The sequence below is a fragment of the Streptomyces aurantiacus JA 4570 genome (genome assembly GCF_000414115.1).
GTDB lineage: Bacteria > Actinomycetota > Actinomycetes > Streptomycetales > Streptomycetaceae > Streptomyces > Streptomyces aurantiacus_A.
This window is the reverse complement of sequence record NZ_AOPZ01000067.1, coordinates 1-113,414: the sequence shown is the minus strand read 5'-3', so window position 1 is coordinate 113,414 and position 113,414 is coordinate 1. Positions and strand designations below refer to the sequence as shown.

100 protein-coding genes and 7 pseudogenes (1 of these 107 running past the window's edge) are annotated in these 113,414 nt (G+C 71.8%); 54 read left to right on the top strand and 53 right to left on the bottom strand.

What is annotated here, in order from left to right:
- The 3 genes from STRAU_RS09025 to STRAU_RS09015 form a co-directional block, all read left to right on the top strand.
- Positions 1-2,845, top strand: partial view of a hypothetical protein gene (locus STRAU_RS09025; RefSeq protein WP_016639963.1) — the 3' portion only. 1,295 nt of this gene lie to the left of the window's left edge; the window shows 2,845 of its 4,140 coding nt (coding positions 1,296-4,140); the start codon falls outside the window, past its left edge; its stop codon occupies positions 2,843-2,845.
- A gap of 75 nt (positions 2,846-2,920) precedes the next feature.
- The gene (locus STRAU_RS38940) at positions 2,921-3,361 is read left to right on the top strand and encodes an ATP-binding protein (protein ID WP_016639961.1); all 441 of its coding nucleotides are present in this window, start codon (positions 2,921-2,923) and stop codon (positions 3,359-3,361) included.
- Between the two features lie 86 nt (positions 3,362-3,447).
- Positions 3,448-3,828 (top strand): ANTAR domain-containing protein, encoded by a 381-nt coding sequence (locus STRAU_RS09015; protein WP_259299863.1) that lies wholly within the window; start codon positions 3,448-3,450, stop codon positions 3,826-3,828.
- Between the two features lie 238 nt (positions 3,829-4,066).
- Here STRAU_RS09015 and STRAU_RS09010 read toward each other — a convergent pair whose 3' ends face one another.
- Positions 4,067-4,933: an RNA polymerase sigma factor SigF gene (locus tag STRAU_RS09010; RefSeq protein ID WP_052029015.1), complete on the bottom strand. Its 867-nt coding sequence runs from the start codon at positions 4,931-4,933 to the stop codon at positions 4,067-4,069.
- Positions 4,934-5,229: 296 nt separating this feature from the next.
- Here STRAU_RS09010 and STRAU_RS09005 point away from each other — a divergent pair, with 296 nt between their 5' ends.
- Positions 5,230-5,472 carry a DUF5133 domain-containing protein gene (locus STRAU_RS09005; RefSeq protein WP_037658280.1) on the top strand — a complete coding sequence of 81 codons (243 nt, stop codon included), beginning with the start codon at positions 5,230-5,232 and terminating at the stop codon, positions 5,470-5,472.
- 36 nt (positions 5,473-5,508) lie between these two features.
- On the opposite strand, the gene STRAU_RS09000 is transcribed toward STRAU_RS09005, so the two are convergent.
- On the bottom strand, positions 5,509-6,963 hold the full coding sequence (locus STRAU_RS09000) for a hypothetical protein (protein ID WP_016639958.1): 1,455 nt from the start codon (positions 6,961-6,963) through the stop codon (positions 5,509-5,511).
- A 364-nt stretch (positions 6,964-7,327) separates the two neighbouring features.
- Between STRAU_RS09000 and STRAU_RS08995 the strand changes: the two genes are divergently transcribed.
- A complete protein-coding gene (locus tag STRAU_RS08995) occupies positions 7,328-8,095 on the top strand; it encodes a DUF5707 domain-containing protein (RefSeq protein ID WP_016639957.1) in 768 nt (255 codons plus the stop codon).
- 375 nt (positions 8,096-8,470) lie between these two features.
- Positions 8,471-9,226: a chitinase gene (locus STRAU_RS08990; protein WP_016639956.1), complete on the top strand. Its 756-nt coding sequence runs from the start codon at positions 8,471-8,473 to the stop codon at positions 9,224-9,226.
- 30 nt (positions 9,227-9,256) lie between these two features.
- Here STRAU_RS08990 and STRAU_RS08985 read toward each other — a convergent pair whose 3' ends face one another.
- Positions 9,257-10,729, bottom strand: coding sequence for a PepSY-associated TM helix domain-containing protein (locus STRAU_RS08985; protein WP_037658278.1), 1,473 nt, complete (start codon positions 10,727-10,729; stop codon positions 9,257-9,259).
- 380 nt (positions 10,730-11,109) lie between these two features.
- On the opposite strand from STRAU_RS08985, the gene STRAU_RS39575 reads away from it, so the two are divergent.
- Together STRAU_RS39575 and STRAU_RS08975 are read left to right on the top strand one after the other, a co-directional pair.
- Positions 11,110-11,520, top strand: a complete 411-nt coding sequence (locus STRAU_RS39575) for a luciferase domain-containing protein (protein WP_016639954.1) — start codon at positions 11,110-11,112, stop codon at positions 11,518-11,520.
- 397 nt (positions 11,521-11,917) lie between these two features.
- A complete protein-coding gene (locus tag STRAU_RS08975; RefSeq protein WP_037658276.1) occupies positions 11,918-12,130 on the top strand; it encodes a hypothetical protein in 213 nt (70 codons plus the stop codon).
- Between the two features lie 90 nt (positions 12,131-12,220).
- Here STRAU_RS08975 and STRAU_RS08970 read toward each other — a convergent pair whose 3' ends face one another.
- Positions 12,221-13,126: a glycoside hydrolase family 16 protein gene (locus STRAU_RS08970; protein ID WP_016639951.1), complete on the bottom strand. Its 906-nt coding sequence runs from the start codon at positions 13,124-13,126 to the stop codon at positions 12,221-12,223.
- A gap of 273 nt (positions 13,127-13,399) precedes the next feature.
- Between STRAU_RS08970 and STRAU_RS08965 the strand changes: the two genes are divergently transcribed.
- Positions 13,400-14,401 (top strand): LLM class flavin-dependent oxidoreductase, encoded by a 1,002-nt coding sequence (locus tag STRAU_RS08965; RefSeq protein ID WP_016639952.1) that lies wholly within the window; start codon positions 13,400-13,402, stop codon positions 14,399-14,401.
- A 37-nt stretch (positions 14,402-14,438) separates the two neighbouring features.
- Positions 14,439-15,227: an alpha/beta fold hydrolase gene (locus STRAU_RS08960; RefSeq protein WP_016639950.1), complete on the top strand. Its 789-nt coding sequence runs from the start codon at positions 14,439-14,441 to the stop codon at positions 15,225-15,227.
- 121 nt (positions 15,228-15,348) lie between these two features.
- On the opposite strand, the gene STRAU_RS08955 is transcribed toward STRAU_RS08960, so the two are convergent.
- From STRAU_RS08955 to STRAU_RS08940, 4 genes are all read right to left on the bottom strand, one after another.
- Positions 15,349-16,272 (bottom strand): dioxygenase family protein, encoded by a 924-nt coding sequence (locus STRAU_RS08955; protein WP_016639949.1) that lies wholly within the window; start codon positions 16,270-16,272, stop codon positions 15,349-15,351.
- Positions 16,273-16,310: 38 nt separating this feature from the next.
- Positions 16,311-17,282 carry a helix-turn-helix transcriptional regulator gene (locus tag STRAU_RS08950; protein WP_078621078.1) on the bottom strand — a complete coding sequence of 324 codons (972 nt, stop codon included), beginning with the start codon at positions 17,280-17,282 and terminating at the stop codon, positions 16,311-16,313.
- Positions 17,283-17,640: 358 nt separating this feature from the next.
- Positions 17,641-18,345, bottom strand: coding sequence for a 3-oxoacyl-ACP reductase FabG (fabG, locus tag STRAU_RS08945; protein WP_016639947.1), 705 nt, complete (start codon positions 18,343-18,345; stop codon positions 17,641-17,643).
- Positions 18,346-18,459: 114 nt separating this feature from the next.
- Positions 18,460-19,242 (bottom strand): helix-turn-helix domain-containing protein, encoded by a 783-nt coding sequence (locus STRAU_RS08940; RefSeq protein WP_016639946.1) that lies wholly within the window; start codon positions 19,240-19,242, stop codon positions 18,460-18,462.
- Between the two features lie 192 nt (positions 19,243-19,434).
- Here STRAU_RS08940 and STRAU_RS08935 point away from each other — a divergent pair, with 192 nt between their 5' ends.
- From STRAU_RS08935 to STRAU_RS08925, 3 genes are all read left to right on the top strand, one after another.
- On the top strand, positions 19,435-20,394 hold the full coding sequence (locus STRAU_RS08935; protein WP_016639945.1) for a helix-turn-helix domain-containing protein: 960 nt from the start codon (positions 19,435-19,437) through the stop codon (positions 20,392-20,394).
- 2 nt (positions 20,395-20,396) lie between these two features.
- Positions 20,397-21,377, top strand: coding sequence for an MBL fold metallo-hydrolase (locus STRAU_RS08930; RefSeq protein ID WP_037658273.1), 981 nt, complete (start codon positions 20,397-20,399; stop codon positions 21,375-21,377).
- 446 nt (positions 21,378-21,823) lie between these two features.
- The gene (locus STRAU_RS08925) at positions 21,824-22,342 is read left to right on the top strand and encodes a hypothetical protein (RefSeq protein ID WP_016639943.1); all 519 of its coding nucleotides are present in this window, start codon (positions 21,824-21,826) and stop codon (positions 22,340-22,342) included.
- Between the two features lie 252 nt (positions 22,343-22,594).
- Here STRAU_RS08925 and STRAU_RS08920 read toward each other — a convergent pair whose 3' ends face one another.
- Complete coding sequence (locus STRAU_RS08920) at positions 22,595-23,047, bottom strand: NUDIX domain-containing protein (protein WP_037658318.1); 453 nt, start codon at positions 23,045-23,047, stop codon at positions 22,595-22,597.
- Positions 23,048-23,735: 688 nt separating this feature from the next.
- A complete protein-coding gene (locus tag STRAU_RS08915) occupies positions 23,736-24,419 on the bottom strand; it encodes a helix-turn-helix transcriptional regulator (RefSeq protein ID WP_037658269.1) in 684 nt (227 codons plus the stop codon).
- 530 nt (positions 24,420-24,949) lie between these two features.
- Here STRAU_RS08915 and STRAU_RS08910 point away from each other — a divergent pair.
- On the top strand, positions 24,950-25,585 hold the full coding sequence (locus STRAU_RS08910) for a hypothetical protein (RefSeq protein WP_016639940.1): 636 nt from the start codon (positions 24,950-24,952) through the stop codon (positions 25,583-25,585).
- Positions 25,585-26,625: pseudogene (locus tag STRAU_RS44425) on the top strand (DUF6545 domain-containing protein); the annotation flags it as partial. The gene STRAU_RS08910 and the pseudogene STRAU_RS44425, both read left to right, overlap by 1 nt.
- A gap of 268 nt (positions 26,626-26,893) precedes the next feature.
- On the opposite strand, the gene STRAU_RS08895 reads toward STRAU_RS44425, so the two are convergent.
- On the bottom strand, positions 26,894-27,472 hold the full coding sequence (locus STRAU_RS08895; protein WP_016639937.1) for a TetR/AcrR family transcriptional regulator: 579 nt from the start codon (positions 27,470-27,472) through the stop codon (positions 26,894-26,896).
- Positions 27,473-27,646: 174 nt separating this feature from the next.
- On the opposite strand from STRAU_RS08895, the gene STRAU_RS08890 reads away from it, so the two are divergent.
- Positions 27,647-28,534, top strand: a complete 888-nt coding sequence (locus STRAU_RS08890; protein WP_016639938.1) for an NAD(P)-dependent oxidoreductase — start codon at positions 27,647-27,649, stop codon at positions 28,532-28,534.
- A gap of 48 nt (positions 28,535-28,582) precedes the next feature.
- Here the strand turns inward: STRAU_RS08890 and STRAU_RS08885 are convergent, their stop codons facing one another.
- Positions 28,583-30,079 (bottom strand): MFS transporter, encoded by a 1,497-nt coding sequence (locus STRAU_RS08885; RefSeq protein ID WP_016639936.1) that lies wholly within the window; start codon positions 30,077-30,079, stop codon positions 28,583-28,585.
- Between the two features lie 114 nt (positions 30,080-30,193).
- Between STRAU_RS08885 and STRAU_RS08880 the strand changes: the two genes are divergently transcribed.
- Positions 30,194-30,631 carry a MarR family winged helix-turn-helix transcriptional regulator gene (locus tag STRAU_RS08880; protein ID WP_037658265.1) on the top strand — a complete coding sequence of 146 codons (438 nt, stop codon included), beginning with the start codon at positions 30,194-30,196 and terminating at the stop codon, positions 30,629-30,631.
- Between the two features lie 8 nt (positions 30,632-30,639).
- On the opposite strand, the gene STRAU_RS08875 is transcribed toward STRAU_RS08880, so the two are convergent.
- Positions 30,640-31,653, bottom strand: a complete 1,014-nt coding sequence (locus STRAU_RS08875) for a LacI family DNA-binding transcriptional regulator (RefSeq protein ID WP_259299865.1) — start codon at positions 31,651-31,653, stop codon at positions 30,640-30,642.
- A gap of 265 nt (positions 31,654-31,918) precedes the next feature.
- Here STRAU_RS08875 and STRAU_RS08870 point away from each other — a divergent pair, with 265 nt between their 5' ends.
- The 6 genes from STRAU_RS08870 (at position 31,919) to STRAU_RS08845 (ending at position 37,944) form a co-directional block, all read left to right on the top strand.
- Complete coding sequence (locus STRAU_RS08870; protein ID WP_016639932.1) at positions 31,919-32,863, top strand: ABC transporter substrate-binding protein; 945 nt, start codon at positions 31,919-31,921, stop codon at positions 32,861-32,863.
- A complete protein-coding gene (locus tag STRAU_RS08865) occupies positions 32,860-33,666 on the top strand; it encodes an ABC transporter permease (protein ID WP_016639933.1) in 807 nt (268 codons plus the stop codon). Before STRAU_RS08870 ends, STRAU_RS08865 begins: the two co-directional genes overlap by 4 nt.
- On the top strand, positions 33,663-34,457 hold the full coding sequence (locus STRAU_RS08860) for an ABC transporter ATP-binding protein (RefSeq protein WP_016639931.1): 795 nt from the start codon (positions 33,663-33,665) through the stop codon (positions 34,455-34,457). Before STRAU_RS08865 ends, STRAU_RS08860 begins: the two co-directional genes overlap by 4 nt.
- Positions 34,454-35,272 carry an ABC transporter permease gene (locus STRAU_RS08855; protein WP_016639930.1) on the top strand — a complete coding sequence of 273 codons (819 nt, stop codon included), beginning with the start codon at positions 34,454-34,456 and terminating at the stop codon, positions 35,270-35,272. Before STRAU_RS08860 ends, STRAU_RS08855 begins: the two co-directional genes overlap by 4 nt.
- The gene (locus tag STRAU_RS08850; protein ID WP_016639929.1) at positions 35,269-36,315 is read left to right on the top strand and encodes an amidohydrolase family protein; all 1,047 of its coding nucleotides are present in this window, start codon (positions 35,269-35,271) and stop codon (positions 36,313-36,315) included. The genes STRAU_RS08855 and STRAU_RS08850 overlap by 4 nt, the downstream gene beginning before the upstream one ends.
- Before the next feature lie 87 nt (positions 36,316-36,402).
- Positions 36,403-37,944 (top strand): bifunctional phosphatase PAP2/diacylglycerol kinase family protein, encoded by a 1,542-nt coding sequence (locus STRAU_RS08845; RefSeq protein WP_016639928.1) that lies wholly within the window; start codon positions 36,403-36,405, stop codon positions 37,942-37,944.
- Between the two features lie 82 nt (positions 37,945-38,026).
- Here STRAU_RS08845 and STRAU_RS08840 read toward each other — a convergent pair whose 3' ends face one another.
- Both STRAU_RS08840 and pdxR read right to left on the bottom strand, forming a co-directional pair.
- Positions 38,027-39,781, bottom strand: a complete 1,755-nt coding sequence (locus tag STRAU_RS08840) for an ankyrin repeat domain-containing protein (RefSeq protein ID WP_016639927.1) — start codon at positions 39,779-39,781, stop codon at positions 38,027-38,029.
- Positions 39,782-39,888: 107 nt separating this feature from the next.
- On the bottom strand, positions 39,889-41,409 hold the full coding sequence (gene pdxR / locus STRAU_RS08835) for a MocR-like pyridoxine biosynthesis transcription factor PdxR (protein ID WP_016639926.1): 1,521 nt from the start codon (positions 41,407-41,409) through the stop codon (positions 39,889-39,891).
- A 28-nt stretch (positions 41,410-41,437) separates the two neighbouring features.
- Here pdxR and STRAU_RS08830 point away from each other — a divergent pair, with 28 nt between their 5' ends.
- Both STRAU_RS08830 and STRAU_RS08825 read left to right on the top strand, forming a co-directional pair.
- A complete protein-coding gene (locus STRAU_RS08830) occupies positions 41,438-42,037 on the top strand; it encodes a LysE family translocator (protein WP_016639925.1) in 600 nt (199 codons plus the stop codon).
- 147 nt (positions 42,038-42,184) lie between these two features.
- The gene (locus STRAU_RS08825) at positions 42,185-42,877 is read left to right on the top strand and encodes a B3/B4 domain-containing protein (protein ID WP_016639924.1); all 693 of its coding nucleotides are present in this window, start codon (positions 42,185-42,187) and stop codon (positions 42,875-42,877) included.
- A 12-nt stretch (positions 42,878-42,889) separates the two neighbouring features.
- Here the strand turns inward: STRAU_RS08825 and STRAU_RS08820 are convergent, their stop codons facing one another.
- Complete coding sequence (locus tag STRAU_RS08820) at positions 42,890-44,245, bottom strand: cytochrome P450 (RefSeq protein ID WP_016639923.1); 1,356 nt, start codon at positions 44,243-44,245, stop codon at positions 42,890-42,892.
- A 229-nt stretch (positions 44,246-44,474) separates the two neighbouring features.
- Here STRAU_RS08820 and STRAU_RS08815 point away from each other — a divergent pair, with 229 nt between their 5' ends.
- Complete coding sequence (locus STRAU_RS08815) at positions 44,475-45,500, top strand: 7-epi-alpha-eudesmol synthase (protein WP_016639922.1); 1,026 nt, start codon at positions 44,475-44,477, stop codon at positions 45,498-45,500.
- A 69-nt stretch (positions 45,501-45,569) separates the two neighbouring features.
- Here the strand turns inward: STRAU_RS08815 and STRAU_RS08810 are convergent, their stop codons facing one another.
- The 12 genes from STRAU_RS08810 to STRAU_RS08755 all read right to left on the bottom strand — a co-directional run bounded on the left by STRAU_RS08810 (position 45,570) and on the right by STRAU_RS08755 (position 60,654).
- Entirely contained in the window at positions 45,570-46,850 is a 1,281-nt protein-coding gene (locus STRAU_RS08810) for a cytochrome P450 (protein WP_016639921.1), read from the bottom strand.
- A complete protein-coding gene (locus STRAU_RS08805; RefSeq protein ID WP_016639920.1) occupies positions 46,847-47,467 on the bottom strand; it encodes a GTP-binding protein in 621 nt (206 codons plus the stop codon). Before STRAU_RS08805 ends, STRAU_RS08810 begins: the two co-directional genes overlap by 4 nt.
- The gene (locus tag STRAU_RS08800) at positions 47,448-47,822 is read right to left on the bottom strand and encodes a DUF742 domain-containing protein (protein WP_016639919.1); all 375 of its coding nucleotides are present in this window, start codon (positions 47,820-47,822) and stop codon (positions 47,448-47,450) included. Before STRAU_RS08800 ends, STRAU_RS08805 begins: the two co-directional genes overlap by 20 nt.
- A complete protein-coding gene (locus STRAU_RS08795; protein ID WP_016639918.1) occupies positions 47,819-48,229 on the bottom strand; it encodes a roadblock/LC7 domain-containing protein in 411 nt (136 codons plus the stop codon). Before STRAU_RS08795 ends, STRAU_RS08800 begins: the two co-directional genes overlap by 4 nt.
- Before the next feature lie 4 nt (positions 48,230-48,233).
- Positions 48,234-49,874: a sensor histidine kinase gene (locus tag STRAU_RS08790; RefSeq protein WP_037658263.1), complete on the bottom strand. Its 1,641-nt coding sequence runs from the start codon at positions 49,872-49,874 to the stop codon at positions 48,234-48,236.
- A 525-nt stretch (positions 49,875-50,399) separates the two neighbouring features.
- Positions 50,400-51,482 carry a LacI family DNA-binding transcriptional regulator gene (locus STRAU_RS08785; protein ID WP_016639916.1) on the bottom strand — a complete coding sequence of 361 codons (1,083 nt, stop codon included), beginning with the start codon at positions 51,480-51,482 and terminating at the stop codon, positions 50,400-50,402.
- A gap of 266 nt (positions 51,483-51,748) precedes the next feature.
- On the bottom strand, positions 51,749-52,600 hold the full coding sequence (locus STRAU_RS08780; protein WP_016639915.1) for an ROK family protein: 852 nt from the start codon (positions 52,598-52,600) through the stop codon (positions 51,749-51,751).
- Positions 52,597-54,339 (bottom strand): class I mannose-6-phosphate isomerase, encoded by a 1,743-nt coding sequence (locus tag STRAU_RS08775; RefSeq protein WP_016639914.1) that lies wholly within the window; start codon positions 54,337-54,339, stop codon positions 52,597-52,599. Before STRAU_RS08775 ends, STRAU_RS08780 begins: the two co-directional genes overlap by 4 nt.
- A gap of 26 nt (positions 54,340-54,365) precedes the next feature.
- Positions 54,366-57,530, bottom strand: coding sequence for a glycoside hydrolase family 38 N-terminal domain-containing protein (locus STRAU_RS08770; protein WP_016639913.1), 3,165 nt, complete (start codon positions 57,528-57,530; stop codon positions 54,366-54,368).
- 25 nt (positions 57,531-57,555) lie between these two features.
- A complete protein-coding gene (locus STRAU_RS08765; protein WP_016639912.1) occupies positions 57,556-58,389 on the bottom strand; it encodes a carbohydrate ABC transporter permease in 834 nt (277 codons plus the stop codon).
- A 46-nt stretch (positions 58,390-58,435) separates the two neighbouring features.
- Complete coding sequence (locus STRAU_RS08760; protein ID WP_016639911.1) at positions 58,436-59,407, bottom strand: carbohydrate ABC transporter permease; 972 nt, start codon at positions 59,405-59,407, stop codon at positions 58,436-58,438.
- On the bottom strand, positions 59,404-60,654 hold the full coding sequence (locus STRAU_RS08755) for an ABC transporter substrate-binding protein (protein WP_016639910.1): 1,251 nt from the start codon (positions 60,652-60,654) through the stop codon (positions 59,404-59,406). Before STRAU_RS08755 ends, STRAU_RS08760 begins: the two co-directional genes overlap by 4 nt.
- 470 nt (positions 60,655-61,124) lie before the next feature.
- Between STRAU_RS08755 and STRAU_RS08750 the strand changes: the two genes are divergently transcribed.
- Positions 61,125-61,757: a LysE family transporter gene (locus STRAU_RS08750; protein WP_037658308.1), complete on the top strand. Its 633-nt coding sequence runs from the start codon at positions 61,125-61,127 to the stop codon at positions 61,755-61,757.
- Between the two features lie 152 nt (positions 61,758-61,909).
- Positions 61,910-62,533, top strand: a complete 624-nt coding sequence (locus STRAU_RS08745; protein WP_016639907.1) for a histidine phosphatase family protein — start codon at positions 61,910-61,912, stop codon at positions 62,531-62,533.
- Positions 62,534-62,572: 39 nt separating this feature from the next.
- On the opposite strand, the gene STRAU_RS08740 is transcribed toward STRAU_RS08745, so the two are convergent.
- On the bottom strand, positions 62,573-63,613 hold the full coding sequence (locus STRAU_RS08740) for a cation diffusion facilitator family transporter (protein ID WP_078621072.1): 1,041 nt from the start codon (positions 63,611-63,613) through the stop codon (positions 62,573-62,575).
- A gap of 177 nt (positions 63,614-63,790) precedes the next feature.
- Here STRAU_RS08740 and STRAU_RS08735 point away from each other — a divergent pair, with 177 nt between their 5' ends.
- Positions 63,791-64,012, top strand: a complete 222-nt coding sequence (locus STRAU_RS08735) for a hypothetical protein (protein WP_016639905.1) — start codon at positions 63,791-63,793, stop codon at positions 64,010-64,012.
- A gap of 117 nt (positions 64,013-64,129) precedes the next feature.
- Positions 64,130-64,287: pseudogene (locus STRAU_RS43515) on the top strand (IS5 family transposase); the annotation flags it as partial.
- Positions 64,288-64,300: 13 nt separating this feature from the next.
- On the opposite strand, the gene STRAU_RS08725 reads toward STRAU_RS43515, so the two are convergent.
- Entirely contained in the window at positions 64,301-64,993 is a 693-nt protein-coding gene (locus STRAU_RS08725) for a VOC family protein (protein ID WP_037658258.1), read from the bottom strand.
- Between the two features lie 245 nt (positions 64,994-65,238).
- Here STRAU_RS08725 and STRAU_RS08720 point away from each other — a divergent pair, with 245 nt between their 5' ends.
- Both STRAU_RS08720 and STRAU_RS43510 read left to right on the top strand, forming a co-directional pair.
- Entirely contained in the window at positions 65,239-65,421 is a 183-nt protein-coding gene (locus tag STRAU_RS08720) for a hypothetical protein (protein WP_037658255.1), read from the top strand.
- A 92-nt stretch (positions 65,422-65,513) separates the two neighbouring features.
- Positions 65,514-65,636 (top strand): hypothetical protein, encoded by a 123-nt coding sequence (locus STRAU_RS43510; protein ID WP_016639904.1) that lies wholly within the window; start codon positions 65,514-65,516, stop codon positions 65,634-65,636.
- Between the two features lie 1,058 nt (positions 65,637-66,694).
- Here STRAU_RS43510 and STRAU_RS08715 read toward each other — a convergent pair.
- Positions 66,695-67,360, bottom strand: a complete 666-nt coding sequence (locus STRAU_RS08715) for a TetR/AcrR family transcriptional regulator (protein WP_037658307.1) — start codon at positions 67,358-67,360, stop codon at positions 66,695-66,697.
- A 96-nt stretch (positions 67,361-67,456) separates the two neighbouring features.
- Here STRAU_RS08715 and STRAU_RS08710 point away from each other — a divergent pair, with 96 nt between their 5' ends.
- From STRAU_RS08710 to STRAU_RS08700, 3 genes are all read left to right on the top strand, one after another.
- On the top strand, positions 67,457-68,299 hold the full coding sequence (locus STRAU_RS08710) for an NmrA/HSCARG family protein (RefSeq protein WP_016639901.1): 843 nt from the start codon (positions 67,457-67,459) through the stop codon (positions 68,297-68,299).
- A gap of 41 nt (positions 68,300-68,340) precedes the next feature.
- Positions 68,341-68,742 (top strand): SgcJ/EcaC family oxidoreductase, encoded by a 402-nt coding sequence (locus STRAU_RS08705; protein WP_016639900.1) that lies wholly within the window; start codon positions 68,341-68,343, stop codon positions 68,740-68,742.
- A 73-nt stretch (positions 68,743-68,815) separates the two neighbouring features.
- Entirely contained in the window at positions 68,816-69,295 is a 480-nt protein-coding gene (locus tag STRAU_RS08700; protein WP_037658252.1) for a carboxymuconolactone decarboxylase family protein, read from the top strand.
- Here STRAU_RS08700 and STRAU_RS40060 read toward each other — a convergent pair.
- From STRAU_RS40060 to STRAU_RS43495, 3 pseudogenes are all read right to left on the bottom strand, one after another.
- Positions 69,268-69,554: pseudogene (locus STRAU_RS40060) on the bottom strand (hypothetical protein); the annotation flags it as partial. The gene STRAU_RS08700 and the pseudogene STRAU_RS40060 sit on opposite strands and share 28 nt — an antisense overlap.
- Before the next feature lie 658 nt (positions 69,555-70,212).
- A pseudogene (locus tag STRAU_RS43500) lies at positions 70,213-70,341 on the bottom strand (IS5/IS1182 family transposase); the annotation flags it as partial.
- Between the two features lie 18 nt (positions 70,342-70,359).
- Positions 70,360-70,560, bottom strand: a pseudogene (locus tag STRAU_RS43495) (transposase); the annotation flags it as partial.
- A 185-nt stretch (positions 70,561-70,745) separates the two neighbouring features.
- Here STRAU_RS43495 and STRAU_RS08685 point away from each other — a divergent pair.
- The 11 genes from STRAU_RS08685 to STRAU_RS08640 all read left to right on the top strand — a co-directional run bounded on the left by STRAU_RS08685 (position 70,746) and on the right by STRAU_RS08640 (position 80,684).
- Positions 70,746-71,684, top strand: coding sequence for a peptidase (locus STRAU_RS08685; protein ID WP_259299864.1), 939 nt, complete (start codon positions 70,746-70,748; stop codon positions 71,682-71,684).
- Positions 71,681-72,892 (top strand): aspartate aminotransferase family protein, encoded by a 1,212-nt coding sequence (locus tag STRAU_RS08680; protein WP_016639895.1) that lies wholly within the window; start codon positions 71,681-71,683, stop codon positions 72,890-72,892. Before STRAU_RS08685 ends, STRAU_RS08680 begins: the two co-directional genes overlap by 4 nt.
- The gene (locus tag STRAU_RS08675) at positions 72,889-74,133 is read left to right on the top strand and encodes a glutamate-5-semialdehyde dehydrogenase (protein WP_016639894.1); all 1,245 of its coding nucleotides are present in this window, start codon (positions 72,889-72,891) and stop codon (positions 74,131-74,133) included. Before STRAU_RS08680 ends, STRAU_RS08675 begins: the two co-directional genes overlap by 4 nt.
- Positions 74,130-74,951 (top strand): hydroxyethylthiazole kinase, encoded by an 822-nt coding sequence (gene thiM, locus STRAU_RS08670; protein WP_016639893.1) that lies wholly within the window; start codon positions 74,130-74,132, stop codon positions 74,949-74,951. The genes STRAU_RS08675 and thiM overlap by 4 nt, the downstream gene beginning before the upstream one ends.
- Complete coding sequence (locus tag STRAU_RS08665) at positions 74,948-75,553, top strand: HD domain-containing protein (protein ID WP_016639892.1); 606 nt, start codon at positions 74,948-74,950, stop codon at positions 75,551-75,553. Before thiM ends, STRAU_RS08665 begins: the two co-directional genes overlap by 4 nt.
- Positions 75,550-76,881, top strand: a complete 1,332-nt coding sequence (locus STRAU_RS08660; protein WP_158692045.1) for an ATP-grasp domain-containing protein — start codon at positions 75,550-75,552, stop codon at positions 76,879-76,881. Before STRAU_RS08665 ends, STRAU_RS08660 begins: the two co-directional genes overlap by 4 nt.
- Positions 76,882-76,907: 26 nt before the next feature.
- The gene (locus tag STRAU_RS42320; protein WP_158692044.1) at positions 76,908-77,801 is read left to right on the top strand and encodes a DMT family transporter; all 894 of its coding nucleotides are present in this window, start codon (positions 76,908-76,910) and stop codon (positions 77,799-77,801) included.
- Positions 77,794-78,450, top strand: a complete 657-nt coding sequence (locus STRAU_RS08650; protein ID WP_052029009.1) for an aminotransferase class IV — start codon at positions 77,794-77,796, stop codon at positions 78,448-78,450. The genes STRAU_RS42320 and STRAU_RS08650 overlap by 8 nt, the downstream gene beginning before the upstream one ends.
- A gap of 35 nt (positions 78,451-78,485) precedes the next feature.
- Positions 78,486-78,740, top strand: coding sequence for an aminotransferase class IV (locus tag STRAU_RS42900; RefSeq protein ID WP_016639888.1), 255 nt, complete (start codon positions 78,486-78,488; stop codon positions 78,738-78,740).
- Positions 78,741-78,813: 73 nt separating this feature from the next.
- Positions 78,814-79,587, top strand: a complete 774-nt coding sequence (locus STRAU_RS08645; protein ID WP_037658248.1) for an NAD(P)-dependent oxidoreductase — start codon at positions 78,814-78,816, stop codon at positions 79,585-79,587.
- Positions 79,588-79,823: 236 nt separating this feature from the next.
- Entirely contained in the window at positions 79,824-80,684 is an 861-nt protein-coding gene (locus STRAU_RS08640) for a GntR family transcriptional regulator (protein ID WP_037658246.1), read from the top strand.
- A gap of 148 nt (positions 80,685-80,832) precedes the next feature.
- Here STRAU_RS08640 and STRAU_RS08635 read toward each other — a convergent pair whose 3' ends face one another.
- Positions 80,833-82,215 (bottom strand): helix-turn-helix domain-containing protein, encoded by a 1,383-nt coding sequence (locus STRAU_RS08635; RefSeq protein ID WP_016639885.1) that lies wholly within the window; start codon positions 82,213-82,215, stop codon positions 80,833-80,835.
- A 297-nt stretch (positions 82,216-82,512) separates the two neighbouring features.
- Here STRAU_RS08635 and STRAU_RS08630 point away from each other — a divergent pair, with 297 nt between their 5' ends.
- Positions 82,513-83,835, top strand: coding sequence for a M64 family metallopeptidase (locus tag STRAU_RS08630; RefSeq protein ID WP_016639884.1), 1,323 nt, complete (start codon positions 82,513-82,515; stop codon positions 83,833-83,835).
- Between the two features lie 177 nt (positions 83,836-84,012).
- Here STRAU_RS08630 and STRAU_RS08625 read toward each other — a convergent pair whose 3' ends face one another.
- The 3 genes from STRAU_RS08625 to STRAU_RS08615 form a co-directional block, all read right to left on the bottom strand.
- The gene (locus STRAU_RS08625) at positions 84,013-84,888 is read right to left on the bottom strand and encodes a hypothetical protein (protein ID WP_158692043.1); all 876 of its coding nucleotides are present in this window, start codon (positions 84,886-84,888) and stop codon (positions 84,013-84,015) included.
- Between the two features lie 297 nt (positions 84,889-85,185).
- A complete protein-coding gene (gene secD / locus STRAU_RS08620; RefSeq protein WP_016639882.1) occupies positions 85,186-87,552 on the bottom strand; it encodes a protein translocase subunit SecD in 2,367 nt (788 codons plus the stop codon).
- 210 nt (positions 87,553-87,762) lie between these two features.
- Entirely contained in the window at positions 87,763-88,215 is a 453-nt protein-coding gene (locus tag STRAU_RS08615) for a hypothetical protein (protein WP_016639881.1), read from the bottom strand.
- 385 nt (positions 88,216-88,600) lie between these two features.
- Here STRAU_RS08615 and STRAU_RS08610 point away from each other — a divergent pair, with 385 nt between their 5' ends.
- Entirely contained in the window at positions 88,601-89,164 is a 564-nt protein-coding gene (locus tag STRAU_RS08610) for a helix-turn-helix domain-containing protein (protein WP_078621068.1), read from the top strand.
- A gap of 45 nt (positions 89,165-89,209) precedes the next feature.
- On the opposite strand, the gene STRAU_RS08605 is transcribed toward STRAU_RS08610, so the two are convergent.
- Positions 89,210-90,061 carry an AAC(3) family N-acetyltransferase gene (locus STRAU_RS08605; protein WP_203227366.1) on the bottom strand — a complete coding sequence of 284 codons (852 nt, stop codon included), beginning with the start codon at positions 90,059-90,061 and terminating at the stop codon, positions 89,210-89,212.
- Positions 90,062-90,269: 208 nt separating this feature from the next.
- Here STRAU_RS08605 and STRAU_RS08600 point away from each other — a divergent pair, with 208 nt between their 5' ends.
- Positions 90,270-92,225 (top strand): APC family permease, encoded by a 1,956-nt coding sequence (locus STRAU_RS08600; RefSeq protein ID WP_016639878.1) that lies wholly within the window; start codon positions 90,270-90,272, stop codon positions 92,223-92,225.
- Positions 92,226-92,264: 39 nt separating this feature from the next.
- On the opposite strand, the gene STRAU_RS08595 is transcribed toward STRAU_RS08600, so the two are convergent.
- Both STRAU_RS08595 and STRAU_RS08590 read right to left on the bottom strand, forming a co-directional pair.
- Entirely contained in the window at positions 92,265-92,600 is a 336-nt protein-coding gene (locus STRAU_RS08595) for a hypothetical protein (RefSeq protein WP_037658242.1), read from the bottom strand.
- A 101-nt stretch (positions 92,601-92,701) separates the two neighbouring features.
- Entirely contained in the window at positions 92,702-93,280 is a 579-nt protein-coding gene (locus tag STRAU_RS08590; protein WP_016639875.1) for a dihydrofolate reductase family protein, read from the bottom strand.
- On the opposite strand from STRAU_RS08590, the gene STRAU_RS08585 reads away from it, so the two are divergent.
- Entirely contained in the window at positions 93,279-94,142 is an 864-nt protein-coding gene (locus tag STRAU_RS08585; RefSeq protein ID WP_016639874.1) for an NUDIX hydrolase, read from the top strand. The two genes, STRAU_RS08590 and STRAU_RS08585, sit on opposite strands and share 2 nt — an antisense overlap.
- Here the strand turns inward: STRAU_RS08585 and STRAU_RS08580 are convergent.
- From STRAU_RS08580 to STRAU_RS08570, 3 genes are all read right to left on the bottom strand, one after another.
- On the bottom strand, positions 94,114-94,719 hold the full coding sequence (locus STRAU_RS08580; RefSeq protein ID WP_037658297.1) for a ClpP family protease: 606 nt from the start codon (positions 94,717-94,719) through the stop codon (positions 94,114-94,116). The genes STRAU_RS08585 and STRAU_RS08580 overlap by 29 nt on opposite strands.
- 65 nt (positions 94,720-94,784) lie before the next feature.
- Positions 94,785-95,432, bottom strand: coding sequence for an ATP-dependent Clp protease proteolytic subunit (locus tag STRAU_RS08575; protein WP_016639872.1), 648 nt, complete (start codon positions 95,430-95,432; stop codon positions 94,785-94,787).
- Between the two features lie 136 nt (positions 95,433-95,568).
- Positions 95,569-97,467, bottom strand: coding sequence for a protein-arginine deiminase domain-containing protein (locus tag STRAU_RS08570; protein ID WP_016639870.1), 1,899 nt, complete (start codon positions 97,465-97,467; stop codon positions 95,569-95,571).
- Between the two features lie 282 nt (positions 97,468-97,749).
- Here STRAU_RS08570 and STRAU_RS08565 point away from each other — a divergent pair, with 282 nt between their 5' ends.
- Together STRAU_RS08565 and STRAU_RS08560 are read left to right on the top strand one after the other, a co-directional pair.
- Positions 97,750-98,328, top strand: coding sequence for a hypothetical protein (locus STRAU_RS08565; RefSeq protein WP_016639869.1), 579 nt, complete (start codon positions 97,750-97,752; stop codon positions 98,326-98,328).
- Complete coding sequence (locus STRAU_RS08560; RefSeq protein WP_016639868.1) at positions 98,325-99,896, top strand: alkaline phosphatase D family protein; 1,572 nt, start codon at positions 98,325-98,327, stop codon at positions 99,894-99,896. The genes STRAU_RS08565 and STRAU_RS08560 overlap by 4 nt, the downstream gene beginning before the upstream one ends.
- 66 nt (positions 99,897-99,962) lie before the next feature.
- Here STRAU_RS08560 and STRAU_RS08555 read toward each other — a convergent pair whose 3' ends face one another.
- A complete protein-coding gene (locus STRAU_RS08555) occupies positions 99,963-100,520 on the bottom strand; it encodes a TetR/AcrR family transcriptional regulator (RefSeq protein WP_037658295.1) in 558 nt (185 codons plus the stop codon).
- Positions 100,521-100,634: 114 nt separating this feature from the next.
- Here STRAU_RS08555 and STRAU_RS08550 point away from each other — a divergent pair, with 114 nt between their 5' ends.
- Positions 100,635-101,306 (top strand): molybdopterin-dependent oxidoreductase, encoded by a 672-nt coding sequence (locus tag STRAU_RS08550; RefSeq protein WP_016639867.1) that lies wholly within the window; start codon positions 100,635-100,637, stop codon positions 101,304-101,306.
- 674 nt (positions 101,307-101,980) lie between these two features.
- On the opposite strand, the gene STRAU_RS38930 is transcribed toward STRAU_RS08550, so the two are convergent.
- The 5 genes from STRAU_RS38930 to STRAU_RS08530 are packed head-to-tail and all read right to left on the bottom strand — an operon-like array spanning position 101,981 to position 109,433.
- A complete protein-coding gene (locus tag STRAU_RS38930; RefSeq protein ID WP_310592233.1) occupies positions 101,981-105,343 on the bottom strand; it encodes an SAV_2336 N-terminal domain-related protein in 3,363 nt (1,120 codons plus the stop codon).
- Positions 105,256-105,747: a hypothetical protein gene (locus STRAU_RS38925; RefSeq protein WP_016639863.1), complete on the bottom strand. Its 492-nt coding sequence runs from the start codon at positions 105,745-105,747 to the stop codon at positions 105,256-105,258. The genes STRAU_RS38930 and STRAU_RS38925 overlap by 88 nt, the downstream gene beginning before the upstream one ends.
- Before the next feature lie 2 nt (positions 105,748-105,749).
- A complete protein-coding gene (locus STRAU_RS08540; RefSeq protein WP_016639862.1) occupies positions 105,750-106,739 on the bottom strand; it encodes an AAA family ATPase in 990 nt (329 codons plus the stop codon).
- Positions 106,736-108,997, bottom strand: coding sequence for a VMAP-C domain-containing protein (locus tag STRAU_RS08535; RefSeq protein WP_037658239.1), 2,262 nt, complete (start codon positions 108,995-108,997; stop codon positions 106,736-106,738). Before STRAU_RS08535 ends, STRAU_RS08540 begins: the two co-directional genes overlap by 4 nt.
- Positions 108,981-109,433: a CU044_2847 family protein gene (locus STRAU_RS08530; protein ID WP_016639860.1), complete on the bottom strand. Its 453-nt coding sequence runs from the start codon at positions 109,431-109,433 to the stop codon at positions 108,981-108,983. Before STRAU_RS08530 ends, STRAU_RS08535 begins: the two co-directional genes overlap by 17 nt.
- Before the next feature lie 190 nt (positions 109,434-109,623).
- Between STRAU_RS08530 and STRAU_RS08525 the strand changes: the two genes are divergently transcribed.
- Positions 109,624-111,777 (top strand): tetratricopeptide repeat protein, encoded by a 2,154-nt coding sequence (locus tag STRAU_RS08525; protein ID WP_259299861.1) that lies wholly within the window; start codon positions 109,624-109,626, stop codon positions 111,775-111,777.
- 12 nt (positions 111,778-111,789) lie between these two features.
- Here STRAU_RS08525 and STRAU_RS38920 read toward each other — a convergent pair whose 3' ends face one another.
- The 3 genes and pseudogenes from STRAU_RS38920 to STRAU_RS42315 form a co-directional block, all read right to left on the bottom strand.
- On the bottom strand, positions 111,790-112,464 hold the full coding sequence (locus tag STRAU_RS38920) for a hypothetical protein (protein WP_016639858.1): 675 nt from the start codon (positions 112,462-112,464) through the stop codon (positions 111,790-111,792).
- 48 nt (positions 112,465-112,512) lie between these two features.
- Positions 112,513-113,215 (bottom strand): annotated as a pseudogene (locus STRAU_RS08515) (response regulator).
- Positions 113,212-113,414: pseudogene (locus STRAU_RS42315) on the bottom strand (hypothetical protein); the annotation flags it as partial. The pseudogenes STRAU_RS42315 and STRAU_RS08515, both read right to left, overlap by 4 nt.

Genomic DNA, 113,414 nt, shown 5'->3' with positions numbered 1-113,414 from the left:
CGACCTGACCGCGGCGGACCTCGTGCGCGGCTACCGCGTGGACATCGGTGTCGTCGATCCGGCCACCGGCCGGGTGACGCAGTGGCGGTCGCTGCTGCGCCGCCGGGGCCGCTACACGATCCGCAGGCCGGGCGGGCAGCCCGTGGAGATCCAGGTCAGCCCCGACGAGGGCATGGTGCGGGCCAGCACCGTGACCACGGACGCGGCCGACCAGCAGCAGCTGTACGGCCACCAGGCCGTGTTCGGCTGGCACGGCTGGAGCCTCGCGGCTCCCCGGCCGGGGCGGACCATCGGCCTGGGCGATGCCCCGGAGGAGCCCGACCCGCCGGTCTCGCCGGACGTGCCGCTCCAGACCAGGTTCGCCGCGGAGCCCGGCTCCCTGCCCGCGCTGCGCTTCGGCCGGACGTACCGCATGCGGGCCAGGGTCGTCGACCTCGCGGGCAACAGCCTGGAGCACACGGCCAGCACACCGGACGCCGTGCGGTCGCAAGCGATCACGTACGGCCGCTGGGAGCCGGTTCCGCAGCCGGTCGTCGTTCCGCTCCTGCCGTTCAACGAGGGCGAGTCCACCGAACGCCTCGTCATCCGCAGCACGGTGACCGACGACGGCCGGGAGATCTCCACCGACGAGTACGTCCTGTGGCGCTCGGACGTGCCCGACCACGAGGCCGAGTCACCGGTGGACCAGCTGGACCGGCGGTACAAGGCCATCGCGGAGCGGCATCTCGCACCGCCGAAGACGGCCATGCAGATGGCCGAGGAACACGGCGTGTTCGACGCCGCGTTCGGCGCGGACAAGCCCGAGCGGCTGCGCGCCGAGTACTTCGCCGTCGCGTCCCGCGAGGCCGGGTCGTTCCTGGACACCAAGGTGCGCGACCCCGAGTGGCCGTTCCGGGAGCACGATCTGCTGCGCGAGGGCACCATCCACATCGCCAAGCACGACGTGCACGACCCGGTGCCGCTCACGGAGCTGCCCCTGCCCCGGCGCGGCTTCCCGCTGGCGCAGGGCGAGTTCGTGGTGCACAACGCGGACCAGTTGCTCCTGCCGTACCTCCCGGACGTCCTGGCCGAGGGCGTCATGCTGCGCGGCCTGCCCGGCGACCGGGAGAACCGCAAGATCCCCTTCCCCGGGCCGTGGCCGCAGGCCAAGCCGTTCAAGCTGCGCATCAGGGAGGGCACGGACGAGCCGCGTTTCCGCGACGGCCTGATCGAGCGGGTCCTCGAGGTGTTCCTGCCCAAGGGCGAGATCGCCACCGTCAGGCTGAGCTGCTACCTCGACCCGGAGAAGCTGCCGCTGCTGCGCCAGTGGGGTGTGCTCACCGGCTCCCGGTTCTGGGCCGAACTGCCCGAGCGGGACAAGGCTTTCGTGACCCGGGCCAGCGCCGACGGCGAGAACTGGATGCTCACCCCCTGGGTCGAGCTCACCCTCGTGCACGCGGTGGAGAAACCCGTGCACCCGCCGGAGCTCGACGAGCTCGCCGCCGGCCGTGACGCCGAGCAGACGGCGGCCCGGCTGACGGGCCGGCTGAGCAGCCACTCCGAGAGCAGCGGTCACGTCGAGGTGGACGCGCACTGGAGCGAGTGGCTGGACGACGTCACCCAGGCCGCGCCCAGCCGCGTCAGCGGTCACACGCACCTGGAGGACATCACCCTGGCGTACACCGAGGACGACACGGCGGTCCGTCGCACGCACGAGTTCGGCGACACCCGGCACCGCAACGTCCGCTACACCCCGACGGCCGTCACCCGCTTCCGCGAGTACTTCCACCCGAGCATCACGCAGGACCGGGACAAGGTCGTCCGGATCGGCCCCACGAGCGCCCCGGTGCCGGTGCCCAGTTCACGCCGGCCGGAGCCGCCGGTGGTGGCGTACGTCGTCCCGACCTTCCGCCGGGAGCGGACCGTCGACCACCGGCAGGCGACCGTCACCCAGCGCCGCGCGGCGGCGGGGCTGCGGGTCTACCTGAACCGGCCGTGGTTCTCCTCCGGTGACGACGAGATGCTCGCCGTCGTCCTGGACCCGGGGGCGGGCGTGCCGGTGCCGGAGACCCACGCCACCCGCTGGGGCGTGGACCCCGTGTGGGCCGCCACCCCGCCGCTGCCGAAGCCGTCGGCAGCCCACTTCCCGAACGCGGCGAAGCGGCTGACCGGGCTGCGCCTCGCCGAGTCGCCGGACAGCGCGCCGGTCCTCGCCGACGCGGTGGCCTTCACGCCGGAGTACCACCACGAGCGGCGGCTCTGGTACGCCGACATCGACGTGGACTTCGGCGCGGGGGCCGGGACCGCGGCGTACTTCCCGTATCTGCGGCTCGCGCTCGCCCGCTACCAGCCGTACGCGGTCGATCCGCTGCACCTGTCGAAGGTGGAGCGCGCGGAGTTCGCCCAGGTCGTCCCGGAGCGCACGCTCACCGGGCGGCGCGAGGGCGACCGCCTCGGCATCCGCCTGACCGGCCCGGCGACGTACAACGAACTCGGCGAGATCAGCGGCACGGGCACGGTGGCGGCCGCCGCGAGCCGCCGGGTCGTGGTGAGCCTGCAGACCCGGGCGAGCCTGGGCGAGGACGACATGGACTGGAAGCAGGCCGGGGCGCCGGTGGAACTGTCCTGCGCGGCCGACGGCGGCGGCTTCGTCTGGAGCGGCGGCATCACGGCGCCGGCCGGGCAGGTGCTGACCCTGTACCGCCTGCTGGTGCAGGAGTACGAGCTGTACCGCACCGACGCGGACACGGCCACCGACACGGTCACCGTGAACGGCCAGGCGGTGCCCGCGGCCCGGCGCCTGGTCCACGCGGACTACTTCGGCCTGACCGTCGGCCTGCTCGGCCGGCTCGACTTCGAACTGTAGGAGGCACCCGCGTACGCACCGCGGTTCGGGGCATGCGATCGGTGTCCGAGAGCCGCAGAGCGACGGGAGGTTGCCGTGGTGCACTCCCCAGAGGAGCAGCGGGTGTGCCGGGAGTGGAAGGGGGACGGGCCGACGTCGGCGGCGCAGGCCCGTGCGATGGCACGGGACTTCATGGCCTGCGTCGGCTACGACGACGAGAAGCAGCGGGACGCGGTCCTCCTCGTGGTGTCGGAGCTGGTCACCAACGCGCTGCGGCACGGGTGCGGGGTGACCGGCCTCCGGCTCAGCCACCACGCGCGCGGCCTCACCGTGTCGGTGGGCGACGCCGGGGACCGGCCGCCGCGCACGCGGCCGCTCGATCCGGCGCGGCCGGGCGGTTTCGGCCTGCACCTGGTGCGGGGCCTCACCGGGGGCGTGGAGGTGGAGTGGCGCCCGGGAGGCAAGTGCGTACGGGCGACCGTGCCGCGGAACCGTTGGTGCGGGCATCGGCACGGGACTCCGCTTCCTCGTGGTTGAGTGTGCCGAACGGCCGTACGATGGTCGGGGTTCTGCCCCGTGCAGGGCCGTCCGGGGCGGGTGAGTCTGACGTGGAGGCATCGGACGTGGACGCACAGGAATCGCATCGCGAGCCGCGGACGCCGCCGGACTCCCCTGCCGTCGCGCCCGTGGTCGCGGCCAAGGAGGAGGAGATCTCCGCCCTCCGCGAGGAAGTGGGCCACCTCAAGCAGGCGGTGCGCTCCCATGCCGCCGTCGACCAGGCCATCGGCGCGCTCGCCGCGATCTCCAACATCCGCCCCGAGCAGGCGTGGGACGTGCTGACGGAGGTCTCCCAGCACACGAACGTCAAGCTCCGCGTCATCGCCGAGCAGGTGGTCGAGTGGACCTGTGACGGTGAGCTGTCCGAGGAGGTGCGCAGCGCCCTGCAGGCGAGCCTCGCCCGGCAGGAGCCGTGCGACCCGCCGCAGGACGCGCAGGATGCCTGACGAGCGGCAGGAAGGGCTGCCTGACAGGCGGCAGGCAGCCTGACGATCTTCTCTCGCATGCCTCTGTTCGCATGCCTCTGTCCCCGCGTCCGACCGCGGGGACAGAGGAGAAGAGCTCACTGCCGAACTCTCCCGGGAGCAGCCCGGCCGGGAGCTCTCTACGGGCCGGGTTTCCCGGATCAGCCGGAACTATCCAGGCGATCCCGGCGCGCCCGGCCCGGGCGGCTCCGGGGCCTGATCAGGCCCCGGCGGGAACCAGCCCCGTGCGCAGCCGGCCGAGGATGCGCTTCAGGAGGCGGGACACCTGCATCTGGGAGACACCGAGCCGCTCGCCGATCTCGGCCTGGGTCAGCTCGTCCACGAACCGCATGTGGATGATCTCCCGGTCGCGGTCGGAGAGTTCCTCGATGAGCGGCGCCAGGCTGTTGAAGTCCTCGACGAGTTCGAACGCGGCGTCCTCCTCACCGATGAAGTCGGCGAGAGCCGCCTCGCCGTCGTCACTGCCGCCCATGAGCAGCGCGGAGTTCAGGGACGCGGAGGTGTAGCCGTTGGATGCCTTGCGGGCCTCGATGACCTCTTCCTCGGTCAGCGACATCAGCTCGGCCAGCTCGGCGGTCGTCGGCTCGCGGTCGAGCCGGGTCGCCAGCTCCTCGGTCGCCTTGACCAGTTCGATGCGCGCCTCCTGGAGCCGGCGCGGCACGTGCACGGCCCAGCTCGTGTCGCGGAAGAAGCGCTTGATCTCGCCGACGATGTACGGGACGGCGAAGGTGGCGAACTCCACCTCACGGGAGAGGTCGAACCGGTCGATCGCCTTGATCAGGCCGATCGTGCCGACCTGGACGATGTCCTCCATCTCGTCGGCGCCGCGGCCCCGGTAGCGGGAGGCGGCGTAGCGCACCAGTGAGAGGTTCATCTCGATCAGCGTGTTGCGCACGTACTGATGGTCGTGCGTGCCTTCCTCGAGCTCGGCGAGCCGGTCGAAGAACTGGCGGGAGAGTACGCGTGCGTTGTGTGGCTCCACGGTCGACGGTGCTTCGATCAGCGGCAGTTCACCCTCCACGCAGGCCCGCGCCTTCGTCGACTGGATCCTGGACACTGCACCCATCGCGGCAGCCACACCATCCACCTTTCACTCGACGACACCCCGTGTCACGAACCGGGGACTCAAGACGCGTGTGCCCTGCAGCTCCGGAGTCACACCTGGAGATCCGGAATTGCACACGACCCGCACGGGGGCGGGCCGGGGCCGCGGCGCGCCAATTCCTCGTACGGTCACGGATTTGTCGCTCGCCGCGCATGCCGGACATGAGTCGGGGCACCAGGTGCCGTGCCCGCACGTTGAACCCGTGGGGGACGTCGGCCACAGTCCGTGTGGCCCCCTGTGACACCGAGGAGGACTCCATGCTGATGGCTCACCCCGCCGTGCTGTCCGATCTGATCCAGCAGTACGAGGCGTTGACGGCACTGCGTGCCGGCGAGGGCGACGAGAGCGCGCGGCGGCGCCTCGCGGACGTCTCCTACACCCTGTGCGTGGCCACGGGCACACGCGACATCGACGCCGCCCTGGTGGCCGCGCGCCACCGATTGCCCGGCGCCCGGCCCCTGGACGACTCCCTGGCGGCCCCGTCCGCGTCCGCGCGGTAGGTGCGACGGGTCTCGCGGCGGGTCGGAAGGCCGGGGCTACGACGTCCTGATCCGGCCCGCCGCCAGGACGAGCCGGGCGAGGTCGCGGTGGAAGACGTCGTGGTGGGCGCCCTGCGGCGGTGAGCCGCCGCGGACGGTTTCGGCGACGTCGACGCTGACGTATCCCGTGCGCGGCAGCGCGCCCTCGGTGAGGGCGTCGGCGAGGGTGAGCGTGGGGCAGCCTTCGATGCCCTGCGCCCCGTCGTAGCCGAGGGCGCCCCAGAGCCGGTCGGCGCCCACCAGGGACGGTGACTCGCCGATCATGCGGGAGGCGAGCGGGAACAGCAGGCCGAGTTCCAGGTCGTGGTGCGAGTAGGCGCACACGACGGGCCCCGCGACGCGCTCCGCCACCCCGGCGAGGGCGCCGCCGCCGCGCATCTGCTGCGGCAGGTGCGCGGCGAACGCGAAGTGCGAGAGGGCGCCCTGAAGCAGCGTGACGGACGCGATCCGCCGCGCCCCGCTCTTGACTCCCCGGGCGGCGAACGCGACCAGGCGGGCACCAGCCCCGTGCCCGACGAGGTGGATGCGGGTGTCCGGCAGCGCGTCCGCGAGCCGCTCGATGGCGGGGGCGAGACCGACGTCGCCGATCAGCCCGGCGCGCCGCCTGATCGCGTACGACGCGGCCTGGCACAGCAGTTGGTGGGCGCCGTCCCACTGCCGGTCGAGCGCGCGTTCCGACTCGGCGTCGCCGAAGGGGCGCGCGCTCGGGGTGAGCGGTTCCGGGCGGGCGAGCCAGTCGGCGGGGGCGTCGGCGGGGCGCGGGCCCGCCGTCTCGGACTCCGTGAGCGTGCCGGACTTCGACACGACGGGCGCCTCGCTGCCCGTGCGCGGCTGCTCGACCCGCTCGGGCCGCTGCTCGGCGCGTTCGGCCTCCTCGCGGGCCTGTTCCAGGGCGCGGGCGAAGCCCTCACAGACGTGCGAGGTGCTGTCGAACAGCATCGCCGGGTCGGACTGGGGCAGGAGTTCGTCGCCCATGTCCGTGGCGTAGGCGTTCACTTGGGCGTGGAGGGGCGCCTCGACGAGGCGGCGCAGGTTCATGCCCACGTCGTCGACGGCGCTGAACCGGCGCGGCCGGTCGTCCAGGAGGGAGCGCAGGTCCCCGATCAGGCGTTCCCTGTTCGGGAACACCCGGTTGAGGGCGGCCTCCGTGGCGTCGGTGATCCGTGGCTCCGACGCGAAGGTCATGCCGGGCCAGCGCACGCTCACGAAGCCCACGCCGTCGTCGGCGGTCACATCCGTGAACAGGTCGCGGAAGCGGGTGTCCACGTCGGTGGACGTGTCCGCGTCGTTGTGGGCGGTGTGGGCCAGGAAAACGAGGTGGCGGACGCCCCCCTCGCGCGCGGCGTCCGCGAGCCGATCGTCCTGCTCGCCGTCCGTCCGGCCGCCGTCCGCGTCGAACTCGATGTCCCAGCGGGGCTGGGTGGTTCCCGGGCCGTTCTCGGAACTGCGCATGCGTTCCCCCGAACCGGTTGCGGTCTCTGTGCACGCAGCATCCTCGGTCCGGACGGCCAAGGCCAGGGGCGTACGGCAGGCCGTTCCCGGGGAGGCGGTGCGCGCGGGTCGCGTCGGGCCCGGGGCCCTCACTCCCCCGGCGCACGCCCGGGCTCGCGGACCGGGCCACACCGGCGGCATGACCAGCCCAGACGGCCCGTCGAACTCCTCTTCGATACCCAGCACATCAAGGGCGGGAAAGGTTGTACGCGACACACGTGGTGATCAACACAATGATGGAGATGCCGTGAAGAACGTACAGTCATCGCGTTCACATCTCACGCCGGGCAGCACTTCTGACCCGGCATCATCCCGTGGGGGGATCATGCGACACCGCATCCGCGTCGCCGTGCTCGGCTCGGCCCTGGCCGTGGCCGCGACGGGCTTCGCCGCACCCGGCGCCCTCGCCGCCGCGCCCGGCGAGGTCACCATCGACAAGGTCACCGTGAACGACGGCAAGCCGATCGCGCTCGGCACCACCGCCGCGAAGAGCTTCACCGTCACCGTGACCGCGTCGGACGACTCGGGCATCGACAGCGCCGACGTCACGCTGTACGGCCCGGACTCGGCCTACGCCGTGCCGAACGGCAACGTGAAGTGCGTGGCGTCGCCCACGTCCGCGACGACGTCGACGTGCACGGCGAAGTTCACCATCGACCCGGACACCGACTTCTTCGACAACACCCCGGCCGGCGCCTGGTACGTCGACGCCATGGTGACGGCGAAGGACATCGACAGCATCCGCGTGGAGAAGGCCGCCGCCTTCAAGGTGCAGCGCCTCTCCAAGCTCACGGTGAACGCCTCGCCGGAGCCGATCAAGAAGGGCAAGACGCTCACCGTCACCGGCGCCCTGACCCGCGCCAACTGGGAGAGCGGCAAGTACTCGGGCTACACCAACCAGCCCGCGAAGCTGGAGTTCAAGAAGAAGGGCACCACGACCTACACGGCCGTGAAGACCGTGAAGACCGACAACAAGGGCAACCTGAAGACCACGGTCAAGGCGAGCACCGACGGCTCCTACCGCTGGAGCTTCGCCGAGAACTCGACGACGTCCGCGGTCAAGGCCGCCGGCGACTACGTCGACGTGCGCTGACCAAGCCACGTCAGCCGGTCTTCCGGTAGTTCTCCTCCCTTTCTTCTCCCTTTCGGCAGGCGCGAGTTCTCACCTTCGCGCCTGCCGAAAGGCATGTCGGGCCCCGCGACCCCGCCCGCGGCGTCGGACGCGGAGCCGTCCACGGCGTGTCACACACGCCAACACCCGCCCCACGCAACACCGTTCGACATCTTGACGCGAACACGGCCATCGGTATGGTCTAGTCCAACGAAGCGGAATCCCGTTGGCCGGCGGGCACCTGTGTGCCCACACCCACCGTCCGGCCCTCGACGGCCCGCGCTCCGGCACGCGGGCCGACCCCCACCACCGCGCCTTCACGCCGCCGGTCTCCGGCGTCCCCCCATGGAGTGAGCCATGCGATCACGCATACTCGGACTACTGACCGCCACCGCGTCCGCCGCCGCACTACTGACGTTCGCCTCCCCGGCGTCGGCCGACAAGACCGCCAAGTCCCTGCCGGAGAAGCCGGAGACGACAGCCAGGACGGCCGCGGCGTTCATCGTCAGCGAGTCCCAGTTCAACCAGATGTTCCCGAACCGGAATCCGTTCTACACGTACAGCGGCCTCACGGCGGCGCTGGACGCGTACCCCGGATTCACGAACACCGGCAGCGACACCGTGCGCAAGCAAGAGGCCGCGGCCTTCCTCGCCAACGTGAGCCACGAGACCGGCGGCCTGGTCCACATCGTGGAACAGAACCAGGCGAACTATCCGCACTACTGCGACCGGACCCAGCCCTACGGCTGCCCGGCGGGCCACGACAAGTACTACGGCCGCGGCCCGATCCAGCTGAGCTGGAACTTCAACTACAAGGCCGCGGGCGACGCGTTGGGCATCGACCTGCTCCACAACCCCGACCTGGTGCAGAACAACGCGGCCGTCGCCTGGAAGACCGGCCTCTGGTACTGGAACACCCAGAACGGCCCGGGCACCATGACGCCCCACAACGCCATGGTCAACGGCGCCGGCTTCGGCGAGACCATCCGCGCCATCAACGGCAGCCTGGAGTGCAACGGCGGCAACCCGGGCCAGGTGCAGAGCCGCATCGACAAGTACAAGCAGTTCAGCCAGGTCCTCGGCGTGGACCCCGGCGGCAACCTGAGCTGCTGACCGCCGCGGCCGGTCGACCGTCCGCGGTGATCACCGCGGGTGGTCGGCCGCACCGCTGTCCGCGGGCCCGTAGGCGCGCTCGCCGCGCCGATGGGCGATCTCGCCGAGCACGATGTCCACGGCGAGGAACGCCACCAGCGGAATCCCGAGCAGCGGCACGAAGTAGCCGAGCACCGCGACCGCCGCCATCAGCGGCACCAGGACGTACGCCGGCACGTGCTGCCAGGCGCCGCGCGGCAGCGGCCGCCCGAACGCGGCGCCGCGCCCGCGCTGCCACCACATGCGGTAGCCCCACACGATCAGCAGGATGAGACCGACCGCGATGCCCGCGAGCACCACCTGGTTGGCCAGGCCGAACAGGGTGCCGCTGTGCGCGTCGATCCCCCACCGCGTCAGCTTGGCGAGCACCGGAAAGTCCTCGAACTTGAGTACGTCGACGACCTCGCCGGTCGCCGGGTCGACGGCCGCGGTGTCCGGCCCCTCGGGCCAGCCGCGCTGGATCTCCTTGACGACGTACGCGGACGAGGCGTCGGCCGGCGGCACCACTTCCACCGGCCCCGAGATCCCCCGGGCGCGAGCCGACGCGAGCACGGTGTCGAAGCCGACGTCCGCCGCCGCGCTCTCGCGCCCGCCGCCGCCGGCCGCGCCCCCGCCGTGTTCGGCGTGCTCCCCGGCGGCCGGGGTACCGGACTCCGCCGCGGCCGCCAGGCTCGTCGACACCGTCGGCGTCGTCTGGCCGAGCGCCTCGCGCAGGTCGCCGATGCTCTGGCCCGCGTAGGCGGACCAGGTGAGGCCCGTCGCCGACAGGAAGAACAGCCCCGCGGCCGTCCACACCCCGACCGTGCCGTGCAGAGACAGGGTCCGGCGGCGGCCGCTCGCGCCCCGCACCTTGCGCCGCGCCCGGCGCCGCCCGAACCACAGGACGAGGCCGCCACCGGCGATCACCCACAGCCAGCTCGCGGCGAGCTCGCTGTACAGGCGGCCCGTCTCGCCCAGGTGCAGATCCCGGTGCAGCCCGGCGACCCAGGTCCGCAGCGGCAGCGCGCCACTGGATCCGTACTGCTCCAGATCACCGCGTACGTCACCGGTGTACGGGTTCACGAAGACGGCGAGGGTGCGGTCGGGGTGCACGCCGGGCACTCCCGAGAGCAGGACGCGCGTGGTCGCCCCGTCCTCGGACGAGGGACGGACCGCGCTCACCTTGCCCTCCGGGTGCGCCTCGCGGGCCGCGGCGACCTGCCGGGCGAGGGGCAGCTCCCGCTCGCCGACGGGAACCTTCAGCTCGTCGGCGTACACCACTTTCTCGGCCGAGTACGAAGCCGCGTACAGCAATCCGGTCACCGCGGCGACCAGCAGGAACGGTGCGATGAGCAGGCCGGCGTAGAAATGCATCCGCAGCACGAGCGGCCGGAGCGAGCCCCATGCGGAGCGCCGTGGAGGGGGCCCCGGCTGCGGGGTCTGCTGCCCGTCGACGGGGACGGGTGCGGTGGGTGCGGCGGGCATGACGTGCTCTCCTGGGTGCCGGACGGTGGTGCGGGCCCGGTCGGCGGGCGACCTGGCCGGTCCAAGGGTCGGGAGGGCGGTGGGAAGGGTTCCCGGCGGGCTCTGTAACCTGCGTCACGTCGCCGTCGCGGCAGGATCTCGCAGATCTTCGTCCGACTCTTAGATCTTCATCTGAGATGGAGTGGCCGAGAAACGCGTCCGTCACCAAGCGACGCGTGAACAGGGGTGGTTGGCAGGGTGAAATCCGCGCAACGATGGGCCCCATGACCGCGGCACAACGCGCCATGACCGAGCTGGAGTCGTGGCCGAACCTGGTAAGTGGCGCCCCACGGTGCGCTGTCGGACGTTCCTTCGGAATCGCGGAGGCGGCGCCCGGAGCGATGGAGTACGAGCTGGTCCACTTCCACTCCGACGGCGCGGCCGACGTGTGCCTGACCCGCGCGGCCGTGGACCGGCTGCGCCCGCAGCTCGCGCACAGCTCGGCGATCCGGCTTCGGCCCGGCGCCTCCTGGATCACGGTCCTCCTCGACTGCGACATCGATGTCGCACTCCTGCTCACCCTCGTCAGCGTCGGCCTCAAGGCACACGACGACGACCGCGCCGCGGCGGACCGCGCGGGCCGGGGCGACACGTTCGCCCATTGCCCCGCCCCGCCGTGCGACTGGGAACCCGTCGCCTTCCGCCAGCCCGCGCCGAAGATCCCCGCACCGGCCGGCCCGCCGGCCGTCGAACGCCGCGGCCTCCTCGCCACCTGGAAGGCGGTCGGGCGGCTGATGCCGCACGGCCACTGAACGACCGCGTCGCGCGGAGCGGCCCCCACGACGGGGTTCCGCTCCCGCACCCATGCGCCCGCGCACCCCCGGCCGCGCGCCCGGTCCCCTCGCCGATCCCCCGAGCTCCACGCGTCCGCCCCCACCCTCGCGCCGTGGCTCCGTCACGCCCTCCCCCGGGCCACGGACGGAGCAGCAACTTCGCGCCATCCGGCCGTCATCGCCGCGCCACGGCAGCCGGGCCGCTTGTCGGACAGACACGTTCGTATGATCGTCGGTAACTTCTTGATCGGCGCGGTGTTGAGCACCCCGAAGCGGCCGGATCGGCCGTGTTCCCGGGTGACGGTCCGGCCCCCGCGAGGCGGTGGACGACCCGGCAGGGAGAAGGATCAAGGAGCAGGCAGTGAAGAGCAGTTGGATGCGGAAGACCTCCCGTGGGGTGCTGGTGGCAGCGGTGTTCGCCGCGCCGTTCGCCCTGTCGAGCGGTGTCGCACACGCCGACGAGACCCACCACAGCGGCTCCCACACCGCCCCGGTCGTCGGGCTCATCAACACCGGCCAGATCGACGACCCCATGGAGGACGTGCTGGAGCACACCCTGAACTTCGGCGACGGGTACGCCTGGGACTGACCGGAAGAGCAGCGCCCCCACCCGCACCGCCACGCGCCGCCCGAGCGACCCCGCCCGGGCGGCGCCCCGCATGTGCCGCCCGCCGAGGGGTCACTTCCAGCCGTACGCGTACGCCGTCACCCACGTGACCTCCAGCTGCGCGCTGCTCCCCGGTTCAGCCGTCGGACCCTCCAGGGCGCTCTCGTTCTGGAGCACCCAGGACAGGGGGCGGTCCGGCACGTTCCGGGTGTCGTGCCCGACCTGGCGGCCGTCGACGAAGAAGCGGACCCGGCCCGGGGTCCACTCCGTCGACACGGTGTGCCACTCGGTCCAGTCGTCGCCCCCGTGGAACGAGCCCTGCCGGCCCCCGCCGCACGGGTGGTGGAAGGCGCTGAGGGAGCCCGTCCACTCGCCCTCGGGATGGTCCATCTCGCAGCCGCCGCCGTAGTGCAGCCAGGCCGACTTGTATCCGGGGGCGAGCCGGGTGACCTTGATGCGCGCGCTGTACTTGCCGTACTTCATCTGCATCACGGCACGTGGTACGACCGCCGCGGCGTGCACGGGCCCGCCGTCGTCGGGCCGCCACATGCGGATGCGCAGACGGCCGTCGCCGTTCTCCGCAGGGCCGACGCTCACCGTGTCCTCCGGGTGGTAGACCCCGACGACGCCGCGAGCGCGGTCGTTCGCGGTGTCGCGCCAACCGGTCGGGTACGCCCACCAGTTGTCGCGGTACGAGCCGCTGAGCCCGCCGCAGTACGCGGCGGAGGTGTCGGTGTGGTGGTCGCAGTCGCTGAACGACCCCAGCGGGACGCGGTCGCCGTCGAAGTCCTCGGCGAGGACCTGCCAGAACGGGCCGCAGTCGCCGCGCGGCATGCTGGGCCCGACGGTGCGGCAGGCGTCGGCGGAGTGCCGGGCTCCGTCGGCGCGCGGGATGCCGAACAGGGCGGCCAGCAGGGTGGCGCCCAGGGCGGCGAACAGTGTGGGTCTGCGGTTGCGCTGCGCTGCGTGTGTGCCCATCGCGGTGCGCTTCCTCCCGTCCGTCCGTGGTGCGGCGAGGTGCTGTGGGGGCTAGGCATCCTTGCCGTGCGGAAGGGAAATGGCCATACCTCGGCGGGCCCGGTGGGGCGCACCGGCGCACCCGCGGAACGGCCTCGGGAAAACGTCGGCGAACGCGCGCCCTCGACCGCCCGCGCGCGGGTGGACAGGGGCGGGGCGCGGATGGGGGGCGCGGGCGCTGCGCCGGGTGAGGCCGCCCGGGGCGGCGGCCTGCGCCCCGCCTATCCTGGGCCGGTGATCGATCTGCCGCTCTCCGCCCTAGAGGTGTCCATCGTCGAAGCCGGCACCACTCCCGCCGACGCGCTGGCCAACTGCCACGCCGCGGCCCGGGAGTTGGACCGCCTCGGCTACCACCGGCTGTGGTTCGCCGAGCACCACCACTCCCCCGCCATCGGCGCCTTCCCGCCGGTGCTCCTCACCGCGCACACCGCCGCGAGCACACCCGGCATCAGGCTCGGCTCGGGCGGCGTCCTCGCTCCGAACCACGCCCCGATCACCCTCGCCGAACAGTTCGCCACCCTCGCGGCCCTGCACCCCGGCCGTATCGACCTCGGCATAGGCCGCGGCCCCGGCACCTTCCACGCACCCACGGCGCGCGCCCTGCGCCGCGGCGCCGACCCGGCCACCGACGACGAGTACCGTCGCGACGTCGCCGCGACCCTCGACTTCCTCCTGGATGTCGCCCTCGGCGAACTCCCCGAGCCCTGGCTGCTCGCGTCCAGCGACGCGGGCGCCGAGCTGGCCGCCGAGCTGGGGCTGCCCATCGCGTTCGCCCACCACATCCGCCCCGCCAACACCGTCGCGGCGCTGGAGCGTTACCGGAAGGGCTTCCGGCCGTCCCGCTGGTGCGAGGCCCCGCGCGTCCTGGTGTGCGTGGAGACGGTGTGCGCGGACACCGAGGAGCGGGCCACCGAGCTGGCCCGGCCCATGGACGTCATCAAGGCGGGTCTGCTCAACGGCCACGGCGAGACGGCGTTCCCGACGCCCGCGGCCGCGGCGGCCCACCGCTTCACCGAGCAGGAAGAGGCGGCGCTCGCGGCCTTCGTCGGCGAACAGGCCCGCGGCACGCGCGAGACTGTGGCGGCCGCGCTGAGCCGCGTCGCCGAGTCCACAGGCGCCGACGAACTCATGCTCGTCACCCCCGTCTACGACATCGCTGCCCGCGTCCGCTCCTTCGCACTCGTACGAGAGACGTTTTCGGACAACAAGGTGGTTTCGGACAACGTATCCGAGTGATCCTCTCTCCGGTCCCGCGCCGGGTAGTGATGCCGCCATGGAGACGATGGTGCCGGTCGACGGCGGCGAGGTGTGGGCGCGCGACGAGGGCGACCCGGAAGGGCCGGGGCTGCCGCTGGTGCTGCTGCACCCCGGCGTCGGCGACTCCCGGGTGTGGGACGACGTGGTGCCCGCCGTCTCGGGACGGCGCCGGATCATCCGCTACGACGCCCGCGGCTTCGGGCGGTCCCCCCGCCCCGCCACGCGCTACTCCCAACTGCGCGACGCGCTCGCGGTCCTCGACCACTTCGGGATCGACCGGGCCGTCGTCGCCGCGTCCAGCATGGGCGGCGCCACCGCCTTCAGCCTCGCCGTGGCCGCGCCGGAGCGCGTCGCCGGTCTCGCCCTCTTCGCTCCCGGAGCCACCGGCGCCACCGGCCTGGAGTCGCCCGAGGTCAACGCCGAGATCGAGCGGCTCGCCAAGGCGGGCGACATGGACGGCCTGGTGGCGCTGGGGCTGCGCCTGTGGGGTGCGACCGATCCCGCGCCCGACGGCGAGGCCGCGCGGCAGTTGCGGGCCGCGATCCCGGCGTGGTTCACGACGTACGGACAGGACGTCGCGGACCCGCCCACCTTCGACCGCCTCGGCGAGATCGCGGTGCCGTGCGTCCTGGCCATCGGCGACCTCGACCAGCGCGAAGTGATCGCCTGCAACGAGGAGATGGCCGCCCGCGTCCCGGGCTGCCGGCTCGTGCGGCTCGCCGGGTGCGACCACTTCCCCACGCTCCGGGAGCCCGGGACGGTGGCGCGGCTGATCCTGGACCTGTGCGCACAGGTGGATCCGTGAGGGGCCGACGGCCACGGTGACTCGCGCGTCGACGGACGCGGTGACCGCGCGGCGACGGACGCGGTGACCCGCTCCTGCCGGGCCACCGCGTCCGCACACCCCTACCAGGGGTGACGCCGCCTCACAGGGCGCGCCACAGCGACGGCGCCGACGGCGGCTCCCAGCCGCGCTGGGCCGTGTGGGCCTGGAGGCAGACATAGCCGCGGCCGTCGTGGGTGATGCGGTCGCCGGCGCGGTAGTCGGCTCCCGCGGCCCACGTGCCGGCCGGGGGCTGGGTCGGAGGGTCGGTGGGCGAGGGCGACTGGGGCACGTTCAGGACGAAGTCGAACTCGGCCTGCTTCGTGTTGCCGACGTCCCGTACCTTCATGAGCAGCCGGGCGTCGAAGATCGGGTCGGTGTTGTTGCGGGGCTCGCCGGGGAAGTACAGCTGGGTCGTGAGGACCGGGCGTCCGGGCGCCTGCAGCTTGACGTGCAGGTGACGGGTGCGGCCGGGGTAGAGGCCCGGGAAGACCGTGGTGAGGGTGAACGCGCCGCGGGCGTCGGTGAATTGGTGTCCGCGCAGCCGGAAGCCGACGTTGTCGTAGGCGCCGCGGGCGTCGGCCTGCCAGAAGTCGAGGAGCACCTGGGACAGCGGCAGGCAGGCCAGGCCGAAGACATAGCCGGTGACGGTGAGCCGTGTGCCCTGGGTGCCGGGTTCCAGGAGCGAGGTGCGTCGCGGGGAGTTCGGTTTGAAGTAGGGGCCTTCCGTCTGCGGTGGTGTGGGGTCGTCGCCGTCGTCGCAGGACGGGGTGACTTCCAGGGGCTTGCCGCTGCCCGCGCTGGTGCGGGCCAGGGCCGGTACGCCCATCATCGCCACCGGCACGGCGACGCCCGCGGCCAGGGCGGCGCGGAGCACCGTCTTGCGGCTCGGGCCCTTGTGCTCCGCGGCCGGTGCGGATGCGCCGGGGTCGGCCGCGGGTGCGCCGGGGTCGAGGGGCTCACCGGCCGGCGGGCCGGGAGGCTGTTCGCTCATGCCGTGGCCGTTGGCGCGCGTCTCGCCGTCCATCGCTCCTCCTGGGTGGGGGGTGGGGATCGGCTAAGAAGCTATGCGGAGGGTCCGGGCGGGGCGATGGACGCAATGCGGTGGTCGTGGTGAATATCGCCATCGCCGCGGCGGAAGTCGCCGGGCGTGGCGCCGGTCTCGCGGCGGAAGAAGCGGCAGAAGTACGCGGGGTCGCCGAACCCGACCCGGTCCGCGACCTGGCGTACCGTCAACTCGGTGCAGGCGAGCAGGCGTTTGGCCTCGTGGACGCGGGCCTGACGGAGGAGTTCGCCGGGGGTGCGGCCCATGGCGGCCTTCACCGCCTCGTTGAGGTGGCTCACCGAGACGCCGAGGTGTCCGGCGCACTCGCGCACCGACCAGGGCAGCGCGTGCGGCGCGTTCACGAGGGCGACGAACCGGGTCGCGACCGGCGGGGTGCGGGTGGGGACGTGGGCCTGGGCGGGTTGCTGGTGGATCCGGTCGGGAGCGGGCAGCCGCGCGGCACGCACCACGAGGATGTGCAGCAGCGCCCGCAGGACGCCGCCGAAGCCCTCGGCGCCCAGCCGGTACTCGTGGTCCATCTCGGCGACGAGCCGCGCCGCCCAGTCCGCGTCCCGCTCCGGCAGCTCCAGCCAGGAGCGGCGGCCGAGCCGGCGCAGCAGGGCGCGGTCGGCGGGGCGCTCCAGCAGGAAGTCGTCGGTGAACACCACGACGCGGCCTTCCAGGCCGCGGACGCCGTCCCAGTAGTGCACCTGTCCGGGTGCGATGAAGCACAGGTGGGGCGGCCGCAGCGTGAAGCTGGTCAGGTCGACGACATGGCTGCCGGTGCCCCCGGTGACGTACACGATCTCGTGGAACGTGTGCCGGTGCGGGAAGGAGGCCCGGGACATCGGGCCGATGGTGTCGAAGGTGCCGATCGCGAAGGGCAGCGCGTTGGGCATCGGCACCTCGAGCCGGTGGACCGGCAGCCCTCCCGCACCCGGGTCGCTCCCGTTCCCCGGACTCGTACCGGGCAGCACCGTTGACCCGCGCATGCGTACGCTCCCCTCCCCGACACCGCCGCCCCCGGCCCGGCCCGCCGGGCCGGGACCGCACATCGACGGCTTGTCAGGTCCATACCATTGGACGGGTCCACGATGGCATGCGGGGAGGGGAGCACCTACGGGTTCTCAGGCCAAGTTCGAAGACAGGCTCTGAGGGTGTGACCGGCAAGTGTGACCGGCAAGGCTCCGCCCGTCGCGGCCGCACCCCCGTGTCGGCCGCGACGAACGAGCTTGTGTACGGGCCCTGTTGTGGGCCCGTGCCGTCGTGGCGGGGTCGGCGGCCGCCGCGACGGTGCGCGCTGTGTGGCAGCGCGGGTCTTCTCAGTGGGGTCTCCTCAGGGGGGTCTTCTCAGTGGCCCATGCCCGCGCCGCCGTCGACCGGGATGACGGCGCCGGTGATGTAGCCGGCCTCGGGTGACGCGACGAAGGCGACCGTGGCGGCCACTTCCTCGGGCGCGGCGAGCCGGCCCAGCGGGATCTGCCGGACCATGGCCTCGCGCTGCTCGTCGGTGAGGCTCTCGCTCATCGCCGTTTCGGTCAGACCGGGCGCGACCACGTTCACCGTGATGCCGCGCGAGCCCAGCTCACGGGCGAGCGACCGGGCGAAGCCGACCAGGCCCGCCTTGGACGCGGCGTAGTTGGCCTGGCCCGCCTCGCCGCGCAGGCCCACGGCCGAGGAGATCACCACGATGCGACCGGAGCGCGCCCGGAGCATGCCGCGGGTCGCCCGCTTGGCGACGCGGAAGACGCCCGTGAGGTTCGTGTCGAGGACGGAGGTGAAGTCGTCCTCGGTCATCCGCATGAGCAGCTTGTCGTTCGTGACGCCCGCGCAGGCCACCAGGACCTCCACCGGCCCCTGCTCCTCCTCCACCTCCTTGAAGGCGAGGTCGACCTGGTCCGCGTCCGTCACGTCGCAGCGCACACCGAACAGGCCCTCGGGCGGCTCGCCGGTGCGGTAGGTGACGGCGACACGGTCACCGGCCGCCCGCATCGTGCGGGCGATGGCAAGGCCGATGCCTCGGCTGCCTCCGGTGATCAGAACTGAGCGGGGCACAGGGAACCTTTCTGGTCGGGAGCGCTGTCGTCTCCGGCGGTGGTGGCGTGTGTGCCCCTGGCGAGGCGATGGTGTGCGTGGCCCGCACCCACGGTGCGCGCGGAGGATCTCGCGTCAGCAGGCACGCCGGGCCCCCGAGCGCGTGAGCTGACCGCTCATCCGTGCGGCGGTGTCCATCAGCGCGTGCACGCAGCGCGAGCGGGCCACGGCGCCGCGCATCCGGCTTCGCGGGGCGAGAAGTGCCACGGACCCGGCGACCACGGCCCCCCGCCACAGGGGAGCGGCCACGGAGTCCCATCCCTCGAGGGGCGAGGGACCGATGGCGTAGCCCTGTTCCCGGACGCGGTCGAGCCCGGTCCCGGGCGCCGACCCGCCTTCGAGGCAGGCGAGGATGGCCAGGCCCGCGGCGTCGTGGTCGAGCGGCGCGCTCCACACGAGACGCAGTTCCCCGGGCGCGGCCGACCGCAGTGCCGCCGCGTGGGCGCCGACGGCGCGTTCCGTGCAGAACCGCAGCGAGGCACCCACCAGCAGGGGTGCGTACAGCAGCGACACCAGCCCCGTACGTGACTGTAGAGTGACGAGTTCAGCACGCAGTGCAGGCGAGGTCTGACCAACTTTTGTATCCGTGACCTCATCGACGAGGTGGGGGGAACGGTGCGAGGTCTCCGTCAGGGCGTAGTGGCCGCGTGGACCGCGCTGCTCTACGGCCGCCTCCCTGGCGAGGGCCCGCAGATACCGGTGCGTGGTGGGCGCGGGCAGCCCCGCCTGCGCGGCGACGACCGCCAGCGGGTGTGCGCCCGGACCGAGTTCACGCAGGGCCCGCAGTACCGCCAGGGTCCGGGCCACCGCGCTGCCGGCGTGTTCTCGCGCCGGTGTGGCGACCACCGGTTGCAGCACAGCGAACTCCCCCTTGCGGGCACAGTGAACCGCCGTGCCTTCCACGGGCGTGTTCAGATCCGGCATCCGATTCTCGTCGCCGGATCACGGGGAACACCAGGCCATGAATTTTCCGGTCCGCGTTTTACAGGAAGTTCGACTTCCGGTCCGGGCTGCTCGACCGTTTGTTTCAGCGCGGGGAAAGGTTAGACATTGAACAACAAGGAGGCTCTGCAGCAGTTGCTGCAGTACAAGCGCGGCCAGATAAGCCCCACCGAACTCGGCTCGCCCCGGCCCACCGGGCGCGGTCGCCGGTCGCGGGGGCTTTCGCAGGCGCGCGTGGCGCAGGAGCTGTTCGTGTCCGAGCGGACGTACGCGCTCCTGGAGCGCGGGGAGATGGCGCAGCCTTCGGCGAACTTCCTCGACAACGTGGCCAGGGTGCTGCGGATGCGGGAGGCCGAACGGACCGCCCTGTACGTGTACGCCCTCGGATACGAGCCGCCGTTCCCCATGGACCCGATGGCGGGCACGCATGTGGGTCCGGCGTGGCTGACGGCCGTGCACCGGGTCAAGGGGCAGCCCTGTTACATCAATGACGTCGCTTGGAATGTTCTGGCGTGCAATGACGATTTCGTCCGTATGTTTCCGCAAGTACCGGGAACCACACCCCAGTTGCCGGAACGCAACCTGATGCGCTGGATGCTGCTCCGGGAAGACGCGCGGGAATGCCATTTGGTCGACTGGGAGGCGAACTGGGCCATCAAGGTGGCCGCGCAATTGCGCACCGCGTATGCCGCCCACCCGAACAACAAGGACCTCCAGATGCTGGACGAGGAGGTCAACGACGATCCCGTGGCGGGCCCCATCTACCGTCGGCACAATGTCGCCTACGTCCACCCCGACGGTGACGCGCGGCCCATGCGCCATGCCGGCGTCGCCTCGCTCGGCGTCGACGGCGAGGGCGTCACCCGGTGCTGCGCGCAGCACCTCCCGTCCGTGCTCGGGTCGGTGACGATGTGTACGGCCCAGCCCCTCCAGTCGCCGGGGTCGCGCTTCTTCTTCCTCGTCTTCGCACCGACCTCGGCGGAGCCCGCCGAGGCGGGACGGCACGTCTCGGCCACCGGCGAGCCGGCGGGCGTGCTTCCAGGGTCGCGCGCGGGTGAGAATGCGTGACCATGAACTCTGATCCGACTCTGCTTCCCATAGCTCCCGGTGTCCACGTCTGGTCCCCCGGGTCGACCGGCAGCTGGGGTCTCGCCAACTGCGGACTGCTCACCGCGGGCGGCCAGTCGGTCCTGATCGACACGCCGTACACGCTGAGCCTCACCGACGACTTCCTCGCCGCGGCCCGCGAGGTCGCCGGGCCCGGCGCCGACATCTCCGCCGTCCTGACGACGCACGGCAACGGCGACCACGGCTGGGGCAACCAGCGGGTGACCGGAGCCGAGATCGTCGCCACGCACCGCACGCTGGAGCACCAGTGCTTCGAGCCGTCCCCGGAGCAGTTGCGCCACCTCGTCGAGGACACCGACCCGGAGCAGCCCCTCGGCTGGTACTTCCGCCGGCACTTCGGGCGGTTCGACTTCGCCGGGATCACCGTGCAGAAGCCCACGAGGACCTTCCGGAACCGCATGGATCTCCTGGTGGGCGACATGCCCGTGGAGCTGTACGAGGTGGGGCCCGCGCATACCGTCGGCGACATGGTCGTACGACTGCCCGAGCAGCGGGTCGTGTTCGCCGGTGACGTCGTCTTCGCCGGCGACCACGTGTGCCACTGGGCGGGGCCGCTGGGGAGCGTGATCGGCGCCTGCGAGCGCATTCTCGACTGGGAGCCGGACCTCGTCGTTCCGGGCCACGGTCCGGTGCTCGACCCGGACGGGCTGCGGGCCCACGTCCGGTATCTGCGGGACCTGGCCGAGCAGGCACGGACCCTGCACGCGCGCGGCCTCTCGCCGACGGCGGCCGCGCGGCACCTGATCGAGGAGGACCGCTATCCGGGGCTGCACCTTCCGGAGCGCCTGGTCATCACGCTGGCGTCCGAGTTCCGGCACCTCGACCGCGACGATTCCGAGCCCGACATCCTGGCCCTGATGGACGCGTGCTCACGCATCGCCTGGCACCGCGACGGTGTCGCCGCGGTGCCCCAGGCCGGCTGACGGACGTCTCCCGGGCCCCGGCCGCCATTTCGGCGGCCGGAATCCGGGCACCGCGAATTCCACTCGCCGAAACGCCGAACGGCCTTGCGGCGCAGTCGAGTTGCGCGGGGATCGCAGACAGGATGGGGTTCTCGTGTGGGCGCGCCGACCCAGGTCGGATGAGCGCCGACCGGCACCGAGCACGGTTCTCCCCATCGCTTGGTGAACCGCCGGCGAGGCAGGGCACTGCCGACCCGGCAACGAATGCCGTCGCCACCCCCCGGCGGCGGCATTCTCATGCCCGCGTACGAGCGGCTCGGCCGCCCGGGGCCACCGGCGGACCCCTGACGCGTGTTTCGGCCCTGCCCGAAAGCCCTGTCCCCCCTTCCCCTGCACGCGGCAGCGTGTACGCATCAAGGGGGAAGGCGCACCGGCCCCACAACTGCGGTGCGGAACGGGGAACACAGATGCACTCCGCTCGGAAGGCCCTCATCGGCGTGGGGGCCGCGGCCCTGCTCGCCACCGGCGGCGTGAGCACGGCGGCGGCGCAGTCCGCCACCGGGGCCCACGCCACCAGTGCCGCCTCCGCGGCCGCCCAGGACAGTCGGGCGATGGCGCCGGTGAAGGGCAAGGTGACGGCGAAGAAGAAGGGGATCGGCAAGGCGTCCGCCACCTTCAAGTGGAAGGGGCAGAACCGCACCGGCCCGTTCAAGCTCTACGTGAACGACACCAGCTGCGACGGGTGGGACGCCTTCACCTTCCTGCAGTTCAAGATCAAGAAGCACGGCGAGCTCAAGGTGAGGACCGGCGACAGCCGCCTCTATGACTACACCTGCCGGCAGGGCGGCGGCGAGCGCAAGACGGTCAAAGGCTATACAACCTCCTACAAGCTCCACAGCATCCGCATCGCCGTGTGCCAGAACGACAGGCTGGGTACGGGAGACACCTGCCACTTCGGGAAGTGGAAGAAGAACCCCAAGTACTGAGCCCGGAACCACCCGGCAAGCAGCACCGTGACCGTGCGCCCGGCCTCCCGGAAGGGGCCGGGCGCTCGGCGACGGCAACCCCGGGCGCGCAGCAGCCGCCGCCCCGGGCGGGGCGGCGGCTGCTGGTCGTTCGCGCGAGCGCGGGGCTTCGGGACAGGGACCGGTCGGCTCGGATCTCTCCCGTGCTTCTCGTTCGGGCGTCTGTCGTCCCCAGCTCGCGCCGCGCTCACCTGGCGTGAGCGGTCAAGCTGTTCACACCTCCACTTCGAGGCACACCAGCCGCTTGTCCTTGCGGGCGGTGAGCGCTGCTTCCCACATGGGCTTGACGAACGACGGGATCAGCGACGCGTCGATCCGCTCGGGGGACGCGAAGCGGTACTCCCCCGGGCCGTCCTCGCGCAGGGTGATGGCACGCCGCTGTTCGGCGGTGACCTCCCCGGCGTCGAAGATGTAGTACACGCGCGGCATCCACCCGTCGGAGTCGACCCAGGCCACCACGAGAAGGTCACCCATCTCGACGTCCAGGCCGAGCTCCGAGCGGATCTCCCGGGCGCAGGCGGCGCTCGGGCTCTCCCCCGCCTCGACATGGCCCCCGGGAAGATTCCAGTAGGCCGTGTACATCGGGTTCACCATCAACACATCGCCGTGCTCATCGGCGATGATGGCCCCTGCCGAAGCGGCTAGGGACGTAGCAGTAGCATCCATGGCATCTTCCTGAATTAGCCCCGTCATGACGTGAGCACGGCTCATCAGGATCGGGCGGCTCGGCGAGCGGGGTCCCCAACCCCGCCCAGTGGGAGCGAGGACGGGCATCGCTCGCTCCCGGCAGGGTCCCAGTCCCTCGGGCAAAAGCGCCCCCGCGCCCCGATGAGGACTGTGTCCGCTGCCTTTCCATGGGCCGCACCACCAAGGAGCTCATGGTGCAAAGACGTGTCGCCACCTCTTCATAGCTCCTCCCCGCCCCGCCGTGGTCCGGATTCGGGCCACGACGGTCCTGGCATCACCTGACGAAACGCTCGTTCCATTCGCAGGGGCCGACCAATCCCCGAGAACGCCACCGAAGTTGGGCGGGCGAGCCCAGCTGTACTGTGACGCGGCACCATCGCCGACCGGGGTATGAGCAGGACCGATGACTGTCCTCCGGGTGTCCCCCGCCCCCACGCGGGAATTTCCGGAAGCAGCTCATGCGGACGAATGGAACATCCGGGCAGGATTCGTTCCTCGTCAGAGCCAGCCTGCCCCCGGCTCCGGCGTGAGACAGATCCTGATGCACTATCACAGGCGGTGTCAACGATTGAGAACGACGCATGTCATGGGCGTGCGCCGCCAATGAACCCGCGGAATGCCCCCCTCAGGGTCTTCGATGCACCTCAACGCGCGTAGCACGGGCTCGCTACGGGCACCTTCCGGCACCACCCTGACCACGGTCCGTCTTCCGTCCCTGCACCACCTTGACCAGCTCGTCCAGGGCCGGGAGCAGGTCCCGCAGTGTGTCGATCTGCGCGCCGTCGGCCGTGCTGCGCAGGGCGACCGAGCGCGCGCCCAGCTCCTGCAGCACCGCCCGCGTGGCCAGCTTCGGCAGGTCCTCATTGACCATGCGGCGCAAGTACGTGATCAGCGCGGCGCCTTCGGTGCGCGAGCAGAAGCCCTCCGGCACCCCGTAGAAGAGCTCCAGACGGGCCGCGTGGTCGTGATTCGCGCCACGTTCGCCGTTGAGGAGGTTCGAGACGTGCTGCGCGGAGATGCCGGTGGCCCGCGAGATCTCCCTGAGTCCGTACGGCTCCTTGCCCCCGGGAGTCTCCTTGAGGCGGGTCCGCTGCAGGAAGCGCAGCCGCTGCTGGAACAGCGCCCTGCGGAAGGTCTCGCGCGCGTTCTTCTCCCGCGGCTCCTCCTCGGGGAGTTCACCCGTCAGCAGGGCCCGCACCCGTTCCGGCTCGATACCGGTCGCGCGGGAGATGAGCACGACGTCCAGGAGGCGGCCCCGCGAAGTGCCCAGCCGCAGGGCGTAGGCATCGATGTCGCCCAGCAGACGGGCGATCTCGGGTCCGGGCGCCGGTTGGTGGTCGGCTGCGTTCACCTGAAGGTCTCCATGGGCCACGGAACTCGTTGGGCGCCCTGAGGGTATCCGCCTCAACCGTCTCCGGCCAGCGTCGTCTTCAATTGTTGACACGATGCTCGCCGTACACTGTTCGACTTTCGGGCGTTTCCGGCGCCCGACCAGCGCCCAGGCCCAATTCAAGGGCCGCCCTGGACCGTTGGCCGGCGGCGGCCTCACCAAGCCCTCACGGCGGCGGACTGATAATGTCCCTGCCCAGGTCAGCGGGCAGACACGCCCGCCACGTAGGGGACGGGGAGCGTGAACGGCCTATGAGAGGCGCCAGCGCACGGGCACAGGTCCCGTGTCTCGCGGATCCGGCTCGCGGAGCGCGAGCGGTGCACCGAGCCGGGGCGGCCCGGAGAGCGGCGACGGAGCGCCGGAGCGGGCCGGACCGGCCGACGCTCACGGGACACGGCGCGCGCGGGCCACGAAGGACCGTGCCACCGCCTCCTGTTGAGCGCGCCGGGGCCACCGGGCCCGCCACCGCCCCGAACCGGGAGCGCTGACCCGTGCCGATCGTCTGCGCCCCGATCGCGTGGCGCACCGCAGGCCCGGCGCTCGTCGCCGACACCTCGACCCGCATCCGCTCCGCCGTGCGCAAACGCCGCGCCTGGGCCAGGGCGCGCCGACGGGCCGTCCGCATCATCCACGACGACCTCGGTCTGCGGCCGGGCCAGGGGCTGCAGGAACTCGTCGACGCCGTCGCCCGCGAGCGCGGCAGGACCATCACCATCCTGAAACTGCCCCTGCCCTCGCACGTCAGCGGGTTCTGCGTGCAGGGGGACGCGGAGGACACCGTCGTCATCACCGCCAACACCAGCGAACGGCAGGGGCTGCACGTCCTGTTGCACGAGCTGTACCACCTGCTCAGCGGCCGGACGCCGGACGTGGATCCGGGCACCGTCACCGCCTGCGACGTCCTCGACCCGCACGTCCTGGCCGAGCAGATGCCCTCCCTCCCCGCCGAAGCGGTACGGGAGGTGCTGACCAGGCCCGCCCAGTTTCGTACCGGCTACGAGGAGGACGAGGAGTGGTCGGCTGAAGTCTTCGCCACCGTCGGCCTGTTGATGCTGTCCCTCGACGAGGCGGGCAGCCACGCCGGGTCGCTCATCTCGTCCTTCACCAACCGGCACGCCGGCATCTGATGTGGCACACGCTGCTGACCGTGGTCGGCGTGACCGCCGCCGCGATCGCCTTCACCCTCGCCGCCGGCAAGGCCCTCGCGGCCCGCCGCGAACCGGCGTTCCCCGTCAGGCTCGCCGCGTCGTCCCTGTTCAGCGCGGGCATCGTGTTCCTGCTGGGCACGCCCGCCGTGTACAGCGCCGTCGACGCCGCCTTCGGCGCTCCCCATCTGGCGGCCCTGCTCGGCAACGCCGCGGGCCTGCTCTGCGTCGGCCACGCCCATCTGATGGCCATGCTGTGGGATCCCGGGCACCGCGGCGGTGGCGCGCTGCGCCGCACGGTCCTCGCCTGGGCTCCGCTCTACGCCGGCACGATCCTCGCCCTGGTGGTCCTCTACGCCCTGGCGGATCCCGCCGGCGGGACACGCCCGCTGCTCTTCGCACCCGACTATGTGGACTCCCCGCAGGTCGTCGCGTTCCATCTCGTCACCTTCGCGGCGCTGATCGTCGCCATCAGGGCCACGGTGCTGCGCTGCCGGGCGCTCCTGGCGCCGCAGGGGCCGCCGCTGTCCCCTCGACTGCGCCGGTGCGTCCGCGAGTTCGCGCTGGCCATCGCCCTGGAACTCGCCCATGTCGGCTGCGTCGCCGCGGCGATGATCGGCGCGGCGTGCGGCCTGGGGCTCGACGGACTCGCGGAGGCCGCGTGGCTGGCGACCGCCGTGAGCGGCCTCGTCGCCCACTGCAGCCTCGTACGCCTGTCGCTCGCCGCCCGCCGGCAGGAGCGGCGCGACCACCAGACCCTGCGCCCGCTGTGGCAGACCGTCGTGCGCGCCGACCCCCGGCTCGTCCTCGCCCCCGGTCTGCTGTGGGGCGGCTGGGACACCCGCATCGCCCTCTCCCGCAGGCTCGTCGAGATCCGCGACGGCGCCCGCAGCCTGAGCCCCTGGATGAGCAGTGCCCCGGCCCGGGCCGTGGAACAGCTCGCCCGGCGCGGCCTCCTCGGTTTCGATCTCGTGGCGGCGCAGGCGGCGGCGACCCTGCTTGGCGGCGCAGGCGGCGGCGACCCTGCTGTACGCCGCCGACGCACGCGGCGAGGGCCGGCCGCCGACGGACTCCGACATGCTGCTCGCGGCGCTGCCCGGAGAGGACGTGCCCGCCGCGGCGGAACGCGCCCACCTGGTCCTGGTGGCACGTCACCTCGACAACCCGGTCGTGCTGGAGGCCCTGGCGATGGCGCGGCGGGAGCGGTCGGCTGCGGGGGCGGGGCGGAGGTAGGCGGCGGCTCGCGCCGCGCCCGCGGGCGGGCTCATCGCCGTACGCCGCCAGGGCGGCTCACCCCCCGTCCACGGCCCCGACCGCCCCGACCGCCCCGTCAAGGAGTGGCCCCAACTCCCGCGCCACGGTCGCCAGCGCACGCACATCCCCCTCGGCGCGGGCCATCAGCAGCGCCCCCTCCACCGTGCTGATCATGAGCGTCGCGAGCGCCTCGGCACGGGCGGCCGGTACGTTCATGTCGGTGAGCGCCCGGGCCACCGGCCCGGTCCAGGCGGCGAACGCCGCGGCCGCGGCCGTCCGCGTCGACTCGCTCGCGTCCGCGCAGTCCACCACCGCCGCGGCCACCGGGCAGCCGGACGCGGCGCCCACCGCCTCCAGCTCGTCCGTCCACTGACCCACCATCGCGGCGAACAGCCCGCTCGGCGTCGGCTCGGCCATCCCCGCCACGAACCGTGCGACACGCCCCGCCGCGTACCGGCCCGCCCAGCCCACCGCCTCGTTGACCAACTGCTCCTTGCCGCCGGGGAAGTAGTGCTGGAGGGAGCCCCGCGGCGCCCTCGCGTGCGCCACCACGTCCCGCATGCCGGTGGCGCCGACGCCGCCCCGGCGCATCAACTGGGCCGCGCTGAAGACCATCCGCTCGCGCGGGCTCCGCCCATCCGCCTCGTCTGCCGTCACGTGGCCGCCTCCACCTCACTCACCGCGCCGTACGCGAAATTCCCTGGGCCGCACCGTACTTCGCCCGCTACTATGACGGCTGTCATAGACGGCGGGTCGACGGCCCCGCGGGCCACAGAACGGGAGTGCGCGATGGACGTGGGGTTCCTGGGGCTGGGCGTCATGGGACAGCCCATGGCGCTCCAACTGGCACGGTCCGGCACGCGGTTGATCGTCTGGAACCGCACCCCCGCCAAATGCGCGCCGCTGCGCGAGGCCGGGGCGCGGGTGGCGGCGACCGTCGACGAGGTCTTCGAGGAGGCGCCCGTCGTCGTCCTCATGCTGGGCAACGGGGCCGCGATCGACTCGGCGCTCGGCCGGGACACGCAGGCGTTCGGCACGCGGGTCGCGGGGCGGACGATCGTGCACATGGGGACCACGTCGCCCGAGTACTCGCGCGATCTGGCCGCCGACGTGCGTGCGGCGGGCGGACGCTACGTGGAGGCTCCGGTGTCCGGGTCGCGCGAACCGGCCGAGTCGGGGCAGCTGGTGGCGATGCTCGCGGGTGAGCCAAAGGACGTGGCGGCGGTGCGGCCGTTCGTCGAGCCCATGTGCAAGGAGACGTTCCTGTGCGGCCAGGTGCCGGGCGCGCTGCTGATGAAGCTGGCGGTGAACCTCTTCCTGATCACGACGGTCACCGGTCTCGCCGAGTCGTTCCACTTCGCCGAACGCCAGGGCCTGGACACGAAGCTGTTCCTGGACGTGCTCGACGCCGGGCCGATGGCGAGCGGCGTCTCACGGATGAAGACGCCGAAGCTGCTGGCCGGGGACTTCGGGGTGCAGGCGGCCGCCCTGGACGTCCTCATGAACAACCGGCTCGTCGCCGAGGCGGCGCGGTCGTCCGGCGTGGCCTCGCCGCTCCTCGACGTCTGCCACGCGCTGTTCGCCGACACGGTGGCGCTGGGGCACGGCGGCCTGGACATGGTGGCGGTGCTGCGGGCGATCGAGGCCCGGACGGACGGGACCGGCCCGGCCACCTGAGGGGTGACCGGGCCGGTCCCGTCGCTTGCTTCAGCAGCCGCGTCCGGTTCAGACCCCGGCGCGCTCAGGGGTCTCCGACTCGGCCGACTCCGCCACCTTCTTCAGTACGGGCGTACGAGGCGCGTGCGCTGCCTTGAGTCCGAGCAGGGAGACGGCCGCGACCAGCACGAAGGCCGCTCCGGCGATGGCGAAGCTGAGGGTGAACTGGCTCTCCTCCGGCAGCGCGGGCATCCCGGCCGGAAGCTCGATGGTCTTGGACGCGAGGAGCGACGTGATCATCGCGCTGGCGACGGCACTGCCGACCGAGCGGGAGATGGAGTTGATGCCGTTGGCGATGCCGGTCTGGTGGGCCGGGACGCTGGCGACGATGAGCGCCGGCATGGAGGCATAGCCGAAGCTGATCGCCAGACCGACGACCATGCCCGCGCCGATCACCGAGACGGTGCTGTCGTGCGCCAGGGTCAGCCAGGCGAAGCCGAGCACGCCGAAGCACGCTCCGGCGGCCAGCGTGACGCGCGCCCCGATCCGGCGGACCAGCACACCGCCGAACTGGGCGCCCACGAGCGAGACGAGCGTGGTCGGCAGCAAGTACACGACCGAGGCGTCGAGCACGGAGGCGCCGAAGCCGTAACCGGCCAGCTCCTCGGGCATCTGCACGAGGTACGAGACGCCGATGAACTGGGCGAACATCGCGAAGCCGAGCAGCAGTCCGGCCAGGTTGGTGAAGAGCACGGGGCGGTGGGTGAACATCTCCATGTCCACCATCGGCTCCTTCACCTTCTTCTCGGTGAACACCCACACGCCCGCCATCACGACGGCGGCGGCGAAGCTGCCGAGTACGCGGCCGGACGTCCAGCCCCACTCGTGGCCCTGCGAGATCGGCAGGAGCAGCAGGACGAGGAGGGCCGCCAGCGTGAGCGCGCCCAGCCAGTCGGTGCGTCCGCCCGTCTTCGTACGCGACGCGGGGACGACGAACAGCACGCCGACGAGGGCCACCACGGCGAGCACGACCGCGAGCCAGAAGACCCGGTGGTAGTCCGGGTCTGAGCCCTGGGTGAGGAGTCCCGCGCCGACCAGGGCGAGCCCGCTGCCGAACGCGAGCGTGCCGCTGACCAGGGCCATCGCGCCGTGGAGCTTCTCCGGCCTGATCTCCTCACGCAGCACGGACAGGGCGAGCGGGAAGATCGCGGTCGCCGCGCCCTGCATCACGCGGCCGACGATGAGCCAGGTCAGCGAGGTCGTGGTGGCGGCGAGCACCGAACCGGCGATCATCACGAGCAGCACGCCGACCAGGGTCGGCTTCTTGCCGTGCTGGTCGCCGAAGCGGCCGAGCAGGGGTGTGAAGACGGCGGCGGACAGCAGCGTGGCGGTGGTCACCCAGCTCACGTTGGCGGTGGTGGCGTCCAGTTCGCTCTGGATGATCCCGAGGATCGGGACGACCAGCGTCTGCATCATCGAGACGACCATGGCGGCGAGCCCGAGCACCAGGACGACCGCGGTCTGTCCGGAGGGCCGAGCGGTCGCCGTGTGCTGTGCGTGAGACACGGAAACTCTTTCCCAACTACTTAAGAACCTAGAAGCTTGAGAACTTCAAGTAATGCCTTTACGGTAGACGTCAATATTTGAGATGGTCAAGTTTCTGGGCGTAAGGTGGATCACATGCCAGGACACCCGCGCGTCGGCACGGGCCAGCTCATGGAGCTGCTCTCGGTGTCGCTCGGCGCCTACTACGGCGATTTCACGGCCGCGGCCGCCCGCGAGAACCTCACGGCCAGCCAGGGCAAGACCCTCAGCGTGCTGCGCCGCGGCCCCGCCGCGATGCGCGTGCTCGCCGAGACGCTGGCCTGCGACGCCTCCAACATGACGGGCATCGTCGACCGGCTGGAGAAGCGCGGCCTGGTCCGCCGCGAACCCAGCCCCGGCGACCGCCGCGTCAAGAACGTCGTCCTCACCCCCGAGGGCGAGCACGCCATCGACGCGATCCGCGCCTCCATGCACACCACCCTGGCGGGCCTGGCCACCCTCGACGCCGACGACCGGGCCACGCTGTACGCCCTGCTGGACCGCGTCTTCACGCCCGGCCCCGCGGACGCCTGACCCGGCCGTCAGGCGGTGGATGTGCGGCGGGCCGTGGTCTCCCTGGTAATGAGGCGATGGCTGAGCGTGGTGGTCGCGGAGTCGCCCGCGTCCTCACCCTGCGCCGACTCGACGATGTGGCGGGCGGCCATGGAGCCCATCTCGTACAGCGGAAGGCTCACCGTGGTCAGACCGACGTGCTGGGCGACCCTGAGGTCGTTGATGCCCGCGACGGAGATCTCGCCGGGCACGTCGATGCCCGCCTGCCGCAGGGCGCTCAGCGCGCCGACCGCGACCTCGTCGTTGGCCGCGAGGACGGCGTCGGGCAGCGGCGGGCGCGCCATGAGCCGCACGGCCGCGGCGTGCCCGGCCTCGAAATCGAAGCCGCCCGGCACGCAGTGCGCGCCCTCGGCGAGGCCCGCGGTGCTCATGGCGGCGAGGAATCCGTCCCGGCGGTGCTGGGTGACGGTCATGCCGGGCGGTCCCTCGATGAACGCGATCCGGCGGTGGCAGAGCGAGACGAGGTGATCGGTGATGTCGTGGGCGGCGGCGCGGTTGTCGACGGTGATGGTGGGGCAGCCGAGGTCGCGGTCGGCCAGTGACACGGCGCGGATGCCCTCCTCCCGCGCCCGGCTGACGGCCTTGACGAGGTCCGGCGTCCGCGGGTCGTCGACGTAGCCGCTGCCCGCGAAGATCACTCCGGCGGCGCGGTAGTCCCGCATGGCCCGCAACCGGCCGATCTCCGTGTCGGTGCGCCGGTCGACGTTGGACAGCATGGTGACGTAACCGGCGCGCGTCGCCACGTCGTCCACGCCGCGGGCGATGACGGCGAAGTACGGGTTGACGATGTCGCTCACCAGGACGCCGACCAGGCCGCTGTGGGGCGAGACCATCGCGCGCGCCAGGGCGCTCGGCGAATACTCCAGCTTCGCGGCGGCCGCCAGGACCTTGGCGCGCGTCCTGGCCGAGACGGGATGGTCGGATCCGCTCAGCACACGCGAGGCGGTGGCGACGGCCACGCCGGCCTCCCGAGCGACGTCCACCAGTGAACTCACAGCCCACCCCACAGAATCCGGGAAACGTTTTCCCCAACTTGCCACAGATCGCGCCTGGTTAGCAACGCGGGCGTGCAACTATCCGGCGATTAGCCGGACTTGGCACTTGACGATTCCGCGTTCCGGGTCGCTAGCATCCTCGAAAAGGAATACGTTTTCCTAACCGATGACCTTGGAGGAAGCCATGCCGGCCTGGACACGTCCACACTCCTGGACTCATGCGAAACGCCTCACCACTGCCGCGGTCCTGTCCGTGGTGACCGCGACCGCCACCGCCTGCGGCGGCACCGGCACCCAGACCCGGGCGGACGGGACGCTCTCGTTCACCGTGGCGGTCGTCGAACCGGACCTCACGACCGTGCCGATCCTGGCGGCCCTCGACGCCGTCCGCCGCGAGGGCCACAAGGTCGACGTCGTCGAACTGGCCGAGCCCGAGCTGGCCGTCGAGGGCCTCGCCCAGGGCGACTACGCCATCTCGGCGGAGGCGACGGGGCCGGCGCTCAGCGCCATCGAACAGGGCGCCCCCATCAAGATCATCGCCGATGCCGTCGGCAACCAGTGGGCGCTCTACGGCAAGCCCGGCATCACGTCCTGCGCCGACCTGGAGGGCCGCCCGTTCGGGATCTTCAGTCAGGGCGCGGTGGCGACGGCCATCGCCAAGGACTGGGTGGGCGCCGAGTGCGGTGCCGGCGAGCGGCCCCGCTACCTCACGATCGGCGGCTCGGACGTGCGCGCCCAGGCCCTCGCCTCGGGGGAGATCGACGCGACGCCGCTGGAGATCTCCGACGCGGTCGCCCTGGAGTCCTCGGGCACGTCCGGCCTCACCAAGGTCGTCGACTTCGCCGAGACCTTACCGAACCTGCATCCGCAGACCGTGTACGCGAACTCCTCGTTCCTCTCCGAACACCGCCCCGTGGCCCAGGCGTTCGTCACCGCGCTGGTGCGGGAGCACGCCAGGATCAACGCCGACCCCCAGCACCTCGTGGATCTGGTGGACACCTATCTGCCGGAGGAGGACCAGGAGGACGTGGCCCGCGTCGCCCGCCGGTACAGCGACGCGGAGCTCTTCGACGCGGCGGCTCTGACGCGGCAGAACGTCCAGGGCACCATCGACTTCTTCGCCCGCGCCGGCGTGATCGGACGGGGCATGACCACGCGGGACGCGGCCGACCTCAGCTTCGTCCGGGAGGCGGCATGAGCGCCGCGCCGGCGCCCCGGGCGCCGCTGCGGCGGATCCTCGACGCCAACTGGCCCTACCAGCTCCTGACGTTCGCGCTCTTCGCCGCGGTCTGGGAGCTCTACGCCCGGCAGCGGGGCGGCCTCCTCCTGCCCGGCTTCGCCGAGACGGCCCGGGCCACGGTCGACCTGCTCGGCGAGGCGGAGCTGTGGCGGGCCCTGTACGTCAGCAACCAGGCGCTGGCGCTCGGCTTCGGCATCGCCGTCGTCGCCGGTGTCCCCGCTGGCATCGTCCTCGGCCGGTTCCGGCTCGTCGAGCGGTACGCCGACGTCTACCTCAACATCCTGCTCGTCACGCCGATGGCGGCGATCATTCCGCTGCTCGTCATGTCGGTGGGGGTCGGCCTGGCCTCACGCGTCCTGCTCGTCGCGGTCTTCTCGATCGTGATGGTGGTGGTGAACAGCCGTACCGGCGTCCGGCAGGTGGACCCCTCGCTCATCGAGATGGCCCGCTCGTTCGGCGCCGGCGAGCGGCAGATCTGGGCGCGGATCCTGCTGCCCGGCGCGCTCCCGGCGATCATGACGGGCGTTCGGCTCGGCATCGGCCGTGCGGTCACCGGCATGGTCATCGTGGAACTGCTCATGGTCTCCGACGGGTTGGGCGGACTGATCCTCACCTACCGCGGCCTGCTCAAGGCGCCGCTGCTCTACGGCACCATCGTGATCATCCTGGCGGAGGCGCTCCTGCTGATCTCCGTCGCGCGGTGGGCCGAACGAAAACTGACTCGATGGGCCCGTACGCAGACGACAGGAGGCGCCCAGTGATCAAGATCCGTGGATTGGGCAAGAGCTTCACCGGACAGGACGGCAGCACCGTCGCGGCGCTGCGCGACGTCGACCTCGACGTGGGCGCGCACGAGTTCCTGACCGTGCTCGGCCCCAGCGGCTGCGGCAAGACGACCCTGCTGAAGGCCGTCGCCGGGCTCGTCCCCTGGGACGACGGCGACATCCTCGTCGACGGCGCGCCGGTGCGCGGGCCGGGGCCCGACCGCAGCGTGGTCTTCCAGGACTTCGCGCTGCTGCCCTGGGCGACCGTCCTCGACAACGTCGCCTTCGGCCTGCGAATGCGCGGCGTCGGCCGGGCCGAGCGCGAGGAACGCGCGCGCTCGCTGATCGCCACGGTGGGCCTGACGGGCTTCGAGTCCAAGCTGCCCGGCGAGCTCTCCGGCGGCATGCAGCAGCGCGTGGGCATCGCCCGCGCCCTCGCCGTACGGCCTCGGGTGCTGCTCATGGACGAGCCGTTCGGCGCGGTCGACGAGCAGACCCGGCGGCTGCTCCAGGAGGAGTTGCTCTCGATCTGGGAGGAGCACCGGCCGACCGTCGTGTTCGTCACCCACAGCATGGAGGAGGCCGTGCTCCTCGGCGACCGCGTCGTCCTGATGAGCGCCCGCCCGGGGCGGATCGCCGACATCGTGCCCGTGGGCCTGCCACGGCCTCGCGCCGGCGACGTCGGAGCCCTCGGGAAGTCCGGCGAGTACGCCGAGATCACGGCGTACTTGTGGGACCGGCTCCGCGCCATGCACGCGGAGCACCGCCCGGCCGGGGCGGCCTCGTGAACGCCCGGGACGGCGTCGTGAAGGTCCGCAGCGACGTCGTGAAGGTCCGCCACGGCCTCGCGCACGTCCCGGCCGCGCCGGTCGCCCTGGCCGCGGGGGCCGCGGCGTGGGAACTCACCGGACGGCTCGCGGACGCGTCCTTCTTCCCTCCGATCAGTACGGTCCTCGCCCGCCTCGCCGAGCTGACGGGCGACGGCACGATCCTCCCCGCCCTGCGCGACAGCCTGGTCAACCTGGCCCTCGGGCTTGTCATTTCCCTCGTCGGCGGTCTCGTCGTCGGCGTGGCCATGGGCCGGTTCCGCAAGGTCGAGGCCGCGCTCGGCGTGTACGTGTACGCGCTGCTCACCGCGCCGTCGCTGGTCTTCGCGCCGGTCTTCTTCTCCCTGTTCGGGGCGGGCCGCGGCGCGATCGTCGCGGTGGTGGTGACGTACGCGATGTTCGTCGTCATCGTCAACACCGCCGCCGCGATCCGGTCCGTGCCCGCGCACCTGGTCGAGATGGCGCGCTCCTACGGCGCGGGCGAGGTGCAGGTGCTGCTGCGCGTCATGCTGCCGGCCGCCGCGCCCATGATCATGGCCGGTGCCCGGCTCGGTGTCGGCCGTGCCGTCACCGGCATGATCAACGGCGAGATGTTCATCGCGGTCGTGGGCCTCGGCCACATCGTCACCGAGGCGGGCGGGCGCTTCGACAGCGCGAGCGTCCTCGCCGTGCTCCTGGTCGTGATCGCTGTGGCGCTGGGGGCCGTCGCCCTCGTCCAGGCCGTCGACCGCAGGGTCACCCGCTGGGTTCCGAAGACATCGAGGGGACACCGATGAACAGCAACGAGGGGATACCGATGAGCGGCAGCAAGATCGACGCGTACAGCCACATCCTGCCCGCACCGTATTTCGCGCGCATGCGTGAACTCGCCGTCGACGCGGGCGCGCTCAAGCGCTGGCTCGAACTGTCCGCGCTGCACGATCTCGACGCGCGGCTGCGGATGATGGACGAGTTCGGCGACGGCTACCAGCAGGTGCTCACCCTGTCCTCACCACCGATCGAACTGCTCGCGGGGCCCTCCGAGTCCGCGGCCCTCGCCCGCCTCGCCAACACGTCGATGCGCGAGCTGTGCGAACGCCACCCCGACCGCTTCCCCGCGTTCGTCGCCTCGCTCCCGATGAACAACCCGGACGCGACGATGCTCGAACTCGCCCACGCCATCGACGACTTGGGCGCCCGGGGCGTGCAAGTTTTCACCAACGTCAACGGGCGGCCGCTGGACGATCCGGCGTTCCGGCCCGTGTTCGACGAGATGGCGCGGCGGGACCTGCCGATCTGGATGCATCCGACCCGCAGCGCCGCCTTCGCGGACTACGCCACCGAGGACACCTCCGCGTACGAGATCTGGTGGGCGCTCGGCTGGCCCTACGAGACCAGTGTCGCCATGGCCCGCCTCGTCTTCTCCGGCCTCCTGGAGCGGCACCCGGACATCAAGATCATCACCCATCATCTGGGGGCGATGATCCCGTACCTGGAGGGCAGGATCGGCCTCGGCTGGAGCGACCAGCTCGGCAGCCGCACCGCGGGCGAGGAGTTCGCGCGCCTGCGCCGCGAGCGGCTGCCGCGGCGGCCGCTGGACTACTTCCGCCGCTTCTACGCCGACACCGCGCTGTCGGGGTCCGCCATCGGCACGCGGTGCGGCCTGGACTTCTTCGGCACCGACCACGTCGTGTTCGGCACGGACTGCCCCTTCGACCCCGAGGGCGGCCCGCTGTACATCCGCGAGACGATCCGCGTCCTCGACGGGCTCGATCTGACGGACGCCGCGCGTGCGCGGATCTACCACGGGACGATCAGGCGCCTGATGCGGCTGCCCTGACCGCGGGCGCCGCGCCACGGCCGAAAGGCAGCCGGGAAACGGGGAATCCGACAGGAGAAAGGGCGGCCCGCCACGTATAACGGGGGCATGAGCGATCACTCCCCGGGCCGCGTCAGGCGCCTGCTCCGCACCCTGGACCACGCCGCTTTCCACAAGGTCGCCGCGCGGTCGTGGCCGGGCGCCGAGCGCGCTCTGCCCCGGCTGAGCCACAGTGCCAACCACGGGCTGCTGTGGTTCGGCGTCGCGGCCGGCATGTGGGCGGTCGGCGGCACCCGCGAGCGGCGTGCGGCGGTGCGCGGTGTCGCCTCGCTCGCCCTCGCGTCGGCGACCGTCAACACCCTCGGCAAGGGCGCGGTGCGCCGTACCCGTCCCGTGCTCGACGCGGTCCCGGTGATACGTCACCTGCCGCGCCAGCCCGTCACCAGCTCCTTCCCGTCCGGCCACGCCGCCTCGGCGGTCGCGTTCACCGTGGGCGCCGCCCTGGAGTCGCGCCGCTGGGGTGCGGCGATCGCGCCCGTCGCGGCGTCGGTCGCGTTCTCCCGCGTCTACACCGGCGTGCACTATCCGAGCGACGTCCTGGCCGGCGCGGGCCTCGGCGCGGGCGCCGCCTTCGCCGTACGCGGCCTCGTCCCCTCCCGCTCCCAGCTGCCGCCCCCGGCCCGGCCGCGCGCCGACGCCCCGGCGCTGCCCGACGGCGAGGGGCTGTTCGTCGTGGTCAACCCCTCCTCCGGCGCGCAGCCGCAACTGGCCGACCCCGTGCGCCAGTTGAAGATCGCCCTGCCGCGCGCCGAGGTGATCATCTACGAGCCCGACGCGGGGCCGCTGCCCCAGGTGATCGCGGAGGCGGCGCGGGACGCGGCCCGGTGCGGCGGCGTCCTCGGTGTCTGCGGCGGCGACGGCACCGTCAACGCGGCCGTGGTCCCCGCCCTGGAGTACGGCGTGCCGCTGATGGTGCTGCCCGGCGGCACCTTCAACCACTTCGCCGCCGACCTCGGCACCGAGTCCGTCACCGAGGCGTGCGCGGCCGTGGCGCGGGGAACGGCCGTCCGCGTGGACGTCGGCCGGGTCTCCCCGATCCTGGCCCCGCACTCCCCCGCCCGGGCCGAGGCCGAGCCCGTGTACTTCCTCAACACCTTCAGCCTGGGCTCCTACCCCGACCTCGTACGGCTGCGGGAACACTGGTCGCCGAAGATCGGCGGCCCCGCCGCCACGCTGCTCGCCGTCGGCCGGGTACTGCGGACCACCGAGCCGCTGCGCGCCGTCGTCAACGGGCGGCGCCGCGCGATGTGGCTGCTCTTCGCGGGCAACGGCGCCTACCGCAACGTGGGCATCGCCCCGGTGCGCCGCCACGACCTCGCCGACGGCCTGCTGGACGTGCGCATCGCCCACGGCGGCCACTTCGCCCGCACCCGCCTGCTCGCCACCGCCCTGGCCGGCGGCCTCGCCCGCACCCGCCTCTACGCCTCGGCGCACTCCCGGCACCTCGTCGTGACGGACCTGCCGGAGGGGACGCACATGGCGTACGACGGCGAAGTGCGGGACGCGCCCGCCGCGCTGCGCGTCGACAAGCTGCTCGAGGCGCTGACCGTGTACCGGCCCGTGGAGGAGCGGCCGGCGCTGGACCGCTGAGGCCCGGCGTAGGAAAGGTCGGTACCTGGGTCCGGCACGGCGCGCGTGGCGGCCCGGGAGTTCGTGGTCCGTCGAGCGGTACTCAGCGCCGGAGGGACGGAGGCAGTTCCACCCAGCGCCGTGGGATGTCGTGATCAAGTGCTTCCCGGCCATCGCTGATGCGCAGGCCGGCGGCGGCACAGGCGTAGGCGAGGACGTCGACGCCGTAGGGGAAGGCGTGCCGCCGCTGCCAGAAGCGGAAGTGCCAGTAGGCAGGCGGATCCGACTCGTCCGGGGAGAGCCCGATCTCCTCGCGGCCGACGAGGTCGCCATCGCGTGCCAGGGTGCCGAAGGTGCCGCCCTTGGGGTTGAAGTAGATGCCGTACGCCGCGGTGCCCCGCGATATCGCCCGCAGCACGGCGTCGTCGTCCGGCATGTATCCGTCTTGCGTGATCACGCAGCCGCCAGGAGCGCCGGGCACGCTTGTCACTCCCAGGTAGCGCAGGGACGCCTGGTGGTCCATCAGGTCGAAGGGGGCGTGCTCCTGGTCCGCCCTCGGGCACTGCGCGGGGTCGGCGCCCAGACGCCGGATCAGCTCGTCCTCGGTGAGACCCCGCACGAAGCAGATGCCGAGCCCTTCCGTGTGCAGCTCCTGCTCACCGAATGCCGTGATGAGCGCGTCCGCCTCCCGGAAAGCGGAGGCTTCCTCGGCGGGCAGCTGCATCGCCCCCGGCAGCCTCTCGACGAGCGGCGCGAGCGACGTGGTCAGCAGCAGCCGGCCCGGTGACCAGAGACCGGTCTGCGGCGTCCACACATCGGCCCCGGCCGCGATCAGCCTGCGGACGCTGTCCTCGTCCCCGTTGCAGGCCGCGTACCACAACGGGCTGTGCCCTTCGTCGTCGTGGGGGTCGGCCTCCGCGCCGTGCGCCAAGAGCGCGGCGACCGCTCCCACCGCGGCGTGCTCTGCGGCCCTGTGCAGCGGTGTGGCCTCCTCGCTTCCGAAACGGGCGTCGGGCGGCGCGCCCGCGTCGAGCCGGACCTGAATCAGCGACGTGTCCTTCCAGTCTTCGGAGCCGATTCCTTCCCAGTCGGCCCGGGGCACATAGCGCTGCCGTTCTTCCTCCTCATGGCGCAGCGCCGCGCGCTGATGCCCGGACAGAGGCGGAGCCAGGAAGCCGGGTGGCCCACTCATCTGGATCGTCGCGAAGGAACCCGGCTGCTCCGCCGGGTCCGGTGGCTCGAGTCCCGGCCAGACCTCGACCGCCTGCGCCGCCGCGGCGTGCAGTGCCGCGGTGTCGATCGGGGTGCGCGTCTCGGCGACGCCCTCGTCCGGCCATTCGACGACGAGATGCGCGATGCCGGGCGGCGGGAGTTCGGCCAGATACAGATCGACATCGGTCTTGAAAGTGGAACGGCGGGAGTTGTCCAGGCCAGGGTCCAGTGGAATCAGCCCGACGGCCTGGCCCGTGACGGTCGAGTGCGCTCGCCCGTCGGACCCGGTCCACTGCAGCAGCCGCTGTTCCTTGGCGTCCAGCGAGGTCACGCGGCGACCGTCGCTGAACAGCAGGCCGACGCGGAGCCCGGACTGACGGGTCGAGTCGGCGCTGCGCCAGCGGGTCGTGCGGAAGACGGACAGATGCAAGGTGGCCGAGCGTGGCCACAGCGACCAGCCCGTCATCACCACCCGCACATGCGGCCCGGCCCCGGCCGTCGCCAGATGCGACGAGAGCACCGGCGCGAACCAGTCGACCGGTGGCGCGTACCGGGCGGCGTCCTCTCCCGGAGGGGCAAGACGGACCAACGCCGTCCGCTCGCCGGGCGGTTCTTCCGGTAGCAGCAAATCGTCGAAGAAACCCATGCGCCGATCGTGGCAGAGGGGTCTGACACCGCCCGCCCACCGTCGGCGGGAGCCCGGCTCGGCATTACGGGCCCAGCCGGGCATCGGCGTCCGCGCTGTCCGGCCTCTCAGCCCAGAAGGCTCCCCAGCACCGCCACGCCCTCCCGGATGTCCGACGGGGTGCTCGCCGCGTAGCCGAGGACCAGGCCCGGCCGTCCCGGGCGCTGGGCGTGCCAGGACAGGGGCTGCACCTTGACGCCGCGCTCCAGTGCCGCGGCGGCCAGCGCGGTGTCGTCGCGGCCCGGCTCGAAGGTGACCGTCAGGTGCAGGCCCGCGGCGGCGCCGTGGACGACGGCGCCCGGGAGCCGGGCCGCGATGGCCGCGATCATGGCGTCGCGGCGGCCGCGGTGGCGGCGGCGCAGGAACCGCAGGTGCCGCTCCAGTTCCCCCGACTCCATCAGGTGGGCGAGGACGAGCTGGGGCAGCGCCGCGTTGCCGAGGTCGGCGAACCGCTTGGCGTCGACGAGGGCGCTCCGGTGGCGGCGGGGCGCCAGCAGCCAGCCCACGCGCAGGGCGGGCGCGAGGAGCTTGGAGACGCTGCCCGCGTAGGCGACGTGCTCGGCGAGGGTGGAGCGCAGGGCGGGCACGGGCGGCCGGTCGTAGCGGTGCTCGGCGTCGTAGTCGTCCTCGATGATCAGTCCGCCGTCCCGGGCCCAGTCCGCGAGCTCACGGCGCCTGCCGCCGTCGAGGACCACGCCGGTGGGGAACTGGTGGGCCGGGGTGAGCAGCGCGACGCGGGCGCCGGTGGCGCGCAGCGCGTCGACGCGGATGCCCTGCTCGTCGACGGGCACGGGCGGTGTCTGGAGGCCGGAGTTGTGCAGGTGCTGTCGTATGCCCAGGGAGCTGGGGTCCTCGATGGCGACGCGGGCGACCCCCTCGTCCCGGAGCACCAGCGCGAGCAGGCCGAGCGCCTGGGCGGTGCCCGCGACGATCAGGACCTCGTCCGGGTCCGCGGCGATCCCCCGGTTCAGGGCGAGCCAGCGCGCGACGGCGCGGCGCAGGGACGGGGTGCCGCGGGGGTCGCCGTAGCCGAAGTCCGACGGCACGAGTCCGGCGAGCACCGACCGCTCGGCGCGCAGCCAGGCCGCGCGCGGGAACGCGGCGAGGTCCGGCAGGCCGGGCGACAGGTCGATGCGGGCGGGCGCGGCGCGCAGCGCGTCGAAGACGCCGGCATCGGGCGGGGCGGTGAACAGCGGCGGCTTCCCTGACGTGCCGTCATCGGCGGTCACTCGCGGTTCTGTCACCCGCCGCTCCGTCGGGCGCGCGAGGGGCGCCGCCACCACGACGGTCCCGCCCCGGCCCCGGCCCGCCACGTGCCCGTCCTCGGTGAGCCGCCGGTACGCCTCGGTGACCACGCCGCGCGAGACACCGAGCTCCCCGGCCAGGACGCGGGTGGCGGGCAGCCTGCTCCCGGCCGGCAGCAGCCCGTTCGCCACCGCGTGCCGGATGTGCCGGGCCAGCCAGTCGGCCATGCCGCCCTTCGGGGCTTCGGCGGGGTTCAGCTGCAGGAAGTCGGAGGCGGCGACTTCCGTGGGCGGGCCGACGGTGGTTATGGACCCCTCAGAAGGAGATCCATTGGACCTGTTCATGGATCCATTGTGCCGGGAGAGTCAAGTCATGGAGTTCCTGCTGACCTCGCTCGTGCTCATCGTGACGCCGGGCACCGGAGTGCTGTTCACCATCGCGGCCGGCCTCGCGCGGGGCACCCGGGCCGGTGTGGTCGCGGCGGTGGGCTGCACCGTGGGCATCGTCCCGCACATGCTCGCCGCCATCACCGGCCTCGCCGCGCTGCTGAACACCAGCCCCTTCGCGTTCCAGACACTCAAGTACCTGGGGGTGGCGTACCTGCTCTACATGGCGTGGAAGACGCTGCGCGACAAGAGCGTCCTCGCGGCCGATCAGGACGGTGCCCCGCGCTCGGATTCCGACGTCATCGTGTCCGCCGTCCTGCTCAATCTGCTCAACCCGAAGCTCACCCTGTTCTTCCTCGCCTTCCTTCCGCAGTTCGTCGACAAGGGCGAGTCGTACGCCTTCCTGCGGATGGCCGAACTCAGCGCCTACTTCATGCTGGCGTCCCTGGTCGTGTTCGCCCTCTACGGGGTGTTCGCCGCCGCGTTTCGCGATCACGTCATCGGGCGACCGCGGGTCATGACGTGGCTGCGTCGCGTCTTCGCGGGCGCGTTCGCGGTACTGGGGGTGAAGCTCGCCTTTCTCTGACACCGCCCGCCCGAACTGCTTCCGCCCCCTCCCCCACACATCCGTCTCATTTCCCCTTCTCCCGTTTTCTCCGTTCTCCCGTTCTATCCCTTCTCTCTATCCCTTCTCTCGTTTCCTCCGTTCTCACGTCTCCCGATCGGAATCACCGTGCACTTCCAACACTCGACCGACCTCTGGCAGGACTTCCCCCACCTGGTCCCCGGAGTGATCTTCACGCGAGGCATCACACACGACGCGACGGTCGACCGGCCCGTCACCGAGTTCAGCGCGGCGGCCGCCGAACGGCTCACCGCGTCGCAGGAGAGCGGACTGCCCGAAGTCCAGGCGTGGCGGCGCGCGTTCTCGGCCATGGGCCTGAAGCCCACGCAGTACCGCTGCGCCTCCGAATCCCTCCTGCGGCGCTTCCGCAAGGAGGGTTCCCTGCCCCGCATCCACCCCCTGATCGACCTCTGCAACGCGGCGTCCTTGGCGTACGGCATCCCCGTCGGCGTCTTCGACGCGTCCCGTATCAGCGGGAACCTCGAAGTCCGGTACGCCGACGGGGACGAGGCGTACGCGACGTTCTCCGGCGGGACGGAGCGCCCCGACCCCCGCGAGGTGATCTTCGCCGACGACGCCCGCCGGGCCCACGCCCGGCGCTGGACCAACCGCCAGAGCGGCTACTCGGCCGTCCGGGACAGCACTTCGGAGGTCCTGATCGTCGTGGAGGGCCTGCACGAGACGGCGCCGGCGGACGTGCCGAAGCTGATCGCCGCGCTCGCCGAGGAGATGCGCACCCACTGGCCCGTCACGCCGCAGACGGCGGTGCTGACGCAGGCTTCGCCGCGGTTCGTGTGCTGAGACCGCCTGCGCTCAGGGCTCGCGGCGCCGCGGCGTCATCATCAGCGTGCTCGGCCGCACGGTGGCACGGGCCTCGGGCCGGACCTCCCGGCCCGAGGTGAGGTCCAGCCGCCACATCCTGGCCAGCGTGGCGATCGCCGTGGCGAGTTCGGTCATCGCGAAGTGGTCGCCGATGCACTTGTGCTTGCCCGCTCCGAACGGGAGAAAGGCGCCATCGGGCAGAGCGGCCTGCCACGTCTCGTCCAGCCAGCGGTCGGGGTCGAAGCGCAAGGGATCCGGGAACAGGGAGGCGTCCCGGTGCAGTGCGTGCTGGCAGTACGCGAGTTCCGTGCCGGGCGGGATCTCCCAGTCGCCGAGGCGGACCGCGGCGAGCGTGCGGCGGGTCACCAGCCACCCGGTGTGATGCAGCCGCAGCGCCTCGGTGATGACGTTGCGGAGGTAGGGGAGCCGGGGCAGGTCCGCGAAGGTCACCGCGCGTCCCTCGAGGACGTCCTCCAGTTCCTTCTGCAGACGCGCGTCCACTTCCGGGTTGCGGGCCAATTCGTACAGCACCCACGAGAGGACCGACGCCGTGGTCTCGGTACCGGCCACCGCCAGCGTGAGGACCTCCGAGCAGATCTGGTGGACCGTCATCGGCCGGCCCGTCTCCGGGTCCTCGGCCCGCAGCAGCGTGGAGAGCATGTCCCCCGTGTCGTGGCCGGACGCCCGCAGGCCGTTCACCGCGCCGCCGACGATGTCCCGTACCGCCGCCCGGGAAGAGTTGAACCGCCAGTTGGCCGGCAGGGGCAGCCGCTCCACCCAGTCCGGCAGCATGACGCGAGCGCCGACACCGTTCATCACCACCGACAGATCGCGCCGAAGACGACGGAACGCCTGCTCGTCCAGGCTCGAGGCGAAGACCGTCGCGGCGAGCATGTCCAGTGACAGCTTGACCATGGCCTCGCGGACATTGAGCGTTCCGCCCGGCGTCCATGCCTCGGCCGTGCAGACCACCTCGTGGCGCATCAGATCCACGTACCGCGCGATCTCGTCGTGCCGGAAGGCGGGCTGCAACTGGCGCCGTTTGCGGACGTGGTCGGAGCCCGCGGCGGTCACCACGCTGTCGCCGCCGAGGACTTGGCCCATCTTCTCGAAGAACCGCCCCTTGTCGAGCCCGGGGGCGAGGTCCACCAGCATCGCGCGGATCAGAGCCGGTTCATTCACGACGACGGTGGACTGCCGTGGCTGCAGATGAATTCTCACCAACGGGCCGTAGTCCCGCAGCGAGGCGATGAAGGCCAGGTTGTCACGCAGGAGGGGTATCGCGTGGCCGAGCAGCGGGAGGGCTCCCGTTGCCGTGGGGATGGGTGACGCCGCAACGGTGGTCACGTCGGCTCAGTACTCCTGAAGCGGTAGGGACAGTTCCGCCCATCACTTCCCGTCCCGACACCTGAGCAACCTGTGATCTGTGAGGCACACGAGCCGAGTTGGCCAGATCACAGCATAGATCGTTTACGGCCGGGGCAGCCTCGGATCGCACCTCGATCAATGAGCATGCCAAGCGTCCGCTCGTGGGCGCCGGGGGGAGCCGTACGAGCACACCCCTAGGAGAACGTGAATGCCCCAGGACGTCCGGTTCGACATCCCCTTCTCCACCCCCGTCAGCGAGCACCTCGACTACGCCCGGGACCGGCACCTGCGCTGGGTGCGCGAGATGGAACTGGTGCGCAGCCAGGCCGGTTTCGACGAGTATCTGACCTGGGACCTCCCCCAGGCGGCCATACGCACCTACCCGTACGCGTCGGCCGACGACATGGTCGTGCTGATGAACTGGTTCTCCCTGGCCTTCCTCTTCGACGACCAGTTCGACATGGCGCAGCCCGGCCGCGCCGATCGCATAGCGGACGTCGCACGAGAGCTGGCCGTCACACCACTGCGCCCCGTGGGCAGCGCGCCCCGCGTCGTCTGCCCCATCACGAGGGCGTGGGCGCAGGTGTGGGAGCAGCTGTCCGACGGCATGTCCCTGGCCTGGCGGACCCGGTTCGCGGCGTCCTGGGGGCGGTTCCTGGTCGCGCACTCCGAGGAGATCGACCTCGCTGCCGACGGCGTCACACTCGGCATCGCGGAGTACACGGCGTTCCGCCGGCGCACCGTGGGCATCCATCACAGCATCGACGCGGGCGAGCGCAGCCGCCGCTTCGAAGTGCCCGCGCAGGCCCAGGCCCATCCGGTGATGATCCGGCTGCGCGATGCCGCGGCGGACACCATCGGCTTCATGAACGACATCCACTCCTTCGAGCGCGAGGCACGGCGCGGAGACGGCCACAACCTCATCGCCGTGCTCCGCCGCACGCACGACTGCGGTTGGGAGGACGCCGTGACCGAGGCGATCCACCGGACCGAGGAGCGCCTGCGGGACTATCTGCGGCTGGAGTCCCAGGTGCCGCAGATGTGCGACCAGCTCCGGCTGAGCGACGACGAACGCGTGCGGGTGGGGATGGGGGTGGAAGCCGTCCAGCACTGGATCAACGGCAATTACGAGTGGGCACTCACCACGGGCCGCTACGCGGCGGTCAAGAACACTCCCGCGTCCGCGGCCGAGAAGCAGGGGCACGGCTCCCTCGACGACTTGCTGGGCGTCTGACACGTACGGGGGGTGCGGCCCGGCGTGGAGGACGCGGGGTCGCACGCGCCGTACACGGCACCTCGTGGGCTACGTCTCCTGAGCCGTGAACTCCACCGGCAGCCGATCGAGCCTGGCCTCCCAGGAGGAGGCGGTGACCGTGAGGTCCTCGGCCGCGGCCGCCAGCCTCAGCCCGTGCAGCCGGTGGATCAGGACGTCGACCGCCGTCTCGATGATGGCCTGGCCCACGCCTTGTCCCGGGCACTCGTGGGAGCCGCCGCTGAACGCCAGGTGGGCCTTGTTGCCGTGCAGGGCCGTCGTGACGTCGGGCCGGACCTCCGGATCGCGATTGCCGGCCGCCAGGCCGAGGACCAGCAGATCGCCCGCCTTGACCTGCTGGCCGCCGAGCTCCAGGTCGGCCGTGGCGAACCGCCCCGGGCAGACGGCCAGCGGCGGGGTGTTCCACATGACCTCTTCGACGACCGCCGAGATGTCGAGACGGCCGCTCACCACACCGGCCATGTGGGACGGGTGCGTGAGCAGCAGTTGGAGCACCCGGGCCAACAGGTTGCTGGTCGTGGTGTGCGCGGCGATCAGGACGAGCCGCAGATGGCTGAGGACCTCTCCCTCGTCGAGACCCGCGCGGTGCTCGAGGAGGCCGGTCGTGAAGTCCGAGCCCGGCTCGGCGCGCTTGCGCTCCGCGAGCTCACCGAGGATCTTCATGATCCGGTCGTTGTGTGCCAGCGCCTCCTCGCCCCCCTTGATCACCTGGGCGCAGGAGACGGCCAGCTGCCGCCCCTCCCCCTCCGCGAGCCCGAACAGCCTGGTCAACACGAGCATCGGCAGAGATTGGGCGTAGTCGGTCACCAGCTCGGCCCGCCCGGCGGACACGAAGGCGTCGATCTGCTTGTTGGCGAAGTGCGTGACGTGGCGTCGGATGCCGCGGCCCGCGGTCGCCTGCAGGTTGTCCGTCACCGCGGCGCGCAGCCGCCGGTGCGCCTCGCCCTCCTGGGAGACGCAGTCGGGGCGCCACCCCACCATCTGGATCAGCGGGGACGACTCCTCGATGCGGCCCTCCTTCCAGTCCCGCCAGATCCGCGAGTCCCGCGTGAACTGCCGCGGGTTCTCGAGAACCCGGCGGTTCTCCCGATAGCCGAGCACCAGCCAGGCGTGCACGTCGCCCTCCAGCAGGACGGGGGCGACCGGGCCGTGGTGCTCGCGCAACCGCTCGTAGACGCTCTGGGGGTCGGTCGACGCGTCAAAGCCGTACAGGCGGGTGAGGGAGTCCTGCCCGCCGTGCGCCACGGGGCAGCCCGAGGTGGTGGCCTCCTGCGGGGCGGCGGACGGGCCGGTGGGCCTGGGGGCGTTCATCGGGGCTCCAGAGTGGCCGCCGAGCGGTCCTTCAAGTGGTGGATCAGGGCGATGAGCACGTCACGGCTCGACGCCCGGTCCCGGGCGTCGCACGTGATGATCGGGGTGTGCCGAGGTACGTCCAGGGCGTCCCTGACCTCGTCGATCGGATGTTCCTTGGAATCGGGGAAGACGTTGAGGGCGATGACGAAGGGCACGTTCTGCCGCTCCATCTCCTCGATGGCCCGGAAGCTGGCGGCGAGGCGCCGCGTGTCCACCAGGACGACCGCGCCCAGGGCGCCCTTGAACAGGCCGTTCCACAGGAACCAGAAGCGTTCCTGCCCCGGCGTGCCGAAGAGGTACAGCACCAGTTGGTCGTTGATGCCGATCCGCCCGAAGTCCAGGCTGACCGTGGTCTCCTGCTTGTCGGCGATCCCGATGAGGCGGTCGACGTCGGCACTGGCCTGGGTCAGCGTCTCCTCGGTGGTCAGGGGCCTGATGTCGCTCACCGAGCGCACCATGGTGGTCTTTCCGGTGCCGAAGCCGCCGGCGATCATCACCTTGACCGAGCGGCTTTCGGCGGGCAGGGCGCCGGGTGCCGCCGGCTGGTCCGGACGGTCAAAGCCTTTCCAGGCCACTGAGTACCTCCTCAAGGAGCGCGAGGTCCGGCCCGCGACCGGATGCGGAAGAAGCCGGAATGGGGTCACGGGCCTCCACCCGGCCCGCCGCCAGCAGGTCGGTCACCAGCACCGCGAGAATGTTGAACGGCAGCCCGAGATGGGCGCCCAGCTCGGCCACCGACAGCGGATCGCGGCACCGGCGCACGATCTCCTCGTGCTCGTGCTGCATGCCGGGCTCGGGCGCGGCACGCGAGACGATGAGCGTCGCCACGTCGAGCCCCGCGGCCGGCCCGTCCGGTCCGCTGCGGCCGCCGGTGAGGACGTAGTAGCGCTCCAGGCCGGAGGGGTCGGCGGGCCGCTGGGGGCCGCTCATCCAGCCTGCTCCTCCCGGCGCGGAGTGGTGCCGAGCAGCTCACCCATCCTGCGGGCCAGGTCCCTCATCTGGTGACCGAGCAGCCCTTGGTCGAGGCCCTCCTTGGCCAGCACCCCGAGGTACGTCTCCACGCCCGCCCGCACCACGAACAGGTGCCCGCCGTCGACCTCGATCATCGCTAGCCGCAACTGGCCGCCATAGGCGGGGAACTGCTCGGCGACAGGCTGGGCCAGGGCCTGGAGGCCGGCGACCACGGCGGCGAACCGGTCGACGTCGTCCGGGTCGTCGGCGCCGTACGACGTGATGGCTTTGCCGTCGCTCGACGCCACCAGAGCGAAACGGATCTCCTGGATGCTGTCGGTCAGATCGCGCAGGGCCCAGCTCACGTCGGTCTCGTGCTGCGTCATGTGGCTAGTCCTTATCTTCCATGGATTCCATGGCTTCCGTGGATTCCCTGGCGTCCATGGAGGCCGTGGCTTCCGTGGACGCCGTAGCTTCCGTGGCTTCCGTGCGGGGCTCGTCGGCCGCTCGGCCGGCGGTGGCGAAGGCCGCCAGACCGGTGAACGACGCGTCCGGCGGCACGACGGGTTTGGCCACGGCCGCCGCCGGAGCGGCTTCCAGGTCCCCGGCCGCGCCCGTGGATCCGCCGCGCGGGGAGCTCCTGCGCCGCTTCGGCAGTCCTCCCGGAGTGGTGTCGAGGTCGGCCGCGGAGGCGTCCTGCGAAGTCGGCTCCGGCATCGGGGCAACGCCCTCCCGCGGCCCGGTCGGGGCGGACGCCACCTGCGGGCCGGGCACGGAGGAGGCCGGCAGCGGGCTGAAGTATTTATGGGGTACGACCACGACGACGGAGGTGCCGAGCCAGGGCGAATCCGCGAACGTCACCCTGATCCCGTACCTGCGGGCCAGCGTGCCCACGACGCGCAGGCCGAGGTGCGCGTCCTCGGACAGGCCACCGAGGCCGGGGCCCGCCGCCACGCCGTCGAGGGAGTCAAGGGCCTGCTGCTTCTTCTCGTCGCTCAGGCCCTTTCCGGCGTCCTGGATCTCGATGCCCACTCCGTTGGGCACCTCCTTGCCGGACACGATCACCGGCTCGGTGGGCGGCGAATAGCGCGCCGCGTTGTCCAGGAGGTGCGCGAAGATCAGCGTGAGGTGGTCCACCAGGCCGCCGTCGACGCCGAGTTCGGGCAGGTGGCGGACCTGTACGCGGTCGAAGTCCTTGATGCGTCCGATGCCGCCGCGCAGCACGCTCAGCAGACGCTGCGGCTCCTGCCACTGACGTCCCGGCCGGTCCGTGCCGCCCAGGACGCCGATGCTGGCGGCCAGACAGTCCGCGGGGCCGATCGCCTGGTCCAGTTCCATGAGCCCCTGGGCGATCACGGGCGAGCGGCCGTGTTCGCCCTGCATTTCGTGCAGGCGGCCGCGGATCTTCCCGGTCAGTACGTGCAGCCTGCTGCCGATGCTGATGACGGCGTGCTCGGCCGACGTGCTGCGGTTGAACTCCTCCTCGACGGCGATCAGGCCGGTGCGGAGAACCTTGCGCAGTGCCTTCCTGAACTCCGGTGACACATCGGTCTCTTGGGTCAGATCCGGCAGGACGTCGTCGATCGCCTCACCGGCGCGCAGCCCCTTCAGGGCCGTGGGCAGGAAGTCGTCGCTCAACCGGGTGACCAGTTCCTGCTGCCGGTTCAGGCGCCACTGCCATGCCTTGACCTCGTCGGCGAGACGGGCCTCGACGGCGGCACGCTGGGCCGCGTGCTCGCGCTCCAGCGCGGCGACGTGCTGCTGCCACTGCTGGGCCTGCTCGATCCGGACCGCCTGTGTCTCGGCGGCCGCGCGACCCAGTTCCGCCCGCGAACGCAGCAGCAGGCGGACGCACAGCGAGGCGGTCGCGGTCGCGCCGAGGCCCGCGAGGGCCAGGGGGACGCGCGTCTCACCGGAGTCGGCGACCGCGGTGGCGACCGTGCCCGCTCCCAACCCGAACGGCAGCAGCCACCAGGCGCGCCAGGTCTTTGATCCTTGGGCCGCCGCCGGTGGCGGAGTGGCAAGTTCCATCTGCATCCTCAAACCAACGCGATCGAACAGGAGACAACCAGCACATGGCCGCGCCCGGGTACCGGAAGCGCGCCCGGAATCGGCGCCGCCCTCCTGGTCACCTGCGTGTTCCCCCCATACGTAAGCGCGACGGCACGGCACGCCGCGACGCACAGCAATCACGTCAACACGCCACGCCGTCACGGAGCTTATCGGGTGAACGGGGATGTGGATCAACCTGCTCCGGTCCGTCCTACCGAGCAGTAGGAGGACTTTCGGCCGAGAACATACGGTGGCCGCGCGGAGCTGCGTTCGCCGGCTGAACCCATGTGCCATGAGGTCTCGCGGGGCTTTCCGGCGGGCGTCAGCGCCTACTTCAGAGGGCGGCCACTGGGCGAGAGGTCTGATTCACCATGGAGTGTGCGTCCGCAAGCTTGTCCATTTCCAGGCGGTCCCGCGCGGACGGGCGCTACCGTGCGCGGCCAACTCGGGCCGGACAAGGGCGGATACGGACACCCTGCCGCAACCTCCCGCCGTGTCCGGCCCTCACGGCCCGTACTCGACCAGACCTGTGGGCGCCACCACCCGCCGCGGCGGCATCGGCGCGACCGGCCCATCGTCCGCCTTCTCCCCGCCCGCCGGCGCCGCGCACCCGCCCCTCCGTTCCCGTATCCGCTCCACCAGCAGCCTCCCCGCCGTACGCCCCAACTCGTCGCTGTCGTAGGCGACGAGGGTGAGCGGCAGGCCGAGGGCGTCGGCGAGCTCGAAGTCGTCGAAGCCCGCCAGGGCGGTGTCCGTCCCGGTGGCGCGGATGGCGCGGAACGCCCCTATGGTGTTGCGGTTGTTGGAGCAGAACAGTGCCGTCGGCGGGTCGGGCAGGGCCAGGAGCCGGGCGGCGGCGCGCTCCGCCTCGGCCGGTTCGGTCTGGCCCTGGCTCACCAGGCGGGTGTCGGCGGGCAGGCCCGCGTCCGCGAGGGCGGCGGTGTAGCCGCGCAGCCGCTCCGTGCCGGTGTAGACGGCGGGCGGTGAGCCGAGGAAGCCGACGCGGCGGTGGCCGCGCGACAGCAGCCGGGCCGTCGCGTCGCGGGCGCCGCCGAAGTCGTCGACCAGGACGCAGTCGGCGTCGAAGCCGTCGGGCGGGCGGCTGGCGAGGACCACGGGCACACCCTCGGACGCCGCGGCGGCGAGGTGGCGCTGGTCGGAGCCCGCGGGCACGGCGATGATGCCGTCGACGCGGCGGGCCACCAGGTCGGCCACCAAGTCCCTTTCGCCGTCCAGGTCCTGGCCGGTGTTGCCGATGACCGTCTTCAGGCCGTCGGCCGCCACGACGGAGTCCACGCCGAGCGCGAGCCGTGAGTAGAAGGGGTTGGCGAGGTTGGTGACGACCAGGCCGACGAGGCCCGTGCCGCGGCCCAGGCGGAGGCTGCGGGCCACCACGTTGGGCCGGTAGCCGAGTGCGGCGGCCGCCGCGCGGACGCGGTCGCGGGTCGCGGGCAGCACGCGCGGGTCGTCGCGCAGCACGCGCGACGCGGTCATGGCGCTGACCTCGGCGCGCTCGGCGACGTCCCGGAGCGTGGGGGGCTGCCCGGCCCTGGAGTCCCGCCGAATGGAGTCCCGCCGTTCGGGCATGGGCTCGCGTTCCTTTCGCTCGCGGGCGACGCGTCGACTCGTACACCGCTGCCGTTCTCGCGGGGCGCGGTGGCTTGTGCTCCCCTATCGTCCCCGCAGGGCGCGGTGGCTTGCGCTCCCCTATCGTCCCCGCGGGGCGCGGCGGCACGCACGCCCCGATCGTCCCCACCGGGCGCGACGGCTCGCACGTCACAACGCCCGCACCTCGCGCCGGTGCGGGCCGGGCGGCTCCCCCACCGTGCGGGCGACTCCCCCGCCGTGAAGGCTCACCCCAAGTTCGTGTACACCCCCGCCCCCACGAGCCCCGCGCCCTCCCCCAGCGCACCGACGCGCAGCGTGACCGGAGTATCCCCCAACGCGCCGCGCAGCGGGGGCTCGACCAGGTCCCAGGAGCGGGCGAGGCCGCCGCCCACCACGAGTGCCGTGGCCGCGAAGTCCCGCAGGTGCGGGGCGAGGGCCCGGCCGAGCGCGGTCAGGGCCTCGTCCAGGACGTGGGCGGCGCGCGCCTCGCCCGCACGTGCCCGCGCGGCGATGTCGGCCACCTCCGCGTCCCGGTCCCCGTACCGGGCGAGGAGTGCCCGCCGAGACACCACGTCCTCCAGCGGCCGCCCCTCGGCCTTCAGCAGGTCGACGCGGCCGAGCGGCGGCACCCCCGGCCCGTCCCGGCGGACGTCCCCGTCCACGAGGAACGCCGAGCCCACGCCCGTGCCCAGCGTGATGCCGACGCAGCGCCGGTGCCCGCGGGCGGCGCCCGCCGACCACTCGCCGAGGGCGAAGGCGTGCGCGTCGTTCAGGAAGACGGTCCGGGAGGGGCGCGGCCACACGCCGTCGAGGAGGACCGAGCCCACGTCGATGCCGTACAGGTCGTCGAACTTCCCCACGCCCTCGAAGCGCGCGACGCCCTTGTCGTAGTCGAAGGGGCCGGGCACGGCGACGCCCCACACCGCGCCCGCGGGGGCGTCGATCTGCGTGGCGCAGCGGACCACCGTGCCGAGGACCTGCTCGGCGGTGCCGCGCGGATTCAGGGTGCGGTGCGCGCGGCGCAGCACCCGCGCCCGGCCCGTGTCGACGAGCGCGGCGGTCACATGGCTGCCGCCGATCTCGAGGACCGCCCTCATGAGCGGCCCGCGTCCGGACGGGCCACGGCGGAGCGGCCCGCCGCCGAAGAGCCCGTGTCCGCCGACAGCCGCACCAGCGCCTTGACCACCTTCGCGCCCCCGCCCCGCGCGGCGATCCGGTAGGCCCCGACGGCCGCCGGCACCGTCAGCGTCTCCGCGTACGCCAGCGCGTGCCGGTCGCCCGCCGCCGCCTCGATCTCCACGCCCTCGCCCTCGACGACGTTCAGTACGTGGAAGCGGCCCGCCGTGTCGTCGTCGGCGACGGCGCCCGCGTCCAGGTCGTAGCGCCGTACCTCGTAGAACATCTCGTCGAGGGCGCCGATGACCTCCTCGTGCCAGCCGTCCCCGGAGCGCAGGAGGCGGGGCTCCTGGACGAGTTCGCGGGCGACGGCCTCGCCGCGGCGGCGGGTGTCGAGGTTGGCGAGGCCGTGTTCGTAGGGCAGTTGGCGGGGGCGGCCGTCGGCGTCGGGGCGCAGCCAGTCGTAGAAGCGCAGGCTGTAGAGGTAGGGGGTCGCGCTGATCTCCAGGACGAGGTTGCCGGCGCCGCTGGCGTGCGGGGTGCCGGCCGGGATCATGAAGAGGCGGCCCTGTTCGGCGGGGAACGTCAGGACGTGGTCCGCGGGGTCCATCGGCACGCCGTCCTTGGCTGCCTCCTCGACCTCCTTGCGGAACAGGTCGATGTCGGCGTCCTCGCGCAGCCCGAGGAACACCCGGGTGCGCGGGCTGCCGAGCGTCATGTAGTACGTCTCGTGCTGGGTGTAGGGCCAGCCGAACCGCTCGCGCATGTACCGCTCTTGGGGATGGCAGTGGACCGACAGGTCACCGCCGTCGACGGTGTCCAGGTAGTCGAAGCGGATCGGGAAGGACGTACCGAAGCGGGCGTGCGCGTCCGCGCCGAGGACCTCCTCGGGGTGCAGGACGCACAGGAGCTGGAAGGGGATCTCGGCCTGGAGCCCGGGGCCGGTCCCGATGAGGACGCCCGCTTCGGGGGCGATGAGTTCGTAGCCGAGAGCCGTGTTGCGGGCGCCGGGGTTGAAGCCGAGCGCACGCTGGGCCCAATGTCCGCCCCAGGGCGTCGAGTTGAAGTACGGCCTGGTGCGTACCGGCTGCCGGGCGAGGGCGGCGAGCGTGGCCCGCAGGCCGGGCCCGTCGACGTACACGGGACGGTCCGGCTCCTGCGTGTCGAGCCAGGCGTCGACGCGTGCGGCGAGGGCGTCGCGGTGGCGGTCGAGCATCGGCCAGTCGACATAGAACAGCCGCCGCAGGTCGGGGGCCGCGTCGGGCAGCCCGAGGTTGCGTCCCGTGCCCGCGGCGACAGCCGCCTCCGCGTGCCGCTTGGGTACGTCGGCGTACCACAGGACGTCGTGCGGTACGAGCGAGGCGCCGGGGCCGTGCACGAGCAGCAGGCCGTCCTGGGGCCCTTCCCCGCACGGGAGTTGGTCGAAGAGGTCGCTCAGGGGGTTGGTGGCGAGCTTGCAGTAGTAGGGGTCACCGATGCCGTCGTCGGTGCGGTGGCGCACGTCGTGGGGGGAGGCGTAGTGCGCCTGGACGTCCAGAGTCCGTACGGGCACGGCGAGGTGCTCGGTCAGGCGGGCGGCCAGGTGGGGGAAGTCCACCGACGGCGGCCCCTCCACGGCCAGCGTCGCCGGACCGTCGGGCAGGTGCGCGGCCACGGCGGGCCAGCCGGAGGCCATCACGGCCCCCGGCGCCGGGCCGTAACGCGGGTCGAGCCGGTACACACATTCTCCTTACCGCTGACAGCCCCTCAGGGGCGTACGAACAGCACCGCCGCCGTACCGAGGGCGGGCACGTCGACCATCACCTCCCCTTCCGCCAGCGACAGTTGGTCCCCACGGCCGCCCAGATAGCCCGCCCGGTACGCGGCGCGCGCCGGGAAGCCGATCCGGACGGCGCACTCCACCCGCTCCTCGGCGAAGGACTGCAGCCGCAGCAGGGTCTCGCCCGCGCGGGGCGTCGTGGCGCCGACCAGGCGGATCCGGGGGTCGGCCAGGCGGACGAAGGAGTGGCCGGCCGGGGCGTCTCCCCCTGCCCCCCGGGCCCGGACCGCCCGCAGTGGCCTGCTCCACGCCGCCGCCGTCCGGGTCCCGAGCCCGGACGGCGTCGGCGCGCACGCGAGGCTGTAGCGGAAGGTGAACTCGAAGCCCTGCTCGCTGGGGAAGTTGGTGTCCCACAGGTTGTTGTGGATCCAGGAGTAGACGGTGGCGGGCTCGTCGTGGCCCATCGTCTTCGGGAACGGCGCGTAGGGCAGCGCGACGTTGCCGAACTGCACGAGCGGCGCGTCCTGCGTGGACCAGGCGACCGCACACCCCTCGTCCGCGAGGGTCACCCAGCGGCGCACGGCCCGCATGTGGCGCGCGGATCCCGGCACCACGGGCAGGCCGGTGCCGGTGACGCCGCCGGATGCCTCCATGCGGACGGCCGGGTCGTCGAAGGCGAAGGGGAACGCGAAGTAGGCGCTCTCCTTGCCCAGGGTGCGGTCCTTGTCCAGGCGGTTCTCGATGTCGAGGCGCGGCACGCCGCGCGGCAGGGTCAGGGTGACGCGCAGCCGGTTGGCGCCGGCGGGGCGCGTCTCGTACGTGAGCGACTCGGCGGTCGCCGTGGAGGTGCGGGCGATCAGCGCGGCGGGCGGGGCGACGGACCGCTTCCCGAGGTGTTCGAGGCGGTCGGAGGCGGTGGTGCGGCTGGAGTTGTGGTTGAAGGCTCCGGAGGTGGTGTAGCTGTCGTGGAAGTAGCCGTTGAAGCCGACGACCAGGTCCGTGCGGACGAGTTCACGGCCGGTCGACTTGTCGATGACCGAGGCGACGCAGGCGTGCGCCAGGTCGACGCGGACCGTGAGGTGTTCGTTCTCCAGGAGGGTCGGCTCGGGGTGGGCGAGGGCCCGCGCGGCGGTCTCGGCGGGGTCCTCGCGTTCGGTGCCGCCGGTGGGGTTCCAGCCGGTGGCGGCCTTGACCACGGTGGTCCCGCCCGCGTCGGGGGCGGCCTTGTCGTCGGCGGTGACGTCGAGACGTACCCAGCCGGCGGCCGGCACGTCGTCCACGCGCAGCACGAGGAACCGCCCGGCGTCCCGGTGGTCGTCGTTGCTCTGCGGCCGTTCCTCGTGGGTGAGCCGGGCTCCCGTGCGGGCGTCGCGCACGGCCACCGGCTGTTCCAGGGGCACGCTGCTCTCCGGCAGGAAGATCCGTACGACGTCGGTGCGCGGCCAGGAGCAGGTGTTGACCACGTGGTACGTCGCCAGGGCGCCCGGCGTGGCGGCGAGCCGCTGGCCGAGGCGGGCGCTCGCCCGGTGCAGGAGGGCGTTGCCGTCGTCGTGGGCGCGCAGCGCCTGCCCGTACTTCCAGTGCCACTGGTGCTCCCCGGAGTGGCCGCCCTCGTCGCCGTGGGTCCACGGGTCGCCGGCGCCCCAGGTGTGCTCGTCGAAGAGCGACACCGCTTCGTAGACCCCGGCGGCGTCACGCGTGTCGTCCTCGGCCCCCGTGGCGTCGAGGAGGGCGGCGAACGTGCCGATGGTCTGGGCGTCGGCGACCACGGACTGGGCGGTGCGGGCCAGGGACAGCGGCCTCGCGCCCGCGCCCACGCCGTCGACCCACCAGTCGGTCCAGTCGCCCTCGAAGGTCGCGATCTCGCCGCCGAGCCTGGCCTCGGCGTCGCGGAAGAAGTCCTCGTTGCGGGAGAGCCGGAGACGGGGGAACGCCCAGGTCTCGTTCCAGCGGCGCACGGTGTCGGCGATGACGCGGCGCGGCGGCGCGTTGTCGCCGAACTTGCCCTGGACGCGCAGGTGCAGGACGTCCCAGGGGTAGGGCTCGCGTTTGATGTCCTCCTTGTCCATGGCCCAGCCGAAGATGCCGCCCGGGTAGGGGTAGGGGTGGCTCGCCAGGGACGTCAGATAGGCGGGCAGCAGGTCGTCGACGTCGGCGTACGCGGTGTCGAAGCCGAGCAGCGGGCCCTCCATGTACGCGAGGCCGTGCGGGGTGTCGGTCATCCACACCAGGACGCTGTTGCCGCTGGGCGCCCGCCAGCGGAACAGCCGCGGCAGTTTCTCGCCGCCGACCAGGTGCGGCACCGAGCGGCCCGCCCAGTTGTGCGCGACGGAGAGGTACTCGACGCCCGCTCCGGCCAGCGCGTCCACCAGGCCCACGACCGCGCCCGGCACATCGGTCTGCATCGCGGAGGTGAAGCGCACCCCGTAGCGGTCGCGCATGTCGCGGGCCGGGCGCAGCAGTTCGTGCAACTCGTCCGTGGAGCAGGTCTCGGTGTGCAGGTTGAACGGCAGCGCCGTGAGCTCGATACGCCCCTCCCCCACCCGGCGTATCAGCTCCGCGACCTGCTCCACGGGACGAGAGTCCGCCCACTGCCGGAAGGACCACAGCGACTCGACGCACCAGCGGAACCGGGACTCTTCCGGCCAGTCGTCCGTCGCCCGGGTCAGCTCCAGGCAGGAGTCGAGGAAGGACAGGTGCTCGTTGAGGACCTGCCCCTGCGGGTCGGTGTATCCGATGTCGAGGTGCGAGTGGTGCACCAGGTGGATGGTCCACTGCCGCTGCGGTGTGAGGGGTACGGTGATGCCCTCGCCGCCGCCCGGCAGGCGCACGGTGACGCGGGTGGGCGTCTCGACGGCGGGCAGCAGCAGCCGCACGGAGTGGCCGGGGCCCGCGACGCGCTCGGTGCGCAGCGCCGCCCCGGACTCCGTCCGCACCTCCAACTCCCCCGGAACGGCTGCCCCGTTGACGGGCTCGACGCGCAGCGACTGCAGCAGGGCGCCGTCGGCGGCGTACCGCATCAGAGGCTCCTCGGAGAGCCGGAGCACGCGGCCGTCGAGCGTGCCCTCGGCGCCGGCCACCGAGGCGCGCAGGCTCGCGCGGATCCGGTCGTTGTCCCAGTCGGTGGTGCGGACCAGGGCACGTGTCGTCATGCGGATCTCTCCCGGTGGTCGTGGGTCAGCGGGTGGAGGCGGTGATGCCGCGCAGGAACAGGCCGCGGAACACCAGGAAGAGCAGGAGCGTGGGTACGGACACGACGAGGGCTCCGGCCAGGATCACCGGGGGGCCGCTCGACGCGTACGACGCCTTGAGGGTGGTCAGGGCGGCCATCACCGGCTGGACGTCGCCGCTGCGGCTGAGCGTGATGCCGAGCAGCAGGTCGTTCCAGACGGCCGTGAACTGGAAGATGAAGGCGGCGCCCAGGCCCGCCCGCATCAGCGGCAGGTGGATGCGCCAGAAGATCCGGGTGAAGGACGCGCCGTCGATGAGGGCGGCCTCGGTGAGCTCCGGCGGCACCGTGGTCATCTGATTGCGGATCAGGAAGAACGCGAACGGCACCGCCCAGGCGACGTACACCAGCATCAGGCCGAGCCGGGTGTCGTACAGGTTGGCGTCCGCGTACAGGCCGAAGAGCGGCGCGAGGAAGATCTGGAGCGGGAACAGCGTCCCGGAGTAGATCAGCCAGAACCAGAACGCCGGCCGGGGAATCGGCAGGACGACGACGGCGAACGCCGCCATGGCCGCGACGAGCACGGCGACGAGGCCGCACACAACGGCGTACAGCAGCGACGCCTCGAAGCTGTCGCCGATCCCGGCCTTCTCCCAGGCCGTCTCGATGTTGTCGGCGAGGGCGAAGCCCTGGACGGTCCAGTCCGGCTTGCCCGCGTACTCGGTCGCCGGGGTCAGCGCGTTGACGACGAGCAGGTACAGCGGTACGAGCCAGAGCACGACGCATCCGGCGACGAAGAGGGGGCGCGCCGCGCGTGCCGAGCGGTGCACGGCGCGGTCCATCACGTGATTCTCGGTGGGCTGCGTGACGCGGCTCATGGTGGCCTCCTCAGCTCTTCGCCCAGCCCGTGTCGGGCATCTGGCGGCGCAGGTACAGCCAGGAGGAGGCGACGACGATCACCGAGAGGACGAGCGCGATCGCCGAGCCGTAGCCGACGTGGAACAGCCGGAACGTCTCGCGGTACATGGTCAGCGCCAGGGTCTCGGAGGAGCGGGACGGGCCGCCCTGGGTGAGGATCCAGATCATGTCGAACGCCTTCAGGCTGTTGACGACGGCCATGCCGACCACCACGACGGTCACGGCACGCAGCTGCGGCAGCGTGATGTGGCGGAACATCCGCCAGCCGGTCGCGCCGTCCAGCTCCGCCGCCTCGACGGTGTCGCGGGGGATGGCCCGCAGGCCGATCGCGAAGAGCACCACGTTCAGGCCGGTCGCCTGCCAGGTGCCGGCGACGATCAGCGACAGGGTGTTCTGCGGCCACTCCAGGAGCCAGGTATGCGCCCACGAGTCCAGGCCGATTCCGCGCAGCACCTGATTGACGGCGCCGTCGGAGGTCAGCATGAAGTTCCACAGCACGGCGGTGGCGGCCGGGGAGAGCGCGAAGGGCAGCACGATCAGCATCCGGGCGAGCCCGCCGAACCGCGGGCGGTGCGTGGCGACCGCGATCAGCAGCCCGAGCAGGACCGGCAGCAGCAGCGTCCCGGCCACCCACATCAGGGTGTTGAGCAGCGAGCGGCCGAAGATGGGGTCGTCGGCGAGCCGCGTGTAGTTGTCGATCCCGGTGAAGCTGCTGGTGAAGCCGTTGTCCTCGAAGAAGCTGCCGTACACGCTGCGGAAGAACGGGTAGACGAGGAGGACGCCGACGAAGGCGAAGGCGGGCAGCACCCAGGGCAGTGCGGCCGCCGGCCCGCCGAGCCGGGCGCCCGGGCGGACGGCCTGGTGGGGCGTGCGGGTGGGGACCCGGCGGCGGACGCGGTGCGCCTTCGCTTCCGCGGGGGCGGGGGCGGCGATCTCCGTCATGTCCGCTCCGCCTCCCGCCACACCTTCCATGCCTCGTCGGCCCGGTCCTGCATGGTGCGCAGGACCTCGCGGTACGAGGACGGGTTCAGCAGGAACCCGGCGAGGTCGTCGACGGTGGCCTCGACGAGCTCGGGCGGGCCCTGCTCCCAGAACCGGTTGAGCAGCCAGAGACGGTCGCCGCGCACCTTCTCGGCCAGCGCGGCGACGACGGGATTGGCGGCGGGGACCTCCGGGTTGGGGCAGCCGTCCTGGAGCGCCTGCGAGAAGGCCCTCATCACGGCCGGGTGCAGCCAGTTCCTCGTCGCCCGCAACGCCTCCGCGTGGTCGGGGCCCTTCACGGTGGCCACCAGGGCGCTGGACTCGAAGATGACGGACGGCCGGGCGTTCGGCTCGGCCATGGGCAGCACGAAGGCGCCGACGTTCTTGCCCGGCTTGCCGCCCGCTTCCATGAGGGTGGAGCCGAGCCAGGTGCCGCAGGGCAGCATGCCGACCTTGCCGTGCACGACGGCCGCGGCGGCGTCGGTGTGGTTCATGTCCATCGGCGTGAACCAGTCTTTGTCGAAGAACGAGGCAAGGGTGCGCAGGGCGCGTTCGGCGCGCGGGTCCGTGTACTTCTCGCGGCCGTTCATCAAGTCGTCGTAGAACCGGGGGTCCTGGCGGCTGAGGATCTCCTGGAACCAGATGAACGAGGGCCAGCGGCCGTCGGCGGTGCCGTGCAGCGGGGTGACCTTGTTCCGCTGCAGCCGGTCCGCCACGGCGAGGAAGTCGCCCCAGGTCCGCGGGGGTTGGACGCCGTGCTCGGCGAAAACCTCGGGGTTGTAGAAGAACACCCAGTACGCGAGGTTCATCGGCAGTCCGTAGACACGGCCCCGGTACGTGAACGCCTCACGCAGCGACCGGTCGGCCCAGCCCCTGGCGACGGCCGCGTCCCACTGGCGGCTCAGGTCGGCGACGCCGCCGGTGCGGGCCAGGTCCCGCAGCCGGTAGCCGGACCAGTACTTCAGCATGTCCGGGGCCTTGTTCGTCCGCAGCGAGGACTTCACGACCTGCTCGAACGACTCCAGCGACGGGTTGACCTCCGGGACGAGACGGAGTCCCGCGACCGACTTCATGGCCGCCCCGGCCGCGGCCATCGGCGCCGACCAGGCCGCGCTGTCCCCGAACACGGCGACCTTGCCCGGCGGTTGGCCCTCGGCGGTGCCGCAGCCGGCGGCGAGCGTGCCGGCCGCGGCGGCTCTACCTGACATGGGTGCCCCCACAGGTGGGTCCCGGGCGTCCGTCCCGGCCGGTGTTAGCGTTAACACAAGCGTGATGGAGCGTCGTGGCGGCGGGGGTGGTTGTCAAGGGCGGGCGGGGAAGTTGGGGGCGGATCTGGTCAGTTGGGGGGCGGGGGCCCGGACGCCAGGCGGGGCCGGGGTCCCGGACGCCGGGTATGCCTGCGGGTTCGCGGACGCCGGGCGGGGGGTGCCGGTAGTCAGGACGCCAGGCGGGTCCTGGCCCCGGTAGGTCACCCACGTGAGGGTGGTCGCCGGGGGTCGCCCGGTCGCGGCGTCGCGGAAATCCGGTTGCCCGGGCCGCCGTCCGGGCCACACGATCTGCCCATGTGCCTCGCGTCCTTCGCCACCCCGCTGCCGCCGCCCGCCTCCGCCTCCGCCGACCGTCCGGCGAAGGTCCAGCAGCAGCCCGGCCGACCGTGGAGGCCCTCGCTTCCTCGCCGGTGACCGGGCACCTGGTCGCGGGGCTGCTCGCCGGCTATGGCATCGCCATGCCGGTGGGCGCGGTCGCGGCCCACCTGGTCGCCCTCACCGCCCGCACCTCGCTGCGGACAGGCGTCTGCGCGGCGCTCGGCGTCGCGACAGCCGACGGGCTGTACGCCCTGGTCGCGACGGTCGCGGGCGCGGCGGCGGCGCCCGTCGTCACCCCGCTCATGGGCCCGCTGCGCTGGGTCTCCGCCTGCGTCCTCATCGCCCTGGCGCTGCGCTCGGCGGCGACGGCCCTCGCCCATCACCGCCGCGCGCAGACGGCGGCAGAGGACGCCGAGGACCCGCCGTCCCCGGCGCGGGCGTACACCAGCCTCCTCGGCATCACGCTCCTCAACCCCACCACGGTCCTCTACTTCGCCGCCCTCGTCGTCGGCAGTCGGACCGACGCGGAGCCCGACCGTCTCGGGCAGGCGGTGTTCACCCTGGCCGCCTTCGCCGCGTCCGCGAGCTGGCAACTGCTGCTGGCCGGGGGCGGAGCGCTCCTGGGGCGGGCTCTGACCGGGCGCCGGGGACGTCTCTGTACGGCGCTGGCGTCCAGCGCGCTGATCATCGCCTTGGCGGTGCATCTGGTGGTGGCGGCACCTTGACCTGGACCGGCCCTCTCCCGGCCCTCTCCCGGCCCTCCGGAACCGCCCCCGAGAGCCGGGCGTCCCTACGTCGTACACCTGCATGATCACGACCGAGCTCCACCGACCCCGAGCACCACCGGAACCGAGCACCACCGCAAGGAGATCCCCCGATGACGGGAACCGCCGCCCGCCACCTCTACCTCGTCCGGCACGGCGAGGCGACACCGGACGAGTCCGGGCTGACCGATCGCGGCCGCCGTCAGACCGTCCTGCTCGGCGAACGCCTGCGCGGCGTCCCGCTCACGGAGATCAGCCACGGCCCGCTCCCCCGCGCCGAACAGACGGCCCGCCTGATCCACGCCCAACTCGACGGCACCGCGCTCACGTCGTCCGAAGCCGCCGGGGACTACATCCCGCACGTGCCCGCCCGCGACGAGCTGCCCGAGGACGCGGCCGACGCCGTGCTCGACCGCGTCGCCGCCTTCCCCGCGGACGAGCGGGACCGCGGCCCCGCCCTCGCGCGGGCGGCGCTCGACCGCTTCACCGGCCCCGTCACGGGCGACGAGCCCCGCCACGAGCTGGTCGTCACCCACAACTTCCTCATCGGCTGGCTGGTCCGCGCCGCCCTCGACGCGCCGCCGTGGCGCTGGATCGGCCTCAACCACGCCAACGCGGGCCTCACCGTGATCCGTTACGCGCCCGGCCGCCCCGTGTCCCTGCTCCTCTACAACGACACCGGCCATCTGCCGCCCGAGCTCCGCTGGACCGGCCTGCCGCCGGAACTGCACGTCTGAGCCCACGCAGTCGTATGACCCGTACGGGCCCGCGGCCCGTCAGTGCGCGTGCGGCTCGCGCCGGTGTGTGGGGCCGTGGCCGTTGGCGCAGTGGGGCGTGGCGGGACCGGCCCCGGCAGAAGCGGGCACGGCGGCGGCGCCTGGCGCGTGGTCCTCGTGGTCGATCTGCAGCGTGGTGTGCGTGACGCCGTACGCCTCGGCGAGGAGCGCGTCGAGGCCGCGGCGTACGGCGTGGCAGTCGCCGCCGGGGTGGACCATGACGTGGGCGGACAGGGCGGGTTCGCCGGACGTGATGGTCCAGATGTGCAGGTCGTGGACCTCCGCCACGTCGGGCGCCGCGGCGAGCCGGTCGCCGATGGCGTCGGGGTCGAGGCCGGCGGGTGCCGCTTCGAGCAGGATGCGGCCGGAGTCGCGGAGCAGCCCACAGCCCGCCTTCACCATGAGGACGACGACGAAGAGCGTGGCGATGGTGTCGGCGCGGGCGAAGCCCGTGGTCATGACGACGACACCGGCGACGGCGGTGCCGATGAACGCGAACAGGTCGTTGAGGATGTGCTGGTAGGCACCCTCGACGTTCAGCGATGCCCGGTTGGCCTTGGACAGGCACCACGTCGCGGCGAGGTTGACGGCGACGCCGGTGAGCGCGGTGGCGAGGACCATCCAGCCGGTGACCTCCGGCGGGTGCAGCAGCCGCACCACGGCCTCGTACGCGAGCCAGACGGCGGCCAGCAGCAGGGTGAGGCCGTTGGCCTGGGCGGAGAGTATCTCGACGCGCTTGAGTCCGAATGTGTACGTGCCCTTGGCGGGGCGTGCGGCGAGGCGCATCGCGACGAGGGCGAGGACAATGGAGAAAGCGTCCGTGAGCATATGGACGGCGTCGGACAGCAGCGCCAGCGAACCGGACACGAACGCGATCGCGGTCTCCACCGAAATGAAAACGCCAATCAGTACAAGCGCGAGCGAAAGCCAGCGCCGGTCGGCGTCGGCAGAGACGCCGTGGCTGTGCCCGCCATGGCCTCCCGCCTGGTGGTCGTGCCCGTCGTGGTGCGTGTGAGCGTGCCCCACAGGAAATTCCCCCAAGGTGTCGCGGCGGCCAACTCACGGCAGTCAAGCGCAGATTGACGCAGCTCGCAAAGGCTGCATCGGTGACCGTTTTCAATGCCGGAAATGGCGGCCGCGTTACCTTGCCGGAGGCAGCGGAATTCCCCCTCCCCGGCGACAACGGCCGATTAATGACGTTTGGTTTGGTGCGCGCGGATGCCGTCCGACAGGCTCGGCGGCCCGCTGGAGGCCGCGCAGTCGCAGCTCGGCGGAGGACAGGCCCGCGCGCCAGCCGGAGTCGTCCCCGCGGAGGAAGCCGACCAGCTCGCCGAGACGCAGGGCCATGGCGCCCACCTCCCGTCGTACGTGGTGGTGGGGGCAGCCCGCCTACGGCGGATCAGCGAGAAAGATCAGGAAGCACGCCCTGCTCGGACATGAGACCTGGCGGAGAGTGCTGGCCGCCGCCCCTGGTCGTCGGGAGGGGCGAAATGGCGAGCCAGCCGCGACTCGGTGTGAAGCCCCGTGACCGGGTCGGCTTCGCCCGCATCGAACTTGGGCGGGCGGCCGCCGCGAGAGACTACAAGGCTCGGCACACGGTCGAGTGCGGCATTAATCGCCTCAAAAGGCATCGTGCTGTGGCCACGAGATACGACAAGCTCGCGGTCCGCTACGAGGCAACCGTCCTCGTCGCGGCCATCAACGAGTGGCTGTGACCAGCACGTTGTGTCAGCTGTCTCGGCCTTGCCATGTGGTGACGCAGGCTTCGTTCCCCTCCGCGTCGGCAAGCACCCAGAAAGCGGGGGCACGGGTCGCGGACACGAGCCGACCCCCAGCTGCCAGCGCGGCTTCGATCCGCCGGGGTGCCTCGTCATGCGGAACACTGATGTCGATGTGGATGCGATTGCGCTGCGGACGCGCGCGGTCCATTTGCTGGAACCAGATGGCCGGGCCCTGCCTGACCGGGTCGACGAGGGGATCCTCCGCTCCCTCGGCGCCCGCCTCATCGGCATAGCCCAACACCGCCTTCCAGAACGGTCGAATCCCGGCGATGCTCAGGGCATCGATTGCGATCTCCAAAACCTGGACGGACCGGGGCGCCCCGGTTCTGAGTCCGGGCTCCGGCAGAAACCCGGACTTGTCAGCGGTGGCGGATATCCGACGCGCGAGTTCGATATCCCGGGTAGTAACGGCTGCGTGGTCCAGCGACTGCAGAGTGAAGACGGCCAGATCGGGGCGGACATCAACCCAGAGATGACGGTTGGCGTCGTCGCCACACACTGCGACAGCGTCCGCTGCCAGGCTCATCGCTTGAGTCAACGTCCCGACCAGAACCGACGTTTGCAAGGCGCCCAGCAAGTAGCGCCACCCGAGATCCTCGACCGCCTCCGACGCTTCCTGCCGACTCAGTATCTGCTCCATGACCTCATCCTTGCAGCCCCACCGTCAGCCCCGCCTGCCGGTACTTCCGATACACGCCCTAGCCAGGCCGTGGAGTGCGCGATCGAGCGCTCCTGCTTCTCCGAGAGCTGGGCCTCAGCCGTCACCATGGCGGTCCCGGAGACGGTCGAGGAGCGTCCCGAGGGATCGCGACGGCCCCGGCGTTCGGCGGCTCGGGGAAGGTGTGCTCGTTGAAGTCGTTCTCCTTGCCTCCGAAGGAATAGACGGTGCATGGCGATGACGCCGCTCGTCCTGCCGGAGCGGCCGAGCTCGGCGGCGATCTCGTTGCGGCCCTTGCCTTCGGCGTGGAGACGGCGGACGGCCTCGAGGTCGCGATCGGTGACCGGGCGAGCTTTACCCATGACGGCCACCTCCTTGGAGAACGAGGCACAGAGGTCAACTCCCCTTGATACATTCGGCGTTGCCTTCTCTTCCAAGGGGGGAGATGCGGCGGGAGCCCTCAGCAGGGATCCCGTTGCATCAACCAAGAGGAGGTGAAGGTATGGCCGACAAGAAGTCGACCGCGACGACCATGTGCGCGGACATGGCCAGGCGTGTCCTGGCCGCGTTGAGCGCTCGCGCTCTGTGGGCAGCGATCGTGTATTTGCTGCACCGCGACATGTGACGTCGAGGGCCCGCGGTGCTCCCCCCATGCCGTGGGCCCTCCTGCAACTCAGCAGGCGGTTGGGCTCGGATGCTGGCATGCGTGGGCCCGGCGGAAGAGGCAGATCAGCGCGGAGCCGTCGCCGGAGAGGGCTTTACCTTCGGTGGCGCACATGTGGTACAGCGCCCACCCCTGGGCCTCGACGGCTTCGTGTCGCGAGCCCACGAGCGGCCAGAAGAATCCGAAAATTGACTGCCACGGTCGGTCCAGCGGCCCTGCGAGACAATTCGTCCGCAGCGGTCCGGGTGGGTGTGAAGGTCAACGTGGCGGAGAAAATTGCGCCTAGGGATCGATTTGCGAAGATCAGAGCACTGTTGTCTTGCGGGTCAGGCCATACCGCAATCATGTTGGCCTGCTCAGTTCTCTCTTGCTCTAGTGCCAGTTGAGACTGCTTGATTTGCCCTCTGGATGCCTCGATTCCGACCCAGCTGACCACTGCCGTGACGAAGAGGCCAGCGGCTGCCGCGAGGGCGGCTAACTGATTAGGCCAATGCGGCTCGGTGCGGGCGCCGGCCCGCGAGGCCCGGCGGGCAGCGCGCCGTTCCCTCCAGCCGGGCGGTCGCGAGGGTGCAGGTGCAGCACCACTGGATGCAGCTGCTGGAGTGAGCGGCCCGTCGCACGCTGGAGGCATGGCCGCTGCCCCGATAGTCGTGCACCCGCCGTCGCCCACGGGTGGCCGACGGGTGACGGTGCGCAGGCAGATCCTTGGCCTCGCGCACAGCGACCGGGACGTGTTCGGTTCCTGCGCCGGGTGGGCCTGCCGGACACGGAGGGGCTGCCTGATGACCCGTCGTGGGTGACGTGGCGAGCGCCCCAGCCTTGCCCCGGTCTTTCACACGGGCTCGTCGCCCGCCACGGCCTGCGCGGGGCGGATCCCGGTGCCGAACCGGCAGGCCCCGTACGGGATCCCGTTCGTCCTGCACACCGGCATCCGGCGGGAGGACCTTCCCCAGGAACTGGGCTTCGGTTCTGGCATGACCTGGCCCGCGACGGCCGGACGCGCCGCCGGTCGACCGCGGCTACGACACGGCGCGCCAACGCGCCGTCAGCAGGTGGTGCCCGGGGGGCGGTCCGGGGAGGTCGGTGTGCGGTGCGGCGGCGAGTCCGCCCAGGGCGATCGCGATCAGGCGGCGCCGGGCGGCCCGTGCCTCCGCGGTGAGCGCGTCCTCGCCCAGCTCCTCGATCTGCTCGACCAGGGGAGACCGGCCCAGCTGCTCGATGAGGAGAAGGATGTCGGTGGCCGTCACGTCCCCGCGGAGTCCGCCACAGGCGTGCGCGCGGTCCACGAGGGCCTCGAAGTCCCGGTCCACCGCCGACGCCAGGTCGGCCGTGGGCGGGGGCAGTGAGGTCAGCTTCCTCAGCGGGGCGAGTGTTCCCTGGCCGTACTCGACGCTCTCGATCACCAAGTCCTGCAGTCCCTGCCAGGGGTCGGGGTGGTCGGCGGCCGTCTGCACGGCCGCGTTCCACTGCTCGTTCGACAGCACCAGCAGCCGCTCGTACAAGGCGGCCTTGCTGCTGTAGCGGCGGTAGAGCGTGCCCATGCCGACGCCGGCGGCCTCGGCGATCGCATTGACGGAGGCGCGCTCGCCGTCGCGGGCGAAGACCCGGCGGGCGGCCCGGAGGAGGGCTTCGTCGTTGCGGGCGACCTCGGCCTGCCGGGCCAACTGCCGTTTGGAGACGTTCATGCCCGCCATTCTAGACCTTGCGGAGCGATCTGCTCCGCAGTACTGTCGTCAGTGTGCGGAGCAAATTGCTCCGCACTAAGGGGGGCGAAGGATCCCATGAACTCGAACAAGACAGTGCTGGTTGCGGGAGCGACCGGACACCAGGGCGGCGGCGCCGCCCAGGCGCTGCTCGCCGACGGCTGGAACGTGCGGGCCCTGATCCGCGACCCGGACGCGGCCCCCGCCCGCGCCCTGGCAAAGGCCGGGGCGACCTTGGTACGCGGCGACCTCGACGACGCGGAGTCACTTGCCAGGGCTGCCGCGGGCGCCCACGGCGTGTTCAGCGTCCAGCCGCTGGCCGTCACCGAGGAAGAACTGGCCACCGAGGTCCGCCGCGGCATCGCCATGGCGGACGCCGCCCGGGCCGCAGGGGTGACGCACTTGGTCTACAGCTCCGTCGACGGCGCCGAACGGTCCACCGGCATCGACCACTTCGAATCCAAGGCCCGCATCGAGGAGCACATCACCGCCACCTTCCCGATGGCGACGATCCTGCGACCGGTGTTCTTCATGGACAACCTGCTGTGGTACGCCGACGCCGCCGACGAACGCGTTCTGGAGCTGCCGGTGATTCCCGGCCGCCCCATGCAGATGATCGCGGCCTCGGACATCGGCCGGATCGCGGCCGCGGTGTTCGCCAAGCCCGAGGCGTACCTCGGTGCCCGGCTGGCGATCGCCGGAGACGCGATCAGCTTCGAGCAGGTGGCGACCACTTACCAACAGGTCACCGGGGTCCCCACGCGTCTGATGGCCCAGCCGATCCAGGATCGGATGTTCGAGTGGTTCGCCAAGGACGGCTACCGAGCCGACATCCCCGCCCTGCGCGCCGATTTCCCCTGGCTGCAGCGCTTCGACGCCTTTCTGGGCGAGGCCCTGGCCCCCGCTCATGCCCGCACCTGATTCCCACCTTTCCCACCTCGAGGACCGAGAGCGAGATCGTCGTGAACACCGAATACGCTTCATCCGCCGACGTCAGCGCCGTCGCGCAGGTCGTGGCCGCCGTCGAGAGAACCCAGAGGGCCAAGGATGCCGAGGGCTTCCTGTCCCTGTTCCACCCCGATGCCCTGTGGACGACCGCCCACGGCAAGGTCCTGATCGGTCTCGACGCCATCGCCGAATTCACCCGCGCCGTGCTGCCGAAGAGCGACTGGGACGGAAACGTCACCTACGAGGTCGTCCACACCAGGTTCCTGCGACCGGACGTGGCGGCCGTCAAGGTCAGGCAGGTCTACCACGCGCCCGACGGCGATTCGGAAGGCGCCCCGCTGTACGTCATGACCAAGCGGGACGACGGGACCTGGCTGCTGCACGCCTGCCAGAACACCCCGGTCCGAGTCGACTGAGCGACGCCACCGCGCCGCGCCATGGCGCGGCGACAAAGGGAACCGCAGCAATCACCACGATGAGGAGCGCACTGTGTCCGCGCGCGTAAATCTTATGGGCGACAAGATCGCCGGCAAGGCCATGAAGGGCATCAACACGGCGAGCATGGCTGTGATCAACAGTGGCCTGCTGCCCAGGACCACGATCGACCTGGTGCTGTTGCGGGTGAGCCAGATCAACGGTTGTGGATTCTGCACCGACATCCACGGGCAGGATCTGCTGCACGCCGGGCAGAGCGCCACCCGGGTGAACCTGGTCGCGGTCTGGCGCGAGACCACGGTCTTCACCGACGAGGAACGGGCGGCCCTTGAACTGGCCGAGCAGGGAACCCGGATCGCCGACGCCGCCGGTGGTGTGCCGGACGATGTATGGGCGAACGCCGCAAAGTACTACAGCCCGGAACAGCTGGCCGCGCTCACGTGCCTGATCGCGCTGATCAACGCCAGCAACCGGCTCGGCGTCATCGCCGCTGTGCCGGGCGGCAACTACACGCCCGGCCAGTTCACCGGATAGACGGTGTGAGGCCGACCGCCTCCGAAGGGGTCTCCGTCGATCGACGGAGACCCCCAAGCACCGTAGGCCGCGACCCGCTGGGCCGCCTGGGCCGGGGTGAGGACCCGGTCCTTGACGTGCAGGACGTAGCCGACCTGCTGGTGGTACGAGCGGGGCCGGGTGCCCGGCTGGCCCGCGAGGTCGGCCACTGGTTGAAGTTGATCGACATGGGGCGCTCGGGCAGATACGCGGCGTCGTGGGCGCCGAAGCGCCGCCCGTCGGTGGGGCTCGGGCTTGTTCCGGGCGGTCTTGCGCATCCACACCAGCGACCCGGCCACCATCAACCCCACCACAGTCAGGCCGAGTTGGCCGGGGGCGGTGCGGTACCAGTCGGTGTAGGAGACGCTGGTCAGCCCGAGCGTGATGACCGCGAGGGCCAGCACGGTGACGTTGCGGACCTTACGCCGGGTCCGTGCCCGATCGGAGTCCAGCTTGCGCAGGTCCTTGGCATTGTCGGACTTGTTGAAGGCCATCTCCTTGATCACATTTGCCAGGCCGCGGCCGCGGGCCTGGGTGGGCGGCAGCTCCGCCAACAGTCCCGGCCCGCTGCTCGGCGCGCGCCGGACTCAGCTGGTAGGCGGTCGGCGCAGCCCGCCCGCCACCGGGGCGCGGCGCGAACAGCTGCGCCAGACACAGGGTGCCGTCCTCACCGCGCCCTCGATCATCCGGTGGGCGGTCTCCGCGGTGATCCCGGCCATCGACAGGCGCAGCCAATTTCACCGTGATCGTGACGCGCCGCGGTGCCGGTTCTTGGCTCAATTTCGCTGCCTCTCGTGATGGCCCAAAAAGAGGGTCTGAGGGCGGCATTCCCCAACTACTTTGACGCCGTATCAGCGGCTGCGAGGCCGAGGGAGGAAGGCGAGGAAGTGGAATCCCTTGCGCTCGTGTCGCGCGGTGAGGCGGCGGTAGCCGAACAGCCACGAGAGCGACCGCTCGATCTTCCAGCGGTGCCTCCCGAGCCGCTCGCTGAAGTCGATCCCGGGGCGGGCGATGCACGGGACAATGCCACCTGTTGCCTCGGTCCAGGCGGTGAAGCGGCGATGTGCCGTGGCCGGGGAGACCCCGAACCTCTCCGCCAGATGCCGCCGGGCGCACCCGCTGGTGAGGACGTACACCGCGGCCGTGAACACCGCTCGCTCATCAACCGGAGCGGTCCCACCGCCCTGTGGACGGGCGGAGAAGGAAGGTAGCAACGGAGCGACCGACCCCCACAGTTCGTCAGGCACCCACCGTTGTGACAGATCAACACCCACGGCCCGACATCACGCCGCATCGAGCACCACCACGCGAGACCCACTCTTACGAAAGACCCTGATCACGGCTGGGGTCCGGGCCGGCACAGTCATCAGCGTCTACCCATCATCCGCCCAGCCCCTGTTCGGGCTCGCGAAGGGAACACTCATTGTTCGGCGTGGAGATATTACGCAAGCTGGGACTTCCAGAGCAGGACGACTACAGCCTCAGTTGTTCACCTCATTCTTTCCCGGATGGTGCCGACTTCCGGATTGAAGTACCGGTTGTCAACAGTTTCAACACCTTCCGAGCGCTGGTGAAGCAGGCTCGGCACAGGGGCATGACTGTGAACAGAGTGACTGAGACGGTCGGTCTCTTCCGGCACACCAGAGAAGAACTGGCCGACTATCTCAGGCTGGCCGCGGACGAAGGCATCACCACGGTTTTCTCGGTGGGCCCGCGCGCCACGTACGACACGAGCCCCACCCGACTGACTCCGCACGGCAGTTTCCTCGGGTACCGGCTGCGCGGGGTCGACCAGATCCGGCGCGCGCTCGACGACGTGCTGCGCGGCCTCGAATTGGGCTGCCGGTCGTTCGTCGTGTACGACGAGGGATTGCTGAAGACGCTCGGGCAGGCCAGGAAGGGGGGTCTGCTGCCGGCAGACACCACATTCAAGGCCTCCGCGCACCTCGGCTACGCCAATCCGATCAGCATCTCGATGCTGGAGGAACTCGGCGCCGACAGTATCAACCCGGTCAGGGATCTCTCGCTGCCCGCCATCGCGGCTGTCCGGCAGCACATTGCCGTGCCGCTCGACGTGCATACCGACAACCCGCCGTCATCCGGCGGGTTCATCAGAACATACGAGGCGCCCGACATCGTGCGCGTCGCACGGCCGGTATACCTGAAGACGGGAAATTCAGTGGTCGGTGCGCACGGCCAGTTCACCAGAGCTGAGGACGGAGAGAGAATGGCAGATCAGGCATCCATCACGCTGGAGGTGGTGCAGCGGTTCGCATCCGAATTCACGCAGAGTCCTGCGGGGGCACCAGCACCGGTAAACGCGGTTTCCACCCGAGTTGCGGGCGAGGAGACGGCCGGGTGCTTACGATGACGCATCCAGCGCTGGTGGCCACCCTGCTCGATGGTCCGGTCATGCGCAGGGGCAGCGGCTCCTGGCTCGTCGACATCGAGGGAAACCGCTATCTGGACTGTGTCGCGGGGCCTGGTGTGCATCTGCTGGGTCACGGTCATCCGGCGGTGATCTCGGCAATCGAGCGGCAAGCGCGTGAACTCATTCATTCGAGTTTCCAACTCAATGAACCGGTCATCGAATTGGCGGAGGAACTCACCAAACTGGCCGGTGACTCGTTTCAACGGGTCTTTTTCGCCAACAGCGGCTCCGAAGCGATCGAGACCGCGATCAAGCTGGCCAAGAAGTTCCAGGCTGCTCGTGGCAGGTTCGGCCATTCCATCGCCGCGCTGGAGAACGGTTATCACGGGCGGTCCGGTATAGCGCTCGCGCTCACCGGGATGAACATATACAAGACTGGTCTGCCCGGTTTCAGTCTTTATCCGGGCATCGTGCACCTGCCGGTGCCCCGAACCGGCGAGGTGGACCTCGACGAGCTGGGACGCCAACTGGACGCGCGGTCCCAGGACGACCTGCTCGCCGTCGTCGCAGAACCGGTGCTGGGGGTGGGCGGGGTGATCGTACCGCCGGATGGCTTCCTCCGTGCGCTGCGGGAACTGTGCGATGCACGGGGTGCGTTGCTGATCTTCGACGAGATCTTCACCGGACTCGGCAGGACAGGCACGACGTTCGCCTTCGAGCGCTCCAGAGTACGGCCGGACATCCTGGTGGTCGGCAAGCCGCTCGGCGCCGGCTTACCGGTCGGCGCCGTCCTGACCCCGGACGACCTCGGCTCATGCTGGGCACCCGTCGACCACTCGACCACCTTCGGCGGGAACGGCGCCCTTGTGGGCGCGGTGGGCAAGGCGGTGCTCGGTGAGTTGACCGCGGGCGGCCTGGCAGACGCATCGGAACGAGCGGGCAACCAGCTGATGGACGCGCTGCGTTCCGCGGCGCCGGATGACGTCGAGGTGCGCGGGCAGGGACTGCTCGTCGGCCTGGAGTGGCGGTCATCCGATCAGGCCATGGCGTTCCGGCGCCAGATGATGGCGCGCGGCGTCCTCGTGGGCATCGGCGGCCAGAAACGCTCGGTCGTGCGTCTCACCCCGCCGCTCAACATCACCTCCGAAGACCTCAAGCTCCTGGAGAGCACCACGCTCGCCGTGTTCGACGAGGTGGTGCGCCGGTGACCGCGGATGTGCTCGACAGGTCGGCCGCGGCGGCAGCGGCACGGTTGACAGGAGAAGAGAAGCGCGCTGCCTTGCACGCGGTGGCGGAGGCGATGGCGGAGCGGTTCGGCGAGATCGCTGCGACCAACAAGGAAGAGTTCGCACAGGCTGAGCGGGCAGGCTCTGTCACGGGCAAGGCGCTGCGGCGGATGCTGGTGGAGCGCCCCAGATTCAACCGGATCATCGACGGCGTCCGGTGGCTCGCCGAGTGCCCGGATCCGGTGGGAGAGATCTCTGAACTCCGCCCGCAGCCGAACGGCCTCCTGGTCGGCCGGATGCGCGTTCCGCTCGGAGTCATCGCCGCCGTGTACGAGAGCCGTCCCGAGGTGACCCTTGAGGCCTCGGCGATGGCGCTGAAGAGCGGCAACGCCATCGTTCTCCGGGGTGGCAGGGAGTCGACGCGGACGAACCGGCTACTGGTGCGGATCATCCAGGACTGCCTGAAGGACGTCGGTGTCCCACCGGGCATCACCCGGTACGTCGACGATCCGTCACGGGAGGCGCTGTGGGAACTGCTCAGCGGCGACAACCGGATCGACCTGGTCGTGGCCAGGGGCAGCGACGCCTTCATCGCTGAGGTGCGGCGGCGCTCGCCCTGGCCGGTCGTCGCGTCCGGCGGCGGCAACTGCCACGTCTACGTAGACGAGTCGGCGGACCTCGACTCGGCGACCCGGATCGTGCTCAATGCGAAACTCTCCGCGCCGACCATGTGCAACGCGGTGGAGACCGTGCTGGTGCACGCCGCTCACGCGCCGGGCTACGTCAGCGAACTGGTCGCCGAACTGCGCCGGGCCGAGGTCGCCGTGCGTGGCTGCCCCCAGGTGTGCGCGGCTGCCCCCGATGCCACCCGGGCCGACGACGAGGACTGGTGCACGGAGTACCTCGGTCCGACCGTGGCCATGCGCGTGGTGCCGGACCTGGCGACCGCCGTCGACCACATCAACACGTACGGCACCGGGCACTCGGAGGCGATCGTCACAGCCGACCTGGCGAACGCCCGCGCGTTCCAATACACGGTGGACGCAGCCGCCGTCTTCGTCAACGCATCGACCCGGTTCACCTACGGCTACGAGTTCGGTCTCGGCCCGATGCTGGGCATCTCCACGCAGAAGCTGCACGCGCGGGGGCCGATAGGCGTCACCGATCTCACGTCGAGAAAGTTCGTCGTGACGGGTGCCGGTCAGTTGCGGACGGCGCCATGAGCGGGCCGGCAGGCGACGGGCTGATCGCCACGATCCGCGAGCGCCGCCCGCTCGTACACATGATCACCAACCTGGTGTCGATGGCTGCCTGTGCGCAGACCGTGAAGTCGCTGGGCGCCGCGACCATCTTCGCGCACGCGGCCGAGGAGGCGACGGAGATCGCCGAGACGGCGGACGCGGTCGTGCTCAACGTCGGGACCTCCGTGCCGGGGATGGACCGGACCGTGCTGCGGGTGGCCGAGGCATGTGCGGCACGGTCGATCCCCGTCGTCCTCGACCCGCTGGGCTCCGGGGCCAGCCGGTTCCGCTCGAACCTCGCCAGGGCGCTGCTCGACACCGGAGCCGTCCGCATGGTGTCCGGCAATGTCGCCGAGCTGGCGGACCTGTGCGGTGTCCCGTCGGTGATACGTGGCGCCGACGCCGTCAGCGCCACAGCACCAGCGGATGAGATATGCCAGAAGCTGGCGGAGTCCGCCCAGGTCACCGCCGCCGTTTCCGGCCGCACCGACTACGTCGGCGACGGACGGCAGCTGGCCGCGATAGCCAACGGACATCCGGTGATGGGGCAGGTGGTCGGCACCGGCAGTGCACGGTCCGCGGTGCTCGGCGCCTTCGCGGCCGTCGCGGGTGAGGACATGTTCACCGCGACGGTCACCGGAGTCTGCGTCTACGGCATCGCCGGTGAGCTGGCGGCGGCCACCGGCCGGGGACCCGGATATTTCCTGCCCGAGCTCTGCAATCAGCTGTCCGTCATCGATGACGAGGTGGTCGCGACCCGGTCGCAGGTCACCACATCCGCCCCCAGGGAGGCACCGTGAAGTGGGTGGAGTGGCTGCCCGAGCTGACCAGGATCGGTGACGACGGGCTGCGGGACAGGACGGTCGACGTGCTGACCGAGGCCGCGCGACGCGGCGGCTGGGCCGACCCGAGCCTCATGTGGTACGTCGAGGAGACCGCGTCCGGCGCGCCACCGGCCGTCCGCACGGAGGTGAAACTGGTCGATCACCTCCGGCTGGTGGCGGCTGCCGCGGCCGACATGGCGGAGCAGTGCAACCGGGTTGTGGGTTCCCGCACCGTGGTGGACCACGTGCTGGCCGGCGGGCTGCTGCACGACGTCGGCCTGTTCGAGCTCTTCAGGCCGAAGAGCCCGGCCGAACCGGCGGTGCCGGTGCTGCGTCGACCGCTGCTGCTGCGCCACCCGTACACAGGCGCGCGGCTGGCCGAGGAGATGGGTCTGCCGGCCGAGGTGGTGCACATCATCGCGACCCACTCCGCCGAGGGGGAGCACACCAAGCGCAGCAAGGAGTCGGCGCTGGTGCACTGGGCGGACTGGGCGACCTACGACGTGATGCGGGAGGCACTGTTCCCGAACGTGCCGCAAGAACGGGCCTTTTACTACTACCCGGGGGGCGCGTCATGAGGGTGCTCATCGTCTACGACTACGGCGGCCCGCCGCTGTCGTATTTTCTGCCCGTGCTGCGTGCGCGGGCCCGCATCTCGGTCTACGTGCCGCGCCCCGAACGCCTCGACCCGGTGGAGCATGCCCTGCTCACTGCCGGAGCGGAACGCGTTCTCCTGGACGACGGCCTATGGGACCGGCGGGACGAGCAGGAGACCGAACGACGCGTCGTCGCGGCGGCGCAGGACTGGCATGCCGACGCTCTGGTGTGCTTCAGCGAGCTCTACGCCACCCAGACCGCCGGCGCGGCAGAAAAGCTGGGGCTGCGCGGTCCCGGCACGACCGGTGCCGAACGCGCCAGGGACAAACTCCTGATGCGGGACGCCCTCACGGCGGGAGGGCTGACGAATGTGCGCTACCGCATGCTGCGGTCGGAGGAGGACATCGTCGCCCTCATGTCCGAAGTGGGCGGTCCCGTGCTGATCAAGCCACGGCGCGGTATGTCCGCGGCCGGCATCCAGCGGGTCGATCGCCCGGACCAGGCGCAGCGGGCGTTCGCCTCGGCACGGGAGTCGCTGGCTGGTTTCGACGTTCCGGCCGATACCGAAGGGGCCTTCCTGGCGGAGGAACTGCTCCATGGTGACCCGGACCTGTGGTATCCGGTACCGGGCTTCAGCGACCAGGTCTGTGTCGAAGGCATGGTCGTGGCCGGCGAGTACGTACCGGTCGCCATCACCGACGTGACCCCGAAAGTGCCTCCGCTCACACAGAGCGGTCACATCTCACCGACGTCCATGGACGTGGACGCCCGCCGCCAGGTGATCGACACGGCCGAACGGGCCGTCGCCGCACTGGGCCTCGACACGTGCGGCACGCATGTCGAGCTCAAGCTCATGCCCGACGGCAGCTGTGCCGTGGTGGAGATCGCGGCTCGCTACGCGGGCCGCACGATCATTCCGGAGACGGACTTCGCCCACGGCTGCGACCTGGTCGGCGCACTCGCGGACGCGTTGCTGCACGGCACGTGCACCGCTCGGCGCTTCGACCCCGGCGCGGAGCCTTCGCGGGCCGCGGCCACCGTCCATCTCTACGGCAGCGAGTGCCTGGGCACCCATCGCACCCCCGTCCGGTTCGGCGGCTTCGCCGTACACCCGGCCGAGCTTCTGGACGGGACGGTGCGGATCGCGGGCTACGCCGAGCGGGAGCGTGGCTGGGTCGTCGAGGACCGGGTGCACGAGCAGCCGTACTGGCTCGCGCAGCTCCATCTGCAGGGCACCTCCCTCGCCGAGCTGCGGGACTCGGTGACGAGAGTGCGCCGGGAGCTGCGACTAGTGCCGGAGGACGAGTGAAGGGTCGGGGTTCCGCGCTGCTCGCGTTGTCGACCACCGTGCTGATCTGGGGCTCGACCTTCATCGTGAGCGACCGCGTGCTGGCCGAGACCGGGCCGGCCCAGCTCACGTTCCTACGGTTCGCCATCGGATCCCTGGTACTCCTCCCGTTCGGCATCGCCGGTGGGCTGCGGGTGCGTGGCCTGTTCCGGTCCGCGTACGTGGTGTGCGGGCTCACCGGCGTCGCCCTGTACTACGGCCTGCAGAACGTGGGACTGCTGTTCACCTCACCCGACAGTGCCGCGCTCCTGCAGGCGGCACTGCCGGTGCTCACCGCGATGCTGGGTCTGCTGTGGCTGGGTGAGCGGCTCCGTGCCGGCCAGGCAGTGGGACTGGTGCTGGCGGTGCTCGGCGTGCTGCTCGTCGTCCGGCACGGCGGGCCCCGGTTCGACCTGCTCGGCCATGTGATCGTGCTCGGTGGTGTCGCCGCGTATGCGTATTACACCGCCTACGTACGGCGCTTCTGCACCCATCTCAAGCCGGTCGTACTGGCCTCGGCATCCAGCTTGTGGGGCCTCGTGTTCCTGACACCGTGGCTAGGGTGGGAGATCGGCGAGAAGGGGTTCCGGCCGCCGTCCACCGCCGGCTGGCTTGCGATCACCTACCTCGGTGTCGTGGCGTCCGGCCTCACCCTGCTGCTGTGGACCTTCGCACTGCGCAAGGTCCCGGCATCCGTGGCAGGCACGTTCACCGGCGGCATCCCCGCCGTCGGCTATCTGTTCGCGGTGCTGACCGGAGCACCCCTGATCTGGCCCCAACTCATGGGAGGAGCATTGGCATTGGCGGGTGTGATCCTGAGTGCGACGGGTCGGCCGGAGCCCGCCCCGGGCCGACCGGAGCGTGCGATGAGCCGACAGGAGCGTGAACAAGTCGATGCCTAGTATCGCGACTCCCGACGGCAACCACGCCGAAGTGCTGTGGCGCAACGGCGAACTGGTGCCGTGGCGGGAGGCCACCACGCACGTCCGCTCGGTGGGGCACGCGTCGGTGTCCGCCGTGTTCGAAGGAGTACGGGCGTACTGGGGACCGCGTGACCGGCAGCTTTTCGTGTTCCGCCTCACAGAGCACCTCGACCGGCTGGTGGAATCGGCCCGGCTCGCCCGGCTGCACATGAGCTGGACCACGCCCGAGCTGGCCGAAGCCGTGCTCACGGTGCTGCGGGCCAACGGCTACCGGGCGGACACATACATCCGACCGTGGACCTTCGTCGCCGGAGTGGTCTCCGAGCTGCTCTCGCCGGCCGACGCCCCGACCGAAACGGTCATCGACACCTGGCCGTCGCCCCCCGCACCGACCGAGGTCACCGGTGCCCGGGTCGCGACCAGCTCCTGGCGACGGATCAGCGACCAGCAGATGAGCCCGAGGATCAAGGCTTTCGCGAACTACCACCAGGCCAGAATCGCGGCGGCCGAAGCCCGCCAGGCCGGCTACGACCTGCCGCTGTTCCTCAACGAGCGAGGGCACGTGTCGGAGGGCAGCGGGGCCTGCATCGCGCTGGTGCGCAGGGGCCGCATGGTCACACCCCCCTGAGCGCCGGGGTCCTGGACAGCATCACCAGAGACACGATGCTGACGCTGGCCACCGAGCACCTGGGTGTCCGCACCCTCGAACGCGACATCGACCGGGCTGAACTGTTGGTGGCGGACGAGGCGTTCTTCCTCGGCACCGGCTGGGAACTGCTCCCGATCACCGAAGTCGACGGCCTGCTCGTCGGGAGCGGCAAGCCGGGGCCGGTCGGCACCGAGCTCGCCCAGGCATATCGCCGCGTCGTACGGGGTGAGATGGCCGGCTACTCCCACTGGCTCACACCGGTGAGGTGATCTCACCGAGCTCAGACCGACCTGAGCGGTGCACGGTCCGGCCCAGGACGGGCGCGGGCCATTGAAGGAGACGATGATGCCCATCGCTGTGATCGGCCTCGGCGAGGCCGGCTCCCGTTACGCGACGGCCTTGGCCGCCGCCGGACACGAGACGGCCGGATTCGACCCCGGCCCCGTCGCCACCCCCGTCGGTGTCCACCGCGCGGCGCACCTGGCCGACGCCGTACGCGACGCCGAGCTGGTGCTGCTGCTCACCTCGGCGTCCATGAGTGTCCGCCTGGCGACGCAGGCCCGCCCCGATCTCGCCCCGGGCACCTGCTGGGCGGATCTGACCGCGGCTTCCCCGGCAACGATGACTGAAGCCGCCGAGGTCTTCGCCGGTGCTCCGGTGTCCTTCGCCGATGTCGCGATCCTCGGCACGGTACCGCTCACGGGCGCACGTACGGCTGTGGTCGTCAGTGGTCCTGGTGGCCCCGCCGTCGCCGGGGTGCTGCGGGGACTTGGCGCGCCTGTCGAGCTGCTGACGTCTCCCGCTGGTGCTGCCGCCGTCCGTAAACTGCTGCGCAGCGTGCTGATGAAGCCGCTCGCCTTGGTGATCTGTGAGGCAGTGGAGGCCGCTCGCGCGGCGGGCTGCGAAGAGTGGATGCGCGAGCAGATCACGGACCAGCTGGGCGCCGACGGACCGGTCATGATCGACCGGTTCCTCACTGGCACCTGGCAGCACGCCGAGCGCCGGTCGGCCGAGATGCGAGCGACGGTCGGCTATCTGGACTCCCTGGGTGTCCCGAGTGAGATGTCCAGCGCTTCAGAACAAGCGCTGCTGCGGCTGATCCGGAGAAGGTCATAGCCGACGGCTGACCCATCGGCTGCGCGCCATCAACTTGACTAGTTGAGCAACTGGTCAAGTGACCACTCGACGGTGAATGAAGTTGGCACGGCCCCCCAGAGCCGTCAACCCTCGGCGCGCGGCCCCGCCCGCCATCCAACTCGCCTGCCGTCACGCGGAGTTGATTGCCCGGACGTGCCCCGTTCGCGATTCCGCTGGCTACACTTCGCTTGACCAGCGAGGCGGCGGAGGGCGACATGGAGACCGACGCACCGGGAACGGTGCTCAAGCGGGAGCGTGTGCGCGACTTCGTCCTGGATCTCATCGAGTCGCGGCAGCCCGGGGACGGCATCCCGTCCGAGCGGACCCTGTGCGCCCGCCTCGGCGTGTCCCGGCCGACGCTGCGGGCCGCGATCGACGAACTCGTCGCGGCGGGCCTTCTCGTACGCGAACACGGCCGCGGCATGTTCGTGGCACCGGCGAAGATCACCCAGGAACTGGTCTCCGAGCGCGCGACGCTGACGGTGCCCCAGGCGACGGGCACCTGGTCGAGCCGACTGCTGGAGTTCACCACGGTCGCCGCCGGGGCCCGGGTGGGGCGCAGGCTGCGGATGTCGCCGGCGGGGCGGATCGTTTACGTGGCGCGGCTGCGGCTCGTCGACGGCGCCCCGATGGCCGTCGAGCACCTGCACCTCAAGGCCGAGCTGGTGCCGGGGCTTTCCGCGCGGGAACTGGAGACCGGCGATCTGTACGCGCACCTGCGCGAGCGGCACGGGGTGCGGGTGCACGAGGCGACGCAGACGATCGAGCCGACCGTCGTCACCCGCTCCGAGGCACGCCTGCTCGACGTGCCGGAGCTCTCCCCCGCCCTGCTCTTCGAACGGCTCACCACGGACGCGTCGGGGCAGCCCGTGGAGTACGTCCACTCCCTCTACCGCGGCGACCGCTACCGCCTCGTCTCCCGCCTCTCCCTCGGCCCCGCGACCGCGCCCGACCCGGCGTCCGTCCCGGCGCCCGGGGGCCACCATCCCGGCATCCCGCCCTGCGACTTCGCCGCCGGGGACCCCGTGGCCTCGTGCACATCGGGGGACGTGCAAGATACGCAGGAGCAGCCGTGACCCCGGCCGCACCACCCCCGACGAGCACCCGGAGCTGGAGAAGTCCGTCTCGACGGCGTACAAGCAGGGCCAGGTGCCGCCGCGGATGCGCACGCGCGCCGAGGTCGCCCGCCTCTTCGACGGCTCGAGTAGCCCCGGCCGCCGCCGCTCACATCGGCGGTGTCGCCGGGGCCGGGCCGAGGGTCGTGGTGCCGGGGGCCGCGCGGTGGCCGAGCCCGGTGCGGTAGGCGTCCAGGGCCGCTTCGACGCGGCCGGTGCGGCGCAGCAGGTCGCCGAGGAGGCGGCACAGGTCGGCCAGGTCGCCCGCGGCGCTGGAGCGTTCGAGCAGGGAGAGCGCGGCGCAGTAGTGCTCCTCGGCGTCGTCGGTGTCGCCGCGCTCCTCGGCGATCAGGCCGAGCAGCCGGTGGGCGCCCCCGGCGTGCACGGCGCCGCGTTCGGCGCCCAGGGTGGCGGGCTCCTCGCCGGAGGTGAGCAGCGGCCGCAGCAGCGCCTCCGCCTCGTCGGCCTTGCCGCGCCGCCGCAGCACGTCCGCGAGTTCGACCTCGACCTGCTCGGTGAAGAGCGCCGCCCGCTTGGACGCGAGCATGTCGCGGGCCGTGCGCAGCTCGCTCTCGGCCCGCTCCAGGTCGCCGTCCTGCGCGTGGACGTAGCCGCGCATCCAGTGGCAGTGGGCGAGTTCGGTGCGGATCTGGAGGTGGCGGTAGAGCTCCTGGGCCTTGGCGAGGGACGCGTCGGCCTCCGCGGTGCGGCCCTCGGCGATGAGGGTGCGGGCGACTCCGCGGTGCATGTGGGCGACCAGCGCCGGATCGCTGACGCGCGGGGCGAGGGCCAGGGCCAGCTCGGCGGCGTGCGCGGCGCGTGCGTGCGCGCCCATGTCCATGTACGGGGCGATGGACGCCGTGTAGAGCAGCAGCAGGGCGTCGGGGTCGTGCAGGCCGGATGCGTTGAGCTCGTCGAGGGTGGTCTCCAGGAGGTAGCAGGAGTAGCGCAGTTCGCCGGTGAGGAGGTGGGCGGTGGCGCGGCCGCGGATGGCGGGGACGCGCAGCGGCAGGGGCTGGTCGGCGAGGAGGCGTTCGACGGTGGCGAAGCAGTCGCGGGCGTCGGTGAGTTCGCCGGATTCGAGCAGGCAGTCGCCGAGTCCTTGCAGGGCCGCGGCCCGCTCCTCCACCAGGTCGTGCGCCACGGCCTCCTCGCCGAGGATGCGGAACAGCGCGGCCGCGTCCTCGGGGTCGCCCGTGGCGAGGGCGCGGCGCGCGTCGGTCAGGCGCAGCCGCAGGTCCGTGGCCAGGTGCGCGGGGCGTCCCGTGGCCAGCTCGTCGTAGCCGACGCCGAGCCGGCCGGCGAGATGGCGCAGCGCGGACTCCGAGGGCCGCACCCTGCCCGACTCCAGCGTGGAGACGTACGCGGCCGTGTAGGCGGGCTCGGCCAGCTGCCGCTGGGTGAGCCCCTGTTCGGTACGCAGCCGCAGCACGCGGCGGCCGATCTCGACGGGGTCGTCGAGCCGGGCGCCCTCGGTACTGTTCTCCGCCACCTCTCCCCCTCCGTAGGTCAGGTCCCGAGCTAAGTCGATGTCCGCGGTGGTGCATAGATGCCGGAGGGAATTCGGCAGCCAGTCACCCGTGTGGGGGTCAGGACCTGGTGTGCGGTGAGCGGCCGCCACAGGTTCTGCGAGCGCTCGGCGCTGCGCTCAGTCTGGCGTGAACTCATGTGTCCCATAAGTAACTTGCGCCTCGGCATTGCCTGACGCCTCCGGAACCTCTACGTTGAGCGGCGCCTTAACCAGGCTTAACTCGCCATTTACACGGCGGATTTCGGAAGGACCCCCACCATGCGCAGACGCAAGTCCGGCATAGCCAGACGTACGCCGCTCAAAGCCGCCACGGCCGCCGGTATCGCCCTGGCGGCGACGCTCGCCGCCACGGCGGGTGCCACCGCGGAGCCGGACCCCGGCCCCGCCTCCCGCTCCACCCAGCACGTCGAGTACTTCGCCGGCCCCGGCGGCCACCCCAAGCACACCGAGGTACCGGCCCCCGAGCCGCTCTCCGCCAAGGAGCGCGAGTCCGTGGCTGACGACGGCACCGTCGTCCCGATCGTGCGGAACGGCCCGGTCGGCTCCAAGGCCGACGTCGTCTTCATCGGCGACGGCTACACCGCAGCCCAGCAGGAGGACTTCCACGCCGACGTGCGGAAGAAGTGGGCGGAGGTGTCGGCCGTCCAGCCGTACGCCTCGTACAAGAACCTCTTCAACGTATGGGCGGTGGACGCGCACTCCCGGCAGTCGGGCGTCTCGGGCGACCCGACGAGCAACGTCCGCAAGGACACCGCGCTCGGCTCGGCGTTCTACTGCGACGGCATCGAGCGGCTGCTGTGCGTCGACACCAACAAGGTGGAGGCGTACGCGAGCAAGGCCGCCGACCCCGACCTCGTGATCGTGCTGTCCAACTCCACCAAGTACGGCGGCGCGGGCTACAACGACATCACCTCGCCCTCCGGCTACGACGGCATCGCCACCGCGTCCTCCGACCACGCCCAGTCCTCGCAGGTCGTCGTGCACGAGACGGGGCACTCGCTGGGCAAGCTGGCGGACGAGTACGTGTACGACGACAACGGCACGTACACCGGCACCGAGCCGTGGGAGTCGAACATCAGCAAGCTCAACGCCGCCCAGCTCACCGCGCAGAAGAAGAAGTGGTACCGCTGGATCGGCCAGTCCTCGCCGGACGGCGGCACCGTCGGCGCGTACGAGGGCGGCGGCTACTACCCGCGCGGCCTGTACCGGCCCACGGAGAACTCGATCATGCGCACGCTCGGCCGGGAGTTCAACTCGCCCGGGCGCGAGGCGATGATCGCGGGCTTCCACCGGCACGCGCCCGCCGTCTCCGCGGTCACGCCCACGGACACCGCGGTGCGGCGCGGCCAGCGCGTCAAGGTGCAGGCCGCCGAGGGCGTACGGCTGCGGTGGTCCGTCGACGGGCGGTCCGTGAAGAAGGGCATCGACGCCCGGTCCGTGACGCCGCGGGCCCTGGGTGTGCCCGCCGACGGGCGCGCCCACACGGTCACCGTGCGCGCCACGGACCCGACCCGGGCGGTCCGCGACCCGGAGCTGCGCAAGCTCCTCAAGGGTTCGGTGACGTGGCGGGTGGCGCGCTGACGCGTCGCCAACCGCCCGCACCCGGCCGGTGCCCCTCCCCCAGGGTCACCGGCCGCGGTGCGTCGGAGGGTGCTTTTTCCCAGTGCATTGCGTCGGGCGCCCCTCGGTGCGCCCAGCTTCCCGGCTGCGTCGCGTAGAGCTGCCCGCCCCCGACGTCACCGCCGCGGCGAGGATCCCTTACCGCTCGGCACCTGTCAGGTTCAGAAACAGCTCGTGGATGACCTGGTACGTCTCCGGGACGTCGTGGGTCAGCACGTGCGGCGCACCGAGCGCGCCGGTGAGCGCGAGCATGGCCGCCAGCACGGTGCGCGCCGTCTCCCGCCGGTCGCGGCGCGGCGACTGGAGGTCAGCGATGATCGCCTGGACGGACTGGACGTCTTCGCGGTCGTGGTAGCGGGCGGCGAAGGCGTCGGCCCAGGCGCGTGCGGCCCTACGGGCGCGGCGCCCCTTCCGCGGCAGCAGGTTACGCAGCTCGGCGGCGTCCAGACGGGCGGGCTGCTCGCACGCATCGCGTACGGCGTGGGCCAGCGGGACGTGGACTTCCAGCAGGAGTGCGAGCGCTGCGATGACCCCACAGCGGGCATCGGTGTGAAAGTGGCCCAGGCGGAGCGCCTCGACGTGTTCGGGCCGGTCCGCCTGAGCCAGGTCCGTTGTCTTCCACACGTAGAGGGTGTCGACCGTGGGCCGCATCGTGCTGAACGAATCCTCCAGGTGGTAGTACAAGGGCCGGCCTCTGGTGACCGCCCCGTGAGGCTCCAGGTCTGCCGGAAGGAAGTGGATGTCCAGCGTGTCTTTGGTATACGTGTCCAGGAACCGGAACGTGTCGGCGATGAAGGGCAACTTCAGGCCCCCGGCCACGAGGCCGGGCTGCTCGTAGTAGACGCCGTGGTACGGCACCCGGCCGTACCGCTCCAGGCCGTCCTGGAAACTCTCCCAGAAGTTCCCGCTCGGGGAGCGGCGTTGTTCCCGTCGGAGAAACGCGTACTCGCGGTCCAGGTACTCGACGAGGAGGCCGAGGCCGGGCCCGTCTCGGGCCTCGCAGACCCTCTGCAACTCGTGGAACACTCCCGCACGCAGCGCAGCGTGAATGAGAGGGAGAAATCCCGGCACCGTAAGGTTCACATGGCACTCCCTCTCCGCACTGCACCGGCACCAAAGTGCGCCGACTTCAGGCTAGTTGGGATCGGCCAAGTCGTCTGCCAGAAGCCCATGAAGCCTGACGACCGCGTCCTGCGGCTGCCGAACCCGTCGCCCGTCTGCGACCCACGGACGGCCGGCCGCCCGGGCACGGCAAGGGGTTCAGCCTCGCCGGGCCCGAGTCGTGGCCCGAGCTGGAACGGTGGGACAGGCTCAGACCACCGCGCCCGTTCCCCGTTGCCGCCGGGCTTCCAGCGGGTTTGCGGGGCGGCCCCGGTCGTGGCGCGTGGATCGCCCCTTCGGTGCGGCCGGTTTGCGGGTTTCCAGGAACACCGCGACCGGTACCGCCACGGACACCGTCGACACCATGCCGAGGACGACGCCCGCGATCAGTGCCACGGAGAAGTCCGCGAGCGAGTCGCCGCCGAGAACGGCCAGCGCTGCCAGCACGAACAGGGCGCCCATACCCGTGTTCACGGTGCGCGGCAGCGTCCGGACGACGGCCTTGTTGGCGGTCGCCGCCAGGTCGGCGCGGGGGTCGCGGCGGCGTGCCTCCCGGATGCGGTCGAAGACGACCACGGTGTCGTTGACGGAGTAGCCGATCACGGTGAGCACGGCGGCCAGGAAGACGCTGTCGACGGTCTTGCCGAGCCAGGCGAACAGGCCCACCACAAGCAGCACGTCGTGGACCATGGCGGTGACGGCGGCCGACGCGAAGGTCCAGCGGAACCGGACGCTCAGATAGATCAGTTGGGCGGCCACGGCGATGCCGAGCGCGATGAGCGCCTTGTGGCGCAGCTCGTCACCGAGGCTCGGGCCGATCTGCTCGTCGCGTTCCACGGTGGCCCGCCCGCCGCCGTGCTCGGCCAGTGCCTCCTTGATCTGCTGCTGTTCGGCGTCGCTGAGTTCACCGGTGCGTACGGTGATGTCGCCCTCGCCGGACTCCTGCACCACGGCACGTGGGAACCCGGCGTCGGCGACGGCCGTGCGTGCGGTGTCGGCGTCCACCTGTTTGCTGGTGGAGTACTCGACGAGGCGCCCGCCGGTGAACTCGACGCCCAGGTCGAGCCCGCGCACGACGATGCCCGCGACGGCCACGGCGACCAGCAGGGCGCTGGCGCCGAGCCAGCGGCGCCGGTGGTGCACGATGCGGGGTTCGCGGCGGGCGAGCAGGGTGCGGACGCGGCCGGTGGTGGCGAGGCCGGTGAGGTGGGGGCGACGGCGCACGAAGCCGCGCCGGACGGCCGTTTCGGCGAGCACCCGCGTCACCACGAACGCCGAGACCATCGACACCAGGACGCCGATGGACAGCGTCACGCCGAAGCCCTTCACGGGCCCGGTGGCGAAGTAGAAGAGCAGGCCCGCCGCCAGAAGTGTCGTGACGTTGGAGTCGACGACCGCGCTCCATGCCTTGGCGAAACCGGTGTGCAGCGCCTTGGGCAGGCTCTTGGAAGCCGTACCCCGCACGCGGGCCGCCGGTTCAGTTGCTGGGGCGCGCGGGCCGAGGTATTCCTCCCGCGCGCGCTCGAAGACCAGCACGTTGGCGTCGACCGCCATGCCGATCGCCAGGACGAAACCGGCCAGGCCCGGCAGCGTCAGGGTGGCGCCGACGGCCAGCAGGGCCGCGTACGACATGAGTCCGTACAGCGCGAGCGCGAGGGTGGCGAGGGCGCCGAGGAGCCGGTAGACGACGGTGATGAACAGCGCCGTCAGGGCCAGGCCGATGAGGGCCGCCTGGGTGCTGGCGGCGATGGCGTCGGCGCCGAGGGTGGGGCCGACGGTGCGCTGTTCGACGACGTCGACGGGGACGGGCAGGGCGCCGCCCTTGACGAGCGCGGCCAGGTCGCGGGCCTCGTCCTCGTCGAACCCTCCGGTGATCTGGGTGCTGCCGCCGGTGATGCCGGTCCCGCACGCGACGTCGGCGTTCACGCCGGGTGCGGAGATGACTTTGTCGTCGAGCACGATGGCGACGCGCCGCTCGGGTGCGCCCTGGGGTGCGCACGCGGCCTCGCCGGTGACGCGGGCCCAGTCACCGCCCGCCTTGCCGCGGAAGTCGAGCGTGACGTACCAGCCGTTCATGTTCTGCTGGTCGAGGACCGCCTCGGCGTTCTTGACGCCCTCGCCGGTGAGCACGGTCGGCCCGAGCTTCAGGTGGCCGCCGGGGCGGTCGGGGTCGGGCAGGGTGCGGGAGCCGTCGGCGGCGGGCCGGGACGCGTCCTTCCGGTCGGTCTCGGCCGTCACCGGGTGCACGGAAAGCTGCGCGGTGCGGCCGATCACCCGGGATGCCTCACGGGGGTCCTGCACGCCCGGCAGCTCGACGATGATCCTGCTGTCCCCGGCCTGCGCGAGGCTCGGCTCGGACACGCCGAGGGCGTCGACGCGCTGCCGCAGGACCTCCACGGCCCTGCGGGTGGCGTCGGCGTCGGCTTCGACGGTGGGTGAGTCCTTGGTCTCCAGGACGATCTGCGTGCCGCCTCTCAGGTCGAGGCCGAGGCGGGGCGACTGGGTGAGGGCGAGGAACAGCGAGGCGGCGACGGCGACGAGCGCGACGATCGCCCGCCACCAGGGTGCGCGGGGCATGGGAGTTCTCCACATCCACGAGGAAGGCGTCACGGGACGCCAGGAGGGCCTCAGGAGGAGGCCGTGAAGACCTCGGCGGGAGGGCCATGAGGGGCCCTCAGCGGGAGGTCATGACGAAGGGCGGACGGGCCCCGGCATCCGGGCCGGCTCGGGGCGCGCTCGCGCCCCGGAGGCTCCGGCCGGTGGGGCGCGGCGTCCGGTGAGGTGTCGTCAGCTCCGTCGTGAAGGGGGGCCGCGCGGCTCGGCCGCCGCGTGCGCGAACTGCGCGGGCGGCGTGGAGGTGAACAGGCGGGCGTCCGGGCCGCCGAGGGACCGGTGCGGCGCGCGCTCGGTGCCGGGGCCGGTGGTCCCGGGGAACGGCGGGTGCGGAAGGTGCCCTTGGTGGAGATGTGCGACGGCCGCGTGGACCGCTCGGGTCCCCGCCGGGCCCTCCGCGCCGTACGAGACGTGCGCGCCGTGGGCCCTGGGCCGCTGCTGGCCCGGGGAGTTGGCGGTGTGCGTGCCGCTCAGCTGTGCGGCGGCGGCCGGTGTCACCCAGTGCTGGGCGGCGGCGCCGATCGCGGTGGCGGCGCGGGAGGAGGAGGGGACTGCGAACGCCAGGACGGCGACGACGGCCGAGAGCAGGGACGCGGCCAGGCGCGCCGACCGGGTGCGATACGGCACTCGGGGCCTCCTGGTCGGGTCTTGGTCGTCGGGGTGGTGCGGTGCCGGGCAGCACCCGGAGGGCGCCCAGGGCGCCAATCGCTTCAACGTGCGGGCGACTTGAATAGGTTCCCGACGTGAACAGGTTCCCGAGGTGAACAGGTTGCCGACGCGAGCAGGTTGCCGACGTGAGCAGGTTGCCAAGGTGAACAGGTTCCCGACGCGAGCAGGTTCCCGACGCGACCGCTTCTCGAGCAGCCCCCGGACCACCCGGGGCGTTCCCGCTTCGCCGCAGGCAGAACGCACTTCGCCCACGGCAGAACCCGCTATGCCCACGGCAGAACGCCGACCGCCGCCGGATCGCTGCTCCTACCCTGATGCCGTGAGCAGCCACGCGACGAACCCGATGAACCCGGCGGCCCCGGCCACTCCGGCCCCGCGCCCTCCGCACCCGACGGGCCGGGCCGCCCGCGTCATCCCCCTGCGCCCCGCGCCACCGACCGAGGCCGAGGAGGCCGCGGCCCCGGCGACAGCCGCCCCCGCCTCACGCCCGGCCGCCGCCCCGGCGCCCACGCCCGCTCCCAGGGAACCGCTGTGGCGCCACCTCGTCGGAGACGTCCTGCGCCGCCGGCGCAACGCCCAGGAGCGCACGCTGAAGGACGTCGCGGACGCGGCGCGGATCTCGGTGCCCTATCTCTCCGAGGTGGAGCGCGGCCGCAAGGAGGCGTCCTCCGAGGTGCTCGCCGCGGCGGCCGCCGCGCTCGGCCTCAGCCTCGCCGACCTGCTCGCGCTGACCCACGGCGAGCTGGTCGCGGCCACGCGCCGCCCGCACGCCCGCGACCGCCGGGCCACGGCACCCACCGCGCTCGCCCAGGAGCGGGCGGTGTCGGTGGTCACGACCCCCGTCGCACCCGCGCACGGAGCGGCCCGGCCCGGCCGGTTCCAGGCCCGGCTCCGGCTCGCCGCCTAGGCGCCTGCACGCAAGCTGGCGTGACCGTGGTCGGGTTCCGTTGCGTCATCCCAGCGGAGCCGGGCCGATCGGGCCGCCGGCCACCGAGTCCCGGCAGGCCAGGCACTCGGGGTCGGCGCAGTGGGTCACATTCTGATCGGCGGTCATGGCGGCGACCGCGGCGGTGAGTGTCTCCTTCGCCGGGTAGGCGCTCCACCGGGACCCGCCCACCCGGGCGGTGCGTGCCAGCGGGCGCAGCCACGGTTCCAGGCGTGGGAATCCCTCCGAGCACGGCCCTGTCTCCACCATGATCACTCTGCTGTCGGCTGCGCGCGCCCAGCGGACGGGGAGCCGGCGGCCGGCGCTCTGTTCGGCCAGGTGCAGCGCGGTCATCCGATTCAGGTCGACACCCAGCAGCAGGATGGCGCCGTTCGCGTCCGCGAGGGTACGTACAGGCCCGTACACGTCGGTCGGGGTCTGTGCGGCGACCAGTTCGGCGGCTTGTGGCCCGACTGCCGCGAAGGAGTTGAGCGGGTGCCGGCCCCGCCTCGCGTCGCCCCGGGCGAGCAGTCGGGCCGGAAGGGCGCCCATGCGGGAGTTGATGACGCGGCAGTCGACGGTGTACGTGTAACAGGCGTCGGCCTCGGAGGGGGTCGCCACTTTGCCGGGCAGCGCCGTGTAGTCGATGCCGTTGCGAGCCGGGCGCATCGTGGCCGGTGGAACGACGGCGAACTGCGGTTCGGTGAACGCCGGGACCAGGATCGTGCAGCCGCGGGAGAGCAAGGCGTCCAGTACGGCGTCCGGCCCGCCGTCCACGGGCTCGCCGAAGGACCGCAGCGATGCGTGGACCATGACCGGCCGCTGTGCCAGCGCCAGTTCGTCGATCGTTGCGACGAGTTGTTCGGCGGTGATCGTCACGATGTCGCGTTCCCTTCCGTCCGGTGCTGCGCCGGGATGACTCTCACCGAGTATGCGTCGCCCCGCCGCGAACACGTGTCGTACGCCGAAGGCTCCGCGTCTGGCAGGGCGGCAGGCGGTGGCGACGAGGCGATCCGGACGTAGCCCGATCGGCCCTCGGGCGGGGTGGCCGCTCGGCTTCGGGGGCGGTCGCCGGTGTCATGGGCACATGTCCACGACCGACCGTGCCCCAGGCATCCCGGATCCGCTCTCCTACCGCCTGAAGCGGCAGCTCCTCGGTCCGCCGCTGGTCACCGCGCGCCTGCGCAAGGAGAAGCTCGGCAACCGCACCGCGCTCGGCGTGCTCGCCTCGGACTGCGTCAGCTCGTCGGCGTACGGCACCGAGGAGATGCTGCGCGTCCTCGTCCCCGTCGTCGGTGTGGCCGCGTTCACGCTGGTGATGCCGGTGACCGGGGCGATCCTGCTGATCCTGGTCCTGCTGACGCTGTGTTACAGCGACGTCGTCATGATCTATACGCGGGCCGGTGGTTCGTACGTCGTGGCGCGGGAGAACTTCGGTCCCGACGTCGCCCAGATCGCCGCCGTCGCGCTGCTCGTGGACTACGTCGTCACGGTCGCCGTGCAGGTCTCGGCGGGCACGAACGCGCTCATCTCGCTCGCGCACCTGGTCGGCGACGACTGGACCGGCATCGACCATCTCCAACTGCCGGTCAGCGTCGGCATGGTGCTGATCCTGGCGTACGGCAATCTGCGCGGGCTCAGGGAAGCGGGCCGGGTCTTCGCCGTGCCCGCCTACCTGTTCATGGCGGCGGTCGGCCTGATGCTCCTGGTCGGCGCGGCCCGCTGGGCCCTGGGAGAGCTGCCGCACGCCGACGTACGGGCCGCGGGGGCGGTGGCCCTGGGCGAGCCGGGGGACGGCTGGCTGTACGGGGCTTCGCTGTTCATGGTGCTGCGCGCGTTCGCCAACGGCGGCTCCTCGCTCACCGGGCTCGAGGCGATCTCCAACGGCATCTCCGTGTTCCGCGAGCCGCAGGGCGCCAACGCCCGCCGCACGCTGATCACGATGAGCTGCGCCCTGGGGGTCCTGGTGCTCGGGGTGTCCTGGCTGGCCCACGTCACCCACGCGATCCCGTACACCGACGGCACCCCCACGGTGATCGCGCAGGAGGCGCATCTCGTCTTCGGCGGCGGGTGGGCGGGCACGGCCGGCCTGGTCTTCGTGCAGCTCGCCACCGCGCTGATCCTCTACACCGGCGCGAACACGCCCTTCACGGGCTTCCCGTACCTGGCGAGCTTCGTCGCCGAGGACCGCTTCCTGCCCCGGCAGCTGACCCGGCGCGGCCACCGGCTCGTCTTCTCCAACGGCATCATCTGTCTGGCCGCCGTCTCGCTGGCCCTGTTGCTCGTCACGAACGCCAACGTCGACAAGCTGGTGGCGCTGTACGCGATCGGGGTGTTCACCGCGTTCACCATGGCCGGTTCCGGTCTGACCGCCTATCACCTGCGGCGGCGGGAACCAGGCCGCTCCTGGAAGATCGCCGTCAACGCGACCGCCGCGATCGTCTCCGCGGCCGTCGTCCTGATTTTCGCGGTCACCAAGTTCACCGAGGGCGCCTGGCTGGTCGTCGTGGTCTTCCCGTTCGGCGTGTGGGTGCTCGTACGGATCAACCGCGAGTACCGCGCCGAGGCCGCCGCGCTGGAGGCGCTGCCGCCCGCGGAGGAGAGCGACCGGCCGCGCCGGCAGCGGCATGTGATGCAGATCCTGGTGGACGCCTTCGACCCGGCAGCCTTCCAGGCACTGCGGTACGCCCACGAGCTGCGCCCCGACGAGGTACGGGCCGTGCACGTCGCCGTCGACGCCCCCCGTGCCCGGCATCTCGCGGCACAGTGGTCGGGGACCCGGGCGACGGATGTGCCCCTGGAGGTCGTCGACTGTCCGGACCGCCGCCTGGAGCGGGCCCTGGCGGAATTGGCTGCCGACACGACGGCCGACGGCCGCACCGCCCTGACCCTGCTCATCCCGCGCCACGCCTACCGCACCCTCCTCGGGCGCCTGTTGCACCGCGGCACCGCCGAGCGTCTCGCCCACGCCCTGGAGGACCTGCCGTCGGTGGCTGTGACGGTGCTGCCGTACAGCGTGCCCGGCCGGCGCGAGGGCGCGTGACCGCCCCCCGTCGTCGTCGAGATCGCCGTCGTGGCTGGGTCAGGACGGCGGCGGGTCGCCGGGTTCGCCGCGCGGCGCGTCGTGGTGGCGGTGGGGGAGACGCAGGTGGTGTCGCTCGGGACGGTCGGCGTGTTCCGCGGCCCTCGCCCGGTCCGCGAACTCGGGTGCCATGACGTGCACCTTGCGCCCGCCGCACCGGGGACACACCGCGTCGGCCAGCGGGGACCTGAGGGCCTTGCCCGCCTCGTCGACGTACTCCTGCGTGTTCTGGCCGACAGGGTCGGTGAAGAACATGACCTGGAAGGATGCCTCCCAGACGTGGCCGCAGTCGCCGCAGGCGAACGCGAAGGTCTCCGTCACGGGCTCCGCTGTCATGCGCTCGCTCCTCCGGTCGGCGTGCTCCCCCGGCGCTCACTGCTCTGTCCAGATCACATCGGCTGCCGCCGTCCGGCAACTCGGCGGGCGGGACGAGAGGCTCAGGCGTGCAGGGTGGGCCGGTAGACGAGCTCTTGGATGTGGCTGTCGAGCGTCCGGTGCTCGATCAGCTCGAGGTCGAAGTCGGCCGCGCCCTGGAAGATCGGGTCGAGGCCGGTCCGGCCGGTGATCACAGGGAAGAGCGTCACCTGGACGCGGTCGACCAGACCGGCGGCCATCAGCGCCCGGTTCATCGACAGGCTGCCGTGCGAGCGCAACGGCACCTTGGACTCCTCCTTGAGCCGGGCGACGACGTCGACGGCGTCGCCGCTCACGACGTGCGCGTCCGGCCAGTCGAGGGACCCCGTCAGCGTGGTCGACACCACCGTGGCCGGCAGGTTCCTCATCCGTGTGACCCATGGATCGCGTACCTCGGACTCCTCGGTGCTGGAGGCCAGCATCCGCGCGAACGCCCGATACGTGTTGGCCCCGAACACCATCCGCTGCTCCTCGCCGTACAGGGCGAGGCGGTGGTCGAGCAGCTCGGGGCCCTGCTTGCCCCAGTAGCCGGTCCAGTCGCCGCCGGCGGCGCCGAAGCCGTCAAGGCTGGAAAAGACGTCGAATGTGTAGGTTGCGGTCATGATGCTCTCCTCGAGTGCGGCCGATCGCGTGGTGGAGATGGAGACCGGCGACCACGGCGAGACTCATCGCTCTTGGACCTCCGGAGTCGGGCTGCCCGTCCCCCGCACGCCGAGCGTGGACCTCCTGGACGTACGCCGCATCCGCCTCGTGGAGACCCCCGCGCCCCAGCCGCCGCCCGGCGAGCAGCTGGCCATGGACCGCGCCTGGGACGAGGCGGTCCGGGCCAACCCCAGCCTCTTCGACGGGCCGGTGGCGGCGTGCGCGGGACTGTCCTGGGAGGGGCCGGGGAGCCTGGTGCTCGCCTGGGCGAGGACGACGTACCGGCGCTATGCCCTGCGCCGGGTGCCCGGCGCCACCGCGTGCCTGCCCGCCCTCTTCGTGGACGTCGTGCAGCCGGCCCCGGACGGGCGGCTGCTCGTGGGACGCATGGCGCCGTCCACGTCCACGCCCGGCCGCTGGCAACTGCCCGGCGGATCCGCCGAACCGCCCACCGGGGACCGGCCGCTCGACCTGGCCGCCCTGCGCCGCCACGCCGCCCGTGAACTGGCCGAGGAGACCGGCGTCGAGGCGGCGCCCGACGACCTGACCCTGTGTCTCGTCACGCGCGGCGCCCACGGCAGCGTCGGTGTCCTGTTCCTCGCCCCGTGCCGTCCGGCGCCGGAGTTGCGCGCGCGGTTCGCGGCCCTGGTGTCCGCCGAGACGGCCCGGGGCCGCGAACCGGAACTGGACCGGATCGCCCTCGTCGGCTCCCGGGCCGACCTCGCGGGCCTCCCCGGGCCGCACGCGGACTACCTGGAGCCGGTCGTCGCCCGCCACGCGCAGACCGCGAGCGTCAGCCCACGGTCGCGCGGCGGCGACTGACGACCTCGTCGGCGAGGCCGTACTCGACCGCTTCCCGCGCGGTGAAGACCTTGTCCCGGTCGGTGTCGGCACGCAGCGTCGCCACGTCGTGGTGGGTGTGCCGGGCGAGGACCTCCTCCACCTGGGCGCGGATGCGGACCATCTCCTTGGCGTGCAGGCTGAGGTCCGACACGGTGCCCTGCTGGCCGCCGCTCGCGGGCTGTCCGAGCAGCACCCGGGCGTGCTCCAGGATGAACCGCCGCCCGGGGTCGCCGCCCGCGAGCAGCACCGCGGCCGTCGAGGCGGCCTGGCCGACGCAGAACGTCGAGATGGGCGCGCCGACGAACGTCATGGTGTCGTAGATCGCCATGAGGGAAGTGACGGATCCGCCGGGCGAGTTGATGTAGAGCGCGATCTCGTGCTCGGGAGCGGCGGACTCCAGGTGGAGCAGCTGGGCGATGACGACGTTCGCGACGCCGTCGTCGATCTCGGTGCCGAGGAAGATGATCCGCTCGGACAGCAGCCGGCTGTAGACGTCGTAGGCGCGCTCGCCCTGCGGGGTGCGCTCGACGACGGTCGGGATCGTGTACTGGCCCATGGTCATGGTGTTCGGGCCCATGGTCGCCCTCTTCGGACCCATGGTCGTCGTGTGGTGTCCCATCTCTACAGTCCCATCCGTCGCTTCGACGCGGCCGGGCGGACGTCGGCGAGCGACGTGACCACGTGGTCGACCATCCCGTATTCCTTGGCCTGTTCGGCCGTGAACCAGCGGTCGCGGTCGCCGTCGCGGGCGATGGTCTCCGGGGTCTGCCCGGTGTGCTCCGCGGTGATGGCCTCGATGGACCGCTTGGTGAACTCCAGGTTCTCCGCCTGGATCGCGATGTCGGCGGTGGTGCCGCCGACGCCGGCCGACGGCTGGTGCATCATGATGCGCGCGTTCGGCAGCGCGTGGCGCTTGCCCGGGGTGCCGACGGTGAGCAGGAACTGGCCCATGCTGGCGGCGAATCCCATGGCGAGGGTGGACACGTCGTTGGGGATCAGCCGCATCGTGTCGTAGATGGCGAGCCCGGCGTGCACCGAGCCGCCGGGGCTGTTGATGTACAGGCTGATGTCGGTGCGCGGGTCCTCGGCGGACAGCAGCAGGAGCTGGGCGCAGACCCGGTTCGCGGAGACCTCGTCGACCTGGGTGCCGAGGAACACGATGCGCTGGCCGAGCAGTTGGGCGGCCAGTTGGTCGTCGAAGCGGGTGGCGGGGGTGTCCCCGTCCTCGGCGCGCGGGTGCGCGGGCCAGTCGGTGTGCGGTGGTGTCATCGCGGGGCCTCCTCGTCGTGGTGCGGTCGGTGGGACCACTGTGGATCGCGACGAGGCGGATCGGCCGGTTTCTCGGCCGTCGGCAGATTCGCCCAGGGCAGAGCCGCTTCGGCAGGGCCCTGCCCCGGGCGGGGTCCTACGCCTTGGGCCACCAGGGTGCGGTGGCATCACGCAGCGTGTTGGTGCCGCAGTGCACCTCGCCCATGCCGAGGTGGTACGTGTACCAGTCGTCGATGTACGTCGTGTTGAAGCCCGCCTTGGCGTACACCGAGGTCACGGCATCGGTGAAGATGTCGCGGCCGCCGATGACCGGACCCCACTGCTGGGGCGCCAGGTAGCTCGTCGGGCTGAGCAGGACGCCGTTGACGGCGCCCGGCACGTACGCGCTGTGCGTGCGGGTGGGGGCCCGGCGGGCGGTGCCGCCGTCGCCGCCGCGGTCCTTCTGCTCGTCGGCGCCGCGCAGCTGGTTGAACTTCTGCAGCCGGTCGGGGCCCATGCGGCGCAGCTTGCGGCTGTCGCTGAGGCCGCTGCTCTCGTCCCCGTCGCGCGTGAACAGGCCGGGCACCTTGACGATCTCGTCGTCGGTGATGCCGGTCTCGCGCTTGAGGATGTCGAGGTTCGCCTTGATGCGCTCGGCCGCCAGCTTGTTGTCGGCGTGGAACTTCGACGAGGCGAGGACCTTGTCGATGGTCTCCTTGGGCGCCGGGACGCCCGGGGAACTCGGCACGGAGAACATCTTCTTGGCGCCATGACCGTCCCGCTTGGCCTTGGCGAGGAGCTCCACACCCATGGCCGGGTCGGCGACGCCTATGCGCCAGCCGCGCGGGGTGTCCGCGGGCAGGAACTGGACGAACTCGTCCACGTGCCCGACCGAGAGCCACGACGTGTCGAGCAGCAGCGGCGCCTGCACGCCCTGCGAGGACAGGAACGTACGCATCGCCTTGGCGGGCTTGGAGCCGTTGTCCTTGCGGTAGCCCTGGATGATGCGCCCGGCGGGGTAGCTCTTGTTCCCCAGCTTGTACGGCGGAATGGTCTCCAGGTTGCCCATGGAGTTGAGCGTCCACTCCTCGTTGTCGCGCACCCCGCTGACCTGGACGACGCCGACGTCCGGGCCGCGCAGCTTCTCGAACAGCTCGCGTCCGGCGTCCCGGTCCGGCTGCGCGGAGCGGATGAGGACGCGCATCGTGTGCTGCTTGCCGCCCGGGCCCGGCATGCTCGCGTAGGCCGGTTCGACGAAGTCCTGCGCCCAGGGGTCGGCGTACTTGGTGAACTTGGTCATGGGCTTGCTGATCCCGGCGTCCTTCACCTTCTTGGCCAGGTTCTTGACGAACTTCTGCTGGGCGCGGCTGTACTCGCCCTCGCCCTGCACCTCGGTGACGAGGACTTCCTCGGCCTTCTGCAGATGGTGGTGGGTGAGCACCGGGGCGGTGCGCAACACGACGTCGTCGGAGCGGGACGTGCCGCCGCCGGTGACGGTGAGGCGGACCTTCACCTCCCCGTTCCACTTCGCCGCGTCGCGCACGACGTCGGTCGCCTCGATGCCGAGCTCGACGCCGGTGCGCAGCTCCTTGGTGGTCAGCCGGTCGGTGGGCCGCAGCAGGGACCAGCGGCCGTCCCGCTTGATGAAGAGGCGGGACTTCTTGGCGCCGGCGCCGACCGTCTTGACGGTGCCGTGGCTGCCCGCGGCGGCCTTGGGCATCGGCACGGTGCGCAGCCGGGCCAGGTCGGCCGCGTCGCGCGCGCCGTTGACCTTGGTGTCCGACGCGTCGTTGCACTTCGCCAGCTTGGCGTCCGAGAGCGGCCTGCCGCGCGCGTCCTTGACCGGGCAGCGCTTGGCGTCGTCGTCGACGTTCGGCAGCACGATCGCGCCGCGCCGCTGGGTCCAGGTGTTCTCACCGGCGGTGTCGGTGCCGCCCTCGACGTCGACGGCGCCGTCCCGGTTCACGTCGGCGCGCAGGTCGGGTGTCCGGGGCGTGGCCGTGCTGCCGGTCTCGGCGACGGCGGTGGCGCCGGTGGCCGCGAGGACCGAGGCCATGCCGGTCGCCAGGGCGATGTTTCTCCATCTGTGCGTGCGCACAGTTCCCCTCCTTGTTCCCGGCCCTCTGGTCAGTGGCGAGGGCCGTTGCAGAGGAAGAGGCCCTTGAGGGCCGGGAGGTTGACGCTGCGGGAGGAAAGAAACGGAACCTACGCGCGGGCCCGGTGAAGGGCGGGGTGCTGCGGTAGGCCGCAGGTAACAGAATTCGCCGGAATGCTTCTCCTGGTTCACACGGGACTGGTGGGCTGACCGCGCTCAACTCACCGATCACAGGAGGCGTGCGTGAATCTCGTCGTCAACGGCGACGCGGAGAGCGGGTCCGGCGGCACCGCCGACCCCGTCGCGACGGTCCGCGGCTGGAAGGTCGCCCAGGGAGCCCCGGCGCTCATCGCCTACAGTCTCGGCGGCGGCTACCCGACCGCGTCGGACCCCGGCCCGGCCCGCCGCGGCAGCCGGTTCTTCGCGGGCGGCAACAGCCCGCGCACCGCACTCGTGCAGGACATCGACCTGCCCAGGAGCGGCCCGACCGGACGCCGCGCCGTCGACGCGGGCAAGGTGCGGTACACCCTGGCGGGCTGGCTCGGCGGCTACGCCGGGCAGGAGGACGGCGCGCGCCTCTCCGTGGAGTTCCGCGACGCCAAGGGCACCCCGGTCGCCCTCAGCGTCCTCGGGCCCGTGAGCGCGGCCGACCGTCAGGGCAGGACCGGGCTCCTGGAGCGCACGGCCGAGGCGGCCGTGCCGCCCACCGCCCGCTCGGCACGGGTCCTGCTCGTCTTCACGCGCAGCGGCGGCGGGACCTCCAACGACGGCTACGCGGACGCCCTTTCCCTCACCCTTGAGCCCACCGGAGGCCGCCGATGACCGTCAACCGCCGTGACCTGCTCAAGTCCGCCGCGGCCGCCGGCGCGCTCAGCCTCGCCTGGCCGCTCGCCCCGGGCCTCACCCCGGCACAGGCCCGTGAGGCCGCCGAGAACCTGGGCGCCGAGTACGACCGCGCGCCCTTCACGCTCGGCGTCGCGTCCGGCGATCCGCAGCCGCACTCCGTGGTGCTGTGGACCAGACTCGCGCCCGAACCCCTCGCCGCCGAACAGAGACTTCCCGAGGTCGTCGAGGTCGAGTGGGTCGTCGCCAAGGACGCCCGGCTGCGCCGCGTCGTCGCCCGCGGCAAGGCCCCGGCGTCGGCGACGCTCGGGCACAGCGTGCACGTGCCGGTGAGCGGCCTCGCCCCCGGCCGCCACTACTGGTACGCGTTCAAGGCGCTCGGCAAGACGTCACGAGTCGGGCGTACGAAGACGGCGCCGCGCGGCCGCGTCTCCAAGGTCACCTTCGCGGCCGCCAACTGCCAGGCGTTCCACGACGGTTACTACGCGGCCCACCGGGGCATAGCCCGCGAGGACGTCGACTTCGTCGTGCACCTCGGCGACTACATCTACGAGCACGGCCAGGTCGGCGGCGTACCCGAGAAGCACGTGCGCGACCACGACGGCCCGGAGATCCTCACGCTCGCCGACTACCGCAAACGGCACGCTCTCTACAAGGGCGACAAATCGCTGCGCGAGGCACACGCCGCCCACCCGTGGTTCCTGACCTGGGACGACCACGAGGTCGTCAACGACTACAGCGGTACCGGCGGCGGCGCACCCTTCATGCGGCGGCGCGCGGCCGCGTACCAGGCGTGGTTCGAGCACATGCCGCACCGCGACTCCTTCGGCGGGTCCGCGCTGCCCGACCCCGAGATCCACCGGGTGCGGCGCTGGGGCGACCTGCTCGAGCTGGCCGTCCTCGACCTGCGTTCGTACCGCTCGGCGCAGAACCTGCCGGACGGCACGATCCTGGGTGCCGAGCAGAAGGCGTGGCTGAAGAAGACCGTCGACCGGGCGCCCGACGCCTGGCACGTGTGGGCCAACTCGATCATGCTGAGCCAGCTCCGGGGCCGTCCTGGCGGCTCGTACATGTTCACCGACCAGTGGGACGGCTTCCTCGCCGAGCGCAAGGAGGTCCTCGGGCACGTGCACAAGAGCGGCCTGGAGGACCTGGTCGTCATCACCGGTGACTGGCACTCGGCGTTCGTCGACGACGTCCGCACGGACTTCGACGAGCCGGAGTCCCCGTTGGTGGGCACGGAGTTCACCGCGCACTCGGTGACGTCGGGCGCGTACTCCGCGGAGTGGAACGCGGCCAACGGCCCGCTGATGGGCAAGGCCAATCCGCACCTGAAGTACTTCGAGGGCAACCGGTACGGCTACGACGTGTACGAGGTGACGCCGGAGCGGTTCAGCGCGCACATGCGGGTCATCGGCGACCGCCGCGACCCGCGCTCCCCCGTCAGCACGCTGACCACGTTCCACGTGGACCGGGGCAAGGCCGGTTCGTACGAGGACGAGGACACGAAGAACTCGCCCGCGCAGTACCGCAGGGACGCCGCATAGCTTCACCCAACGGCCCCGGACCCCGTGCTTTCGCCGGGTCCGGGGCACCACCCGCGAACGCCGTCCCTACTCGATGAGTCGGCGCTGGATGAGTTCCATGACCTCGGCCGGGGTGCGTTCGCCGTGGTCGACGGTGAGCAGGCGGTTGCCGATCCACACCGTGAAGCACAGCGTGCAGCGGACCTCGACCTCGTCGGGATCGGGGCAGAACTCGCCGAACAGCCGCCGCAGGTAGTTCATCCGCCGGTTGTCAACGCGCCGCAGCCGTTCCGCCACCGCGGAGTCGCGCCGCGACCAGTCGCGCACCGCGAAGTCCGTGTGGATGTCCGTGAGCAGGCCGTCCCCGGAAGCGGCGACGGAGAACAGGCGCCGCAGCCTCGTGCGCGCGTCACCGCCGCCGGCCTCGACCTTCTCGATGACGCCTGTGGTCACGTCCTGTTCCCAGGCGTCGAGCATTTCCATCAGCAGGGCCTGACGGTCGGTGAAGTGCCAGTAGAAGCCGCCCCTGGTGACGCCGAGTGCCTGTGCCAGCAACTCGATCCGCACCGCCTCCACCCCGCCGGTGGTCAAGGCCCGCAGGCCCGCGGCGATCCAACTGCTGCGCGGGGTACGCGCCACGGCCATGGTGCAGGTCACCTCTCCATCATCTGTACAGCACTGTATGGATCACCCTACTGTCGATTCCCATACAGCCCTGTATGGATCGAGGGCCGGACAAATTTTCACGGGAGGATCGACATGACGCTTCCCCCAGGCCAACGTGCCGCCGAAGGATTCCCGCGCTTCGGCACCCACTTGCATCACCCGCCCCCGCCCGTCCCCGCCGACCCGGTGATCGAGATCGGCGGCGACCTGACCGGGACCGTCACCCTCACCCCGGCCGACCTCGCGAAGCTGCCACGCCAAGAACGCGGCGCCGACTTCCACTGCGTCGCCGGATGGTCGGCGACCGGCCTCCTGTGGGAAGGCGTCACGTTCGCGGCCGTCTACCGCACGTGGATCGAACCGCTGCAGACCACGGGCGCGCCGATCAGCCATCTCACCTTCCAAGGACTCGACGGCTATCGGTCGACCGTGCTGCTCGAGGACGCCCTGGCCGACGACGTGCTCATCGCCGACCGTCTCGACGGGCAGCCGATCGACGCCGACCACGGTGCTCCGCTCCGACTGGTCAGCCCCAGCCAGTACGGCTTCGTCAGCACGAAGCACCTGTGCCGCATCGAGTGCCACACGTCCCGGCCCCCGGACCCCGACCGGTGGTCGCCCATCGCGGGACACCACCGGGCAAGGGTCTGGAAGGAGGAGCGGCACCGCCACCTTCCCGGCCGTGCGGTGCGGCCCGTCTACCGGCTGCTGATCGCGCCGATCCGCAGGCTGAGCGCACGAGGCAGCCGCACCGGGCCACGGTGACATCCGTCGCGCGGGCCCGCGTCGCCGTGCCGAGCCGTCCGCCGCGCTCGGCCGTCCGGCCCACGGCACGTGGACGAGGTTCCGCTCACGTTCCGTACCAATCACGTTCCGTAGCAACCCGCCGACGGCGCCCCTTCCGACGGGTCGAAGGACTGGCGCAGGCCGACGAGCGAGGCGGGGGTCCCAGCCCTCCTCACCGCGCAGCTGTGCGTCCACCTCCGGCATTTCGGCCACTGATCGAAACGGGCCGGGCTGCTCGTCGCGCGGGTCGGTGTACCCCCCACCCGGCATCCGCCGCGAGATAGTGCGTCTTCCGCTCCGTCTCAAACACGTGCGTCGAAAGCCTGGCGTTCGTCGTTGCCCCCCACATCACCCGGAAGGCCCCAACGCCTTTCAGCAGGCGTGCAGTTGACTACGTCCAACTCCGCGAGTACGAGGACCGCGCCACCCCCGGCCGATCTGAGCTTCGAGTCGAAGGACACGGCCATCCGGCTGGCCGGGATCACCATCGGGACGGTTGTGCGCCCTCCCCGCCCTGACCGTCGTGGAAGAGCCGGGCTTCCACGACGAGGAGACGGCCGCCAAGTCCGGCGTGCGGCGCACCGGCAGTCTCGTCTCATCATGCGCTTACCCACAGAACTCCGGCCCCCGCCGTCCGGCTCGGTTCCTCCGCCTCAACGGCCTCGGCGCCGCCCGAGGAGCCTCGCGGAGTCCAGGGCCGCGCCGACCGTACGGCCGAGGTCGTCGAACGCGCGGCGTGTGGCTTCGTCGAGTCGGGCGTGGTCGACCAGCCCGCCGCGGTGCAACGCGGCATCGTAGGGGATCACGCGCACGTTCCCGGCCCTGCGGCCGAACAGCTCGGCCGCCCCGGGAGCGTCGCCGCCCACAGCCGACACGTCGACGTCCGACAAGGCGACCGTCGCGGTGCGCGCCAGCTGCTCGTATCCGTGCCCGGACAGCCAGTCCAACTGGCCCTGAACCGCGCCGAGATGCGCCTGCCGCACGGTCGCGGTGACGACCACGTGGTCGACATCGCCCAGCAGGCCGCGAAGGCTCTCCTCCGGCGGCAGAAAGGTGCCGACGGCATCCACCACCACCGTGCCGAAGGACCTCAGCCAGTCGACGCGTCGGCGGCAGGTCCAGGTGTCGCGCCGCAACACGCCGTCGGCTGGCACTAGTGCGTACAGGAAGTGGGCGCCGCGGGAATCGGCGAGCGTGACCCAGCTGTCGGGGTGGAGCGGCACCTGTCCGGCGTCGGCGGAGAAACGGGCTGTGACCGTCGCGGCATCGGGGTCGCGCAGGCGGTATCCGACGACGCCCAGCCGTCGGTCCAACGGCAGCATGACGACGGGGTCCCGCGCGCCACGCGCCGCGCTCGCCCGGGCCGCGAGCGCGGAGGCGAGCTGTACGGCGACGGTGCTGCGCCCCGAGCTCTGGTGCGGGCTGATGGCGACGACGCAGTGCCCTGCCAGGCCGTCCGGCCGGGGCCGGAGCACCATCGGCAACGGGTCGCGCCTCCGTCGTCGGCGCCTGCGCGGGAGCGGGACGTCCCCGGGCAGCCGCAGCCACTTCCAGTCGTCAGCCGCGTCCCGGGATGCCTGTCCAATGGCGGGCGCCTGTCCGATGGCGGGCGCCTGCTCCGGCGTCACCGGGATCTGCGCACCGAACGGCTCCCAACGACTGGAGTTCCGGGGCGGCGTCCGCAGGTGCACCCCGTCGCCGACCAGATCCCGCGCGGAAGCCGAGAGCCAGTCCCGGAGCGGGGCGAAGTCCGCGTTTTGGCGCGGCAATCGGTCGCGCAACAGCGCGAGGACGCCGTCGGCCGTGGCCGGAGTGTCCGCCGGGCCGCGCAGACACCGCGCCACCATGGCCTGGACCGCCGCGTCCACCGCCGACCATGTCGGCGGCCACGAAGAGACTGCGCCCCAGGCGGCCTCGTCGAGGTCCTCCAGCGTGTCGGAGTCGCGGTGGTACCGGGGTGCGGGCCGCTCGGCACCGAGCGCCGCGTGGACCAGGATCGCAGCCAGCGCCCTGAGGTCGTCCGCGGGCCGCGCCGGATCGGCTCCCGCGTTGGGCGGTCGTCCGTCGATGGTCGCGCGGTGCCAGCCGGTGATGACGGGATGGTCGCCGGTGAGCAGGATGTGCCCCGGCGACAGACGCCCGTGGACGACGCCGGCACGATGGCTGTGCGCCAACGCCGAGGCGAGGCGCTGGCCGAGGCTGAGGGTGGCCTCGACGCCGAGCGGCCCGGCTTCGACGACGACGTCGGCCAGATGCGGCACCCGGCCACCGGTGGGCGTGGTGACCGGTGAGACGGCCGTCCAGGGGTGGGCGGTGTCCGCCTCGTGGTCGAAGAGGACGGGCAGGCAGACGTGATCGAACCTGGCGAGCGCGGCCGCCTCCACGAACACCAGATCGCTCGTGGCCTCGGCGGCGCTCTCCGCGTACGGATTGCCGTGGCGCACGGCGGCCGAGTCGCCCTCCGGGCTGCGCCCGAGATACACGCTGGTGGCCCCCGATTCCGGTGCTCCCCCCAGCAGGCGGTATCCACCGATGGTCTTGGGGTCCCGGGCCGAGAGCCCCTGCCAGGTGAACCACCCCGACCGCGGCCGGGTCGAGTACCCGACCCACGGCGCCTGGGGATAGGCAAGCCGCGATGGTCTGCGGGGTTCCTCCTCCGGCACGGGCGGCGGTTCGACCCAGTCCTGCCCCTCGGTGTCCGTCAGGCCGAGCCGCTGCAGCAGGGCCGAACCGAGCCAGGCGAAGTTCTGCGCGTGCTCCGGCAGCAGGTCGGTGCCGTCCGGGCGCGTCAGCCAAGCCGTGAATTCGGGTGCCTGGCCCATCAGTTCGCCGATGAGCGCGGACACCTGGCGGGCCGTCTCGACGACTTCGGCGGTCGGTACGGCGTCCAGCAGGATGTCGCAGGCATCCTCGGTGAACGAGAAGACGCGCTGGCTGTGCCGGAAGCTCCTGGTTCCCGCCGACGCGGCACCGTCGGGCGACGCCTGCTCGGCCTGCCGCATCAGCCCGCCGAGGAACACCTCCGACAGATGCGCTGTCGTGGCGCTCCACGGAACGGCCTCGGCGACCAGCCGCATGACGGGCACCGTGAGGGGCGCGATCGCGGCGAGATGGGCGGCCAGCCGGTATGCCTCCGGGGACGCCGTCCGGCGGAACTGCCGTACCGTCTGGTCACTGGAGACCGCGTCCGGGGCGTCGTCGCCCTCCCGGCCCGCCCGGGGGTCCCACAGGGGCAGGGCGGCGCTCGTGCCGCCGGCCACAGTCATCCGCGCCCAGGCGGCCAGTTCACGCGGTGCCGGTTCGAGGACCGGGACGGGGGTGCCGATGAACGGGCTGATCTCGGGCGGCAGCAGCGGATCCCTGATCCGCCACTCGCCGTTCGCGGCGCCCGGCTGCGGGACGTGCACCGACCAGCGCCGCACCGGGAGCGCCGAGCCCCGCCACATCCTCGCGGGGAGCGCGTGGACGACCGCGGTGGGGCCGCGGGAGGCCCAGCGGGCGAGCTGGGCCTCCATCGCTCCCGTACGCCAACCGGGGCCGGCGCCGTCCGAGATGACGACCGTCATGGTGCGCCCCGACGGGTCGTCGACGACCGCGGGCGGTACCAGGCTCCGTGACGCCCCGAAGGGCCGTGGCGACAGCATCGGCGTCCGGCCGTCCCCCAGCCTCAGGCCCCAGGTGCGAATCTGCCGGAACGCTCCCAACCGCTCGAAGAGTGCGTGCATTTCGGTGCACAACTGCTGCCACAGGAGCATCGATCCGCTGTCGTCGACGACGAGTGCCAGATCCAGCCAGCGCTCCCGTTCGGGACGTGTGACGACGTCCAGCAGACCGGTGTGGGCGATTCGATCGGCCGTGGCGGTCTCGTCTATCTCGTGCCGGCGCGGGTTGGGGCGGTAGCGCTTCAGCGGGCGCAGCGCCCGGGCCGTCACCAGCAGGCCGGACAGGGAGCGCGGGTGCGAGATGCGCAGGGCAAGGGCTCTGGGAGGTTCGGGCGCGGGCGGCGCCTCGGGCAGCTCTCCCTCGGTATCGGCATCGGCATCGGCATCGGCATCGCTCCCTCGGTATCGGCATCGGCATCGGCATCGGCATCGCTCTGGGAACCGGCGTCGCCGGGTGGCGTGTCGGCGTCGTCGGTCCCGCTGTCCGCCTCGGGCTGCTCGGCTGTCGCATGGAGTTCGGACGGCCCCTCCTCCTCGTGCAGCGAGGGCGGCAGCATTGCTTCGGGCGCGGTGCCCGTGTCCGCCCCCGCGTCCTCGGACGGCGGCGCGCCGCCCCCGCTCTCCCGCAGGAGCGCCAGTGCGAGCGGCGCGTTCTCCCCCTGGGGGACGCGCTGCGCGAGCCACAGCACCTCGGCCAGCTCCACCGCGGTCGTCTGCTCGCGGAGGTGCTGGAGAATGCGCAGGACCCGCTCCGGCATGCCTATACCGATCCGCCCAGTTGGTGGAGCACCGCTTCGAGCAGCCCCTTGGCGTCGAGGTCCACGCCGCCGAGGCGGAGATGTGCCGCGTTGAGCAGCTGGTCGGTGGCCAGTTCCCCGGGGGCGCGGCGTGCCAGGAACAGCCCGATGAGGTCGTCCACCCGCGGTACCGCGTCGGGGCCGAGATGGGCGGCGACGATGGCACGCAGCCGCCGTTCGTCGGGGTCGGGCAGGTCGAGCCGCAGACAGCGCCGCAGGAAGGCGGGCGGGAACTCGCGTTCACCATTGCTGGTGATCACCACGACGGGGAACTCACGGCACCGGACGAGGCCGCCCACCACGACATGCGGGTCGCTTCCGTGCGCGGTGTGTACCGATGCCTGGTTCTGCCCGGCCGGCAGCCGGGAGAGTTCGGGGATCTCGAACTCTCCCTCCTCGAAGACGGTCAGCAGATCGTTGGGCAGGTCGACGTCGCCCTTGTCGAGTTCGTCGATGAGCAGCACCCGGGGATGCTCGCCCGGTACGAGGGCGGTGCCGAGCGGACCGAGCCGGATGAACTGACCGATGTCCGGCGGCTGCGTGCCCTGGTCCTGGCTCAGGCTGGTCTCCCGCAGGCGTCCCACCGCGTCGTACTGGTAGAGCGCCTCGGCCAGCGTGGACCGGCTGTTCACCGGCCAGCGCAGCACTTTGCCGAGCGACAGCTCGTGCGCGATGGCGTACGCGAGCGAGGACTTGCCTGTCCCAGGATGCCCGGTCACCAGCAGCGGGCGGCGCAGATGCAGTGCGGCGTTGACCACGTCGATCTGCGGCTGGTCGATGAGGTACGGGCGGTGCGGGTCGGCGGGCACCGCGCCGGACTCCCGCTCGTCGAGGCCGAAGCGGCGCCAGGGGGGCGGCTCGGGCAGCAGCAGTGGCCGCACCTGGCCGTCGCCCCGGAAAAGGCGCCAGTCGTCGGCCGATGCGGCCTGCCCCGTGTCGGTCACATCGGTCATGGGGCACTCTCCTCGACGGTGGGATCGATCCACAGGGCCCGTGGCGGCGGGCGGGACGCGTCGTCCCACACCAGGGCGGGGGCGAGGACACCGGCCCTGTCCCCCTCGGCGAGCGCGCGGGCCCGGTGCTGCCGCACCCGGTGCGGCAGACTGCGGACCGCACCGTTGAGCAGTAGCGCCGTGAGTTGGTCACCGGGGACGGCCTGCCGGTCCCAGACGACCACGGGAACCCCGAGCACGAGGCATGCCGCGCGCAGCGCGGCCCGGTGCTGCGGCGGGCAGTCGATGATGACGCGGGCTACCGCGAGGTCGGCCTTGAGCAGCCCGTACACCTGACGGGGCGTCGTGTGCCGGTGGTCGATGCGCAGCAGTCCGCCGCGGTCGATGGCGGCCCAGCGCGACCGCCAGTTCTGCAGGGAGTCCGGTGCCCGGTTGCGTACTTCGGGGCAGCGGACGACCAAGGCGTACTCCGCGCCCAGGACGACCGGCACTTCGTAGGGCGCGGCCTCCTCCTCCCACTGGTCGACGGCGACGTCCAGGTCCTCCGGATCGAGCAGGACCTCGACGACCGGCAGCACGGCGGCAGCTGCGGCCGACGCCGTCTCGCGGACGAGCACGTGGTGCACCAGGCGGGCGATCTCCGCGGGCACGCGCGGTGCGTCGTCGGCCACGACCTGCCGCTCGGTGCCACTGCTTCCGGTACCCGGGTCGTACCAGGCCGTACACCGGTACGTCTCGCCGGAGCAGCGGGTGAGGTGGACAGTCAGCCGCGGGCTGGGCGGCTCGGTGCGCTCGCGCCGCCGCCGTGCCCAGTCGGCGCCGTCGTCACGGCGCTCGCCCAGCGCCTCCCGTCCCACCCCGAGCCGGTGGGCGACCTGCTCGGACCACTTCCAGAATTCCCGCGTCTGCTTCGGTGTACAGGTGGCGGCCAGGTACTCCACTGCGCGCAGCAACGCCGGCACCCGGGGCGACCAGTCAGGCACGGGCGCGCTGTCCCCCCAGTACTCCTCGAGTGCCTCGATCAGCCGCTCCGCGTCGCCAGCGGTCGCGGGGCCCGCGGTGCCGGGGCCGGGCCGCTCGTGCGGCGAGTCCACGGGGTCGAGCGGTTCGTCGAAGAGCGTGGTGTGCGGAAGGGCCTCGCGAGCTGCTTCCGGCAAGCGCGCCCGGAGGTCCTCGGTCAGCAGGTCCAGCAGCCATGCGTACTCACGGACGGACAACAGGCCGGGCACGAGGGCAGCCCGCCCGAAGGCCAGCAGCTTCTGGGCATCCTGCCTGTCGTCGGCGGGAAGGCCCTCCACCAGTGTGGCGATGCCCCGGGGGCGGGTGAGGAGGATCTCCACGATCTCGTCCACCGAGGGGGTGGCCTCGGTGATGTCCAGATCCAGCTCATCGGCGAGCCGTCGGCCCTGCGCCATGCGTGTGCCGGGGTCGGGGAGCAGCCCGCCGACCAGGGCGGTGAGACTGTGCCGGGTGGCGGGATCCACCGGGGCGAGCGGCCGTTCGCCGGGCGGGGCGGCGGCGGGCTCGGCCGCCGCCGTGGGCGGCGTACCGGCGTGCAGTTCGGCATGGATGGCCTGCCAGGGCAGGACAATGGTTCTGCGGATCACCTGGGCGGCGGCGAACCCACCAGGGGGCGGTTCCATGACACCCAGGACGATGCCGACCGCGGCCCCGTGGTCCTCGCACCACAACGGGCCCCCGCTGTAGCCCGGTCCGATGGCCGCTCCGCGCAGCTCGGCGTCGACGAAGCCGAGCGACTCGTCGCACAACTGCACGGAGCCGTCGGCGTACGTGAACGGCTGACCGGCCGCGTACCACGCCCGCACCTGCTGGCCACGGGCCATCTTCGCCCAGTCCACCGGCCGTGAGAATTCCGGTGCCGCGCCCTCCAGTTGCAGCACCGCGAGGTCGCCGTACCAGATGGCGTCCCCGGTCCGGGCGGGCTGGGACGCGGCCGCGCCCGGGGCCGCACGGCGAGCGGGTATCCACGCGCCGGTGCGGGCGACGAGCGGGGCACCCGGGTCCCCGCCGGGGAAGGACACCTCGACCTGTGCGCCCGCGGGTTCGTCCTGGGTGAACCAGTCCCGGCCGAGGGCCTCGTTGACGACATGGGAGCAGGTGAGAACGCGCCCCTCACCGAGGTACACACCGCTGCCGACTACCTCACCGCGGGCGGCACCGAGCACGCAGACCAGGGAAGGGCGGGCCCCCGCGTCCGCCGTGCGCAGCCACCGCCGCGTTCTACCCAGCACGGACACCGGTCGCGGATCCGGCGGCCGAATCCACGTCCGCGACAGCCGGGGCCGGTGCGGCCGGCGACGCCAGATGCCAGTTCGCGGTGATCACCATGGTGGCTTCGCCGGTGGCGCCGACCACGCCGAGCTTCAGGTCCTGGCTGACACGCAGTCCGAAGCTGACGGACAGTTCGTCGGGGGCGTCCGGCACGGTGGCGACCGTGTCGTGCACGCGCTGCAGCAGGGGCACCAGCGGGGCCAGCAGTGTGCCGAGCGCGCCTTCGGTGGCCGCCATGACCCGCCCGCCCCTCGCCACCGGACGGGACGTGCCGAACCCCGGCACCGCCCCTTCGTCATCGGTCTCGCCCTCCGTGCCCGCGAGGGCCGCGGGAAGGGGGGCGAAGACCTGAAGAGCGAGCAACGTCCCGTCATCGAAAGCGAATTCGACGAAGTCAGTCATCCTGGCAGTCTGCCCGAAAAGCCCCAGGAGCAAGGGCCAATCAGCGAGATCCGGGGCCGACGTCGGCCCGCGTCCGGCACCAACCGGTCGAAGGCCATGCCCGGCGGGTAGGTTCCCGCTTCAAGGGGGTGTGCGCACAGGGTTTGTTCACGGCGAACGCCGACACCGATTTCTCCTGTAGCGGAAGGGCGTGAGCAAGTCCGTGCTGAAGCGACGGCCACAGACAGAATCGCCACCGAAAGCGGGTACGGAGCACGCCAACACGATCGACGGCTCGGCTCAGGTCTGGGGGCCGTCCATCCAGGCGCGGGAGGTGTACGGGGGAGTCCACCTCCATCGCACCGAGTCGTCCCGCCTTCCCGTACCGCGGCAGCTGCCACCCGTATCCGCGCATTTCGTCGGGCGCGAGGAGGATCTGGCGGCTCTGCACGACCGTCGCGCCCGCCATCCCTCCACGTCGCCCCTGCTCATAGTGGTCAGCGGCGCCGCGGGCGTCGGCAAGACGGCGCTTGTCTCACGGTGGCTCGGGAGCCTCGCGAGGGAGTTTCCCGACGGTCAGGTGTACGCGGACCTCGGTGGCTTCTCGCCCTCCGGTCCACTGGACCCGAGCGGTGTACTGGAAAGGTTCTTGCGCGCGTTGGGAGCACCCGAGGTTCCGGTACAAGCTGATGAACGCGTTACGTTGTGGCGATCCCTCACCGCGCAGCTGCGCGTGGCCGTCATGCTGGACAACGCGCTCACGGCTGCTCAGGTGCGGCCCCTGCTGCCTGGCGGGCGCGAAAGCGTTGTCGTGGTCACCAGCAGGCGGCGGATGAGCGGCCTGGTCGGCGATGGCGCGTCCCTCCACCAGCTGAATCCGCTGAGTCCCGCAGCCGCCATGGAACTGCTCCGCCGCGGTGGCGGCAGCCGGGTCGCGCAGGAGCCGCAGGCCGCGCGGGACGTGGTGACCCTGTGCGCGCACCTGCCCATGGCCCTTTGTCTGGCCGCCGCACAGCTGGCTGCTCGCCCCCGGCAGCCGGTGTCGGCCATGGCTGACACGCTCTCCCGTGGTCAAGGTCCGCTGGAGGCATTACGTGTGGAAGGAGCGGCGGCGATCCGCATGGCTTTGGATGAGTCCTATCGCTTGCTCCCGCGCGACGTCGCGCGAACGTACCGGTGCATGGGGCTTCTGCCCGTCACCCGCTTCGACACGGACATGGTCGCCGCTGCCTGTGCGAACTCCCTGGATGGAGCGGATCAGGAGCTGGACGTCCTCGTCGAGACGAATCTGTTGGAGGACCTCGGTACAGAGGGCTACCGCTTCCACGATTTGGTGCTCGCCCATGCCCGGCAGCGCGCCGAAGCCGAGGAGACGTCCGCTGCACGCGCGACAGTGCTGCGGCGTTTCGTGGACTGGTGCCTGTTCACGGCCACGGCGGCCGACGCCCTGCTCTCGCCACGGAACCGGGGCCTGGCACGCACCTATGCGCACCCTCCGGCCGAACCGGTCCCGTTCCGGGATTCCCACGAGGCACTGACGTGGCTGGACACCCACCGCACATGCCTCATGGCCGCCGTACGCCACAGCGCCGCAGCGCAGTGGGACACCGCCTGCTGGCAACTGGTCGACGCCATCTGGCCGCTCTTTCTCCGGCTGCGGCCCGCGGACTTGTGGATCGAGGCCCACGAGATCGGACTCGCGGCCGCACGACGAGCCGGCGACCGCCGGGCCGAGGGCCGGATGCTGACCGGCGGCGGAAGCGGGTTCCGCAATGCGGGCCGGGCCGACCAGGCCGCCTCCTGGTACGAGCAGGCGCTTCGACACGCGGAAGAGGACGAGGATCCGCGTCAGCAGGCGCAGGCGCTCAACGGTCTGGGCGAGGCGCACTTGCTGGCCGGGCGGCTCGACCAGGCCGAGGACGGCCTCAGCCAGGCCCTCCTCCTACGCGAGACCATCGGCTACGAGCGCGGAGTGGCACTGTCCCGGCTGGGCATCGGTCTGGTCGCGATGGCCCGGCAGCACTACACCGAGGCCACCGGCCACCTGGCTCGGGCCCGCGCCGGGCTGCTGGCCGTCGGGGACAGGTACGACGCCGCCCGGGCCCTGGCGTTCCTCGGACAAGCCGCCGCCTGTGCCGGGGACCACGACGACGGTGTCCGCCAACTTCGGCGGGCATCAGCCGAGTTCAAGGCGACGGGTTCCCTGCACGGGCAGGCTCGCACCCTGGAAATGCTCGGCCAAGCCGCTCAGGGGCAGGGCGCTCGGGACGAAGCCCGACAGTGTTATGAGCAAGCCTTGACGATCTACCGCTCCCTCAGCCCCAGCGATGCCCAGCGCTTGGAGGACCTGCTCCAGGCACCATGACGCCGTGTCGGGTCATGCCCGCGCCACGCTGTACCAACCCACCGACGGCGCCCCCTCCGACGGGTCGAAGGACTGGTGCAGGCCGACGAGCGCGCTCACCAGGCGGGGGTCCCAGCCCTCCTCCCGGACCTCGTACTCGTCGGCGATGCCCCGGAAGACGAGGTGGACGCGGCCGGAGGCGTCGCGCCAGGTCACCCGGCGGGGCGGGCCGAAGCCGCCGTCGCCCTCGGCGAAGATCGCCATGATCGCGGACACCCAGCTGAGCATCAGCCCCCAGGGCCACCACACCGCCCACCAGAACAGGCGGCCCTTGCGGCCGCGCACGGCCGGGCCCGCGGTGGGCTCCACGATCCACTCGGGCCGGGCGAACGGGCGGCGGCGGTAGGTGATCCGGCCGAGCGGGGCGCCGTACCCGTCGTCGACGAGGTACACGGCCTGTCCCCGGCCCGGCTGCCGCTCGGTCCGGACGCGGGCCAGCGGGGCCTGCTCGTCCACGCTGATGTGGAAGGTGCGTACGGACGCGTGCCATCCGCCTGCCGGGGCACCGCGGCCGTGGTCGGGCTCGTGGTCGCGGCGCAGCCAGGCCAGTTCACCGCCGTCACGCGACTTCTGGGGCGGCCGCCAGTTGACGATCCGCGGTGGATCCGTGCGGTAGTCCACCCGGTACGACATGAGCTGCTGCGCCACGTTGTGCCTCTCCCCGTCTCCCCGTAGATGCGGCGGTACCGCATGCTCTCATCCGCGCGCGGAGGGGCCCCCGGGGCCCCCGGGGCTCGCGAGGCCCACCTCGTACGCGAAGATGATCGCCTGCGCTCGGTCCCGCAGGGACAGCTTGGCCAGCAGGGCGTTCATGTGGGTCTTCACGGTGGAGCGGCCGATGCCGAGGGCCGCCGCGATCTCGGGGTTGCTGAGGCCGCGGGCCACCTCGCGCAGGACGTCGCGTTCGCGCCCGGTGAGGGCGTCGAGGCGGCCGTCCGGGCGGGCTCTCGGGCCGACCGCGCCGGTGGCGAAGGCGTCGATGAGGCGGCGGGTGATCTCGGGGGCGAGGAGCGCCTCGCCCCCGGCGACCGTGCGGATGGCGTCGACGAGTTCCTGGGGTTCGCAGTCCTTGAGCAGGAATCCGGACGCGCCGCCGCGCAGCGCGGAGAAGACGTACTCGTCGCGGCGGAACGTGGTGAGGACGAGGACCCGCACGGGCGGGTCCATCGCGGTCAGCAGGCGCGTCGCGGTCAGGCCGTCCATGCCCGGCATGCGGATGTCCATCAGGACCACGTCGGGGCAGGACCACGTCGGGGCGGCAGGCGCGGGCGAGTTCCAGCGCCTCGGCGCCGTCCGCCGCTTGCGCGGACACGGTCAGGTCGGGTTCGGCGTCGATGACGGCCGCGAATCCGACGCGGACCACAGCCTGGTCGTCCACGACGACCACGCGGACGGTCATGCGTCTGCCTCCTTCATGGCGGGGATGTCGTCGACGGCTTCGGGCACCGGCACCGGCACCGGCACCGGCACCGGCACCGGCACCACAGAAGCAGGCGCATCCGGCTCCTCCAGCGCGTCCAGAAGGTCCCGCAGGCCCGCCAGCGCCTTGCGCGCCCCGCCGGTGACCTCGGTCAGTGCCGTCCGCACGGGCGGCCCCC

Excerpts from the sequence above, each read along its gene's own strand:
- STRAU_RS09010 (WP_052029015.1), bottom strand. The coding sequence starts at position 4,933 with ATGGGTGCAGTGTCCAGGATCCAGTCGACGAAGGCGCGGGCCTGCGTG.
- STRAU_RS09005 (WP_037658280.1), top strand. The coding sequence starts at position 5,230 with ATGCTGATGGCTCACCCCGCCGTGCTGTCCGATCTGATCCAGCAGTAC.
- STRAU_RS09000 (WP_016639958.1), bottom strand. The coding sequence starts at position 6,963 with ATGCGCAGTTCCGAGAACGGCCCGGGAACCACCCAGCCCCGCTGGGAC.
- STRAU_RS08995 (WP_016639957.1), top strand. The coding sequence starts at position 7,328 with ATGCGACACCGCATCCGCGTCGCCGTGCTCGGCTCGGCCCTGGCCGTG.
- STRAU_RS08990 (WP_016639956.1), top strand. The coding sequence starts at position 8,471 with ATGCGATCACGCATACTCGGACTACTGACCGCCACCGCGTCCGCCGCC.
- STRAU_RS08985 (WP_037658278.1), bottom strand. The coding sequence starts at position 10,729 with ATGCCCGCCGCACCCACCGCACCCGTCCCCGTCGACGGGCAGCAGACC.
- STRAU_RS39575 (WP_016639954.1), top strand. The coding sequence starts at position 11,110 with ATGGAGTACGAGCTGGTCCACTTCCACTCCGACGGCGCGGCCGACGTG.
- STRAU_RS08975 (WP_037658276.1), top strand. The coding sequence starts at position 11,918 with ATGCGGAAGACCTCCCGTGGGGTGCTGGTGGCAGCGGTGTTCGCCGCG.
- STRAU_RS08970 (WP_016639951.1), bottom strand. The coding sequence starts at position 13,126 with ATGGGCACACACGCAGCGCAGCGCAACCGCAGACCCACACTGTTCGCC.
- STRAU_RS08960 (WP_016639950.1), top strand. The coding sequence starts at position 14,439 with ATGGAGACGATGGTGCCGGTCGACGGCGGCGAGGTGTGGGCGCGCGAC.
- STRAU_RS08955 (WP_016639949.1), bottom strand. The coding sequence starts at position 16,272 with ATGGACGGCGAGACGCGCGCCAACGGCCACGGCATGAGCGAACAGCCT.
- STRAU_RS08950 (WP_078621078.1), bottom strand. The coding sequence starts at position 17,282 with ATGCGCGGGTCAACGGTGCTGCCCGGTACGAGTCCGGGGAACGGGAGC.
- STRAU_RS08930 (WP_037658273.1), top strand. The coding sequence starts at position 20,397 with ATGAACTCTGATCCGACTCTGCTTCCCATAGCTCCCGGTGTCCACGTC.
- STRAU_RS08925 (WP_016639943.1), top strand. The coding sequence starts at position 21,824 with ATGCACTCCGCTCGGAAGGCCCTCATCGGCGTGGGGGCCGCGGCCCTG.
- STRAU_RS08920 (WP_037658318.1), bottom strand. The coding sequence starts at position 23,047 with ATGGATGCTACTGCTACGTCCCTAGCCGCTTCGGCAGGGGCCATCATC.
- STRAU_RS08895 (WP_016639937.1), bottom strand. The coding sequence starts at position 27,472 with ATGGTCTTCAGCGCGGCCCAGTTGATGCGCCGGGGCGGCGTCGGCGCC.
- STRAU_RS08890 (WP_016639938.1), top strand. The coding sequence starts at position 27,647 with ATGGACGTGGGGTTCCTGGGGCTGGGCGTCATGGGACAGCCCATGGCG.
- STRAU_RS08880 (WP_037658265.1), top strand. The coding sequence starts at position 30,194 with ATGCCAGGACACCCGCGCGTCGGCACGGGCCAGCTCATGGAGCTGCTC.
- STRAU_RS08865 (WP_016639933.1), top strand. The coding sequence starts at position 32,860 with ATGAGCGCCGCGCCGGCGCCCCGGGCGCCGCTGCGGCGGATCCTCGAC.
- STRAU_RS08850 (WP_016639929.1), top strand. The coding sequence starts at position 35,269 with ATGAACAGCAACGAGGGGATACCGATGAGCGGCAGCAAGATCGACGCG.
- STRAU_RS08845 (WP_016639928.1), top strand. The coding sequence starts at position 36,403 with ATGAGCGATCACTCCCCGGGCCGCGTCAGGCGCCTGCTCCGCACCCTG.
- STRAU_RS08840 (WP_016639927.1), bottom strand. The coding sequence starts at position 39,781 with ATGGGTTTCTTCGACGATTTGCTGCTACCGGAAGAACCGCCCGGCGAG.
- pdxR (WP_016639926.1), bottom strand. The coding sequence starts at position 41,409 with ATGAACAGGTCCAATGGATCTCCTTCTGAGGGGTCCATAACCACCGTC.
- STRAU_RS08830 (WP_016639925.1), top strand. The coding sequence starts at position 41,438 with ATGGAGTTCCTGCTGACCTCGCTCGTGCTCATCGTGACGCCGGGCACC.
- STRAU_RS08815 (WP_016639922.1), top strand. The coding sequence starts at position 44,475 with ATGCCCCAGGACGTCCGGTTCGACATCCCCTTCTCCACCCCCGTCAGC.
- STRAU_RS08810 (WP_016639921.1), bottom strand. The coding sequence starts at position 46,850 with ATGAACGCCCCCAGGCCCACCGGCCCGTCCGCCGCCCCGCAGGAGGCC.
- STRAU_RS08800 (WP_016639919.1), bottom strand. The coding sequence starts at position 47,822 with ATGAGCGGCCCCCAGCGGCCCGCCGACCCCTCCGGCCTGGAGCGCTAC.
- STRAU_RS08795 (WP_016639918.1), bottom strand. The coding sequence starts at position 48,229 with ATGACGCAGCACGAGACCGACGTGAGCTGGGCCCTGCGCGATCTGACC.
- STRAU_RS08790 (WP_037658263.1), bottom strand. The coding sequence starts at position 49,874 with ATGGAACTTGCCACTCCGCCACCGGCGGCGGCCCAAGGATCAAAGACC.
- STRAU_RS08785 (WP_016639916.1), bottom strand. The coding sequence starts at position 51,482 with ATGCCCGAACGGCGGGACTCCATTCGGCGGGACTCCAGGGCCGGGCAG.
- STRAU_RS08780 (WP_016639915.1), bottom strand. The coding sequence starts at position 52,600 with ATGAGGGCGGTCCTCGAGATCGGCGGCAGCCATGTGACCGCCGCGCTC.
- STRAU_RS08770 (WP_016639913.1), bottom strand. The coding sequence starts at position 57,530 with ATGACGACACGTGCCCTGGTCCGCACCACCGACTGGGACAACGACCGG.
- STRAU_RS08765 (WP_016639912.1), bottom strand. The coding sequence starts at position 58,389 with ATGGACCGCGCCGTGCACCGCTCGGCACGCGCGGCGCGCCCCCTCTTC.
- STRAU_RS08760 (WP_016639911.1), bottom strand. The coding sequence starts at position 59,407 with ATGACGGAGATCGCCGCCCCCGCCCCCGCGGAAGCGAAGGCGCACCGC.
- STRAU_RS08755 (WP_016639910.1), bottom strand. The coding sequence starts at position 60,654 with ATGTCAGGTAGAGCCGCCGCGGCCGGCACGCTCGCCGCCGGCTGCGGC.
- STRAU_RS08745 (WP_016639907.1), top strand. The coding sequence starts at position 61,910 with ATGACGGGAACCGCCGCCCGCCACCTCTACCTCGTCCGGCACGGCGAG.
- STRAU_RS08735 (WP_016639905.1), top strand. The coding sequence starts at position 63,791 with ATGCCGTCCGACAGGCTCGGCGGCCCGCTGGAGGCCGCGCAGTCGCAG.
- STRAU_RS08725 (WP_037658258.1), bottom strand. The coding sequence starts at position 64,993 with ATGGAGCAGATACTGAGTCGGCAGGAAGCGTCGGAGGCGGTCGAGGAT.
- STRAU_RS43510 (WP_016639904.1), top strand. The coding sequence starts at position 65,514 with ATGGCCGACAAGAAGTCGACCGCGACGACCATGTGCGCGGACATGGCC.
- STRAU_RS08715 (WP_037658307.1), bottom strand. The coding sequence starts at position 67,360 with ATGAACGTCTCCAAACGGCAGTTGGCCCGGCAGGCCGAGGTCGCCCGC.
- STRAU_RS08710 (WP_016639901.1), top strand. The coding sequence starts at position 67,457 with ATGAACTCGAACAAGACAGTGCTGGTTGCGGGAGCGACCGGACACCAG.
- STRAU_RS08680 (WP_016639895.1), top strand. The coding sequence starts at position 71,681 with ATGACGCATCCAGCGCTGGTGGCCACCCTGCTCGATGGTCCGGTCATG.
- thiM (WP_016639893.1), top strand. The coding sequence starts at position 74,130 with ATGAGCGGGCCGGCAGGCGACGGGCTGATCGCCACGATCCGCGAGCGC.
- STRAU_RS08660 (WP_158692045.1), top strand. The coding sequence starts at position 75,550 with ATGAGGGTGCTCATCGTCTACGACTACGGCGGCCCGCCGCTGTCGTAT.
- STRAU_RS08650 (WP_052029009.1), top strand. The coding sequence starts at position 77,794 with ATGCCTAGTATCGCGACTCCCGACGGCAACCACGCCGAAGTGCTGTGG.
- STRAU_RS42900 (WP_016639888.1), top strand. The coding sequence starts at position 78,486 with ATGCTGACGCTGGCCACCGAGCACCTGGGTGTCCGCACCCTCGAACGC.
- STRAU_RS08645 (WP_037658248.1), top strand. The coding sequence starts at position 78,814 with ATGATGCCCATCGCTGTGATCGGCCTCGGCGAGGCCGGCTCCCGTTAC.
- STRAU_RS08640 (WP_037658246.1), top strand. The coding sequence starts at position 79,824 with ATGGAGACCGACGCACCGGGAACGGTGCTCAAGCGGGAGCGTGTGCGC.
- STRAU_RS08630 (WP_016639884.1), top strand. The coding sequence starts at position 82,513 with ATGCGCAGACGCAAGTCCGGCATAGCCAGACGTACGCCGCTCAAAGCC.
- secD (WP_016639882.1), bottom strand. The coding sequence starts at position 87,552 with ATGCCCCGCGCACCCTGGTGGCGGGCGATCGTCGCGCTCGTCGCCGTC.
- STRAU_RS08610 (WP_078621068.1), top strand. The coding sequence starts at position 88,601 with ATGAACCCGGCGGCCCCGGCCACTCCGGCCCCGCGCCCTCCGCACCCG.
- STRAU_RS08600 (WP_016639878.1), top strand. The coding sequence starts at position 90,270 with ATGTCCACGACCGACCGTGCCCCAGGCATCCCGGATCCGCTCTCCTAC.
- STRAU_RS08595 (WP_037658242.1), bottom strand. The coding sequence starts at position 92,600 with ATGACAGCGGAGCCCGTGACGGAGACCTTCGCGTTCGCCTGCGGCGAC.
- STRAU_RS08585 (WP_016639874.1), top strand. The coding sequence starts at position 93,279 with ATGATGCTCTCCTCGAGTGCGGCCGATCGCGTGGTGGAGATGGAGACC.
- STRAU_RS08590 (WP_016639875.1), bottom strand. The coding sequence starts at position 93,280 with ATGACCGCAACCTACACATTCGACGTCTTTTCCAGCCTTGACGGCTTC.
- STRAU_RS08580 (WP_037658297.1), bottom strand. The coding sequence starts at position 94,719 with ATGGGCCAGTACACGATCCCGACCGTCGTCGAGCGCACCCCGCAGGGC.
- STRAU_RS08575 (WP_016639872.1), bottom strand. The coding sequence starts at position 95,432 with ATGACACCACCGCACACCGACTGGCCCGCGCACCCGCGCGCCGAGGAC.
- STRAU_RS08570 (WP_016639870.1), bottom strand. The coding sequence starts at position 97,467 with ATGGCCTCGGTCCTCGCGGCCACCGGCGCCACCGCCGTCGCCGAGACC.
- STRAU_RS08560 (WP_016639868.1), top strand. The coding sequence starts at position 98,325 with ATGACCGTCAACCGCCGTGACCTGCTCAAGTCCGCCGCGGCCGCCGGC.
- STRAU_RS08555 (WP_037658295.1), bottom strand. The coding sequence starts at position 100,520 with ATGGCCGTGGCGCGTACCCCGCGCAGCAGTTGGATCGCCGCGGGCCTG.
- STRAU_RS08550 (WP_016639867.1), top strand. The coding sequence starts at position 100,635 with ATGACGCTTCCCCCAGGCCAACGTGCCGCCGAAGGATTCCCGCGCTTC.
- STRAU_RS38925 (WP_016639863.1), bottom strand. The coding sequence starts at position 105,747 with ATGCCGGAGCGGGTCCTGCGCATTCTCCAGCACCTCCGCGAGCAGACG.
- STRAU_RS08540 (WP_016639862.1), bottom strand. The coding sequence starts at position 106,739 with ATGACCGATGTGACCGACACGGGGCAGGCCGCATCGGCCGACGACTGG.
- STRAU_RS08530 (WP_016639860.1), bottom strand. The coding sequence starts at position 109,433 with ATGACTGACTTCGTCGAATTCGCTTTCGATGACGGGACGTTGCTCGCT.